110 protein-coding genes, 1 tRNA gene and 1 pseudogene (1 of these 112 only partly in view) are annotated in these 113865 nt (G+C 56.3%); 43 read left to right on the top strand and 69 right to left on the bottom strand.

The annotated features are described in order from the left end of the window. The 3 genes from BLW38_RS10090 to BLW38_RS10080 form a co-directional block, all read right to left on the bottom strand. Window positions 1-811, bottom strand: the 5' portion of a protein-coding gene (locus tag BLW38_RS10090) for an ABC transporter ATP-binding protein (protein ID WP_092817129.1). It extends 122 nt beyond the left edge of the window; the window shows 811 of its 933 coding nt (coding positions 1-811); it begins with the start codon at window positions 809-811; its stop codon lies off the left edge, out of view. Then, window positions 808-1671 (bottom strand): ABC transporter permease subunit, encoded by an 864-nt coding sequence (locus tag BLW38_RS10085; RefSeq protein ID WP_092817128.1) that lies wholly within the window; start codon window positions 1669-1671, stop codon window positions 808-810. The genes BLW38_RS10090 and BLW38_RS10085 overlap by 4 nt, the downstream gene beginning before the upstream one ends. 269 nt (window positions 1672-1940) lie before the next feature. Further along, complete coding sequence (locus BLW38_RS10080) at window positions 1941-2129, bottom strand: hypothetical protein (RefSeq protein WP_143040851.1); 189 nt, start codon at window positions 2127-2129, stop codon at window positions 1941-1943. Window positions 2130-2349: 220 nt separating this feature from the next. Here BLW38_RS10080 and BLW38_RS10075 point away from each other — a divergent pair, with 220 nt between their 5' ends. After that, window positions 2350-3402: a CNNM domain-containing protein gene (locus BLW38_RS10075; RefSeq protein WP_092817126.1), complete on the top strand. Its 1053-nt coding sequence runs from the start codon at window positions 2350-2352 to the stop codon at window positions 3400-3402. Between the two features lie 37 nt (window positions 3403-3439). On the opposite strand, the gene BLW38_RS10070 is transcribed toward BLW38_RS10075, so the two are convergent. Beyond that, entirely contained in the window at window positions 3440-4303 is an 864-nt protein-coding gene (locus BLW38_RS10070) for a hypothetical protein (protein ID WP_245710142.1), read from the bottom strand. Between the two features lie 427 nt (window positions 4304-4730). On the opposite strand from BLW38_RS10070, the gene BLW38_RS10065 reads away from it, so the two are divergent. The 3 genes from BLW38_RS10065 (at window position 4731) to BLW38_RS10060 (ending at window position 5971) form a co-directional block, all read left to right on the top strand. After that, entirely contained in the window at window positions 4731-4934 is a 204-nt protein-coding gene (locus BLW38_RS10065; RefSeq protein WP_092817124.1) for a hypothetical protein, read from the top strand. A gap of 419 nt (window positions 4935-5353) precedes the next feature. Beyond that, window positions 5354-5506, top strand: coding sequence for a phage terminase large subunit family protein (locus BLW38_RS16515; RefSeq protein WP_245710141.1), 153 nt, complete (start codon window positions 5354-5356; stop codon window positions 5504-5506). A 54-nt stretch (window positions 5507-5560) separates the two neighbouring features. Next, on the top strand, window positions 5561-5971 hold the full coding sequence (locus BLW38_RS10060) for a TRAM domain-containing protein (RefSeq protein WP_177167477.1): 411 nt from the start codon (window positions 5561-5563) through the stop codon (window positions 5969-5971). Window positions 5972-6084: 113 nt separating this feature from the next. Here BLW38_RS10060 and BLW38_RS10055 read toward each other — a convergent pair whose 3' ends face one another. The 3 genes from BLW38_RS10055 to BLW38_RS10045 form a co-directional block, all read right to left on the bottom strand. Beyond that, window positions 6085-7227 (bottom strand): outer membrane protein assembly factor BamB family protein, encoded by a 1143-nt coding sequence (locus tag BLW38_RS10055; protein ID WP_177167476.1) that lies wholly within the window; start codon window positions 7225-7227, stop codon window positions 6085-6087. Window positions 7228-7445: 218 nt separating this feature from the next. Next, a complete protein-coding gene (locus tag BLW38_RS10050) occupies window positions 7446-7727 on the bottom strand; it encodes a helix-turn-helix transcriptional regulator (protein ID WP_092817122.1) in 282 nt (93 codons plus the stop codon). 406 nt (window positions 7728-8133) lie between these two features. Next, window positions 8134-8496, bottom strand: a complete 363-nt coding sequence (locus BLW38_RS10045) for a hypothetical protein (RefSeq protein WP_092817121.1) — start codon at window positions 8494-8496, stop codon at window positions 8134-8136. Window positions 8497-8719: 223 nt separating this feature from the next. On the opposite strand from BLW38_RS10045, the gene BLW38_RS10040 reads away from it, so the two are divergent. Then, a complete protein-coding gene (locus tag BLW38_RS10040) occupies window positions 8720-9109 on the top strand; it encodes a hypothetical protein (protein WP_092817120.1) in 390 nt (129 codons plus the stop codon). 334 nt (window positions 9110-9443) lie between these two features. Here BLW38_RS10040 and BLW38_RS10035 read toward each other — a convergent pair whose 3' ends face one another. Beyond that, complete coding sequence (locus BLW38_RS10035; RefSeq protein ID WP_092817119.1) at window positions 9444-10835, bottom strand: ATP-binding protein; 1392 nt, start codon at window positions 10833-10835, stop codon at window positions 9444-9446. Between the two features lie 338 nt (window positions 10836-11173). Next, window positions 11174-11566, bottom strand: coding sequence for a hypothetical protein (locus BLW38_RS10030; protein ID WP_092817118.1), 393 nt, complete (start codon window positions 11564-11566; stop codon window positions 11174-11176). A gap of 207 nt (window positions 11567-11773) precedes the next feature. Between BLW38_RS10030 and BLW38_RS15840 the strand changes: the two genes are divergently transcribed. Together BLW38_RS15840 and BLW38_RS15835 are read left to right on the top strand one after the other, a co-directional pair. Further along, entirely contained in the window at window positions 11774-16708 is a 4935-nt protein-coding gene (locus tag BLW38_RS15840; RefSeq protein WP_143040850.1) for a hypothetical protein, read from the top strand. A 217-nt stretch (window positions 16709-16925) separates the two neighbouring features. Further along, window positions 16926-18242 (top strand): HEPN domain-containing protein, encoded by a 1317-nt coding sequence (locus BLW38_RS15835; protein WP_143040849.1) that lies wholly within the window; start codon window positions 16926-16928, stop codon window positions 18240-18242. Between the two features lie 235 nt (window positions 18243-18477). Here BLW38_RS15835 and BLW38_RS10015 read toward each other — a convergent pair whose 3' ends face one another. Further along, complete coding sequence (locus BLW38_RS10015; RefSeq protein WP_092817115.1) at window positions 18478-19440, bottom strand: DUF4268 domain-containing protein; 963 nt, start codon at window positions 19438-19440, stop codon at window positions 18478-18480. Window positions 19441-19690: 250 nt separating this feature from the next. On the opposite strand from BLW38_RS10015, the gene BLW38_RS15830 reads away from it, so the two are divergent. Beyond that, window positions 19691-23398: a hypothetical protein gene (locus tag BLW38_RS15830; protein WP_143040848.1), complete on the top strand. Its 3708-nt coding sequence runs from the start codon at window positions 19691-19693 to the stop codon at window positions 23396-23398. Further along, a complete protein-coding gene (locus tag BLW38_RS10000; RefSeq protein WP_092817112.1) occupies window positions 23376-23684 on the top strand; it encodes a hypothetical protein in 309 nt (102 codons plus the stop codon). Before BLW38_RS15830 ends, BLW38_RS10000 begins: the two co-directional genes overlap by 23 nt. Before the next feature lie 158 nt (window positions 23685-23842). Here BLW38_RS10000 and BLW38_RS09995 read toward each other — a convergent pair whose 3' ends face one another. Both BLW38_RS09995 and BLW38_RS09990 read right to left on the bottom strand, forming a co-directional pair. Beyond that, the gene (locus BLW38_RS09995) at window positions 23843-25006 is read right to left on the bottom strand and encodes a hypothetical protein (RefSeq protein ID WP_092817111.1); all 1164 of its coding nucleotides are present in this window, start codon (window positions 25004-25006) and stop codon (window positions 23843-23845) included. Continuing rightward, window positions 24999-26753, bottom strand: a complete 1755-nt coding sequence (locus BLW38_RS09990) for a DEAD/DEAH box helicase (protein WP_092817110.1) — start codon at window positions 26751-26753, stop codon at window positions 24999-25001. Before BLW38_RS09990 ends, BLW38_RS09995 begins: the two co-directional genes overlap by 8 nt. Window positions 26754-26867: 114 nt before the next feature. Between BLW38_RS09990 and BLW38_RS09985 the strand changes: the two genes are divergently transcribed. From BLW38_RS09985 to BLW38_RS09975, 3 genes are all read left to right on the top strand, one after another. Beyond that, on the top strand, window positions 26868-30074 hold the full coding sequence (locus BLW38_RS09985) for a DUF499 domain-containing protein (protein ID WP_092817109.1): 3207 nt from the start codon (window positions 26868-26870) through the stop codon (window positions 30072-30074). Between the two features lie 139 nt (window positions 30075-30213). Continuing rightward, entirely contained in the window at window positions 30214-31140 is a 927-nt protein-coding gene (locus tag BLW38_RS09980) for a helix-turn-helix domain-containing protein (RefSeq protein WP_092817108.1), read from the top strand. Next, window positions 31137-31976 (top strand): nucleotidyltransferase, encoded by an 840-nt coding sequence (locus tag BLW38_RS09975; RefSeq protein ID WP_092817107.1) that lies wholly within the window; start codon window positions 31137-31139, stop codon window positions 31974-31976. Before BLW38_RS09980 ends, BLW38_RS09975 begins: the two co-directional genes overlap by 4 nt. Before the next feature lie 565 nt (window positions 31977-32541). On the opposite strand, the gene BLW38_RS15825 is transcribed toward BLW38_RS09975, so the two are convergent. Next, complete coding sequence (locus BLW38_RS15825) at window positions 32542-33528, bottom strand: hypothetical protein (protein ID WP_143040847.1); 987 nt, start codon at window positions 33526-33528, stop codon at window positions 32542-32544. 114 nt (window positions 33529-33642) lie between these two features. Here BLW38_RS15825 and BLW38_RS09970 point away from each other — a divergent pair, with 114 nt between their 5' ends. Both BLW38_RS09970 and BLW38_RS09965 read left to right on the top strand, forming a co-directional pair. After that, complete coding sequence (locus BLW38_RS09970) at window positions 33643-36291, top strand: DUF1156 domain-containing protein (protein ID WP_092817106.1); 2649 nt, start codon at window positions 33643-33645, stop codon at window positions 36289-36291. A 2-nt stretch (window positions 36292-36293) separates the two neighbouring features. Beyond that, on the top strand, window positions 36294-36677 hold the full coding sequence (locus tag BLW38_RS09965) for a hypothetical protein (RefSeq protein WP_092817105.1): 384 nt from the start codon (window positions 36294-36296) through the stop codon (window positions 36675-36677). On the opposite strand, the gene BLW38_RS09960 is transcribed toward BLW38_RS09965, so the two are convergent. The 5 genes from BLW38_RS09960 to BLW38_RS16680 all read right to left on the bottom strand — a co-directional run bounded on the left by BLW38_RS09960 (window position 36674) and on the right by BLW38_RS16680 (window position 42289). Continuing rightward, on the bottom strand, window positions 36674-37654 hold the full coding sequence (locus BLW38_RS09960; protein WP_092817104.1) for a hypothetical protein: 981 nt from the start codon (window positions 37652-37654) through the stop codon (window positions 36674-36676). The genes BLW38_RS09965 and BLW38_RS09960 overlap by 4 nt on opposite strands. Window positions 37655-37674: 20 nt before the next feature. Next, window positions 37675-39441 (bottom strand): 5-methylcytosine restriction system specificity protein McrC, encoded by a 1767-nt coding sequence (locus tag BLW38_RS09955; RefSeq protein ID WP_092817103.1) that lies wholly within the window; start codon window positions 39439-39441, stop codon window positions 37675-37677. Next, entirely contained in the window at window positions 39441-40673 is a 1233-nt protein-coding gene (locus tag BLW38_RS09950; protein WP_092817102.1) for an AAA family ATPase, read from the bottom strand. Before BLW38_RS09950 ends, BLW38_RS09955 begins: the two co-directional genes overlap by 1 nt. A 532-nt stretch (window positions 40674-41205) precedes the next feature. Beyond that, a complete protein-coding gene (locus BLW38_RS09945) occupies window positions 41206-41415 on the bottom strand; it encodes a hypothetical protein (RefSeq protein WP_092817165.1) in 210 nt (69 codons plus the stop codon). 742 nt (window positions 41416-42157) lie between these two features. Beyond that, the gene (locus BLW38_RS16680) at window positions 42158-42289 is read right to left on the bottom strand and encodes a hypothetical protein (RefSeq protein WP_281241169.1); all 132 of its coding nucleotides are present in this window, start codon (window positions 42287-42289) and stop codon (window positions 42158-42160) included. On the opposite strand from BLW38_RS16680, the gene BLW38_RS09940 reads away from it, so the two are divergent. From BLW38_RS09940 to BLW38_RS09900, 10 genes are all read left to right on the top strand, one after another. After that, window positions 42245-43126, top strand: coding sequence for a hypothetical protein (locus BLW38_RS09940; protein ID WP_245710158.1), 882 nt, complete (start codon window positions 42245-42247; stop codon window positions 43124-43126). The genes BLW38_RS16680 and BLW38_RS09940 overlap by 45 nt on opposite strands. Next, window positions 43126-43986 (top strand): hypothetical protein, encoded by an 861-nt coding sequence (locus BLW38_RS09935; protein WP_092817100.1) that lies wholly within the window; start codon window positions 43126-43128, stop codon window positions 43984-43986. The genes BLW38_RS09940 and BLW38_RS09935 overlap by 1 nt, the downstream gene beginning before the upstream one ends. A gap of 367 nt (window positions 43987-44353) precedes the next feature. Continuing rightward, a complete protein-coding gene (locus tag BLW38_RS09930; RefSeq protein WP_092817099.1) occupies window positions 44354-45382 on the top strand; it encodes a hypothetical protein in 1029 nt (342 codons plus the stop codon). Further along, the gene (locus BLW38_RS09925) at window positions 45382-46074 is read left to right on the top strand and encodes a ribonuclease H-like domain-containing protein (protein ID WP_092817098.1); all 693 of its coding nucleotides are present in this window, start codon (window positions 45382-45384) and stop codon (window positions 46072-46074) included. The genes BLW38_RS09930 and BLW38_RS09925 overlap by 1 nt, the downstream gene beginning before the upstream one ends. Before the next feature lie 370 nt (window positions 46075-46444). Then, complete coding sequence (locus BLW38_RS09920; protein ID WP_245710138.1) at window positions 46445-47293, top strand: HNH endonuclease signature motif containing protein; 849 nt, start codon at window positions 46445-46447, stop codon at window positions 47291-47293. A 122-nt stretch (window positions 47294-47415) separates the two neighbouring features. Next, complete coding sequence (locus BLW38_RS16675) at window positions 47416-47547, top strand: hypothetical protein (RefSeq protein ID WP_281241168.1); 132 nt, start codon at window positions 47416-47418, stop codon at window positions 47545-47547. Window positions 47548-47624: 77 nt separating this feature from the next. Next, window positions 47625-48356 carry a hypothetical protein gene (locus BLW38_RS15820; protein WP_143040846.1) on the top strand — a complete coding sequence of 244 codons (732 nt, stop codon included), beginning with the start codon at window positions 47625-47627 and terminating at the stop codon, window positions 48354-48356. A gap of 170 nt (window positions 48357-48526) precedes the next feature. After that, window positions 48527-49090 carry a DUF7342 family protein gene (locus BLW38_RS09910; RefSeq protein WP_092817095.1) on the top strand — a complete coding sequence of 188 codons (564 nt, stop codon included), beginning with the start codon at window positions 48527-48529 and terminating at the stop codon, window positions 49088-49090. 449 nt (window positions 49091-49539) lie between these two features. Then, window positions 49540-49920 carry a hypothetical protein gene (locus BLW38_RS09905; RefSeq protein ID WP_092817094.1) on the top strand — a complete coding sequence of 127 codons (381 nt, stop codon included), beginning with the start codon at window positions 49540-49542 and terminating at the stop codon, window positions 49918-49920. A gap of 8 nt (window positions 49921-49928) precedes the next feature. Then, complete coding sequence (locus BLW38_RS09900) at window positions 49929-50252, top strand: hypothetical protein (RefSeq protein WP_143040845.1); 324 nt, start codon at window positions 49929-49931, stop codon at window positions 50250-50252. A gap of 362 nt (window positions 50253-50614) precedes the next feature. Here BLW38_RS09900 and BLW38_RS09895 read toward each other — a convergent pair whose 3' ends face one another. Next, a complete protein-coding gene (locus BLW38_RS09895) occupies window positions 50615-51394 on the bottom strand; it encodes a CBS domain-containing protein (protein WP_092817092.1) in 780 nt (259 codons plus the stop codon). A gap of 75 nt (window positions 51395-51469) precedes the next feature. Between BLW38_RS09895 and BLW38_RS15810 the strand changes: the two genes are divergently transcribed. Further along, window positions 51470-51802, top strand: a complete 333-nt coding sequence (locus tag BLW38_RS15810; protein WP_143040844.1) for a hypothetical protein — start codon at window positions 51470-51472, stop codon at window positions 51800-51802. 203 nt (window positions 51803-52005) lie between these two features. Here the strand turns inward: BLW38_RS15810 and BLW38_RS09890 are convergent, their stop codons facing one another. Both BLW38_RS09890 and BLW38_RS09885 read right to left on the bottom strand, forming a co-directional pair. Next, on the bottom strand, window positions 52006-52386 hold the full coding sequence (locus BLW38_RS09890) for a hypothetical protein (RefSeq protein WP_092817091.1): 381 nt from the start codon (window positions 52384-52386) through the stop codon (window positions 52006-52008). A gap of 202 nt (window positions 52387-52588) precedes the next feature. Further along, a complete protein-coding gene (locus BLW38_RS09885; protein WP_092817090.1) occupies window positions 52589-53098 on the bottom strand; it encodes a hypothetical protein in 510 nt (169 codons plus the stop codon). A 138-nt stretch (window positions 53099-53236) separates the two neighbouring features. Here BLW38_RS09885 and BLW38_RS09880 point away from each other — a divergent pair, with 138 nt between their 5' ends. The 5 genes from BLW38_RS09880 to BLW38_RS09860 all read left to right on the top strand — a co-directional run bounded on the left by BLW38_RS09880 (window position 53237) and on the right by BLW38_RS09860 (window position 58937). Continuing rightward, on the top strand, window positions 53237-53551 hold the full coding sequence (locus tag BLW38_RS09880; RefSeq protein ID WP_092817089.1) for a hypothetical protein: 315 nt from the start codon (window positions 53237-53239) through the stop codon (window positions 53549-53551). A 153-nt stretch (window positions 53552-53704) separates the two neighbouring features. After that, the gene (locus tag BLW38_RS09875; protein WP_092817088.1) at window positions 53705-55999 is read left to right on the top strand and encodes a tyrosyl-DNA phosphodiesterase; all 2295 of its coding nucleotides are present in this window, start codon (window positions 53705-53707) and stop codon (window positions 55997-55999) included. A 157-nt stretch (window positions 56000-56156) separates the two neighbouring features. After that, a complete protein-coding gene (locus BLW38_RS09870; RefSeq protein ID WP_092817087.1) occupies window positions 56157-57155 on the top strand; it encodes a tyrosine-type recombinase/integrase in 999 nt (332 codons plus the stop codon). A gap of 200 nt (window positions 57156-57355) precedes the next feature. Continuing rightward, a complete protein-coding gene (locus tag BLW38_RS09865; protein WP_092817086.1) occupies window positions 57356-57964 on the top strand; it encodes a hypothetical protein in 609 nt (202 codons plus the stop codon). A 1-nt stretch (window position 57965) separates the two neighbouring features. Further along, a complete protein-coding gene (locus BLW38_RS09860) occupies window positions 57966-58937 on the top strand; it encodes a Kiwa anti-phage protein KwaB-like domain-containing protein (RefSeq protein ID WP_092817085.1) in 972 nt (323 codons plus the stop codon). Between the two features lie 27 nt (window positions 58938-58964). On the opposite strand, the gene BLW38_RS09855 is transcribed toward BLW38_RS09860, so the two are convergent. Further along, on the bottom strand, window positions 58965-59252 hold the full coding sequence (locus BLW38_RS09855) for a hypothetical protein (protein ID WP_143040843.1): 288 nt from the start codon (window positions 59250-59252) through the stop codon (window positions 58965-58967). 499 nt (window positions 59253-59751) lie between these two features. On the opposite strand from BLW38_RS09855, the gene BLW38_RS09850 reads away from it, so the two are divergent. Continuing rightward, window positions 59752-60801, top strand: coding sequence for a hypothetical protein (locus tag BLW38_RS09850; protein ID WP_143040842.1), 1050 nt, complete (start codon window positions 59752-59754; stop codon window positions 60799-60801). A 119-nt stretch (window positions 60802-60920) separates the two neighbouring features. Here BLW38_RS09850 and BLW38_RS09845 read toward each other — a convergent pair whose 3' ends face one another. Together BLW38_RS09845 and BLW38_RS09840 are read right to left on the bottom strand one after the other, a co-directional pair. Then, entirely contained in the window at window positions 60921-61358 is a 438-nt protein-coding gene (locus tag BLW38_RS09845; RefSeq protein ID WP_092817082.1) for a hypothetical protein, read from the bottom strand. Then, a complete protein-coding gene (locus BLW38_RS09840) occupies window positions 61351-61926 on the bottom strand; it encodes a DUF7342 family protein (RefSeq protein ID WP_092817081.1) in 576 nt (191 codons plus the stop codon). Before BLW38_RS09840 ends, BLW38_RS09845 begins: the two co-directional genes overlap by 8 nt. Window positions 61927-62081: 155 nt before the next feature. On the opposite strand from BLW38_RS09840, the gene BLW38_RS16825 reads away from it, so the two are divergent. Further along, entirely contained in the window at window positions 62082-62519 is a 438-nt protein-coding gene (locus tag BLW38_RS16825) for a MarR family transcriptional regulator (protein ID WP_092817080.1), read from the top strand. Between the two features lie 272 nt (window positions 62520-62791). On the opposite strand, the gene BLW38_RS09830 is transcribed toward BLW38_RS16825, so the two are convergent. The 5 genes from BLW38_RS09830 to BLW38_RS09810 all read right to left on the bottom strand — a co-directional run bounded on the left by BLW38_RS09830 (window position 62792) and on the right by BLW38_RS09810 (window position 67507). Next, on the bottom strand, window positions 62792-63964 hold the full coding sequence (locus tag BLW38_RS09830; RefSeq protein WP_177167475.1) for an outer membrane protein assembly factor BamB family protein: 1173 nt from the start codon (window positions 63962-63964) through the stop codon (window positions 62792-62794). Window positions 63965-64050: 86 nt separating this feature from the next. After that, entirely contained in the window at window positions 64051-65292 is a 1242-nt protein-coding gene (locus BLW38_RS09825) for an RNA-guided endonuclease InsQ/TnpB family protein (RefSeq protein ID WP_092817078.1), read from the bottom strand. Next, on the bottom strand, window positions 65292-65699 hold the full coding sequence (tnpA, locus tag BLW38_RS09820; RefSeq protein ID WP_092817077.1) for an IS200/IS605 family transposase: 408 nt from the start codon (window positions 65697-65699) through the stop codon (window positions 65292-65294). The genes BLW38_RS09825 and tnpA overlap by 1 nt, the downstream gene beginning before the upstream one ends. 240 nt (window positions 65700-65939) lie before the next feature. Next, complete coding sequence (locus tag BLW38_RS09815) at window positions 65940-66851, bottom strand: DUF3267 domain-containing protein (RefSeq protein ID WP_092817076.1); 912 nt, start codon at window positions 66849-66851, stop codon at window positions 65940-65942. Between the two features lie 449 nt (window positions 66852-67300). Next, window positions 67301-67507 (bottom strand): hypothetical protein, encoded by a 207-nt coding sequence (locus BLW38_RS09810; protein WP_092817075.1) that lies wholly within the window; start codon window positions 67505-67507, stop codon window positions 67301-67303. Window positions 67508-67791: 284 nt separating this feature from the next. On the opposite strand from BLW38_RS09810, the gene BLW38_RS09805 reads away from it, so the two are divergent. The 3 genes from BLW38_RS09805 to BLW38_RS09795 all read left to right on the top strand — a co-directional run bounded on the left by BLW38_RS09805 (window position 67792) and on the right by BLW38_RS09795 (window position 69094). Beyond that, a complete protein-coding gene (locus BLW38_RS09805; RefSeq protein WP_245710137.1) occupies window positions 67792-68061 on the top strand; it encodes a hypothetical protein in 270 nt (89 codons plus the stop codon). Window positions 68062-68331: 270 nt separating this feature from the next. After that, window positions 68332-68790 carry a hypothetical protein gene (locus tag BLW38_RS09800; protein WP_092817074.1) on the top strand — a complete coding sequence of 153 codons (459 nt, stop codon included), beginning with the start codon at window positions 68332-68334 and terminating at the stop codon, window positions 68788-68790. Next, a complete protein-coding gene (locus BLW38_RS09795; protein ID WP_092817073.1) occupies window positions 68783-69094 on the top strand; it encodes a DUF3784 domain-containing protein in 312 nt (103 codons plus the stop codon). Before BLW38_RS09800 ends, BLW38_RS09795 begins: the two co-directional genes overlap by 8 nt. A 1544-nt stretch (window positions 69095-70638) precedes the next feature. On the opposite strand, the gene BLW38_RS09780 is transcribed toward BLW38_RS09795, so the two are convergent. Further along, window positions 70639-71328 (bottom strand): YqjF family protein, encoded by a 690-nt coding sequence (locus tag BLW38_RS09780; RefSeq protein ID WP_092817072.1) that lies wholly within the window; start codon window positions 71326-71328, stop codon window positions 70639-70641. Window positions 71329-71492: 164 nt separating this feature from the next. Between BLW38_RS09780 and BLW38_RS09775 the strand changes: the two genes are divergently transcribed. Beyond that, a complete protein-coding gene (locus BLW38_RS09775) occupies window positions 71493-72350 on the top strand; it encodes a CPBP family intramembrane glutamic endopeptidase (RefSeq protein WP_092817071.1) in 858 nt (285 codons plus the stop codon). 79 nt (window positions 72351-72429) lie between these two features. After that, entirely contained in the window at window positions 72430-72879 is a 450-nt protein-coding gene (locus BLW38_RS09770) for a DUF6653 family protein (protein ID WP_092817070.1), read from the top strand. A 139-nt stretch (window positions 72880-73018) separates the two neighbouring features. On the opposite strand, the gene BLW38_RS09765 is transcribed toward BLW38_RS09770, so the two are convergent. Beyond that, window positions 73019-73351 carry a DMT family transporter gene (locus BLW38_RS09765; RefSeq protein ID WP_092735027.1) on the bottom strand — a complete coding sequence of 111 codons (333 nt, stop codon included), beginning with the start codon at window positions 73349-73351 and terminating at the stop codon, window positions 73019-73021. Window positions 73352-73709: 358 nt separating this feature from the next. Between BLW38_RS09765 and BLW38_RS09760 the strand changes: the two genes are divergently transcribed. The 4 genes from BLW38_RS09760 (at window position 73710) to BLW38_RS15800 (ending at window position 77800) form a co-directional block, all read left to right on the top strand. After that, window positions 73710-74999 (top strand): hypothetical protein, encoded by a 1290-nt coding sequence (locus tag BLW38_RS09760; RefSeq protein ID WP_143040841.1) that lies wholly within the window; start codon window positions 73710-73712, stop codon window positions 74997-74999. 477 nt (window positions 75000-75476) lie between these two features. After that, a complete protein-coding gene (locus BLW38_RS09755) occupies window positions 75477-76313 on the top strand; it encodes a ParA family protein (RefSeq protein WP_092817068.1) in 837 nt (278 codons plus the stop codon). Continuing rightward, on the top strand, window positions 76310-76750 hold the full coding sequence (locus BLW38_RS15805) for a hypothetical protein (protein ID WP_143040840.1): 441 nt from the start codon (window positions 76310-76312) through the stop codon (window positions 76748-76750). Before BLW38_RS09755 ends, BLW38_RS15805 begins: the two co-directional genes overlap by 4 nt. Window positions 76751-77266: 516 nt before the next feature. Next, on the top strand, window positions 77267-77800 hold the full coding sequence (locus BLW38_RS15800; protein WP_143040839.1) for a hypothetical protein: 534 nt from the start codon (window positions 77267-77269) through the stop codon (window positions 77798-77800). Window positions 77801-78075: 275 nt separating this feature from the next. Here the strand turns inward: BLW38_RS15800 and BLW38_RS09745 are convergent, their stop codons facing one another. The 27 genes from BLW38_RS09745 to BLW38_RS09615 are packed head-to-tail and all read right to left on the bottom strand — an operon-like array spanning window position 78076 to window position 94327. Continuing rightward, complete coding sequence (locus tag BLW38_RS09745) at window positions 78076-79200, bottom strand: tyrosine-type recombinase/integrase (protein WP_092817067.1); 1125 nt, start codon at window positions 79198-79200, stop codon at window positions 78076-78078. Beyond that, window positions 79197-79817 carry a hypothetical protein gene (locus BLW38_RS15795; protein ID WP_143040838.1) on the bottom strand — a complete coding sequence of 207 codons (621 nt, stop codon included), beginning with the start codon at window positions 79815-79817 and terminating at the stop codon, window positions 79197-79199. Before BLW38_RS15795 ends, BLW38_RS09745 begins: the two co-directional genes overlap by 4 nt. 52 nt (window positions 79818-79869) lie before the next feature. Then, window positions 79870-81336, bottom strand: a complete 1467-nt coding sequence (gene secY / locus BLW38_RS09735; protein ID WP_092817066.1) for a preprotein translocase subunit SecY — start codon at window positions 81334-81336, stop codon at window positions 79870-79872. Window positions 81337-81338: 2 nt separating this feature from the next. Then, the gene (locus BLW38_RS09730) at window positions 81339-81830 is read right to left on the bottom strand and encodes an uL15m family ribosomal protein (RefSeq protein WP_092817065.1); all 492 of its coding nucleotides are present in this window, start codon (window positions 81828-81830) and stop codon (window positions 81339-81341) included. Next, a complete protein-coding gene (gene rpmD, locus BLW38_RS09725; RefSeq protein WP_092817064.1) occupies window positions 81827-82291 on the bottom strand; it encodes a 50S ribosomal protein L30 in 465 nt (154 codons plus the stop codon). Before rpmD ends, BLW38_RS09730 begins: the two co-directional genes overlap by 4 nt. After that, window positions 82291-82938, bottom strand: a complete 648-nt coding sequence (locus BLW38_RS09720; RefSeq protein ID WP_092817063.1) for a 30S ribosomal protein S5 — start codon at window positions 82936-82938, stop codon at window positions 82291-82293. The genes rpmD and BLW38_RS09720 overlap by 1 nt, the downstream gene beginning before the upstream one ends. Beyond that, a complete protein-coding gene (locus BLW38_RS09715) occupies window positions 82931-83488 on the bottom strand; it encodes a 50S ribosomal protein L18 (RefSeq protein ID WP_092817062.1) in 558 nt (185 codons plus the stop codon). The genes BLW38_RS09720 and BLW38_RS09715 overlap by 8 nt, the downstream gene beginning before the upstream one ends. Further along, on the bottom strand, window positions 83488-83949 hold the full coding sequence (locus tag BLW38_RS09710) for a 50S ribosomal protein L19e (protein ID WP_092817061.1): 462 nt from the start codon (window positions 83947-83949) through the stop codon (window positions 83488-83490). The genes BLW38_RS09715 and BLW38_RS09710 overlap by 1 nt, the downstream gene beginning before the upstream one ends. Continuing rightward, window positions 83946-84647 (bottom strand): 50S ribosomal protein L32e, encoded by a 702-nt coding sequence (locus tag BLW38_RS09705; protein ID WP_092817060.1) that lies wholly within the window; start codon window positions 84645-84647, stop codon window positions 83946-83948. Before BLW38_RS09705 ends, BLW38_RS09710 begins: the two co-directional genes overlap by 4 nt. Then, the gene (locus BLW38_RS09700) at window positions 84648-85184 is read right to left on the bottom strand and encodes a 50S ribosomal protein L6 (RefSeq protein WP_092817059.1); all 537 of its coding nucleotides are present in this window, start codon (window positions 85182-85184) and stop codon (window positions 84648-84650) included. It abuts the gene before it with no gap. A 2-nt stretch (window positions 85185-85186) separates the two neighbouring features. After that, on the bottom strand, window positions 85187-85579 hold the full coding sequence (locus BLW38_RS09695; RefSeq protein WP_092817058.1) for a 30S ribosomal protein S8: 393 nt from the start codon (window positions 85577-85579) through the stop codon (window positions 85187-85189). A gap of 2 nt (window positions 85580-85581) precedes the next feature. Further along, on the bottom strand, window positions 85582-85764 hold the full coding sequence (locus tag BLW38_RS09690) for a 30S ribosomal protein S14 (protein WP_092817057.1): 183 nt from the start codon (window positions 85762-85764) through the stop codon (window positions 85582-85584). Further along, window positions 85761-86273 carry a 50S ribosomal protein L5 gene (locus BLW38_RS09685; RefSeq protein ID WP_092817056.1) on the bottom strand — a complete coding sequence of 171 codons (513 nt, stop codon included), beginning with the start codon at window positions 86271-86273 and terminating at the stop codon, window positions 85761-85763. The genes BLW38_RS09690 and BLW38_RS09685 overlap by 4 nt, the downstream gene beginning before the upstream one ends. Further along, the gene (locus BLW38_RS09680) at window positions 86270-86980 is read right to left on the bottom strand and encodes a 30S ribosomal protein S4e (RefSeq protein ID WP_092817055.1); all 711 of its coding nucleotides are present in this window, start codon (window positions 86978-86980) and stop codon (window positions 86270-86272) included. The genes BLW38_RS09685 and BLW38_RS09680 overlap by 4 nt, the downstream gene beginning before the upstream one ends. Further along, window positions 86977-87333: a 50S ribosomal protein L24 gene (gene rplX, locus BLW38_RS09675; RefSeq protein ID WP_092817054.1), complete on the bottom strand. Its 357-nt coding sequence runs from the start codon at window positions 87331-87333 to the stop codon at window positions 86977-86979. The genes BLW38_RS09680 and rplX overlap by 4 nt, the downstream gene beginning before the upstream one ends. A gap of 2 nt (window positions 87334-87335) precedes the next feature. Further along, complete coding sequence (locus BLW38_RS09670; RefSeq protein WP_092817053.1) at window positions 87336-87734, bottom strand: 50S ribosomal protein L14; 399 nt, start codon at window positions 87732-87734, stop codon at window positions 87336-87338. Continuing rightward, window positions 87734-88078 carry a 30S ribosomal protein S17 gene (locus BLW38_RS09665; protein ID WP_092817052.1) on the bottom strand — a complete coding sequence of 115 codons (345 nt, stop codon included), beginning with the start codon at window positions 88076-88078 and terminating at the stop codon, window positions 87734-87736. The genes BLW38_RS09670 and BLW38_RS09665 overlap by 1 nt, the downstream gene beginning before the upstream one ends. Next, the gene (locus BLW38_RS09660) at window positions 88069-88575 is read right to left on the bottom strand and encodes a ribonuclease P protein component 1 (RefSeq protein WP_092817051.1); all 507 of its coding nucleotides are present in this window, start codon (window positions 88573-88575) and stop codon (window positions 88069-88071) included. The genes BLW38_RS09665 and BLW38_RS09660 overlap by 10 nt, the downstream gene beginning before the upstream one ends. Window positions 88576-88621: 46 nt before the next feature. Then, window positions 88622-88834 carry a 50S ribosomal protein L29 gene (gene rpmC, locus BLW38_RS09655; protein ID WP_092817050.1) on the bottom strand — a complete coding sequence of 71 codons (213 nt, stop codon included), beginning with the start codon at window positions 88832-88834 and terminating at the stop codon, window positions 88622-88624. 2 nt (window positions 88835-88836) lie between these two features. After that, window positions 88837-89820 (bottom strand): 30S ribosomal protein S3, encoded by a 984-nt coding sequence (locus tag BLW38_RS09650; RefSeq protein ID WP_092817049.1) that lies wholly within the window; start codon window positions 89818-89820, stop codon window positions 88837-88839. Beyond that, entirely contained in the window at window positions 89820-90299 is a 480-nt protein-coding gene (locus tag BLW38_RS09645) for a 50S ribosomal protein L22 (RefSeq protein ID WP_092817048.1), read from the bottom strand. Before BLW38_RS09645 ends, BLW38_RS09650 begins: the two co-directional genes overlap by 1 nt. Before the next feature lie 3 nt (window positions 90300-90302). After that, window positions 90303-90728, bottom strand: coding sequence for a 30S ribosomal protein S19 (locus BLW38_RS09640; RefSeq protein ID WP_092817047.1), 426 nt, complete (start codon window positions 90726-90728; stop codon window positions 90303-90305). After that, window positions 90725-91447, bottom strand: a complete 723-nt coding sequence (locus tag BLW38_RS09635) for a 50S ribosomal protein L2 (RefSeq protein WP_092817046.1) — start codon at window positions 91445-91447, stop codon at window positions 90725-90727. Before BLW38_RS09635 ends, BLW38_RS09640 begins: the two co-directional genes overlap by 4 nt. Next, window positions 91448-91702, bottom strand: coding sequence for a 50S ribosomal protein L23 (locus tag BLW38_RS09630; protein ID WP_092817045.1), 255 nt, complete (start codon window positions 91700-91702; stop codon window positions 91448-91450). Next, on the bottom strand, window positions 91699-92445 hold the full coding sequence (gene rpl4p, locus BLW38_RS09625; protein WP_092817044.1) for a 50S ribosomal protein L4: 747 nt from the start codon (window positions 92443-92445) through the stop codon (window positions 91699-91701). The genes BLW38_RS09630 and rpl4p overlap by 4 nt, the downstream gene beginning before the upstream one ends. 3 nt (window positions 92446-92448) lie before the next feature. Beyond that, window positions 92449-93465 carry a 50S ribosomal protein L3 gene (locus BLW38_RS09620; protein WP_092817043.1) on the bottom strand — a complete coding sequence of 339 codons (1017 nt, stop codon included), beginning with the start codon at window positions 93463-93465 and terminating at the stop codon, window positions 92449-92451. 10 nt (window positions 93466-93475) lie between these two features. Next, complete coding sequence (locus tag BLW38_RS09615) at window positions 93476-94327, bottom strand: putative RNA uridine N3 methyltransferase (protein ID WP_092817042.1); 852 nt, start codon at window positions 94325-94327, stop codon at window positions 93476-93478. A gap of 462 nt (window positions 94328-94789) precedes the next feature. Between BLW38_RS09615 and BLW38_RS09610 the strand changes: the two genes are divergently transcribed. Next, window positions 94790-94860: transfer RNA gene (locus tag BLW38_RS09610), tRNA-Gly, on the top strand. 168 nt (window positions 94861-95028) lie between these two features. Here BLW38_RS09610 and BLW38_RS09605 read toward each other — a convergent pair. The 7 genes and pseudogenes from BLW38_RS09605 to csg form a co-directional block, all read right to left on the bottom strand. After that, window positions 95029-95478, bottom strand: coding sequence for an HVO_A0114 family putative DNA-binding protein (locus BLW38_RS09605; protein ID WP_177167474.1), 450 nt, complete (start codon window positions 95476-95478; stop codon window positions 95029-95031). A gap of 25 nt (window positions 95479-95503) precedes the next feature. After that, window positions 95504-95841, bottom strand: a pseudogene (locus tag BLW38_RS09600) (toxin-antitoxin system TumE family protein). A 188-nt stretch (window positions 95842-96029) separates the two neighbouring features. Further along, a complete protein-coding gene (locus BLW38_RS16265) occupies window positions 96030-96266 on the bottom strand; it encodes a hypothetical protein (RefSeq protein ID WP_177167473.1) in 237 nt (78 codons plus the stop codon). Window positions 96267-96381: 115 nt separating this feature from the next. Continuing rightward, window positions 96382-97524, bottom strand: a complete 1143-nt coding sequence (locus BLW38_RS09590) for an ABC transporter permease (protein ID WP_092817040.1) — start codon at window positions 97522-97524, stop codon at window positions 96382-96384. A 40-nt stretch (window positions 97525-97564) separates the two neighbouring features. Then, complete coding sequence (locus tag BLW38_RS09585; RefSeq protein ID WP_092817039.1) at window positions 97565-98230, bottom strand: ABC transporter ATP-binding protein; 666 nt, start codon at window positions 98228-98230, stop codon at window positions 97565-97567. Beyond that, a complete protein-coding gene (locus tag BLW38_RS09580) occupies window positions 98227-99432 on the bottom strand; it encodes a COG1361 family protein (RefSeq protein WP_092817038.1) in 1206 nt (401 codons plus the stop codon). The genes BLW38_RS09585 and BLW38_RS09580 overlap by 4 nt, the downstream gene beginning before the upstream one ends. Window positions 99433-99737: 305 nt before the next feature. Next, a complete protein-coding gene (gene csg / locus BLW38_RS09575) occupies window positions 99738-102572 on the bottom strand; it encodes an HVO_2072 family ArtA-dependent S-layer glycoprotein (RefSeq protein ID WP_092817037.1) in 2835 nt (944 codons plus the stop codon). A gap of 389 nt (window positions 102573-102961) precedes the next feature. Here csg and BLW38_RS09570 point away from each other — a divergent pair, with 389 nt between their 5' ends. Continuing rightward, window positions 102962-105598, top strand: a complete 2637-nt coding sequence (locus tag BLW38_RS09570; protein ID WP_092817036.1) for a S8 family serine peptidase — start codon at window positions 102962-102964, stop codon at window positions 105596-105598. A gap of 155 nt (window positions 105599-105753) precedes the next feature. Here the strand turns inward: BLW38_RS09570 and BLW38_RS09565 are convergent, their stop codons facing one another. The 4 genes from BLW38_RS09565 to BLW38_RS09550 all read right to left on the bottom strand — a co-directional run bounded on the left by BLW38_RS09565 (window position 105754) and on the right by BLW38_RS09550 (window position 113818). Further along, entirely contained in the window at window positions 105754-107241 is a 1488-nt protein-coding gene (locus tag BLW38_RS09565; RefSeq protein WP_092817035.1) for an autotransporter outer membrane beta-barrel domain-containing protein, read from the bottom strand. Window positions 107242-107398: 157 nt separating this feature from the next. Further along, window positions 107399-109753: a PKD domain-containing protein gene (locus BLW38_RS09560; protein WP_092817034.1), complete on the bottom strand. Its 2355-nt coding sequence runs from the start codon at window positions 109751-109753 to the stop codon at window positions 107399-107401. A gap of 298 nt (window positions 109754-110051) precedes the next feature. Further along, window positions 110052-112772 (bottom strand): beta strand repeat-containing protein, encoded by a 2721-nt coding sequence (locus BLW38_RS09555; RefSeq protein WP_143040836.1) that lies wholly within the window; start codon window positions 112770-112772, stop codon window positions 110052-110054. 45 nt (window positions 112773-112817) lie between these two features. Next, a protein-coding gene (locus BLW38_RS09550) for an IS630 family transposase (protein WP_092817032.1) occupies window positions 112818-113818 on the bottom strand; the annotation gives its coding sequence in 2 pieces (ribosomal slippage) (window positions 112818-113326 and window positions 113326-113818; 1002 coding nt in all). Window positions 113819-113865 lie beyond the last annotated feature (47 nt).

The raw sequence follows: 113865 nt of genomic DNA, 5'->3' as shown, positions 1-113865 counted from the left end.
CCTCACACCGCACGACAAGTACGTCCCCATCCTTAGTCACTCCAGTCACGCCGTTAAGCTCTCCAAGGAGATTGCGGGCACGGTCGATCGATCCAGTAAGCCTGACGCGGAGCGTCGCCTCGGTCCCGACGGTGCGCCGGAGAGACTCCGCAGAATCCTCTGCGACAAGCCGGCCATCATCGATGATGCCGACCGTATCACATACCGCTTCGACCTGAGCGAGTTGGTGTGTCGAGAGTAGGACGGTCGCGCCACGAGCGTGCTCCTCTCGGACGATGCGTCTCAACATCTCGATTCCGTGGGGGTCGAGTCCGGCCGCCGGTTCGTCGAGAATGATCAGGTCGGGTGCGCCGACGAGTGCCATCGCTAGTCCCAGCCGCTGGCTCATTCCCTGCGAGTACCCGCCTGCGGTGCGGTCGGCGGCGTCAGCGAGTCCGACCCGCGCTAGCGCCTCGTCAGTATCGATCGTCACGCCATTGGCGCGGGCGGCGGCGTCAAGATGTTCCCGGCCGGTCAGGCGCTCGTACGGCGTGAACCCGTCCGGCAAGATACCGGTTCGCCGGCGGATCTCGACCGGCGAGGTGCGAACGTCCATTCCGAGAATACGTACCGTCCCCTCGGTAGCGTGGACGAGCCCGATCAGAGCGTCGATAGTGGTCGATTTCCCTGCCCCGTTCGGGCCAAGCAGTCCGTATACTGATTCGGCCGGAACCGTCATCTCAAGCCCTTCAACGGCTGTGATAGAGCCGAACCGTTTGGTGAAACCGTCTGTTATGACTGCAGGTGTACAATCGTTGGATGCGTTTGTCATCGGTCAAGGTCCCCCCGTTCGTAGCCGACGGCCCCGAGCAGTGTCGGCACCACCACCCATACACACAAAACAAGGATTCTAGCCACCATAGAGCCGAACAGCGGTCGAACGTCGCCCGTCGAGTCCGCCAGCGCCTGCTGGAAGAGCGTCATCCAGTCCTCATGCAGGCCGGCCAGCGCGACGTGGAAGGCGGTCCGAGGCGCGAACACGCCGGCCTGTATGAACTGCGAAGAGAGGACCCCGCCGAGAACTAACAGGCCGACGGCAGCGACGACACCGAGTAGATACACCGCGATGGGCTCGGTCCGAAGCGTCGAGACCATCGCGCCAACCGCGACACCGCCTGCTGCATGGAACGTTAGGAGAACGGCGAATCCGAACACCACCGCCCAAGATAAATGAACCCCAGCGAGAGATGCAGCGATGACGGTACAGATCGTGAGAACAGTGACGACGACTGCGATGACCACGACCCTAGAAAGGACCAGACCAACGAACACACTCCGCCGGCTGTACGGGAATGTCTGAATCGTCCGTAGTGTCCCCTCGGCACGGGGCGTCGTGACAGTACCCACGCCGAGGAGAACACCGGCACAGAGCAATAGCGGGCCAACAAAGACCGAGGTGGCAGCATCAAGGAGCAGGACGTTCTGGCTAGGAGCGACGACCGAAAACACGCCGTCGTTTCTCAGCGACGCGTCCGGGGGGTACGCCGAGATAGAGAGGTTGTGGACGCTCCAGAACGTACAGAACAGTGTGAGACCAGCGAGTGTTCCGACCGTGCCGCGCGAGCGACGGTGTCGGCGGAATTCGAGTCGGGCTATATTTAGGAGAGCAGTAGCGGTGTGCCGACCGTTCATATTTGGAGAAGATAGACAATCAGTAAATTAGTTACTGCTCAGCGGTAGCCAGTGTTATTCTTGCTTCGAGAGCGGTGCCCGAGCAGTCGCCAGAGTGGTTGTACGACATATCGTGAGAGTAGGGTTCAGTCGAAGCTGTGGTCGGCGTACAAGCGGTTGCTGAGTGGGAAGTCCCGATTCACGTATCCACAGACTGTATTGAAACCCGCATTTTCAGACACAAAATAAGCTGAACCATTGGTCGCTAGGACGTACGAACACAACGACGGCTACTCCGGTTCGGTGGGAGTTACCTTATCAATACCAACGTAGAATACCGTGGTCAACGCGACTGTTAGAATCAATCCAACAACGATCGGGAAAAGGCCAGTCGGGTCGGGGGTGACGCCGAACGCGACAGAAAACCCGACGAAAAATCCAGGAATGACGGATATGAGACCTCGAACGAACCAGCGCATATCTACCGATCCCATCGGGTATATCATAAGGTCGTTGGGGTCGGATTATTGGTTGACCTCTGTTCTGTCAACACTCTCTGCTAATCGGTCCGAAACCCTGTGCTGATAAATTAGAGTATGAAAAATCTTTGACTACTGAATCTCAAGAGAAACGGTGGACGTGCGTTGCCTAGTATATTTCCTGTATTTATTTAGTGAGTGAGTCAGTAGCACGGGAGTGATGACCCCGCTTGAGATCTCTCTCCGTATCGCAGCCGGGTTGTTTTTGATTCTCATCAATGCGTATTTCGTTGCCATTGAGTTCGCGTTGACACGCGTGCGGCAATTCCCGGAATCAGAGTTCGATACACCAGGCCTTCGTCGAGCGTGGGAGATGACGAACGATCTCGAACTGTACCTCACCACCTGTCAAATCTGGATCTCAGGGACCAGCATTGCATTAGGGATCGTCGCTGAACCAGGCTTGGCTGCACTCTTCGAGCCGCTTTTCGAGAATACGTTCCTCGCGTCAGTTGGTGCTGGGTCGTTCCTCGGCTTCTTCCTGATCAATATGCTCCATCTGACTCACGGCGAACAAACACCGACGTACCTCGGTGTTGAGCGGTCGAAGCAGGTTGCGCGTTACGGGGCTGGCCCGCTATACTGGTTCGCATGGCTGATTTCTCCACTAATCAAATTCGGTGACTGGGTCGCAAAAGGCACACTCAAACTATTCGGTGTCGAGATGACCGGGGCGTGGCTCGAAACCGAAGAGGAAGTCCTGGAAACCCGGGCGCAGCTTCGAAATCGGCTGAATGATATGCTTGAAGAGGTTGAGGTCCCGGAAGAACGGCGTGATGAGGTACTCAACGCTCTTGATATTGATGACATCTCTATCGAGGAGATTATGGTTCCTAGTGAGGATGTCGTTGCGCTCTCAACGACGGTATCGATTGAAGAGAACTTCGACCGTATCCAACACACGCCCCACACGCGATTTCCGCTCGTTGGCGATAATCTAACTGACGTTCAGGGCATCGTATACGCGCCGTCGATCATCAATAACATCGATGGGCTCCGAGAAGGCACCGTAACCTTTGAGGAAGTTGCAGCCCCGCCGATGACACTGTCAGCGGATACGACTGTGAGCGATGCCTTCGACCAATTTCAGGCCCAGGGGCAAGAATTAGCGCTCATCATTCAGGATGGCGAAGTGGTTGGACTGCTTACCGCGACGGATACACTGGAAGCCGTGATGGGACAACTCGAAGACCCACTTGATACCGAACCGTAGGTTAGTCTCGTTTCCGACTATTGTTTCTGAAGCGTGACTACGACATCACGCGCAATCGTTGTGCTATCTGTAGCTGGCGAAGACCAACCTCGATTCCTGCCACAATAAGGAGAAGGCCGAGGTAGAGAAACCATGCGCCGAAGTACAGTGCGTGTGGGTCGTCGGGACTGGCTGTGAACTCCGCCTGCACGTCAAGCAGAATAAATGCCGTGAGTACCGTCGCTGGCGCAACCACGAGATGGCGAACTAAGAGATACAGTGGAACGGCAGCGAGGATCCACATCCCAAGGGTACTACTGACGTACAGCAGCCAGCCGAATTCACCCGAGACGGTGAGACCGAGTCGAAGTGCAAACCACAGCATCACGATCGCGTGAAGTACGCCACCGACGGTAGCAATGCGTAGCGCCTGTCCCCGTGACGCGGGGATCGAAATCAGCGGGCTCGGTGATGGTACTGCTGGAAGCCGCTTCCATCCTGTTCGAACGGTGTATTCGATCAGACCGAGAAACAGAAATCCAACCGTCCAGACAGAGGCGTTCAGCATATACCGAGCGATATACAACCCGTTCTCGACGACGATGATTCCGGTCGGCTCAGCAAGCCGTTCGACCTCTGCGACATCACGAAAGGTCGGCCCCGGTGGCGTGAGTTCCATCCCGAACACGTAGCCACTAGTCAGTATGAGGGCGATTAGTGGAGCGATTATTCGATACCGGAACACAAGCCATACTGGAACTGCAGCCACGACGACAAGACCACCATAGCGCCACCCCATCCCGAGGATCGTGTACTCGGATGGACCAATTGAATATCCGAGTGACAGTGCTACAGCGATGAGTGTTCCCGCGTGGACGAGTCCAACGAGAAGGCTGACTAGAATGGATCGGATGGGGGGCATCACATCTCTGTGCGTATCCCAGTATAAAGAAATCATATCAGCAATTACTGCTATTCAAGCGCAGTACGCCGGTAGTACCCCTGAATTTGAATAGGCGAGGGATCCAAATAGTGAATATGCCTGGGAAATCGCCGCTATCCAGGGCGGGCTGGGACATTATGTTCGGCGTGTTTTGTCTCGCTGCGGTGCTCTATGTCGGTGAGCTTTGGCAGCAGGGATTGCTAGTGGTGCTCGGCGGTACGGCTGTCGTGTATGGTCTTCAGACCGCACGCGAGGCGCGTTCACTGTGAGTGCCCTGTCAGCACCGCATTCATCTGTTTTCTGAGGGACTATCAAACGATAAGTAGACGGTGCGAAGTGAGTACGGTAGCATATTGTCATCGTTCATAGGATACAACTATACCTGTATCACCCGTGAGAACTCCCTATGAGCGACCACTACTGTCCCCATTGTGACGTTACGATGGAAGAGACGACTGTAACCGCAGAGGGAGTTGGAGATCTCTATGTTAAAACCAAACGAGAAAAAGGGGTTCTCAAGCGACTCGGTATCGGCGATAATACTTCCCTTGACGCATTCCTCTGTCCCGAGTGTGGATTGACCCAACTCTACGCAGACCTTTCTACGTGAGCCTCTGATTCCTTTTCTGGCTGTACTGACCGGACTGGTTCAGAACGTATCACCTACTAAGGACTTCAACAACGCCTCTCCGGTGTCTCTCGAACACGGCAGTCTACTCCGAGATCTCGAATCGCTCGATCTCATCTGACCCACACTGGGGACACGTATTTGTGCCTGAGGCAAGAGTCTCACCGCACTGGCGGCACTCCACGACTACTTCTCTTTCTTCACCAAGCAGTAGCTGGGTAAGTACTGTGCGGACACTCATTGGGCCAGATGGTTTGGTGGCTGTGAGTTAATGCTACTGGTGGTTTGTATCCACCGGGAGTCGGCGGACTCGACCCACAAAGCCGCCGAAGACTTACCTTCAAGGCCGGTTAAAATCCGTTTGGAAGGAACACTGTCACACGCTCCTTCCACCCCGCTCCATGAACGTTGATGAATCGTCTCTCGGTCGTTGCCCGGAATGTGGTGAGGACATATCGGAAGCATGGATTCTTGTTGAGTACGAGAAGGACGACGGCACCGAGGGCGTGTGGGCCGAGTGTCCAGTGTGCGAGAACGTTGTAGCGCCGGAGTAGTGGAGACAGCAGAGTAAAGTGTTCATCATCCCGTCTCTAGTGTAAGGTCTATAAATGGAGATCTCAGAGCAACTTCAGTGTCTGTTCTCGGGCACAGTCGATGAACGTAATGGGTCATATGTGGTTGAGGTACCGGAGCAAGAGATCCGACTTGGCGGGCTACAGGCAGACGAGACGTATCGTGTGGCTGTTCTGCCGCTATCAGCGAACGATGCCAACAACACTGACGCCGATCCACAGCCCGAGCAAGCGCCACAGACGCCGCCTGTCGAAGAAGGCGAACAACGCACCGTCGAGATCGAAGATATTGGCGACCAAGGCGACGGTATCACGCGTGTTGAACGCGGGTTCGTCGTAATTGTTCCCGACACTAAACAGAGCGAACGAGTCACTATCGAGATAACCGATGTGCGCGAGAATGTCGCCTTCGCGGAAGTTGTCGAGCGCGTAAGTTACTACGAGTAATTTGAAGCATTAATCCCCTTCTCTGTGGACGGGCCCGCGTGACCGATGCGCAGCCTTCTGCGATCAGATGCCAAAGACAACGACTTGATCAGAAATAGATGATAGCACTAAGACTAATCATTCCGTTTGGGAACGTCGCCTAAGGCACCGAGACCGTCGATGTCGGTTGCTGTGAAGAATACAGCTCCATCGACCAATACCGGTGGTGAAGTCACCTCGTGGTGGAACCCTGGATCGAACCCATAGTACCACCGCATCTCTCCTGATCCGCGATCGAACGCACTGATTGTCTTCTTCTCAGGGGCAAATTCGGGGGTACTGACTGGGAAGATGATCGTATCCGTTCCGAGGCAAATCCCCGGTTTGTATACTGGAGTGTCGCGGTGCCATCGTACCGTTCCGGTTTCGCTGTCGACTGCGATGGCACCGTATGAACTGGTAACGAATACAGTCCCGTCGTCAACAGCCATCGTATGAGGAACGACATCGTCGTCCTCACCGAACGAGCCGAGTTCGCGGCGCTGGTCACCGGTTTCCCTGTCGTGGACGACGAGCGTTCGGTCGTCGGCAACGAACACTCCATCCTGCGTCGCAACGGGCGCGGCAGATTCGGGTGTGGCCGTGAGCTCACTTTGCCAGCGATCTGAGCCATCCTCTACCGAAAAGGCAGCGAGTGACGGTGATCCATCCACGTCCCCGACAGCGAACACGCGTCCGTCGTATACTGCAGGCGCATGGACGAGTTGACGTACTGTGTTAGTTTCCCAGCGTCTCTCCCCGTCCGCTGCCCGGAACACCTCAATACCCCTATCGGAAGCAACCAGCACCGCCCCAGTGGCCTCGTCTGCGACGAGCTGTTCAACCTCGTTTATCGATTCCGTCCAGATCTGCTCGCCGGTTTGGGAATCAAGCGCAACGAGCTCCTTGTCGTACGCCACGACACAACGATCGTCGACAACGACAAGGACGTTGTCTCCGCTGGCGTCGAGGGTAGTCCGCCATTGTTCAGTGCCATCCTGTGCATCGAGGGCGATCGCACTCCCGTCGTTACTGGGGTCGAAGTTCGTCGTGTATACCATCCCATCGGAAACTGCAGGCCGCCACCGCGTGAAAACGTCCGATGTCCATGCCAGGTTCCCCTGCGGCGGAGCGGAGACGTTTGCTGCGAACGTATTCGCCCCGTTGGCTCCATACTGTGTCCACGCGCCTGTCGGATCGTCTGGCAAGGGCGTGTCTGAATCCAGCAACGGGAGCATCGACAGACATCCCGAGAGAAGTCCACTCGCGGCGACACTCGCTGCCGCCAAGAACTTCCTTCGATTCACATCTGAATGTAGACCAACGTATGTATAGTATTACGGCTGTGTTAAAATCACCTTGTAGTCTCCCGATTTGACAAATAGAGCTCTGTTGAAAAGGTTAGTACCTGATACAGGTCTCGATTGCTCTGAGCTAGGCGGTAGGTGAGACCAGGTTAGTTCGCGTGGTTGATGTATTGTGTCTCCCACTCGGTTCGGGCTTCGATTTCTCTCATTCCGCGGCGGGTTATCGAGTATTCATTCGTTCGTCGATCCTTCTGACTCTTTTCGAGGAGACCTTTCTCAATGAGTGTATCCAGATTGGGATAGAGCCGCCCATGGTGGATCTCTTTTTCATAATAATCTTCGAGTTCGTCTTTGATTGCGAGTCCGTGAGGCGCGTCAAGCCCAGCGACTACGTACAACAGATCCCGCTGAAAGCCTGTCAAATCGTACATACTTAAGATTTATGTTCAAGTCTTGAAACAGTATCGATCCTTCATATCATTCTTTCACGGCTCCGTTGAAGCCCTATTATTCAAACAAAATCGTATGAAGCAGCCCGTTGTTGCCGAGTACAAACCCTCGGAAGAACGTGTTCATCGTCCGAACTCAATGTTAGCGACGAGCGCCATCTTCGGGCGCTCATCGTTTGGCTGTGAAGATCAGAAATGGAATCGAAGGCGATAATCGACCTTGTTCAAATTCTCTGTCAGTGGCATTTTCTGATCGACTGTGGTTAATACAGAGAGCTCACGAACCGTTCAGTACAGGTGAAGCACTTAACAGCATTTCCTTGTACGTCACCCGCCAGCGTCATATCACAGGGTCTTCAGACGCCCTGTTCGTGCTTGATAGCGCGTATCAGTGAATGTGTTCTGACTGTTGCCGGGCTTTTGAAGTGAAAAGTAGAAACGCGATTACACCTATAAATAAAATCACGAATGGGAGCGTCGTAGCACCTTGTTGGCCGTAGTACTGCGCGAATGCGATGGGACTCACAGATAGACCGAACAGGCCAATAGCGTAGCCGAACCGGTCTATCCGGTCGTCAAATTGGATAGCACTTCCAAGGAGTGGAATATCAAATGCCAAATAGAAGTACCCAGCTCCTGCGTAAACCGCCGCTATTCCCATTGCAATGAACCAGTCAGGGGAGAGAAACCAGTATATGCTGAGTCCCACCAACAGACCACAGAGAACAGCAAGCGGGAGATTTCTATCCATATCCACACAGTATCAAAGTTGTTGTAAACCTTTGTTGGTTCTCGTGCTAATTCGCCGTACAAGGGTTTCTCTATACGAACATTAGAGTTGTAGACCTCATCGACTGCCTGTTCCAGGCGAGAATCTACTTAGAGAATAGGATTTCAACAGAATCGTACGACAATATTCATACGGTTGTTACTAGTATCTGTATGACGTGCCCCCCACACGACGCCAATTTCTGGTGCAGACGAGCACTCTCGGGGGAACCGCGCTACTGGCCGGCTGTGCTGGATGGAACGCTGACACGCCCACGATTTCGACACTCGAAATAGCACTTGAGAATGCCACGGAGAACGCCCACGTATTCCATATCGCCATTGAAACGACCGATGGACTCGGACAGTGGATCTCGCGTGAGATCCCGCCAGAAACGCGCGAACTCGTTGAAAGAGAACCAGGCGTGGATTACGACTCCGTGGTGATTCATGGTGTTGTCGACGAGCAGACGACACGAGGTGAGGTACTCGATATTAATGGAACTGACCGTACTGAGATCTGCCCTCGTATGATCTTCCGGTACAACACCGACAGCGATCCGACGATCCTGCAAAGCTCCGATGTCCGCTGTTGAGGACCTACTCAACGAATACCCTTCGACAATCAGGTTTGTACGGGGGAGACTACGTTCAGGTTTCGGAACTCATCACACTATTCTCCCCCACTGGACGCAAATCTGGTTTCCAACAAGGTCGAAGGATCCTATAAAAACCAGATACATATTATTTAAAACATATAATTTAATTGTTGTTCGGGTTGGTGGTGGCGACGAGACTCACGAATAGCGTAGCGATCTACGGAGAGATCTCTGCAGGGAATCCCACAGAGAGAAATTATCTAAGGCTGGCATCGAGTATACCTGTTTTTTCCGTCGTATATACGTTCCCTCAACCTGACGAGTACGCCCCTCAGGACGGCGTGAGAAGATTATCCATCTTTGCAAGATTCCACAACGACCAGTGTTCGTCGAGATGGTCTTCGAGTCCCTCAACGAACCCGCTCTTTGAGAACAGCGCGAAGCGCTCCTTCCGCTCATCTGGCCCCCATCTAACGTTCCCTGCTTTTGCCTGCAGGTCCTCGACGAGCGCGGTCCCGACTGGATCCGATGTCCACTTGCACTCGGCGAATAGGATTCGGTCGTCGCTTGGTGCGAGACCGACAATATCGATCTCGTCTTCCCCGTACCACCAGCGGCCAACCTCTGAGTACGGCTCAAACTCACCGCGTCGAATCCCTTCCCACACGGCTTCCTGACACACGTCCTCGAACGCGGTGGCAACGTGCATCGGGAGATCTGGGGCGATTGTTCCGTCGTACACGATGTCCGGGGCTTCTTCGATACTGGAGCGGTTCGGCTCAACGTACCGGAACCAGAACCGAAGGAACTCGTCCGCAACGCGGTACCGCGATCGCTTCGACTTCTTCGCAGATGCTGTCACAGGGACTTCCCGATCGATCAGTCGGAGCTGCCGCAACGTCTGCAAATACTTCGATAGCGGACCGGCATCGATCCCTGTCGCCCCCGAGATCTCGTTCGGTGTCGTGTGTCCCAGCGCAACCGCTTCGAGAATACTCAGATACCGCGCTGGATTCCGGAACTCCGTGCGAAGCAAGAACTCCGGCTCGTTGTACAGTACTGCTGACGGCGATAACACCTGTGACCGGATGTTGTCCGCGAGCGAGCGCCCGTAATCGAACAGCGTGAGATACATCGGCGTCCCACCGGTGATCGCGTAGGATCGAATCGCGTCTGCCATCTCGTAGTCGATGACCTCACGGGCCTGCTGAAATGAGAACGGCTGCACGTCGAGTTGTCCCGTGCGACGACCGTACAATGGGCTCTCGTGGCCGAGTACCTCTGATTCCATCGTACTCACGCTTGACCCACAGAGAACCAGCATCGAATCGGTCTCTTGGAGCTGTTCATCGACGAATCCCTGCACGTACGATGGAACCGAGTCATTCTCCGCGACGAGATACGGGAACTCGTCGATCACGACCACGACCGCCTCGGACTGGAGTTTCTCCCCGAGGTAGTCGAAGGCCTCGTCCCACCCGTCGATCCGTGGGGTGCGATCGTCGAAGAACGCTGCAACCTGGTCAATGAACTTCGCGCGCTGTCGGTGCTCGGCTTCCTGCGCCGCGAGAAAGTAAATATGCGGCCGATCGGTACAGAACTCCTTCAACAACTCCGTCTTTCCGGCACGCCGACGCCCGTAGACGACGAATACGTCCGATCCGGGCGACTCAAACGCAGACGAAAGCGCATCCAGCTCCTCTCCCCGGTCATAGAATGTCATACTTTGAATAATGATTACTACGATAATGACTTATGCGTTTTGGCGCAGAACTTCAATTCTCAACTATCGTTGAGAGTAGCTTGATCGCTAGGAATCTCCAGTTCGTTGGGCCCTCTCTACTTGCCAGAACTTCCCTGACTATTCACAATTTCTTCGAGGTGATATAGGACATCGACCTACCGACGGAGTTCCGCCCCGCACGAGCAGGAAAACTCAGGCTCACAGCCAGCAACATCGAGGGGGTACAACTCTAGGGCTTTGTTGAAATCCTCAAGCTAGGGCAGATGTGGTGATAATCGGTGAATACAGCCGAACTACTCGCCGGTCAACTATACTTCTTACCGTGTACGAAGGTAGATGGCGAGACGAAGTGGGATGAGTGTGAGAAATGTCGCTAGCATCGTGAGCACCGTCCACGTGGGAGCGACGGCAAGTCCGAGTTGACCGCCCATAATGAGTACAAAGAGACTGATGAACCGGATGCGGAAATCTGCCCAGAGTCGTTGGAACCGTTCGTTCACGAACGAGACATACATCACAGCAATGCCGAGAACCACACCGAGGATTGTCGCGCCGGCAAGTCGTTGTGGTGTAATCGATACGGTGATTGAGAACGGCTCCCAGTACGCGAGCGCAGCGAGTACGACAACCGCCAGCCCTATCCAGAGGAGTTCGTAGTAGACGCCTAGGCGAGAATCCGGCTCACCCCACTCCGTTGGAATCGCTGACATCTACCGGGATAACGCACCCACATAATGATAAGCGTTCAACTACGTTCTCAGTGCCACTGGTACCCAGAATCACATAGGCTCGACAGCCTCGAAGAAATCTACTCTCACTGAAGACCACGAGACGTTTTAGCCGAACTTTCATACGGTCTGCTTCTCATTCACTTGCTATGGCAGTCGTCTCTTCTTGTTTTCAAGGTGCTATGACGGATGAGTGAACAGTACGCTACTCACTCAGAACCGGGATACGTTCCCGAGCCAAGCGATCTTCAAGCGGTCTTTCAGCGGCATTACGAGAACTCAGCCGGAATGAGCGGTGACGATGCATACCGGGATTTGCAGGCTGAGGAATCGATTCGTCGGCAGTATACTGCTCGTGTTCTTTTTGAACTCTTACAGAATGCACTCGATCGGGCTGAATCCAACGTCGCGGTCGAAATCCGCGATGTCGATTGGGGGCCGACTGAGCAGGCACTTGTTGTTGCGAACGACGGAGCACCCATCCGAGTAGATCCAGAATACGATTATTCGAACCCACCGGATGTTCAGGGACGGCGTCGACCGGATTTTAATGCCCTCTGTACGCTACACGTATCGAATAAGCGCCCCGAAGAGAGCGTCGGGAACAAGGGCGTCGGATTTCGGTCTGTCTTTTGGTTAGGCGATTTTGCCCGTGTCTGGAGTCGATTTTCTGAAAGTCCTGGGTGGTGGGGGATGGAGATGCATCTCCCACTGGATCACGACACGTGGCAGCAGCGACTCGAATTCCCAGAGGTACAGAGAGGCCACGCCGACTTCCTTGATTCGACGGAGAGCCCTTTGGATAATGACGAACAACGCGCGAGCTTCCATTTCCCACTCCCGTTATGTGCGGACGCACCACCGACACCCGACGATGTTTCCGACTTTAGCACGGTCGTGGTAGTCCCGATTACTCCTGGGAAAGAGGATGAGCTACGTGAGTCCGTTGAAACGTTTCAACAACGGCATCTCAACTTCATCGGGCTATTTGATGACCGCCGGAAACTGACCGTCTCCTTCGATGCGTGGGGGAACAGATTCCAGAAGTCTACTTGGCCATCGACGAACCCCGAGGAAGCGAAACGGTCGATCGTTTACTGGGCATCCTCAGAACTGCGATCGCTCGCTGAAGAGGCTGAACACGATGTTTCCACGCCCGGTGCAGCCATCGCTTGGCCACGGCTGGAAACCAGCTCGGATGACTCAATCCCCGGACTGTACGGTTACCTGCCCACGCTGATCGAGACTCCCTTCGGTATCGATCTCCAGGGTGATTTCCAGTTACGAACGGATAGAACAGCCCTTCGACTTGATGACGAGACGATTGGTCGATACAACAGAGCCCTACTTAGAGCAGCTGCGGAACTGCATCTCCACGCAATCTCCAATCATCTCGGTATTCCGGATGATGACTTTGAGTACACGTGGATCGACCCTGAAGCAGTTACTACTGTCCCACAGATCACTTCGGGTGGGACGCCTCGGGATGATTTTTGGCAGTTCCTCAACCCAGGGTCACGGAGCTCAGACGCTGCCAAGATCGTCGTCGACCACATAGAGAATCTACTGTTCTCCGATGATGGCGTAAAGGATCCAGACCGGTATCGACGGTGGGCGGCGCTGGCTGATGCATTTTTCGAGCAGCAAGACCAGTGGCCCCTTTCGACGTATGATGACTTCTGGAAAGCAGCAGGTAACTGGCTTGACCGGACGTGCAAATCCTCTCGCAGAACGAAAACCTGGCGGCGACGTGCGATAGCGATGTGTGACGCGATACGAGATTCGGGCACTCGTGTTGCGCCCATCACCGCGACGCGAGATGAGGACCGGACGAGCGACACACCCGCTGTACAACTCCCCGAACGAGGGACAGCTGGCGGGCAGATTCAGACTGATCGACACACACATCGGCTTTTCATCCGTCGGTCAGAGACAACACAGCTTGATCTCCCGCTTGCGCTCCGTGAGGCCGGGCGTGCTGTGACTTCATACGAGTTCCAGTCCGGTTTCGACCGAGAGCCACCACACCCCCTTGGAGCGAATCAATTCAATCGGTGGGATGTCCTCGCAGAGCTCCGGCAACTCCCGAACGCTCTGACTGACTGGGAGTACAAGCCATTAGATGCTGATCCGGACCGTGCGGAGCGATTACAGTCTGAACTGATTCAGTTCACGATGGATCTCTTCGCACTCAACTCGCAAGGCAGTGTAGCTCCCCCGGCAGAAACGGATACGTATGGACCAGGATGGCGAGCAATTAGAGACGATGTCTATAGCGATAATGCGCGGTCCGCCGGCCGTGCGATCGCAACGCTGTTTCTCCCGACGATAGATGGACAGTGGGAACCAGCACGTCAACTCACACGAGATCGTGTTGCCGCCGAAAAACTCCCCTCACTCCCCGAAAATGCAGATCTGGATTCATTCCTCGCGTTCATTGGAGTAACGCCGGAACCGCCCGGTCCAGACGATGGGGTTCGACTCACGTTAGTCGAAGGGGGTGAGGACGGAACGGTTGCGCCCCGCGACGCACCCCCGGTGTTAGTTGCAGCAGGGACGGAGTGGAACCCACTCCGTCTCGGAACAGAACCTGCGACTTCAGACTCGGTTGATCCGGCTGCGTGGCTAACATCGCTTGATGCAGCTTGGGACTCGTGGCTTGCAGACATCATTGAAGCTGAACGGAACGAATTAGACGAGGAAAAGCAAGGGCGACGGCCAATCAAGATCCTTCCGGCACTTCGGAATCAAGCCTGGTTCCCAGTCGGTGACGCTGAAGGGGAAGCAGAACCACCGCTCCTCGTTGAAGGCCCACCAGATCGGATTGCACCGGCAGAGCTCACGCTTGTCTCCCGACAACAGCGCCAGTTCCCGTCCGTACTCTGGAGTGTGTCGAAGGAAGCTCCACTCTCACAGGAGTTGTTGATCGCCCTTGATTCGGTCAGCGGGACCGATATGGATAGTCTCGGACGAGACGCTGCAGAACCAGCTTTCAGACTACTGACTCAGGTACATTCACTAACAGCGGATCGGTTAGACGAGATCGAAGAAAACCCACGTGCACGGCAGGCCTTGACTCGGTTGTTCGACCGTCTTCTCAACACGATCTGCCGAGAACACGACCCTGAAGGAGACGACCGGGAGATCCCCATCCTCGGGTATCGACCCGTCGACGAACCACGAGCGCTTGCTGAACGAGGATTAGCGTGGTATGAACCGGACGAAGATGTGTGGATTCCAACGACAAACACCGCCCGAGATCAAATGCGCCGGTTCTTCCCAGCGGTGCCGCTGGCTGCAGCGACGGTCGGGACTGAGACTCTTCGAGGATATGAGCCACTGGCCGCACGCGAGATTGATATTTCACGTCAGGTGTACCCAGCCCACCGGGGCAGCGAAGAAGTGGAAGTCGTTCAGAACCTCGAAGAGCAACTTCGACCAATCATCGCGCATCTGCTTGCCCTCGCCAGTACGACAAACCAAGTTGATATTGACCCGGCGACGGCGGCTGATCGATGGCGAAGCAGCACGATTCGTTCCGTTGAGAACGCATGGATCGAATTCCAAGCAACTCTCGGCGGGGAAGAGTCACTGACTGCAACGCGGTACAAGAACACTCACAATCACGCGCTCTATCTGCAACCGGACCCACCGACGATTATCTTTGATACGCCAGACGGAACCACAGGTTCACCACCGCTTGATGAATTCGGTGAGCCGTTAGCTAAACTGCTGCTTGAGGATTCCGCTACTGGCGTCGGCCCACTCTTCGGTCAGGCCCTCAGCGGCTACGAGTCAGATGATGTCAGCCGTGTCGAACGACTCTTGGAGAAACGCGACGCAATCTCCTTGGTTGACGCCTACGAGCGACATCTCCGCCAACTCGATGATGAAGAACACGAGGAGCTACGTCGCCGGGTACGGACGACGCTATCTGAACTCGATATTCAGGTTCGTGACTCGTGGAACCGTCTTTCTCATATCGATCCTGATGATGTGGATGTGACCGCGGTTTCATGGTCCCTTACCGCTGCTGACGTGAATGCTGCGTTACGATCGATAGACTTGACAGACGCTCAGGAGCCGTTCCGGCCACAGTTCTCCTGTGGCCAGACACACCGAGCGGAATGGGACGCGTGGTTCACGAAGTGGGAACAACTTATTCCGTTCTTGGAGCACCTCATAGACGAGCACATCGAGGTAGCGTTCTCTGACGATGAACTCGAAGCTCGCTTGCAGGAATACATCACTGAAGATGCGTCTCGACGAGTCGCCTTCGACCCGACACGGGCCGTCATCGAATGGCTACGAGGGGACCCATTCGGCGGATCACTCCCTGAAGCGGCGATACCAGCCCCCGAAGAAGTCGAAGATCGGCTAATTGAGTTCTCACCGCAGTACGAACCCGTCGAGAACGTGGCAACCACAAAGGATCTTGGCTGGGGTCGACCAAGGCTGTCCGAAGGTGATCCGAACGAAACTGAAAACGGAATCGTAGAGATCGAAGACCTCGAATCTGAATGGAAGAATACGAAATCAGTTGGTGACGAAGCTGAGCGAGCGGCCGCATCGTGGATTACCACGCAGACTGTAGAACTTCTCGAAGATGCGAAGACACGAGGAGAGTTTGATGAGGCTCTGGAGAGCCTTCTATCAGTGATTCCATCCTCGGGCCGGACTGCAGAAAATCTGGAACGCGGCCTTCGAGAATGGCACGAAACAGGTAGCGATGAAGCCCTCGAATCCGGTCTCCACATCTCAAGCGTGTGGGATGGTGCAGGGTACGATATGCTCGGGCTGGAACGCACCAGTGACGAGATCGAGCCCGTTCGATACGAAATCAAGAGCTTGGGCGATGAAGGCCCATACAAGGTACACTTGACCCAAAACCAGCTCCGGGTCTATCGCAAAGTCTTGCACTCATCTGAGACCGACGATACAGAGCAAACCCTGTATCAGGGCTCGTGGCGGCTGTTGGGTGTTCAATCCGGACGACAAGCTGTGGACCTGACCAGTGAGCTTGACGGACTCCCTGAATTAGTCAACAGCTTTCGGGTCCAAGGTTACGGCCACGACGGACTCATCATCTACGTCCAGGATAGCGACGAATCAATCGATCTCTGAATCAATGGCTCTATTATCATCGAAGTGGTATTTCTGGAGTGGTCTGCTGACAAACAGGGGCTGAGTTCACCGCTGTTGGTTTGATTGGTAATGAACCAACCCTCTTCCAATCCCTATTGCGGGAGAGTTACTGTGACGATGTAGCGGTGACTGTGTGATGTGGGTCGTATTACCCAATTTTATAAATGGTCAACAAAAGAATATCATCTATCAGAATATGGTGCCTGACTTGGATGACTATGTCATTTCGGCAGTTGATTGTATCAGTAAAGAGACAACTGGATTTAGAACATCTGGACACGATATAACCAGACTCAATTCTATCCTTTCAATTATTGTTGACGAACTAGGTATAGATAATGAGGAATATTCTATATCAGATTATAAAATAAAAGACGAACTCAAGAATCTACTTAATTTTTTAAAATTCAGTGAAGATCCTGTAGATGATTTCAAAAGAGGAGTTGGTATGCTCAAATCGAAGTGGAATATGAAACAGCTAGAGACGTATACTGTTGTCTTTCCACTGCACCTAACCTTTCAGCAAAAATACGGGCCACCAAATGAGTACAAGATAGCGAGAACGACCATTGAGAGAATCTCTTATAATAATTGGAAAACCACTTATCAAAAGGCAGCTGAATCAACAGATGAATTCAAGGAATTTATAGAAGAATCACCTAACGAGATTAAGGGGACTCGCCAGACTTTTTGGAAGTTCACCCACGAGGCACATGATATTGAATATACTATGGAAGTGTTAGATGAGTCACTATCTTTATTATTAGGGCAAATTAATTACTCCGTTTATAAAAATAAGGTTGAGGGTTGGTCATCCTCTAGATCAATTTGGCGATCTGGATGGTCCGACCTTACAAAGCCCTTCATTTACCTTGTGTTCAAGAATGGATCATATGACCACCTTCGGTATGAAACTGACATTAAACCTCGGGAAAGACTACGTATTTCTGGTTGGAAAGGCAGACGATACAAACAAGTCTTTGATGAACTCCCAAAATTTAATGAAAATATGACTCAAATTGCACCTGAACTAAAGAAGGCATTCCGGGCATTTCAGGCAGGAATAACAGACCCAGATGATAAAGATGCATTTCTAAATTATTGGCGAGGAATGGAAAATTTAACATTATCTAATAATAGCCAGGAGACAATGGAAGCAGTCGCTAAAAGATCAAAATCGTTGTTCAGATCAGAGCACCAGCCCCTATTTGACGCAAGAGTTGACAGAATAGCTAAAAAGAGGAACAGTATCGTGCATGATATAGAAGAAGAAGAGATAACAAAAGAAAATAAAAATTTAGCCAAAACACTTCTAGAGGGATTAATTGATCTATACTGTATAAATTATAATAGTTGGGACATCGATGATTTCAAATTCTATCTGGATAATGCCGGAAGAGATGTGTCTGAGATTCAAAAGAATAGAAAGCGAATTCATCGCGAACTCTACTTATTACACAAAATAACAAACCAATATAAGTCAAGAGATGCAAACAATCCTAATAACCGCTGAATTGCAGATATTATATAATTCCTCGCACCATAAGGTATAGATAGATCTGGAATATAATTTGATAGACTTCTGCTAAATGACTCTGTATTCGTCAATCTGTTTGGGTCGGCTTCTGAGGGTTTCAACAGAACCGAAAGATATGAGCTTTGAAAACAAGGTGACTAACGAGTGTTGAGAAAGACATAGTCTTGAATAGACAGGGTCTGGCAGTAATCTAATTAGAACAAGACGTACTTCACAAACCCGGGCTCTGTATCTTCGCAACGCGTTGTTCGAATTCATCTTGGAATATCTCCATAGCATCCACTCCCCATTCAATCAACTCGGCCTGTTGTTCAGGGGTTAGATCCGTGATTTTCCCTTCGATCGGTTTCGGCCATTTGATCCGACAGGCCTGCTTTTCAGGCAACTGCTGCCACACGAGTTCAACATCCAGATTCGATTCGATCTCCTCACGATCATCCTGCAGCGTTTCAAAGATCGCCTCATTTCGCTCCTTCTCCGAAGTCGAAATATACAGCTCGATCGAGAACTCGGGGCCTTGATGGAAAACCCAGCCGAAACTGACCCCCGAAATCCCTGCACTGAACGTCATATACCCGCGCGGCCCGGGCGTCAGTTTGTACCAACTCGGCCGCCGTTCAGCATATGCCTCAACCAAGTCAGCGAAGAATTCCTTGTAGCCCTTTTCAGTCTCTGTGAGTGACTGCTCATCGCTCAACTCTCGCTCCCAGTCGTTCGGCTCGACGATCACTTCGAATTCGAATCCTCGCTTCTCTGAACCCTCAATACTCACCACACGAGGTTTGATAGCGAAGAATTTCACGTCCTTCGGCCCGCTTTCGTTGAGCCATTCCAGTACACTCCGGTGTTCTGGTCGGAATTCCTCAGCCAGCCACATCGTGAATCCAGCTCGCTTTCCGGCCGAGTACGTCAACAGTTTGCCCAGATGGTCGTGATCCGTTTTGCTATACTGGTTTTCGATGACGACAGTCTCACCAGTGTTCATCTCCCGAGCTACGATGTCTGCTGAGAAATCCCCGATCGCTTCTTCAGCACGCGCGTCCTCGATTTCAATCCCGAGTTCCGCACTCAGCAAGTCAATATTCTCGGTCAGCCATCGAGTGAAATCCCGTTCCTCGTTCTCCCACACCGATCGGAGTTCGTGTTCTTCGATTTCTGCGATCCTCTTATCCATATCTTACTTCTTAGAAATGGGCCAGTATCTTCTTAGTGTCGACGAGTCGGATCGATTCAGAAAAAGAGTGAATTCAACGCCGACCTGAGCCCAATAATTCCAATCAATCTAATTGTCTACACATATGTTACCACTATACTGGAGCTGCTTTGCTGTCCTACTGAAGAAGTCAAAATCAAAGATCACCGCTACAGCACCGCTACCCACTAAGTAAGTACTATTAAGCATTATCCGCGTCAAACGACAGGGAATGAGACGGCGCGGGCTTGAATTAATTGACTCGGACCTATCAGAATTTGGACCGAGTGACGCTGAAAAATTTTTCAAGGACTTACTTGAAGCCGCTATCGCTGGCGTAAATCACCGGGTAGATACACACTTGAGTGCAAATATTCACGAACCAGACGGTGGGATCGATGCTGAAGCAAAACTGCCTGCTGACATTTCCCATCTCGAACACACCGGATTACTCCCGACCGGGCGAACCGGATTCGAAATTAAATCTACTCGACTAACCGAATCAGAATGTCGTACTGCTGTCCTAGATGATAACGGCAATCTCAAACCCTATTTGGCTGAGATAATCGAAGAGGATGGAAATTACGTATTAGTAACCTTTGGCCATCTCCAACCCCAAGGCCGTACCAAGCGAATTGAAGCAATCCAAGCGGTCTTTGAAGAGAAAGGATTTGTGGACATCAATGTTGACGTATATAGCTTCTCGGAGTTGCTTAGCGCAGTCAATCACTTTCCAAGCTTAATTCACACTTATGGACCCAGTGGTGGTGTTGGCAAAGGAATCGAAAAATGGGCAGATCGCCGGGAGATTTGGTTCCCTCAGGATTACGTTGAATCAGAGGCCCGTGAAGAGATTAAAATCCATCTACGGAACGCGATTCATAAACGGGGAGAAGAATTCAACGAGCATAATGAAGCAGTTGTCTGTAGAGTACAGGGAATATCTGGCCTAGGGAAAACTCGATTAGTATATGAGACTGTCTCCGATGAACGGATTGCTAATCTCGTAATTTACGTTAAGGCAGACCAATTCATCAGAAGTGAATTGGCGGCACGATTAGAGAACGACGACTCCTGGCAAGCGATAGTGGTGCTTGATGATTGCTCAGGGGAGCAACACCGAGAAATCTACAATCGGTATAGATCATACGACCGTTTAGCGTTCATCACGATTTCTGATGATTTCCGAGAAGTTCCTGCAGATCTCCGGAAAACGGTTCGTCGAATGAAAACCGATGAATTAAAACAGATTCTAAATGGGGAATTTCCAGATTTACCAGGACATACGACTGATCGGTTTGCGCGTATCTCCGATGGATTTCCCGAAATGGCGTTATTATTAGCGAGTAACTCTGTCGAACGCCAAATTGATGATAGCATATTAGAGGTGACTGATTCAATAATATTTGAGCGATTACTCGTTGGAAGTGAACCGAATGCCCCTAATGTGACGGATGCTAAGCGGATTATCACGCCGTTTGCATTTTTCAACCGCGTCCACTGGCATCAAAACAATCCCCGAGATATAGCCCAACAAGAATGGCTAATCGAAGTATTCGAGTTGGATGAGGATTATTCTCGCAGCGAAATCCAGCGAGTTGTTAAATATGAAAAGGATCGTGGTGTTCTTCAGGGCGATGAAACGCTCTCCCTTAGGTTGATTCCTTTAGCTGCTTTCTTAATGAAGGAATCTATTCAGCATAACCAAGCACATCTTCAGCGATTACTCGTTGAAATGCCAGCGTCATTACAGTCTGGGTTTGTTGAACGAATTCCATATTCGAACACCGTTCCAGAGGTTCAAAAATGGTCAAAGAGACTACTCCGAGAAATTGATTGGTTTACGCCTACGGGCCTCAGTGGGCAGTATGGATGGGTATTTCGGGGATTAGTTGAGATCACGCCAAATGAGGCATTAATTGCATTACAGGAATTTTTGGGTTCACGAGATCAAGAAGATCTAGAACGGATTGAAGATAGGCGGGTGATTTTGGAGAGTTTACGTCGAATAGCAGTCTGGGAGAATTGTTTTTTCCAGGCAGCTGAATTATTGAGAAGGCTTGCATTAGCAGAAAACGACTATCAATATAGTAATAACTCGACCGGAATATTCGTAGAATTATTCACTTCGCAACTAGGCCCACACTCACCAACAGAAGTTCCGCCGAGCGATCGATTACCAATTCTGCTAGAGCTGTTTGATTCTGAATCAAAAAACGCACATCGGCTATGCTTAGAGTGTGCCGAACACGTTCTTTCGTTCGGTGGTAGTCGTGGTGGGGGGATCCCCCATCGGCAAGGTGCGAAACGTGCGCCTGATTTCTGGGAACCAGACACTTCCGATGATGTTGCCGAATATCTTATTACGATCTGGAAGAAGGTCGAGGAACATATTGATGATTTTGATCAGGAGCACTTTGACAAGGCGGTGGATATTCTAGTGACCAATGGACGACGGATGGCAAAATGGGAAATAATTTCACCAGTGGTCCGCGAAACGTACACACACTTCCTAGAGCGGAACGATGTAGATACAAGAGAGATATTGACCGCAGTTGGTCGTATCGTTGAGGATTTTGACGACGATTGTCCTTGGCGGGACGAATGGGTAACTTTCGAAAAGGAAGTCACATATCGAAGTTTTCATACTCGGCTTCATCGATTTGTTGGTGTACAAGGGTTTGTAGCAAGACAGGAAGATCGGGCTGAACTCGCTGATCAGCAAATTGGTGTCTTGGCAGAAGAGGCTGTTGACAACCCTGAATTATTACGAGGAGAATTGGAGTGGTTACATAAGGATTCCTCAGAAAACTTAATTTCCTTTGGGGAAGAGTTAGGAAAACGTGATCCTGAAGGAAGGTTAATTCCAATATTTCTAGATGGGCTACGAGAAGTTAATGAAGACGCGAAGTTGGCATGCTTCGGTGCGTATCTCGGAGAGATCGTTGATGAGTGTTGTAATTCTCCACGTGATGTATTTTCGAAATTACGCAATGATGAACAGTTAATTTCTTTTTTCCCGTTTCTCGTGCGCCGCGCTGATCCGACGGTTCGGGCGGTGAAAATGATATTTAGAGCAGTGAGACAAGATGAAATCCCGATAGGCACGCTCCAACAAGTTGGCACTATTGCCCGAAACGGCGATTTGGATGAGGATGTCTTCTTAGAGATTGGCCAATATTTGCTAAACGAGGACTCAGGACAAGCTGCAGGAGTATTAGTCAACCTTGCATACGATTACTACCGGCAGGATGATCCACCATCTCTCCACGAGGATATGATTGTAGATGCATTAACACATAATGAGCTTGTTAAAGCTGATTCGCCAATCAATATCGATGGTCACTGGTATGAATGGGAGCAACTCACAAAGAAGGTGATTACGCAAAATACTGATTGTGGTTTTCAAATTGCTAACGCCATCTTGTCATTCAAAAGCAAAAAAGGTGGATTAGCTGGAATCCGGGAGAACACCGACACAGTGCTTAGACCGTTATTCAAGGAACGACCTGCAGAAGCTTGGGATCTGGTATCGGACAGGTTCGAGGACTACTCAAACCGCATCCGATTACAACGCTGGTTTGCTGGAACGGGGTATGTGAATAATACACCGGGAATTTTCTTGGTCCCGCCTGATGTGTTGTGGGAGTGGACGGATATTGATCCAGCAAATCGAGCTCCGATTCTGGCCGAATGCGTTCCGAGACAAAAACACGATCGGTGGTGGGAGATAACTCGTGGAATGTTGGTTCGCTATGGGGAACATGAAGAAGTCTTCCACACTCTAAGTGCAGTCCCGACAGGAAGCAGGATGGGGGGTGATTCGTTAGAAACTATGAAACAAGAATTACAGGAACTGTTGCGGGATGAGGAGTCACCTCTCGTTCGTCGATGGTTGAACTCGGAGATCAAAGAATATGACCAATTGTTCAATTCCTGAGAATCTGAGCGTCTTACTCGGTGTCGACTGGGCCGGTGACCACTGGCTCTGCCTCGAACACCGACCCAACTCTGCTGCACCACATCCAGCGACGTACGACTCAATCAAAGACGTGTGGGAAGACTACGATGACGGTCACGATATTGACCGTCTCTGCATTGACATCCCGATTAGGTTACCGACCGGCCCGAACGAACGCGCTGTTGACAATTTCTTCATCAAGTATCGCCAGCTGCTCAATAGTAGGGCAGTCTACAAGGAACTCATCGCGGTATGCGGTAAATGACCAGTACTCAGGATCCCCAAAGCGTCGCACTACGAATAGTCTTGGACGGTGTCATATATGTGTGATGGTGCGTCTCACTCTCACGATTGTACACTTCACTGACGCCCCAGACTAGGAAGCTCTTGACTTAGCCACCTGCGCTAATTTCTCTATCAGAATTAGTTCGAATAACACTGGGAGCACTGCAGACCTTCTTGGATAGTCCGCAGTGAATTGTGTTCTCCGAGTGTCTGATGGCAGAACTCACAATCCAGTTCATCAGTAATCCCGACGCCATCCCCATATCCGAGTGTCAGTGACCGGGTCACCGTTCCTTCCTCTAACTCAAGAACGAGTTCCCCCCGTTCGTATTCGATCTGTGTTATCGTAAGTGGGCTTACAATGACTTCCAGAGCGTGCCTTTCACGGATTTCTCGCTGTTTCCGTGGAAATCCTTGCTCACGTCTATGGTGGAGCTCCTCAAGTTCTGAGTCCACATCCTCGTATTCCGAATTAAGCTCTTTCCGTTTCTGAAGCGCTTCTACACGGTCTCCTTCATCGCTGCTCTGTTGGATTGACTCGCTTAAATCCTGGATCCGATCCGAGAGTCGGGTTTTCTTCTCTTCCAATTCCTCTATTCGTTGCTGCTGCATCTGCCGGTATTCTTCAATCTCAGCATCTGCTGATCTAGATGCCTCTTGATGGATCTCGTCAATCTTCGGCTGAACACGTTCAACAATCTGCTCACGAGTCTGTGCGATCAATTCATCCGCTGTAGATTTCTCAACATCTACGGGTTGACTCTCGATCTGTGGTTCAGTAGGTAGCGTGGATTCGAGAAACGTCTCTTCGAGATTCGGAAGGCGCTCCATTGACCGAATATCAATAGCAGTCACACGGAGTAACTCCGTTTGGTACTCACTGACCGTCTCGATGCTGATTCGGTAGTGGATAGCTATGGCGGAGCGATCGTAGTATGGCGTGAACGTCGCGTCGTTCACATTGATGTTGTTCTCCTGAAGCCACTGCGGAATCTCAATCTGAGTATTCTTTGATGAGATGGTAATTTTACCTGTAGGCTGCCTCTCACTCGCTTCATCAATGATCTCCTGAAAGAAGGAGCTCTCTGGGTGAAGCTGTCGTTCGTTCTCGCCCAAATCAGCGGCAGCATCGCCACAGAATAAGACCAACTGACCCGACGGAATCTCTGTTTCTGCTTCACCTGGAACGGTAACTTCCCACCTATCTCCCTCTCTCTTTATCGTGGATCCGAGGAAAGTCAGATACCGCTCGGTGAATTGTTCGACGGCTGATTGAGTGATCGGAATCGCAGCGTCAGTCATCACTTGCCCCCAGATCGAAGCCTTCGAAAACGCCACTGTTGAACTCCTCTAGCTTCTCTGCAAGCTCACGCTGTTCCTGTAAGTCAACGGCCATCGCGTCGAAATCGTTCTCCAGATCAATCTCGGAATCAGCGTTAACCAGTCGTTCAAAGATTTCGTCCTCAAACGTCTTGCCGGATTCCTCTAACCGTGTGAGAATGGAACTCAACTCACCAACCGACTGCTGGAACAGATCGATCTTGTGGTACAGTCGTTCTAGGACGTATTCTTCGACTGTGTCTTTTAGAGCCATATTGAATACGTACACGTCGCGTTTCTGCCCGATCCGATGAATCCGTCCGATACGTTGCTCTACGCGCATGGGATTCCAAGGCAAGTCGTAATTTACCATTATGTTACAAAATTGTAAGTTACGTCCTTCTGACATAGAATCTGTCGAGACTAGCACCCCACCCTCTTCCTCGAAGTTTTCGACGATTTGCTCTTTTTCCTGGCTAGAGTGCCCCCCATGGAAGGAATGGACCGTATATCCTTCCTCAGTCAACCGATCAAGGATTTCTCGTTGAGTCGCTCGAAACTGGGTGAAGACGATGACTCGTCCCATCTCGACGTGGTCACGGGCTTCCTCAACGATGCTTAGCAGATTCTCCTGCTTTGTGACCGTCTCAATACCCTCAATCAGATCGAGGATTGACTCCAGTTCATCCGTGTGGGTGAGTTCAGACTGGCCATCGAGCCGTTTTTCAATAGTTGCTTTCAGCGCAGCAGGGCTGCTGACGACCTCTTTCTGAAGCAGCATTAGAACCAGCTTTTGGCCCTGATCCTCGCTATACGCACCTCTGACGTAATCAGAGACTGCCTGATAGAGCTCTCGTTCTTCAGAAGATGGATCGAAGGTTCGTGTATCGATGCTTCTGTTCGTGAAATCAATATCCGTATCTGCGCGCCGATTCCGAATCATCACCTTGTTCAGCCGATCCTGTAGTTCGTCGCGGTTGACGAGTGTTTCCTGATTACTGTTTACGAAATAGTGATGGAAGACATCACGCGTCCCGAACAGTCCCGGTCGAAGCAAGGAAACAACGTTATACAGGTCAGTTAGCTCGTTTTGAATGGGCGTGGCTGTCAAGAAAAATCCGTAGTTGTAGGAGAGGTTGTCAATCAGATCATAGCGGTCCGTTTCCTCGTTTTTGACGTAGTGAGCCTCGTCAAGAACAAGAACGTCCCAGTCTCGGTTGAGAACAGTTGCTTGGTGGCGGTCACTCTTCGCCGTATCAATACTTGCTATGATGTGGTCGTGCTGGTCAAAGCCGCGGAATTCGTCGTCATAGTTGCACACGTACTCTAGTCCGAACTTCTCCAACAGTTCTCCTTGCCATTGCTTGGCGAGTTGGGCCGGGGTGAGAATGAGAACAGAATCGTCCGTCTCGCGGAAGTGCATTTCTTTGAGGATCATCCCGACTTCAATCGTCTTGCCCAAGCCCACCTCGTCAGCAAGTAGCGCTTTCCCATCCATCTCGAAAAGGGCACGGTAAGCAGCGTCAACCTGATGTTCCAGCAGTTTGACCGACTCCACGTCCAGCTGTTTTAGCGATCTGAGTTCAGAGTCCGGTTGGCCAGCCTGGAGACGAACTGCTTGAATTGTCTGTACGTGGTCCCTCTCAGGAGAGTCCGCATCTATCGACTCCAGAAGATCAGTCGCAGATTCGTGAGTGACCTCTGTGTCAACGAGGTCGAAGTCTGCCATAGTACGTTAGAATCAGGTGAGAGGCAAATACGTTGTGTGACATCCAAATAGTCGACAGCTACTGTCACCCGAGCGTTTATTGTGTCGACACAAGCAGTAGTTAAGTACCTAAGAATGGCCGAGACTGAGCCCTTGCCCAAAACTCTCGATGACACGGTTACCCTGAGCCGTGAGCTTCGAGAGGATGGACAAATAGACGGACAAGTAAAACTCTACAACGTCGAGGATGACGACGAATTCGAGTCGGACGCCGAACTCTTCTTCGATAGGACGCTGATGACTCAAGGGCTTCGAGAAGCCCTCACAATTCTCCGTGATTCACTTACCGGTGACGACCCACGAGGTACGCATATTCTCTATGGCCCGTACGGCAGTGGGAAGTCCCACCAGATGGTTGCCCTCTATCACTGCTTTGACGCCCCCGCCGCGGCAGCTGATTGGGCCAGCGACTCGGTGGATGGGTTCGAGTCGGCGCTCCCTGCTAGCGCGACTCCGATTACAGTCGCAATGCAGAACGAACAATACGAGTATCTCTGGGAGCCGTTCTTCGAAGCACTGGACTACGACCCAGGGACGTTCGAATCCGGCGGCTACCCCGATATGCAGACGATTCAAGATGCGGTTGGAGACGAAACTGTCGCGTTCTTCGTCGACGAGCTCGAAGACTGGTTCGACACGCTTCAGGGAGACCGGAAGAGCTCAAACAAGGCGTTTCTGCAATCACTGCTTGAATCGACCGCGCTCTCCGACCTCGACCTCTACACGATCGTCTCTGTTCTTCGTGAGGGCTCTGAGGTTCACGACATCCTGAATCGGGAACAAGCGGTCGAAGTCAATATGAACAATCAGGTGGACAAGCGAGAAGTCCTGCGCCACCGCCTCATCGACGACATCGACGAGAGCGCCGCCCGCGAGATCGTCAATGGCTATTTCGACGCCTACGACCAGTCCGACCACGTCACGCTCCCCGATGATCTCCTCGCGGATATGCACGATCTCTACCCGTTCCATCCTGTCCTGCTTGATGCCCTCGAAACGCGGTACTACGCCGACGAGGGAAACCAGAACACCCGCGGGATGATCTACCTGTTCTCGAAGGTTCTTCTCGAAATGCAGGATCAGACGGATCTGATCACACACGGTGACATCGATGCGATCGAGTTCGAAAACGAGCTGGCGAAGATCAATTACGAACGGTTGAACGCGGCGACGGGCGACATCAACAACCGCGTTGACACTGACGATGTACCACACGGCCGCCGCGTCCTGAACACGATTCTTCTGTACTCGCTGAAACCCAGCGAGGGAGAAGGGGCCGATGTCTCGGAGATCGTGATGGGCGCGTATCAGACCGGAGATCTTGTAGCCGATGTCGTACTTGACCTCGAACGACTCCACGGGGTTGCGTGGCATCTACACAAACTCAACGGGAAGTACGCAATTCGAGATCGGCAGAACCCGAATGCGCTCATCCGGAACGCTGCGACCGACGTTTCAGAGACAGCAGCCAAAGCCGAAATCGCGGACTTCATCACCGACATCTTCGGCTCGAACGCGTATCCGATCGGGTTCCGGACAAACGACATCCGTGACATCCCGGATGATCGTGAGATCAAAGTCGTCGTGAAGGACGACCAGTGGACGCAGGAAGAAGTCGAACAGGTCATCACGAACGACGGGCGAGGGCGTGAGTGGCGTAATACGCTCGTGTTCGTCCAGCCCTCTGGAGACAAGGCTATCGAGTCCGGAACGCGGTACATCGACAAGGCCCGCTACATCGAGGGTGCCCGGCAGGTTCTCGCGGACGAATCGCTTGACGAAGAGATCCGCGAGTCCATCGAGAACATGAAAGAGCAGGAAGTGAGCGAACTCAAAGAAGAGCTTCAACTGCTCTATGGAGAGGTTATCGATAGCGATGACCTACTCAACGAGTTCGACCTCGCTGCGCCGATGGATCTCGATGTCTACGTCATCGATGGACCCGAACTAAGCGCATCCAACATCGCAGACTCCGCAGCCGCCGACCCCTTCGACCTTCAGACCCATGTCTGGTCCATCGTCGAAGACTTACTCGATCGCCGGGGTGAGATCTCGATCGAGGATATTTACGAGCAGTTCCTTCGAGATCCCGAGTTGCCGATTCCCGGAAGCGCGAACGACATACTCAATGGAACCGTCAAGGCACTTGACGACAAGCCGATCCTCGCCCGGGATTCGAGTGGCTTCCGTAGTGACCTCTCCGGAAGTTCACTGGATACAGTCCTAGTCCACAAGGGAGACGTTGCTGTGTGGGGAGTGGACGATGTCGAGCAGGAACTTCGTCAGCGGTTCGGGAGCGGCACGACGGCACTCGACATTGGAGACTTCGAACTCGAACTCGTCCAAGACGGAGAGATCTGGATCGACGGAGACAGCCACGACATCATTATGCGAGCCGTCGGTCGGCTCAATCGTGAGGATCAGTACGTCATCGTTCGGGGGAACGAGATCCTCGATAAACCGCAATCCGACGCGACGATCCGGGATGTCGGTAGCGCGACGGTCGTCGGGGCGTCCCACCTGGTTGATCGGATCGAAGCGTCAATCGAAGCGGACGGATACGCGAAACTCGATACGATTATCGGGGAGATCCGCAGCGACGAGAGCGTGTTCCTACCACCGGACGAAACTGAGACCGTCGCACGCGAGGCGGTCAACGACTTCCTCGTGGACGATTGCGTTCTCGAAGCCGGCGGTCGATACCTGGAGTCGCTCGGTGATCGTGACCCGACGACAGTCAAGATCGTTCCGACGGTTCCCGACCGGATCGGTGAGCAGATCCTGGAGTACATCGAGGACCTTGAGCCGGGAGAGCAGTTCACCGTGAACAAGATGACGGACCGATTCGACAATAGCGTCACTGAGTACATGGTACGGACGTTCCTGCTTGAGAACATCGGCAAGGACGTAGAGCCCGAATACGTCGTCAACACGACCGGGTCGGACAAGGCATCCGACTGGGTGCCGGGGTATCCATTCCGGAAGTACGACACAGGGGGAGACACGTGGCGCTTCGAGTACAACGGAGACGATGTTTCAGCGATGCGGAAAAAGTGGCGTGATGAGCATCAGACGGGCGAGGTCGAGGTAGGCGATGTCACCTTTATGCTGCCAGATAGAGAGGGGATTCCCAGTGCATTACAGGGAACTGCCGATGTTGAACGAACCCAGATAAGCCTGACATTGCAGTCTGAACAGGACTACACGAAGGTACAGGACATGTTCGAACGAATGCCGGACGAAGCGACGAGCATCAAAGTCGAAATTAGCTTCCAGAAGTAGCTGTCGAAGTACGGAATTACGTATTAAACAATAACAGCCAACGACCGGAAGCCAGAGTCGCACTAATTATTTATTATATGACTGTTTGTCTCATATCTGCCAAGGTGTTTAAATAGTCTCTGGCCATCTATGAGACAAGATGATCGCTGAGCGAGAACTCCGCGTTCTCTCTGTCCTTGATTCACCGAAGGGGCGTCAGGAGCTAGCGGACGAACTAAATTACCGAGAAGACACAGTCTCTGAGGCACTCACTGGCCTGGCTCGGTATGACCTCATCCACAAAGAACGAGTGGGAAATAGAGTCATCGCCAAGCCAAGTGATGCACGGTGCGTTGAGGTACTTCAATCACTGACGAAGTCGAATCCACACGTCGATTTTCCGGATGTACTCACTCCTTCGATGCTGAACATTCTGTACTATCTAAGCAGCGGTGACGCGTGGACAGCAACTGAACTGGCGGAACAGACAGGACATGCACGAGCGACGATCTATCGCGGACTCAGGACACTCACAAACCGTGCGATGGTCATCAAACAACACAGTCAATACCGGCTCACCGAGGAGTTCAACGATCTCCATACCTTCGCACACGAACTTCAGCACCACATCCACCGGGTTCGGATCAAACAGGACATCGGAAGCGGAACACTCGTGTGGGAATCCCACGAGGAGTTTCTCGTCCGCACCGATACCGAAGTCGAGCATCCTGATTATCACCGGACGGGGCTCGATGCCTTTGCCGAGTATGGGCTCCAGTTTTTCACGACATCTGAACAGTACTACTTCTATTCAGAGGATCGTAACTCGCTCACGCCGGGAGATCTGTTCTGCCATCTTCTCCTCATCGAAAACGACTCTCGCCACCGGAAGTACGCGCTCTTGCTCGCTGTGAAGGCGGATCTCTCACCGGAGCGCCTGAAAACAGCTGCAGATGAGTATGGAATTACGGAGATCGTCAACCCACTGGTGGAGTTCCTAAAGACGGAAGGTGGGAAGGTGTCTGAAGCAACGCCGCGGTGGGAAGAGTTCGAAACGCTGGCCGACGAGTACGGGGTCGAACTATGACTAGAGAAGCCACATTCGGGTCGGACGCGATTCGGCGACAGTTCAGCGAGCTTGCGGGGCTGCTTGAAAACGAGTTAACGGTCTATCTCATCGGGGGCGGTGCGCTCACACTGGATGACCTCAAAAACGCCACAAAGGACATCGATTTGATCGTCAGAGAACGAGCTGAACTCAAGCGATTATGGCACGTACTTAGGGCTGCGGGATACGAACCCCAAGAGGAACTTCCAGAAGAATACGACGAACTCGGGGCTGCGTTCATTCTACAAAAGGATCTCCGGCGGTTTGACGTGTTTCACGAACAGGTTGCCGGCGTCATTCGATTGACACAGCCGATGGTTGATCGGAGTCGTCACCTGTTCGATGAGGATGATCTCACCGTCAGAGCGGTCTCGTTGAACGACATTTTCCTGTTCAAAGCCGTCGCCAACCGAGAGGACGATGTCGATGATATGGTTCGGATCGTGCAAACCGGTATTGACGAGGATGTAATCGTCGAGGAGATCCACACGCAACTCGAATTACTCGAAAGCGACGAGTTCATCGGAGCGATGAAACACAAACTGGACCGATTGCGTGAACAGGGGTACGTCTTCAATATTCACGAGGAAATCGATCTGCTCAACGACCGCGTCCAGGATGGACAGGCAGTCTACAACGCTATCGGTTTGCTTCTGGAATTCGAATACGAGGACAACGACCCGTTCAAGGGCGTTCCCGAGTCGGCTATCCAGCGACAAGTGGGTGATGAGACTGCGTCGTCGGGGATCGAATGGTTGGAACGGATCGGCGCAGTGGAACGGGCGTCGGATGACTCTCTCGTACTTACTGAATAAGTAATATAGTCTGTTCTAGTCAGATCTTAGTGGTCTAGAACAGTATAAGACGGTTTTAAGCAACAGTCTATAATAAGATACACCTCTACGAATAGTGATGGAATTAATTGCTGTTCTTGTCAATTTCGTCTGTCTTTAGGCTTCTTCGCATTGGGAGAAGCAGATCTTGATTGTCTAGATAGCCTAGATAACCTTCATCGCTTTTGAATGCCCGAATTTTGGCTTGATGGAGACGGGATCGACAATTCTTCTCTAGTTCACGAAAATGTTCCTCACAGAATAAAAAATGATCTGCTTCGTGTTTTAATTTCTGTGGAGTTGGTTGACTTAATGTTCGATAGGTTGTGAGTTGCCAAGTCCCAAATCTTGCTCCACGGTAGCAGAGCGAACACCGCTGTGTTTTCCCATTACCAACTAACCCTTCAAAACAGTCTTCACAAACTCCGATTCGACCCGGCTGTTCAAATTTTAGGTCGATTACATCATAATCCGGATTTCCCTCATCACAGAGTGCGCAGAGTCCGACGGCGTGTAGTAATCTGTTGTTGGGAAGCGGTGGCATAAGTCAAAACTCGCTTAATTTCTTATTATGACCGTCCCGACGAGACGTAGCTTTATCAGAATTTCTGAGAAAATGGATTGATCCTGCTGAGTCAAGAGCTCGTAGTCTATATCTGATGTTGGACTCCGAGATATTGGTCAGGCTGTTAAGCTGATCCACAGTTAATTCTCCGTGTTTCTCGACCAATGCCTCAATTTCGTTTGTTTGGCTTATACGATTCTGCCAGCGTGCGGCTTGTTCGTCTTTTTTCTCCGACTGTCTCATTTTTCTAATGTCCCGCTGGATTTTGCTTAGATCATTTTGCATCTCTTCTAGAGGATCTGTATCCCATATCTCATCGGAGTTTGAACGTTGAATCAGCACGCCAAAATCAACCGCACCTGAGAAATCTAGTGGTTCGTCAAATCTGTCTTTACACTCTATGGAGTATTGTATTTCTGTCCCCGCATCGTGTTCGTCTAGATACTCTTCAATTTCTCCCGTCGATAGCAACCAGTCATCACCCTCAACAACAATAGGAAAGCTATGATTTTCACCAGCAGCCAGTCTAGGGATCTCCCAAGATCTTGACTGTCCCGCGACACTCCACTCTGCGACCACGTCAAACGCAGGTCCGTTCCCTGAATTCTGAATGGAGAAGTGAACTGATGTGACATTCATAAACCCAACTTCGCCAGTCAAGAATGGCCGGAACTGCTGTTCCATCAACTGTTCTTGATTGCGTTGGGTCTGTGCTTGGATGCCTTGGAGACGCGCCTGCTTATCATATAAAAGCAATAAACCAAAAGTGAGGACAATCGTTCCAACTGCACTAGCGATAGGCCCAAAATCAGATGCGCCCAGAGGCGGCTGTATTCGAACCCAGTTCACTTTTCCCAATATTTCAAGAATCAACCAGAGTGTAAAGAGCGCAATTAGAGAGTAACCAGTCCAAATCGGAATCTTATCGCGCAATCGTTCATCCTGTTCTATATCCCTGTCTTCGCTCATATAATGAGACTACGGTTCTGACGTATCGGTGATAAACGTAGGGGAGCCAAGAGAGCTGATTGGGAGACTGTACACTTATGAGGCTCGTCCGTAATCTCTACTGTATACTGAACTATGTCTGAGCAATCTGGGTCCCCACCAACCGAACGTGAGCGGACGGAACTCCCCATCGAACGGGGATTCCCCATCGAGCGCGTGAACGAAATCGCAGAGAAGGAAGGTCGGGCGAAGATGCACTACCGACCGATCTACACGATGCACAAGTGGTGGGCCCGGAGACTCGGCTGTGTCTTCAGAGCAATCTCGCTGTACACGCTTCTCGACGATCCGGAGAAGGTCGAGGTCTTCGAACCCGGAAAGAACAACGAAACCCTCGACGGATGGGGTGACGAGACAGAAACAGACGTGGCATCGCTCATTAATCGCGTTGATATGAGCGACCCCGAGAGCCTCTGGGAACTATATCCGAAGGATGTTCGCGTCAAAGACAAAAAGATTCTCGATCCGTTTATGGGTGGTGGAACGTCGCTCGTCGAAGCCTCGCGGTTCGGGGCTGAGGTTGTCGGTAACGACCTGAACCCGGTCGCGTGGTTCGTCACGAAGAAGCAACTTGAAGCTGGAGAGACCAATGTCATGGATTTAGAGGCGGCGTTCAAGCAAGTCAAAGAGGACGTTGCTGACGAGATTCTCCAGTACTACAAGACGCCGTGTCCGAACGGCGATCACAAAGCGGACGTGATGTACAACTTCTGGGTGAAGGAATTGGACTGTGTCTCCTGTGGGCACACAGTTCCGCTGTTCAAGGACTATCGTGTGGCGAAGGGACGCTATGAGAACGATGACAAATACAACGTCCTTTGTCCGGATTGTGGTGCGGTGACGCTCGTAGATGATTGGCAGTCAGAGAGCGTCTGTGATGATTGTGGACACGGCTTTGCTCCGAAAGAAGGGAATGTCTCACGCGGTGGGAAGTACAACTGTCCAGATTGTGGACAAAAATATGCAATAACGGACGCGATTCAGGAATTAGGCGGATATGACCTACGGCTATATGCTGTTGAATATTATTGTGAATGTTGTGAACAGTCAGGGAAAGCAAAAAGTGAACATAAAGGATACAAAAAAGCTGAAGATGCGGATGTTAAACTATTCTCTGAAGCAAAAAGCGAGTGGGAATCCAGTGAAGATTTACATAAATTTGTTCCTGATGAGAGTATTCCAGAAGGTCATGAAACAGTAAACCGGCGTCCACTCTTTGACCACGACTATATTCAGTGGACGGATATGTTCAACGAGCGTCAACTACTCTGCTTCTCAAAGCTTCTTCAACGCATCTCCGAGATCCCTAATCAAAACACAAAAGAGTATCTTCTGTTGGCGTTTACTGACTCGCTTAGAACGAACACAATGATGGTCTCCTATGATATGCCTTATAATAAGATTGGGGATTTTTTCCGTACAAACTCATTCAATCCACCCACATATCCTGTAGAAAACAACGTTTGGGGTGCAAAATTCGGACGTGGTACGTTCCAGTCGAACTGGGATATGGTAAAAAGCGGCGTTGAATACGCAAATTCACCGACTGAACGATATGTGTATAATGGAGAGACTGTAAAAACAGAGCCATTCAATCATGGAATCGGCTCAAACACTGAGATTCATCAGGGAGATATGAGGACAATTAAAGCCGAAAACGAGTATGATGCAGTTATTACGGATCCACCGTACTACGATAATATCATTTACTCTGAGTTGGCTGATTATTTTTATGTTTGGCAGAAGATTCTTCTTGAGGACGAGTATCCTGGATTCGATAAAGAGAAAACTCCACGAGCAGAATCCATCGTCACGAATCCCTACTTTGATAAGACCGCGGAAGACTTTGAGTCTGAACTCGAACAAGCGTTTACCGTAATCAAAAGGGCGCTCAAAGACGACGGCTCACTCACTTTCACTTACCACCACAGCGATTCGGAGTCGTGGGGAGAACTTCTTGAATCACTCTGTAACGTCGGCTTCGAAGTTACGGCTACATATCCCCTCACCGCAGACATTAGTAAGTTCATTACCGGTGAATCCGTCTCTTTCGACATCGTCGTCGTCGCCCGTCCCATAGACAAAACAGAGCCAGCGTCGTGGAACTCGCTCCGCCGTAACATCTACCGAACAGCTCGTCGCACCCGCAAGCAACTTGAAGAGAACCGTGACCTCTCACGGGGTGACATCGGCGTGATGGAGATGGGTGCGTGTTTCCGCGAATACTCCAAGCATCACGGAAAAGTACAGCGCGACGGCGAAATTATGTCTGCCAAGGAAGTCGTGCAAGAGATTTACGGTATCATCCAAGAGGCCAGCGACATTGGCGTCGAGGACGTGTTCGTCGATCTCCTCGACAGCGACGACCCAGCCTTCGACGACGTGAACAAGCTCTGTCGGGGCACAAACGCCACGCCCGAGGAGCTAAAAGAGATTTGCCTCTACAACCAGGACGACGGCTTCGAACTCGGGACGTGGGACAACGAGAAACGGCAGGCCTACATCCAGGAGCGAACCAACGGCGATAGCGACGACCACCTCTCGAACCTCGATAAACTGCAGTTCCTTCGGTACCGCTACGAGAAGGGACAGGCCGTCCAGAACTACGTTGACAAGTGGGGTGTCGATGACGACCTGCGTGAACTTGCCGGCCGTCTGGCAGATGTCACTGGCGACGACACCTACACCCGAGTACTTGGTGATCGGGACATTACGAGTTACTAACGATGGCGGGACCAGGAAGAATCCCCAACCAGTACAACATCATCGTGGCTGGGGAGTACGAGACATTCGATCATCAGATGCCGGTTGAAGAGTTTCTCCAGCGACTGAAGAACGACAGTGTACCTGATGAGGTTAGTGTTGTCGGGTTAGAAGAAGCGTTCACCGACGAAGAGCTGATAAACGAGTTAGCCCGTGAGATGGACCAACGAGCGGATGATCTGGAGTACCAAAGTCCAACTATTCAGATCGTTGTTGAGGGATCGTTCCATCGCCAAGGGAAAACGTACGACCTACGATACGACGGTGAGCTCTACTCCCTTCAGGAGATCTTTGGTCCACAACTTGAACGACGAGAACAGGGTGATTGGATAACGTCGCCGTTCTAATCTACTCCTGGTTCCTGTAGTATTTCATTCAGTGCTCTCACGTTCTCCCGATGCTGAAGAAGGAACGGGAACACAAACAATGACAAAACGGCGCATCGTGCTTCCACTACCTGTTCGCGGATCTGGGTGTATGACCAGACTACAGTCTCGCCGTCCGTAGGGAATTCCACACTCTTGTCGACTGGGTCTACCAGAAAGTCGTCGTGGGCTATTGCGTTTCGAATATCGTTGTCGAATTGTCTCGCAAACAATTCAAGTCGTTGTCGCGCAGAACACATATTTATCAGCGTATCAAGATTGTCATTCAATCGGTTCTCTATGTCTCCCGACTCTTCTGTGATGACGTTTGTAGAGTAGATTACAAAGGGAGACAATGTTTTGAATTGTTCACAGCACCGCTCATACATCCTCAGATAGTCTGTCGCAGTCGTCTCAGATTCTATATCTGGGTTCTCAAGAATAAGCTCCATATCTTGATCAAGACGGACAAATATACGCTGTAGTTTTCTTTCTCCGACATCGTCTAAAGAGCCAATTATTGCCTCAAGATGCTGGTTGCTGTTTTCTGCTTCAATAACCAAACCCACCAACTCCTCTACTGTATCATAATATTCGGGATGTCCCAGTGTCTCTATCTGGAACCGAATATTCTCCATTACTGAGTCGATAGTCCCGAAAATAGTCCGTAGTCCTTCGAGAGAATCTACTTCAACATCATCAAGACCAAGCAGACGAGCTAAAATCTGATTATATTCTTCCAACATAAACTGTCTAAGCTCGGCTTCATCCATATTCGGCTCTAGTATTGTGTCTACTTCCTCGATGAACTGTTCAGCTTCTTTGTAGGCAGTCTGTAGTCCAGAATCAGAGATTTCATCAGATAGATCCCGACCAAGCAGGCGTGAGAATTCGGTTAGAACCTCGTCAGTCAATTCCTCAGCCAATTCGTCGGAGTCGATGTCCCCAGAGTCAGTCATATATACCTTCAGACAGCGATCTATAACAGTTTTAGCGGCCCTTCCATCTCTACTTCTCCAGTGCCGTTTTCAATAAAGTAGAGATCAATCCACTCCTGGCCCCCATCTCGACGGAAGACGGGCACACACGTCGTCGTATGTTCGTACCGTCGTTCACACCGGGTTTCAATTTGCTCTCGCGTCCAGCCGCCGTCTTGCTCCAGATCGTATCGATTGCGAACTTCCCAGGAGTACTCGTCAGCAGCCGCTTTGATGACTTGGAGTGAGAAATCTCGCGCATCCTTGAACGCGAACGGGCCGCTCATATCCGTCGCACGAGCCAGATCACTTTCGTCGACTCCATCGAGACACAGGTGGTTGTCGCTCTCCGCGACAGCACGGAAGGCTTCCAGCTCCGGGCTGTTCTCTACGAGGACGCCGTGAAGGTAGTCGTGGATCACTTCGTCGTACGAGTCCAGGGCAAACTCACCGGCCGGTGACACGATCTGAAGCTCGGCACCGGTCTGAGCGACACGTCGTCGTCGCGGCTCAAGCAGCGGACACAGGAACGCGAGACGTTCGGTGTGGAGCAGGTATGCGTAGCTGAACAACCGGGAACGGGATGGTGACTCTTTCACCGGATCGTGGCCTTCCGCGTAGTACTTCGAGTCCAGTACTGCGATGGTTTCGTCACCTTCCTGGAGCGCGTGGTCGGGCTCGTGGTAGATCTGGCCTTCCCCCTCGAACGGCTTAACCGATGGTGACCGAACCGGAGTAACGTCATCCAGGTCACCGAGGTGGTCGTAGGATTTGATGTAATTGAGCTCCCGTTCGATGACGACCTGAGAGTACTGTTCGAACAGCGACTCCATATTTAGGACGTAGTCCACGACCAACTCTCGCGGCCCGTCACGCAGTTGTTGGCCGAGGGACGAGGACATCACCGCCTTGGAAACATCGAACGCTTTCTGATAGTACCGACGTTGCTTTGGAAGGTCGTGAAGCGAAATTTCCCGGTACTCGTCCATCCGATCCAGGCCGCTATCGACGCCCATACTTTCCAGTCTTTCCACCTCTCGATGGACTTCGGAGAAGATCCGATCATAGGCGGGGTGGTCGTTCTCCGAGGATTTCTGCCGGAAGAGTCGAAGGAGCGTTTTCCCCGCGTAATGGAGCAACGAGTTGGCAGCGTTGTTATACTCGGTCTCGTTGCGGATCCAGTGTGGTTCGATCGTTCCCCGAGCGTGGTTCAGCAGCGTTTGCTCGACATCGATGTCGCCGCGGCCATCCAGACTGTTGACTCTCCTGATGACGAGGTCGCGGATGTATCCGTTCCGCTGGATCCTCTCCAACCCGTCGAGGTAGTTGATCGCCAGCACGACGAACACATCGTCGAGATGGATGTCGTCGGAGAGGAAATCCTGGAGCGGGATGCCGTGATACTCGATCGACCGGTTCTGGTCGTAAACCGCCAACAGCATATCGAAGATGTGCTCCCAGTCGATCTTTGGATCGACCTGTACCTTCGACGATGGCGTGAGACTCACGACGCCGACGATGTCCGTCGCTTCGACGTGGAGTATCTCATTGTCGTCGCCGTCTACTGTGACGGTCACGACCTCGTATTCCTGGTCCGAATCGAGTGCTTCCTGGCTCTTCGTGAAAACGCCGGGACTCTCCTGGGTGAATGACGCGCGACGAAGCTGGTCCATTATGGATGACGGACAGCCTTCTATCCGGATTTCACCCCGCTCGGGGATGTTGAAGGTATCTTGCCCGTATTCGTAGACTTCGTCGACGGTGCTCATTACTCGTAGGAACCCATCTGGCGACGCTCTTGTTCGAGTTCGCGTTCTGCGAGTTCAGCCGCAGGTGAGAGATCGTAGTCCTCGAATTCGCCGTTGAGTGCTCGGTAGTGTTCTGCGATTCGTTCGATCTGTGGGAATGCCGCGGCATTTAGCAGACGAGGAACAATGTAGGTACGGAACGCTTGACCGACTGCGTCCGTTTGGTCGTACTCGTATTCGCCGCCCTCACGACACCCGACGCCGAGGAAGACCGCCACGTCGCGGTAGTGCATCGGACCGAACCGCATAATCGGTCCCTGTGAGGTCGCTTCATTACCATGGTTGATGCCTTCGTAGTCGCGCTCGAAGAGCCGTAGAATCTCGTTCTCGTCAAGATCCGTCTCGCTGGTGACGTGCGTGGTGATCCAGTCCTTGAACAGTTGCCGGCGTTTGTCTTCCTCGTATTCGTCGAGTTCGATCATCGCAAAACGGCGGGTGATAGCGTTGTCGAGTTCGTTTACCGTACGATCCGACATATTCATCGTACAGATGATGTTCACTCGCTCGTCAAGTTCGATCGTCTTCCCCTCGTCAGTCTCGAAGATCGTCTGATGGGGATTCTCGATAGCCGTATAGAGAGGCCCAAAGATCTTCGAGATGTCGGCTCGGGTGATTTCGTCCAAGATGACTCCATACTCGACATCGAAGTCACGCGCGCGCTCTACGGCTTCTGAGACACATCCAAGCTTTGTTCGATAGCTTAGCGATTCGCCGGTATAATCCGGACTGACGCCACCAATGATGTCGGACGGAGTCCACGACGGCGTTGCAGTGTTGAGGCTGTAGCCGATGCTCGTCTCTCTGGCGAGTTGCTTAGCGAAGGTGGTTTTCCCGGTTCCGGTCGGCCCGTAGAGGACGACAGGCTTTCCAGCCTCTAATGCAACCTTCGCGTTTCGCTGAACATCCCGAGGGACCAGAATCTCTTCGGGGGTTTCGTCGCCCCGCAGACTCACAATACGTTTGAGACGATCGGACGCAAGTGACGATTCGAGGACAGCACGACGAACTTGCCCAAGACCACGCTCACCGTCGTGTAGTCGATCAAGCTCCTGATCTTCGATGAGGTACTCTAGTACCTCTTCGCTCTCTGCATTCTCGATCGCTTCGACGACATCCTCAGTAACACGGCGGAGAATCCCAATATTCTCTTCTGCCTCTTCGACAGTATAGCCGTCCGACGAACTACTCATTATGACATAGAGGTGTAGTGTGGGATATAAAAACCATTCCTCGATTGCCAGACCTGACCTCTCTATTGATTGCGAAGAGACATCCCAGCCCGACTGGCCTCGAAACGGACAGCCTTATTCCCCACTGTGGGATTGACTTCCTGACCACAGAGCGAGCGAAACCCTACAGACACTCTTGTCACTCTTGGGTGTCTAATGGAATACGCTCTTGTGGCGGAGATGTTGGCAATCACAGTGCAGTTTTGAGGATGGTTTTTAGCGCACCTTCACCCGGTTTTGGGAACACTTCTCAGCGGAGATGGAACGTTCGAAGATACGGTGTGAGTTTGTCTTTGGACAGATCCCGATGCGGCGAAGTCACCGTCGCGCCAGCAAATTTACTGGCACAGATTCGCTGATGCTCCGAAACAAACGTCTCGATTAGCATAATCATTCGTCGGGTGAGGCGATCAGTTCCCCCTTGCCTAGTGTGAATTCCAACTGCTGCTGAGAGTTGACCAACAATTCACTATTCAAAGAGATGACAATATTCGGATTAGAAGTCGTCACCTTCACAGACGATCTGCTGAAGCTCATCAAATATCTCTGGTTCGTGTTCACGAAGCACATCTACATCATCAGCTATACCTCGCACACGTTGACGAGCTACTGACTGGACTTTGTAGCGGTAGTTGTCCGATACATCCGCATCACCAGCGAGAATTTCCCGTTCACGGTCAGTGAGAAGTGAGCGTCCGTCGTTCATACGCACCAGTTCAATTTCGAGGGACATAATACGTTACCTACGTACTCGGCTCCACATACGCTCATTACCAATATTAGTATATACTATATTAAGTAAGGTATAAGTGGTTAGCGGTATACAGTATTCAGTAAGGGCCTGGTCACTTCGGGGTGTTGTAGAACACCCGCGTGGCCTAACACGCGGGCCAGGTTCCCCCAGCGGATGTGAGCGAACCTATGACAGAGTCAACACTACCAAACCAAGAAGGCATCGACAGCGAATTTATTGAAGACATCCATCAGCTGAAACGAACAGATTTGGCGGAAGGGGCCGTTACCTGTCAAGTCTGCGACTCTCAAATTCGTGAAGACGGACGCATTACTGTGTCCGCTTTTCGATCGAAATCTGATCCGAAATTTAAGATTGAGGATGTGTTTTGTCGAGGGCATAGAGATGAGTATAATCGCTCGTGGGATCGGTCGCTCCGTGAGCTGGTTGTGCGGGGGCGTGTTGGTACTGTGTCGGACACTGCGACGCAGTCAACGTGGCCGGTTTTACTGGACCCTGAGCCAGTTGTCTTCAGTCCGGTAAACTCGATAGAGGCATACACGCTGGATGATGCTCCGGACTCGGGTGCCGATGGTGAGGGTGCCGGAGTTGATGTGACTCATTCGGGTGTGGTGACGGAGTCATCTGGCCGTGAGCAGCCGTCGTCGTGGTGTGACAGTGGTGGTTCGCAATGACGGGGGGATCGGAGTCCCCGTCATTCTCGGTGGGGCACCTTGACGGTGAGTTCGAGCTTCCACCTGTCGATGAGTCGACGTTCCCGGATCTCTACCTCGACCTTGGGGTGGATCTGCTTGCGCCGGGTGACGGTGTCGTGACTGATCGGCATCATGCGTCTGCGGATCGGTACGAGGCGGATGATGCGATGAATCAGATCCGTGGGCAGATTTCGCCGTTCACGCTGTCGGGCTGGTTACGGCACGGCTGTGAACGCGTGTTGCAGATTGCTGGGATGACGGCGTGCCATCCGGGTGAACCGAATGCGGACTATATGCGCGCGGATGTGTACGATCGAGACCTGAGCCAGGGCTACCACGAGAAGGGCGAGTGCGTTGATGCGGGGAGCGACGAGCAGGGCTGCGTTGTGTACGAGTTGTTCGGTGGGTTTGGCGATAAGCCAGGCGAGCTGTTGCGCCGGCCGATTCGGTTCTCGCCGGTTCGCTCCCAGGTAGATGTTCTCCGTGGTGAAGCCGAGGCGCATTACCGGCAACTGCACACGCAGGTTCGGTCGCGGAACGATGAAGACGGTGGGCAGCCGTTGCGGCACGCGACTCGGGACGTGGTCGGGAACGTCGAGGGGACGTGGCTCCTGACGCTTCGATCGTTGAAGCCGGAGTTCGTCGGACTGCTGCTGGAAGCGGTTTCGTTGCTTAACGGGAAGAGTGATTCGTTCGAGTTCCAGCTCGGTGGGGCGCGGAATTTCGGTGCAGGGATTGCGGATGTTGAGGTTCTGAATCCGCTGTATTCCGAGCAGGAGATTCGCCGCGTGTACAACCGGGCGCGGAAGCCGACGGCGGCGATGCAGGAGAAAGACGATGAGTGGCGTACGTATCGTGAGGAGTTCGTTCGGGCGTTGCAAACACGTGTGAGCGATGCCGACGGCGAGTTGGATACACCGATTGATCGTCGAGACGACGCCGGCGAGAGAAAGCGAGGTGAGCTCTGATGGGAGACGCTCGTGACCTGGTGGATGCTGATGCTGTCGGTGAGACGGTTGCTGATCCGATGGTGGCGGTGTATCGCCACGATGTGCACAAAATGAATGGTCGGCGGCACGGGTCGGGTGCTGAGGTGTACCACGGTGTGCCGGTGAACGAGGCCGTACCGCGTGGTGCGGATGGTGATGCAGCGTTGTTGAGTCGGCCGCCGGGCGAGCCGGAACAGACGGTGGCAAATCACTCGTTTCCGTATCGGTTGTCATTGCTAACGGGTGAGTCTGCGACGGAACCGGACCGGATCGAGGCGGCCGGGAATGGCGGGTTCCGATCGTTGGTGGTATCTGATGATGCGCCTCGACTACACGCAACGTGGCTGACGAGCGACGTGGCGGCGGCGTTCAACGAATCCGTGTATTATCCGTACACATCGTTGAAGTACCACGTGTTGTTGACGGCGGCGCTGTTGTCTGAGTACCGTGCAGGACGGAGCTTCGACGAATTGTTCTTGGCAGTATGGCCTGGTGAGCCGACGGCCGCTGATGCCGATGTCGAAGCGGCGTTAGACAGTGGTGTGGTGTCGCCGTATCGAACTGTCTTGTGGTCGCCGTTGGTGACGCTGGCTGTGACGAGTGACCCGGGTGATCGGCCGGCGGCGAGGCTCGGGCCGGGACCAGCCCGATCGTTTGCGGACGTGTGGTCGCGGTTGTCGCAGGAACCGTTCGATGTGGATGAGGCGCGAGAATGGATGGTGTTGGATGCGCAGCTTCGACGGCTCCGATCTTGGTCGACGGCGCTACAGTACATCGCGGAGTTCGTTTCGTGGCGTAGTATGCCTCGTGCTGCCGAGGTAAAGCAGGGGTGGTCGTAACGATGGGGCGCTTCGAATCTCCTCGTTGCAGGGCAGCGTCGATGCCGGAATACGACGGTATAGACGGGTCTCCTGCCCGGGGCACTGGAAATGGGGTGTGTGCCTCGTGGTGTAAGTGTTCCTGTGAAGACACTGGAAACGGGGTGTGTGGTCGTCGAGACAGAAGGCCGGTATCACTGCGGCGAGATACGGTGTCGCTTCGAGGCGGATGGTCGATGCGTATCCCCTTTACCCCCTATATTGCGCCGGTAACGGTGCTGTACGGGTCAGGGCACTGGAAACAGGGTGTGTCTGGACTACAGTCCGCTGTGCTTCGGTCTCGGGCACTGGTCGGGGTCTGGAGTGGAAATGTAGGGGGTGAGTTAGCGTGACGCGTATCCAGCAGGTGCTGTTCGAGCTGGAGACGGGGTATCTGGGGCACCCGTACTTCGTGACAGGGAACGCGCTCTATCAGGCACTAGCACAGCGTGTCGGCGAACGGATGCGGCGAGCGTTGTGCGTCAGTCACGGTGTGTTCTTACCCAAAGAGTACGGAACGCCGCCGTCGTGGCACTCCCAGTCGTCCTTGGGGAAAGTTGGATTGTCGTTACCCCCGGTAGAGACGTATGATGATCTGTTCTTGCTGCGGGATTCGGCGCAGCGCTGGTTGAAGTCGTCGCGGCCGCGGGACGCGCATAACGCCCATCCTGTCCAGTCGCACGGTGGGCGGCTTGCGTTCGATTCGGTCGCGTGGTTTGGTCGCCCGCCAGAGATGCAGACCTCGAAACGATCGGTTCGGTGGTTCGTCCAGTGTTACCTGTCTACGACTGGTTCGCACTCGAAATCAGTGCTTCCCGTCGCGGACGAGACGCTGGATGGCCTACAGGTTGGTGGAGCGCGAAACTACGGGTTCGGTCAGTTGTCGATCGTCGATTCACAACTGATCGATCTTGAGGCGTTGGACTACGACCGGATCGCAGCAGCCGACGAACACGCCCTTGAGTTGGTGTCACCGTTCGTCATAGCGACCGACTACCCCGGTGCTGATGATCAGTCCGTGCCGTGGTGGTGGGATGTGTCCCGCCCAGCTGCGCCGTCGAGTGCGGCTGACTGTGACCGTAACAATGAGGGTGAGGTGAGTGAGGCGAGAGGATCCGGGCTACGGCGACGGACGGAACGGCTCGTCGACGATGGAGACGTGTATGACCTAGCGACGATTGACCACGGACAGATTGTCGGGTACGACGGATCGGACCCGGTCAAGACGGCGAAGAACGGGGTATCCCGGGTTGGAACACATTCGCGGTTCGGATTCGGTGAGCTTCGAGTCCGCCCGGCGAGCGATGATCGCATCCCGGATCGTGCCGAGCTGATACACGACGTTGAGAAGGCAGATGTCTCAGGGGGTGAAGCGTAGTGGTGCTGGAACTGGTCGCGTTCGATATTGAGACGACTGGGTTCGGTGTCGACGACGAGGTTACTGTAATCGGATTCGCGGTGCCGATGGGCGTCCGCGTGTTCGTCCAGACTGGTAGTCGGGATGCCGACAGTGTGGAGAGACGTGTTAGTGATCGCGTGCCTGTACACGTGCAGGTAACGACGCATCCGACGGAGCGAGCGCTGTTTGAAGCAGTGGGATCGTTCACTGCGGACCGGCTCCAGGATGATGACGTGTTGCTGGTGGCGTTCAACGGAGAACGATGGAAGGGCGGGTTCGATCTCCCGTTCCTTCGGACGCGCTTGGCACGGTTGGAGATTGAGTGGCCGTTCCGTGAGCTCCCGTACGCGGATCTTCTGCCGGTCTTAACGCGGCGATTCAATACGACCGTCACATCCTGTGATGGTGGTGACGGTGATGTCGTGTCTGATGATCAGAGTGACTTAGCAGGCGTCTATGACGTGCTGTGTGATGGCCGGTACAGCGACGTGGATCCGTTCGTCGAGAGTGGTGAAGCAGTCACAGCGTTCAATGAGGGACGGTTCGCTGACCTAGTGGCTCATAACGTCGCTGATGTGCTTCGGACCCGTGATCTCGGACGGCTTGCTCAGTGGTATTGCTCGAAATCAGAGTTCTCGGTGAAGTCACTGTCACCGACGGTGCAGAGGTGATGCTCGCGTAACTGTGCAACACCGAGTCTGACGGGGAGCGATGGAAGCGGTCGATCTGATTGAAGCGATCATCCATATGCTGGCCGGAACCGCGCGAACCAATCGAGCAAGCGACCGAAGCTAACAGAAACTGATGACACGAGCTGACGGACACCACGAGTTCAGCAACGAATCGAACGAACAAACGACGACGAGTGAGCCAGACGGCGCGGAGACGCGTACGTCTGACTCAGCGGCGAGTCACGGGTACGATCAGGACCGCGAGAATGAGTCCGTGACTGCCGAGACGCGCTCTGAGGTATTGGCACGAGACGGTCACCGGTGCCAAGTCTGCGGGCGAGAGGGTCCAGAGCGAGGTGGGCTGGCGACGTTGCACGTCCACCATATCGAGCGTGACCCTGTCGGCGTCGCTGAAAACGGCCTGGAGAATCTAACGACGCTGTGCCGGTCCTGCCACAGTTGGATTCACCAGCAATCGACGCGTGCAGATGCTCCAGTAACACTCACAGAAGCCGATCTCAGTGTGCTGCTTCCGCAGGACATCGAGATCTTACGGTACTTGGCTGACGAGGGGCCAGCGCAGACTGGGAAGATCGCGGACTCGTTAACGGCGGAGTTGTCGCCAACGACGGTCCGTGAACGCCTTGCAGTCCTGATGGGGCTTGACAACCAGGTTGAGACGCGTGACCGCCAGATTGTTGATCAGGATGTCCAGACGGGTGCGTGGGGCTTGACAGGCCAAATCGAGCATTCTGCGCGTGGTCACATCCCGTCGGATCCGCAAGCGTTGATTCAGCGAGTTGAAGACGAACAGGTCAGACGGGCCTTAGAACGGGGATGTAATCGGCAGACAGTGATGGACGTGCTTGACATCTCCCGACGAACGACGTTTCATAAGCAGAAACGAGCGCGTGCGTACGATTTCCCGTTAGCTGCGTTCCGTCGTAGTGGTGACGGTGGGCAGCACCCAGCGGGCAGTACAGCAGGCGAGAGGGAGTCTGACCCGAGTAGTGCTGATGCTGATGGACAACAGCAACTGGATACTGTTGATGACGAGACTGAGGATGCTCGTCAGCCTGACCACGTAGTCTCTGAAGAGCCTTCAGAGCAGAGCCCTGTTGAGGACGGTGAGGCGACGTTGGGCGAGGATGGGACGGAGTTGCGAGAGCAGTTGGAGACGGCGATTACGGCGTTACAGCGAATCTCTGCAGAGCTGTAATTGCCTGAAGAGTAGAGATTCATAGATAATTATCTCCAGATCGATCCGGCCGTCGATGGTACTCACCGTGCTTCCTATCTATGACCCAAAGACTTACTAAAGAATACTGTCTACGGACAGGTATGCAACGGCAGTTTGAGTCGGATGGGAACCAGACTCGTTCTCTCCCAGAAGGCGCTCACGAGGAGATGGGCACCACGGAGTTCTACGAGCAGATCGGTGAGGAACTCGAACGCGCTCTCGCATCCGAGTAACGCTGTTTAATCTGCCGTTTTGTCCCCGTCTTCTGAAGTCCAAATCCTTTTGAGCGTTTCTCGTGCGTATGTGAGTAATGACATATACCCCGTCAGTATCTGCGGTCTATAATCAGTATACTGACGACACATACCGGAATAACTCGCTTAGAGGGTGTGGGCGAGACGCATTCTTTGGCGCAATCTATACTCTACACAAGGAATACGGGATTCTAACCGCAAATTTCAAGCAGATCAGTGCCGCCCCGACTGACCACTATTACTACACAGTCCCCCAAGGCCAAACCAAGAATCCACGGTTCCACGCCCAAATGCTTCTTTCGCGGTACCTGTCTGCCATCTACAGAACGATTGAGGTTATGAAATTCTGCCTAGCAACCGCGGCACAAACAGATCCGACTGACATTTCCATCCATCCGCCGATGAGTCCGGCATTATCTCGGTGGGATAGCTCCTCACAGACCGGAAATCAACCGTGGAATCAGGCGTGTGATAATGTGATGACGCGGTTCACCTATCTCCGTGGGATACGGAACGCTGCTGTTCATGCGTCTCTCAAAGGCTTCAAACTGGACTACGACTCGTCGAATGGTACAGTACTCATCTCGATTAAACCAACCCAGCTTGACCAAGACCAGGCTCTCCAAGGATACGACCCGCAACACAAGCCAGCGACGTATTCCTTCACAGATACGTACCTGCGATTCGAAGACGATACAGATGAGGCACTTCACCCGGTGGATAACATCTTTGAATACCACACCGCCATCATCGAGCCGTTCATCAAAAAGTTCGCAAACGAACTCTAACTCCACAGGAACTCTTTGCGAGTGATGTGTCCGGCGAGGCTGCCTCTGCGGGGTCTCGTGTCACTAGTCACCCCGCCCTCAGGCGGGTGGGGATGTCAATTCGTTCTGGGTGAAAGTTGGACAGCCATCGCTCCGATAACTATTTTCCGATCCAATAATTATTGGATAGTATGAGTAGCTCGGAGAACGACTCTCACACCACGGGAGATGACGACACCGAGCAAACCGCTCGTGAGCGCCTCTTAGAGGCAATCCACGCGCTGTCACAACCGACGAAGATCAGCGTCCTCGCAGAGATGGCGGACTGTTCCGACCAAGGTGCGCGGAACATTTTGAGTGACTTCGAAGAGCTGGGGATCGCCGAGAAAGCCGGAGAGAACCCGCTGAAGTACGACAAGAACGAGGCGTACTTTCGGTTCCGGCGAGGGTATGAGCTTGCGCAGACGCACTCTGATGAGGAATTACGAGCAGGGATCGTTGATCGATGGAACAAACATCAAGCGTGGAAGCAGGAATTTGAGACAGAGCACCCGTCAACGATCAGCATTGAGCAGGTACATGAAGAACAGGGTGAAGAGGCTGTCCGTGAGCTTCAGGAATGGAGTGCAACATATGAAGCACTCCAAGATTATATTGAGGCACTAGAACAGGTTCGGGAAACGAAGCTCATTCTTAATTTCCCGGCTACTGTGGGCCATCGTGAACAAGTTGTACAGCCGAATCAATTTGTATAGCTGGTTCTACAGCCGTTTCTACAGGTCCACGAGACATATACACAAATACTCCTACAGCTCGGTTCTCTTTAGTTACCTACTCAGGAGCAGTTCACACGAGACTGCCTGCGAAGACGCCGCAATCATCCACTTAGCGAATACTCCCAACGATCGTAGGCTATGCGTAGTATAGTCGTGTTGTGAGTCTGGCTATCCGACTGTGAATCTGTCATCGGCCCTTTCCAGCTCTCGTACTCGCTCCTGTTCTAACGCCCCTGAGAATCACACTTCATAGCTCGTTACGTGTCATTATCACTCGGTACGTCACTATGGACGACAACCCCGCACTTGCGTTGCTCGTGTAGTAGACAGCTCCGTCTGCGAGAAACTTTCAACGTAGTCTACTCGGGATAGCCGCTGAACACGCATTTCCGTGTAGTATATTACGGATGAGTGTGTTATCTTGTAGCATGGAAATCAAGGAGTTACTTGGTAGAATACGATCCCAGGAAGCAGAGCTCACGGATGACGAAAAGCTTCAGATGATTTGTAGCGAGATCTTCCCGCCTCTAACTGACAATAGGAATGGATCAAGGTATCGTGTGTCAGTTTGCCGCCGGTTTATTGAACTGGAAGATGCACCCGTCAAGCGAGATGATGAGGGAGAAGTGTACCGTGGTGAAGATGAGAGTCGGTTGGATAGGGCCCTAACGCAGACAGCAGAGGCATATGACCGGAGTGAGGCAACGATTCGTTCGTTATGCATTCACGATGTCTACGCCGGAGATGACCAGACGGAGCAGTTCCTGGAAGATCTGTTAGAAGTTGAAAAGCGGTATAATGAGATTTGATTCAGTGTATGGCTCCAAAGCGTAACCCATCCGCAGGAAATGAGCCCCCGGAACCAGCGGAGATCTATCACCAAATGATGATGGAGATGTTGAACACTGCACGTGACTGGAAAACCGACCGTGTTCAGCCTGAAGATCTATGGGACGCTGCGTTAAGAGATGGATTCTATGAGACATTATCTGGCAATCCGAATCTGGCATTTGAATTCCTGATCGTCACGGAACGTGGCCCCACATGGCATTACAAAAAATACCTGAATATGATTGAGGACTACGATGACCTGCTAGCGTTGGTGGCTTTGTCCGCTCTAGTTAATGATGCGCTTCACTGAACTCACCTTGCTGAGAAAGTAATATATACGCTTTCTCGATACATATGAGTGGGTATCGTGAGCTCACTCGTGAAACTAGTCGTGAGAGATGCTCGTGAGCAGGATCGGGAGAAAGTAGGTTGGATCTCTCTGTGAACCGATTGGCATGAGGCAATCCTGACCATACCGAAGTATCTTGATCTGTGGATTCACACAGTACGTAGGAAGAAGGGTGGTTGAGGATCTCAATGCGATCGGACAGAGAGACAAAGTAACCTGAATCCCGGATACCGCGTGAGAGCGCCTTGTGAGACAGTTGTGAGAGTGGGCGTGAGATACCCATTACAAAATCATCGATGCGGACCGATTACGTCCCTGTCACATCAATTCTCTTGGGTGGTAAGGAGTTCCTCGATAATTCGGTACTGCTCAAGAAGATGAGTGATTGTTCGACCAGATTCGGTGAGGCCGCGGTCTGTGTTCTGTATGACCGGTGTTGAGTGGGCGACATCGTTCCGGAGATCTGTGATTGGGTCGAGTTGGCTGCTTGCTTGGTGCCCGGCATCGAAGTCGAGTGCTTGTGATGCAGCGTCGCTGTTTCCGATAATGGTCACGAGTGTTGAGAACTGAGCGTAGTGAATCGGATCGAGTGCGACGCCGGCGTCTTTCGCATCAGCAAGGCGTTCGTCGATGTCGTCCAGTACCTCTGGATGAAGCGGTGTGGTGTCGCGCCAATCTGGCACGTGTTCTTGGATTGTCTTCCGGAAGGCTTGTTCGAGCTGTGAGAGTTTGGTGTAGAGGTGTTGGTAGACTGGCTCGGTGTTGAGGTCTGCACGGGTGAGGATCCCGGTAACTTGGTTTCGGTCCGCGAGATAGTAGAACGGGCGGTCATAGAGTGCTTCGAGAACTGTATCGAGTGGGGAGTCGCTGGCAATGAGGACATCGACTGTTAGCGGTTCTGTAATCTCTGCGAGTGACGTGTCTGGCGAGGCTCCTTCTGCGGCGTCTCGTGTCACGTAGCCAACTGGCCGAGCATCTTCGAACACCGGTGCCGAGTCGTAGTCGCGTTCCGTAAGCCAGTCTGCCGCCGTCGAAACGTCGTCAGCCGGGCATATTTCTGGGTTTGCGGTAGCAATATCGTCCGCGGTGCAACCGTTGGTCATGGTTTGTCGTGTGAGGGGAGTGCTGTAATACCGACGTTAGATTTATTACTTTCAAAAATTAATAGGGCAGTATAGATGCGTGACAAGCATCCATACCTCGTCTATGATAGTATCCCATACGACGAGGCATCCGATCTGTTTCCCGTCTCTTCACTCCCGACCGATGCAGTTGTCCGTAATGCGAATGCTGAAGAACTGATTGAGGCAACGCCTGACGAGGCGATCATCGCTGTCGCACCGGTGAGTATGGCAACAGGGTACGCACTGGCCCAAGAACCGCTCACCGCCGTGAAACTCTCTCAGCTATCTGGGACGGGGGCACTGCCAGTGCCGATGGGGGAATATGAGCTGTTGGTACGAGGCCGTCCACAAACGCGCCACAATCACTCACTTAGTGAATACGCCTGATATTCCCGGGATATGTATGGTATAGGCGTGCTGTGAGCCTGGCTGCCCGACTGTGACACTGCTATCGGCCCTTCTGTACTCTCAGATCCTGCGCCGAAATACCCGGGTGTTCGATTCACTTTCCATAGAGAACTCTCCGTTTCGCTATCCAGTTAAACTTCATATGGAAACGGGCACTCGTTTATAATATCCTACTGGCGCAACTACGCTATTGCACCGGTATCCTCAGCGACGAATGTCCCTTCCCCGCAGACGGGGCATTGTTCGTCAACAAGTCCATCGATGGTCTTGACTGCGTTTGATTGACACTCCGGACACGCCTTCTCATCCCGGTCGAGATCTAAATCCACCTGCGCTTCGCAGTGGATACAGAAGCAGTAGGTATTGAACCCGGTGCGACGGTCGATCTCTTCCTGGGACGCGTCCTCGCCGATCACGTCTCGCGCTCGTCCCATCTCTCCAGGGTGTGGACAATGGATGCGTTCGCCGTCGTCCGCGATTGCGTACATATAGTATCCCCAGCCGGACGGCATCTCGAACGCACAGTCCGGGTTCGTACAATGGAAATCGAATATCTGGGGCATCGAGACCAGGTATACTGGGACGACAGTAATCAGTTCCGCTGACACGAGCTGTTCTCAATTAGACTTCGTTCTGCAGAATTGGATACCCGTTTCTATGCGGGAATTACTGCTCGATGCAAGCGCCGTAATCCTCAACTCGCGTCTTGCAATGAGGTATATTCGGCTTCGGTGAAACTCTCAAGAACGGACGGGAACCGCTGTCTCACTCATTATTCTTCGATTTTGTATAGCCTTGCTCACGAAGGAAGTCTTGGTTCTCTCGCTGACAGAAGATTCCTTCCGGACTGAAATTCGCTCCCGTGTTCTGTTCTAATATCTCTGAAGGGATGACCACGCCGTAATAATGCTCAAGATTTGCTGTGGTGGGGTCAACTATCTTTTTTCCATCAAGCATAGACCAGGCGTGGTCGATGTCGATGTCAGGGAACCCCGGCTCAGAGGCATATCCTTCGGCGTAGCTGAACCGATGGTTGTACTCCCATAGTTTGAGGGCGTTGCTGAAGCAACCCTTTGGCCTTGGTTGTGTTGCCTGAATTGCTTCTTCGATCAGAGATTGCTCGTCCTGTGTTATATCCGCTGAAAGTGTGATTTGTCGGCCCGCCAGGGTAACACGTTTGAGTTCAGATTGCACTAATTGCCCGTTATCTGCGACGTATTCGTGGGGCAGGGATTTGTCTTTAAGATATTGTATGCGCTCATATAGAGGGCTCATTCACCACAAGTTAAGGTATGTGTTTTTATAAATGCTGTTGGGAGTCTGTGTCCTATCGGTATATTCGCAACCAGATTTCATCGGCCGAACCACTCGTGCTTATTGTACTGATTTTCGACCGCTCAACTGGAACTAGTGATGAACGAGCTCGACTCGGAATGGAAGGTTGAGTGGGCGACACCGAAGGCGCACGACGACGGGGTTCTCGATACCTTGGTTTTGAGCCGAGAGAAAGCCAGTGAGTATGGCGACGAGCTTGTCCAATCGTTGCGGGTCGACGGGGAGATTCTCCGGCAGTGGGGTCTTGACCCGAAAGAACCGTTCGCTTGGACGATCGAGGATGGTGAGGTCGTCACGAAGCAGATTTCGCGGCGATTGTTTGAGCGGGTCGCGGACAGCGAGCGGGATGACGCATACTATGCCCGCGAGACTCTGAAATATCGCGCGGAATGACGCCTTCGCCGATCTTCTTCGCACAGGTAGGGCGAATACCGGGTAGTTCACGGAATCCACCTTTCCAGATTGAGAGTGTTCTGGGTGCGATCATCTGTTCCGCTCTGAGGTGAACGGTTATCAGACCGAGTTGTGTAACTGGTAACTAACAGTATGGCGGAGCAGTTTGATCTCCGGCTGGGCGGCAGGGCTGAAACAGCGGGACACGTCGAGCTCTTCAGGAGCTACGGGCGGTTCGAAACGTACTTTGAGGACGCTGTCCGGATGCGTGTCGTCACGTACTGTGATTCACCGGAGTTCATCCTCGAATTGTTCGACCGCGTTGAGTCGCTTGAACAACTGGAAGTAGTCGTGGGTGACGTTGCGGATTATCGAGAGCGGCTCATCGATAAGCCGGAACTTGCAGATCGGCTTGAACACCTCAAACGCGACGACAAGTTGGTGATCTATCTTTGCGAGACGAAGGAAGTGCACAGCAAACTCTACCTGATCGAGTACAGCGCTGAGAGTGACGACTCGGACAGGAGTGGTGAGACTGATGCGTCACAGCAAACCTTCGAGTGGACCGATTCGGACTCAACCGCAAGTAGTGGTGGGACTGATACAGGTGAGTCTGAAGATACTGCGGGGACAGAGACGGTGCGGCCAGCGACGGCGATTGTAGGGTCGCCGAACTTGTCGAGTAACGCGTGGACGCGGCAAGCGAACACGGGGGTCGTCTTCGAGACGGAGACGGATACATCGCTGTGGGGCGATTTTGTGGATTTCTATGAGGAGCACCGGTCCTACAATAACGACGGTCCATTCCTCGATGATCTCACCGAACGACTGGAGCGGACATCTGATGACCGGGCGGAAGTGGTCTCGTTGTACACAGAGGGCAAGGTAAAGACTCGTGACGAGGTAAGTGAGCTTCACGGACGGCTTGATGAACGGATTGAATCAGAGGTCGATGAAGTTGATTTGGTACTTGGCGACGAGACGGAGCTGAGTGAGGGTACCGAAGAGCAAGTCGACGAGCAGCACCACGAGTCAGATGACAGTGACGGTGAGAGTGAGACATCAGCCGAAGAGTTGGATCCGAGTGATGAGAGTGAGACACGGATCAACCTTTCCCTGCTGGGGCACAGCGATGATGCGATTGAGGCGCTGGCTCGAATGACCGACTACGACGCGTCTCTCTCCGGCGATTCACTCACGACGACGCCACAGGCAGTTCAGCAGTACAAGCGCGATGTCTATGAAGTGCCGACAATGCGTGTCTATCGGACGCAAACAGGTGATGATGCCCCGGTTGAATTCGGGCGTGCACTACGCTTCCATACTGATGGGCGAGTCTACCGGGTAGGACAGCCGCTGCCTGACGATCCAGGTACCGTTGATACCGCCTTGTCCGATTTAGAGGGGTATTTTGAGACGGTGGATAAGTACGGGAATTGCAACGATGAAGACGCAGTGAAAGCGCATATGGCCGAGGCGTTGCTGTGGATGTTTTGGGCTCCGTTTGCGAACCGTGATGCAGCATTCTACGATCAGTACGGGATTGACCTTGACAAGGCGCTTCCAAACCTCTACATCTACGGTGAGTCGGACGCCGGAAAAGGAACATTCGCACAGTTCGTGCTGTCGATGATTAGCGGGGGGCGAGTCGTGAATCCGGTTGATGCCGACGAGGTCGGGAAGCGGAAAGTACGGGGAATGCGGTCTGCGAATACTGCGTTCCCCGTCGTCGTCGATGACATCACGAAAGACACCGTGAACCGACTGGATACGTTCCGAAACTACTGGGGGAACTGGACACCAGACGCGAGCTTCCCGCTGTTCGCATTCATCAGTAACGACAAACGGCCGGATGAATGGTTCCGGAACCGCTCGAAGATCCTGCACTTCAACGTGAATTTCGATACGAGCTACAAGGGTGAGGCCGAGGTCAACCGGCTGATCGAGCAGGATAATCCGTTGTTCCTCTGGTTCACCCACGAAATGCTGACCCGAGAGCTGACGCTTTCGAATGATGACGATGCGTTACGGACGGCACGTGCCGTGATGCTGGAGTTCTACGAGTATGCTGATCGTGACGTGCCAGAGTGGTTCCCACGACGCCCCGCCGAACAAGAGCATGACGCGGGACGTGACCGATGGTTCGACCTGCTTGCGCGAGAAGATATTACCACTGAAGACCAAGGCGATCGGCTCCGCGTGTCGTTCCCCGAAGAGATGTCGACGGACACCTACACGTATGCGCGGGATCCGCCTACCGTTGCCCGTGTTGAACGCCGTGGCCGCGACCTGCTGATCAAATCACCTGACGAATTCCTTGACTGGTTGGGAGAGCCGCCAGCTGGTGTTGAACTTGATGGACGGGTGAGCGAAGAAACAGCAACGGAAACGAGTAAGTCTGAAAGTGCCGGCGGGGTGCTCGGCCGCGTCCGAGGATTGTTCAGTTGACGCTCCTAGCGACGGGCTGCTCTTTTTGAGACGGTTATCGCTGTGGTGTGATGCTGAGAATCAGTTTCACCTATGTTCGATTGTAGCGGTGAACTGTCGATCACAAGAGAGGAATTCACCGCTCGTGTTATCTTCGCTGGATACCTTCAGGAGCAGTATGCCTACAATGGATTATGAGGCAGCGGTGACTCGAACGTTAGCGTATATCGAGTCGGCGACACACATACACCCCGAAAATAAGCAATTGATACAAGAGTACCATCGTGACATGGTTCTTTCAGATATTAGTTCGGCGCAACAGCAGAAGGTGCTTGCTCATTTCAAGATCATTACGGATCACGTGGGACAAACACGGTTCGTGGATCTGGACAAAGAGGCGATCGTTGATTTAGTTGCGTGGCTGTACACACGCGGAACATCTTCCTCTACTGTCGTTGATTACAAGCAAGCGATCAAGCAGTTCTGGAAGTGGTTGAACGATGGAGAAGACCCTGAGGAGACAAAGTGGATTCGACGTGGCCCCGTGGAACAAAAGAGGATTTTACCGCAGAGTCTGCTCACTCCGGCAGATGTTCAAGCTCTATTAGAAGCGTGTCATAACGACCGTGATCGTGCATTTGTAGCCGTCTTATGGGAAACCGGAGCGCGGATCGGAGAACTCATCGACCTAGAAGTTGGGCATATCGAACAGACGGCACTCGGAAAACAGATGGTTGTGTCGGGGAAAACCGGGTCGCGCCGACTCTTGCTCCTCGAATCTGAATCGTATCTTGAGTCATGGCTAACAGCACACCCGAACCGACGCCCTGACGCGCCACTCTGGTGTAAAATCGACACGAAGCAAGGGTCTCCAGATGAGACAATCAGTTACCAGTACATTCGTTTACGTATTTTAGATCGTGCTAGCGAACAAGCCGGGATTCAGAAACCGGTGAATCCGCATCACTTCAGACACAGTCGAGCGACGTACCTGGCGAATTATCTCACTGAAGCGCAGATGTGTGCGTGGTTTGGCTGGGTTCCAGGCTCCCGAGTCCCAGGACGATATGTACACCTGTCTGGCCGGGATATTGACCAAGCGTATGTTTCGATGCTTGAGAACCCTGGCTATACACGTCTCCCAGAAGCAGACGGGTCAATAGCGCCGAGTGTTTGATGCGCTGTAGGCGTTCTACGCTCGTCAGATTGTCACTCGTTCCAGAATGGAGCACTACAATCTGATTGTGGCAGAGGGAAAGACACGGGGACGGACATCACCCGGTATCGTGACGGTATGCGGTTCTTCTAGATACAAGCCTTTGAACGATACCCCTGTTTGGCGAGCAATTATTTGACTGGCGAGGCTAGTCACGCGCAATGGTCGTTCGGGAGTTCCGGAAACCAATCAAAATCATCCTCTTCGTCAGCTCCTACGTTCCACTCTTCATTATCATGGGGCTCAAACTCTGGAACGCCGGCCCGATGCTGATTGATGTTTTCCCTGTTCCTTATGTTGGTTTGCAAGTCGGACTCTCGTACCTGACTGGTAGTATCTTCATTCTTTGTGTGATCTTCTCCGTTCTCGTCTATCATATCGTCGCGGTTCACTCGGACCGTGCGACGACACAACGCCCAATCGACACGTACCAAAAACGGAACGAGCTCCTGTCCACCTACTTACTCGTCTACGTCTTCGTGTTCGCAGGACTCGACTTCACGAAAGGACTTGACCTCGCAATTTTCGTCGTATTCTTCTTCGTACTCGGTGTTCTCCAAATCAATTCCGGGCATCTACACGTGAATCCGATGCTGGGTATGCGGGGCTACCAGGTGTATGAACTCACCAGTGATGACCAAGTGTTGTTACTCATTTCAGACGGGTCATTAGAAGAAAAGATAATGTCACCAGAATCCAAACCAAAGAGCGACGCACGCGATAAAGTCGAGGTCGTTCCGTTAGACCATACAACAGCATTAGCACCATAGTATGTCACTGAACCTGGACCCGGCTGAAAAACTCAAAGAAGCCCGTGAATACGCGACCGGGAACACAGAAGCAGAATTCCTCTTAGTCAGGGATACTGGTGAAACACCGGAAGTCGGGAAACTCCCGATCGGGCACACGGTCCAGCAAGAGGTGGCAGACATCTTTGCTCAGGATCTCACATCACACATCGACGATCTCAGGAATGGGGACACACGAGCTCGGTCGTTAGACGTGGCGAACACCATCGCTGAAGACTCCATTATGCAGTGTGCTCCCGTCACTGACCTTCCTGGGAGCGAATTATTCGAGATCCTGATTTCACGAGACCATCACGGGCCGACAACGTACACCGCGGATCCAAAACCGGATTTCCAATTAATCCGGATCAGTGAACCGGATGGGAAGGTGTTGGTTGGAGTCCAGTCGTACCGCGGTGTTGAGTTGGTTGAAACGACGAACAAATTGTCGCTCCTGTATAGCGGGCAGGAATATGAACGATTCCGGGGGGATATGGTCGTGATTCAGCCCAACGTGACGGCGGTATATTACGACGGGTGGTTGTTCGTCATCAGTCCGAAAACGTTCGAGAGCATATTTAATATGCGGGAAGAGTACGAGAAACGGGCGAAAGAAGCGATTGAAGGATTTGAAGATGCTGGCATCTGTCTGGCGAACAAGAGCAAGATGACGGAGTGGCTGTTGAGCCACATCAATATTCTTCGTGGAATGTACGAAGTCTATGACGCTGGAATTCACGAGCAGGCAACCCCGAACCAGATCGAGCAGATGATTGAGACATACGAGTTAGATCAACGGTTCTCTTTAGAATACGCCCGTCAGAATGGGGAGATTGAGTTGGAAGTGGGGAAGTACGTGCACACGTGGAAGTTACTGAAGTTGTTGAGTGGAAAGTATGCTGAAGACGAGATTATGGGCACCCAGTGGGAGATCGACAGTGGACAACGCCTGTAGAACGCGGGTTTCTATGCGGAATTCCTACTAGACGCGAAGCCACCATTTGCTCGTTGCAGACATCAACCCGACACTGATCGTAATCGCATGGGAGACAATCAGATCGATAAACCCGGCTGTAGTAAGCAGTTCATCAATCGGCCACGGTAGGACTTTCGCCATATAGAACTCCCACCACACCTGAATTGCTGCGTCGAGCGATCCAGCACTCAATAGTCCTAGTAGTAGCGTGAGTGCTGAGATGATCGCCCCGCCGTGAATGTACATATTGACGAGGCCGGCTTTCGACGTAGCTGTTCCTGCTGCGTAGTTCACCGCCCCTCGGTTCCGCCGCATCGTATCGGGGATACGTGATTCAGTAGTATAAGTTGTCGATCGAGTGTAATTTGTCAACTGGTGGTTAGCCGTACTCTTCGGGTTCTGAGGCCCTACCCAGAATTATTGGTATGCAGATACATATTCTGGATTCGGTAAGAGTCCTATCAATTGGGTTGGATGTCGTCGAAGTGTTCAACATTGCGGAGCGAACGAGTTGGCACAAGCAGCGCCGCAATCATTCACTTGTGGAATATGCCTGCTGTCACTGAGTTTTGGCAATTTCTGGTTTTTCCATCAAGGTGTCTATGTATTCGTGTCCCGGTCGGGATCGGTGTCATTTATAAGTAGGTCGGTATGGTCGTGCTGTGAGTCTGGGTCACCCGCTGTGAATCTGTATTTCGGCCCTTTCAACCCCTTCAGGCTCGACAATATGAGGGATACACACCCCTTGCTGCATTGGTTTTAAAAGTCACCACAAATTTACCGGGTTTGCAGTATGCGACGCGTGCATAACCAGACAATCGGCGATGATGAGGCTGAGACCAGCATCAAGGAATCCACTATGACAGAATCCAACACCGATAACACGAGTATAGAGGCGATGACCGACGGCGGCACCGAGACAATCCGCGACTCTGATGAAGTCCGGTTCAGCAACGACGATGTCAGGCACCACTCGGCAGACGGCTATCTCTACGCCTATCGGGAAAACGACGAACACGTCGTTGTCTCCCGCGGAAGAGAGTCGCGGGATCGATGGACCAAGCGTGTCCCCGCTGAACGTGACGCGGTTCTTGCTGGTGAACACCTCTGGACTATCCCAGAGAACTGGCAACACCGCGTGAAAATCAAGGGCCCAGCGGAAGTTAACTACAGAATCTACCACATTCCGGAGAGTGGCGTGGACGTTCTCGTAACTGTGCCGAACAAAACCCGGATCGTGGATGCTTGGTACGGTGTCAAGCGTGTCGGCACGCTCAACGTGACGTACGACGACGAGATCGCGTGGGACAAACTGGAGACCACCATCGAGTACGTCCGCGATAGTGAGGAAGTCCACAACGACGTTGTCGAAGCACTCGAAACGCTCAACCAGCGACGCCGTGGTTTTGAGCGCAAGTTCGCTTCGAGCGTCAACCTGTGCGCTAAGGAAGCGCTGTTGGGGAACCCTCACGAACCGGTCACTGTCCACCAGTGGACCGCTAAGCCATGGGCCGACAGGTTCCCTGTTGATAGCCTCGCTGGGGACTTCTTGAACCTGAACACCGAGACGCGAGATGCCGTCGTGCATCAACTCTCTGAGTCGAACTTCCTTCCTAGTTACCCAACTGTCCGTGTGGACGTGGCAGAGGGCGAGGGTATTCCAGATGGCTACGACGTTCGCGCACTTGTCGAAGCAGATGCTTCACGTTCTGAAAGTATTGATTACCTCATTACGGAGCACTATGACCTGATGACACAGGCTCACTGGGCGGAGATTCGAGGGATGGAAGTAAGCAACATAAACAAGAACGTCAACTGTGCGAAAAAGAAACTCTCAGACTAACGTAGTCTTCTTTATTTATTGAAGTTCTGCAGCTGAGCCCACACCTAAGAGCAATTACAATTGTGCTCAACTGAACGCTGTTCTGTAGGACTTGGCTCTACGTTTCCGTATTGAAATCACTACTCGTCCCAGAAAGCTTTGATCCGGTTATCAAGACGGGTAAGCACGGTTGAGAGTACGTCTCGCCATTCGTTTGGATAATCAGCGTCCTCTCCAGGTGTCGGTGCATCTGGGGGCGGATGGAAGTGGTCGCGGGTGTTATGGTCATTCGGGTGCCGACCCCATCGGCATTCCCACGAGTTTCCGGTCTGGTACTGCTCTGAATAGTGGATGCTGAAGTCGTCGGTCTCGAACCAGCGGATCCGCAGGTACGCACGCGTGACCCCGCCTGGGAAGTATCCGAGATCGTAGTTGGCGATGACAGCGTTCGGAGCATACGGCGGTTGCGTTTCGATGTCATCGAATCGATCGCTCCGGGCAAGGTGGGCAGCGATCCGGTCGAGAATTTCCGTATCGATGGGGCCGCGACTGGATGGGTCTGATGTATCCTCAGGCATCGACTGGACCGGGATTGCTACCGGCGACCGGATTGTTTCGGCGTGCTTCGTCGAGGAGCGCGGCTCGCTTTTCGAGTGTCTCCCACTCGGAGAGTGCTTCCCAGGCTGCTTCGGCGGATAGATTCTGCTCCTGAGTGGCGTCGACGAGGGACACATCGTCCGGGTGCGTTGCATCGAACTGCGCTCTGTAGTCTTCGATTTGGTTGAGCGTGTCGTCGAGGGCGTCAATGATCTCCTGCTCGGAGTATTCCTCGCGGATCCGGTCGATGCGTCGCCACTGGAAGTACGCGCCGTTGCGTTCGTACCGGACTGGACGACCATCGTGCCGCTGTACCATTCCCATCTCGTCGAACCACTCTAGGTAGTCCCTGGCTGTCTCGGTGTCACAATCGGCCCGCTCGGCGATCGTCGAGACCTTCGTCGGCGTCCGGAGTCCGATGACAACGTCGAGGAGCCGCTCTCGGATTGATCCCCCTTTGAGGAGCGAGTCAGGTGATTCTAATGCGTCGAGATCAGGCGGTGACTCCTCGCCGTCGTATGCATCGTCGGGGATGTCTGTGAGGTCCATGTGTGGGAGTCCGTTGCTATAGCTACTTGCTCTGGCGATATATATCTATGGAACGCTGAATTATTTCTGCTTTAGCTGGGTTCACGACAGCGCTGGATAGGCTGCATCTCAAAACACGCAAGATCGTATAAACAGATTGCGTGATTTGAGACAAAGTGCTCTCTGAACCGGAACTCACTGTCCTCTCATACCTTAGTACCGAGGGGGGAGATGGCGTGGTCCAGCGGGGGTTAGCTGATGCGCTTGAGTGGGATCCGAGTCACACGTCCCGCGTGGTCTCGAATCTTGCCGAGCTTGGCCTAGTCACCAGAGAGCAGCAACACGGTCGATACCGGGTTTCGTTGTCGAACGCTGAACCGACCGAACGGTTTGCAGACCTCGCACGTGAATTCCCGCACGTCGATTTCGCTGACCTGATTGCTGGGTCGACCATCCAACTCCTGTACCATTTGGATACTGAACGAACGGCTGCGGAACTCACGGATTGGATTGATGTGAGTCGTGCAACGGTCTACCGGCGACTCAAACAGTTAGGAAACGTCGGTATTGTCACGAAACGCGATAGCCGATTTGCACTGACGAGTCAGTTCTAGGGATTGGCTGCGTTCGCACGGTCTCTGGTTCTTCACAAATACTCCCGCAACTCGGGTCTCTTCAGTTACCTACTCAGGAGCAGTTCATATGAGACTGCCTGCGAAGACGCCGAAATCATTCACTTAGCGAATACGCCTAACGATCCCGCGTTATGTCTGATATCGTCGTGCTGTGAGTCTGGTTGCCCGACTGTGACTCTGCTATCGGCCCTTCCCAGCTCTCGTACTCGCTCCTGTTCTAACGCCCCTGAGAATCTCACTCCGTTGGATCGTTACTCGTCATTATCACTCGGCACGTCACCAAGGGCGACGACCCCACTACTTGCGTTGCTCGTGTAGTAGACGGCTCCGTCTGCGAGAACGGGTGCGGTGCTGGGGTACGCGTCGAACCCTTCGATTTGGTGTTCCCACTGAACGGTCCCGTCGGATCGGTCAAGCGCGGCAACCCCGGCTAAACTCGCTTCAGGAAGACTCTCACCCGAGATAACGATCGACTCGCGGCCGACACTAATCCCGCGGGTTGCGCTTCCGGATTGCTGCCAGATCGTTGCGCCGTCATCGATCGAAAGAGCGACGATTTCCTGACTTCGTGTTCCGAGGAACGCGGTCCCATTGCTGACAGCGGGCGGTGTTCCGAGGCGGTCGCCAAAGGTACCGAGTGAGCGTACTCGCGTCCCGTCTGCCGGGTCGTGGACAGCAAGTGTTCCTTGGTCGGTAACGAGTAACTCGTCGTTGGCGACGACTGGCTCAGTGTCCGGATGGTCGAGTTCGGTTTCCCACAGCAAGGAACCATCTGCGGTGGAGAGCGCGCGGAGTACACCGGTATTGCCATCCTGTAGGTAGCCTGTGACGTAGACGCGGTCGTCGTCGATTGCGGTTGTCCGTGCTGCGAGTGTCGGGTGACCCCAGAGTCGATCGCCGGTTGTTGCGTCGTACGCGATGAGGCCGGTTTCGCCACGGCGTCCAGTGAGGGGGAGCGTGATGATCGAGGAACCAGCAGTAAGTGAACCCTCAGCGGGACGAGGGAGAGAGCGCGACCACTCTTCGGAGCCATCGCTGCGGTTCAACGCGACGAGCTGTTGTTCAGCAGGAATGAGTAGGTGGTTTTCCGTTACTGTTGGTGTCGGGCCTGTTTGAGCCGAAAAGTCGTATTCCCACTCTTGATCACCAGTCTGTGCATCGAGTGCGGTCGCACTGGCCCCGACGGAATACACCATTCCAACGACGACGAGTGGTTCGATGCTTCCTGCGTCACCTGCGTCCCATGCTTCGTTCCCTCGATCTGGAACGGCGACATCGGATGCGCCGGTGTTACGACTGTCGTGGGCTTGCTGTCGCCAGTCACCGGTGGGTTCGTTCGGAAGCGATTGATTCGACGTGCCGAAGCACCCAGCTATCGCGCCTACTGACGCGGCTGTCGCAGCGAGAAACGCTCGCCGTTGCATAGCGATGCCGTCCATTCGACTCTTACCTGGTGGTACGAACAGTCCGCCCAACAATAGATGTGTGGCGTCTAGTGAACTACCCTACCCTACTCGCTCACGGCTGACGCCGTTCGCTCCTTGAGGGTCGGGCTTCCTGCTTCCATAACGCGCTTTGCAGATACAGGCGTATCCACAGGGAGCACAGTCTCCACAGGCGTTGATTCGGAGTGTCCCACTCCTACATCTTCGAGGCCGCGAGAAAGGATGTTCCACGCCGCATTCGCGTCCCTGTCCGCCTCAAACCCGCAGGCGGGACAGGAGTGTTCACGGACCCACAACGGCTTGTCGGTCGAAACACCGCACGACGCGCACTCCTTGGTCGTCCCTCTCGGATTCACGGCGACGAAGTGCGTTCCTTTACGCTCGCACTTGTATTCGAGTAACGTGAGGAACGTTCGCCACGCGGCAGACGCCGTGTTGCGGCTGTTCGATGGTGATTCGAGCATCCCTTTCACGTTCAGGTCTTCGACGAATACGGCGTCGTACTCGTGGACGAGCCATGTCGTTATCTTGTGCTGGTAGTCCAGCACCTTCCGACGAATCCGACGCTTGACTTTGGCAACTTCGACTCGTTGTTTCTCGTAGTTGTTCGACCCGTGTTCCTTCCGTGAGAGGGACCGCTGTTCGCGTTCCAGACGCTCCCGTTCAGCGGAGAGGTCGGGCGACCCGACGGCGGTCCCGTCGGTGTCGTGGGCGTACTTGAGAATCCCTACATCAATGCCGACGCACCGCTCGGGATTCTCAGGCGGTTCGGGCGGTTCACGGTCCATTTCGACTCCGAACGTGGCGAACCACTCGCCCGTTGGTTCCTTCTTGACCGTTACCTGTTTGAGATTCGCGTCGTCGGGGATGGCGCGGTGGAGCCGAATCGGGATGTCGCCGAGTTTCGAGAGTGACAGCACAGCCTGACCGCCCTTCTTGTCGAGCTTGAAGCCAGACTGGTTGTACGTGAAACTGCGGAACTCCCGTGGCGGCTTCCATTTGAGTTGGCCGACGCCGTATCCGTTCTCCTTGAGCTTGGAGAGGCCTTTGAGGTTGTCGAACAGCCGTTCAACGACGGTTTGGAGAACCTTCGAGTACACGTCGGAGAGGCCGTCCCACCACTTCTTGAGGTCGGGGAGTTCCGACCGAAGCGTGGTCATAGACGGCAGTTCGCCGCGTTCGTCTTGGTACTCGTTGAGGCGGTAGAGCGTGTGGTTGTAGAGTTGCCGACAAATATCGCGGTGGCGGTCCAACTCCTTGCGGTGGGCGTCGGACGGCTTGAGACGATACTTGTAGGCGTAGTACATCAGCTCTCCCGCTGGTCTTCGACGTACTGTTTCAGCACATCCAGCGACACTTGCCCCGTCGAAATGAGACAATACGAGTCGTTCCAGAACGAGTCGCCCCACAGTTCGGTTTTCAGTTCGTCCTCGTACTCGTTACGGATACGGCGGGCGGTCGCGCCCTTGACCGTGTTGATGAACTTCACGAGGTCCGTGGTTGGTTTCGCTCGGAACAGGATGTGAACGTGGTCGTCCTCTCCGTCGAGGTTCGTCAGTTCGACGCCGTACTTGTCCGTGAACCCGCTGATAACCCCGCGAATGAATTGGGTTCGCTCCTCGGTTAGCACTCCGCGCCGATACTTCGTAGTGAGTATCAGGTGGTAGTGCAGGGAGTACATCGAATGCGCTCCCGAATCGAGGTCGTATTCCATTGGGTTCGTACTGTTATACGTTACCCCAATGAAAAAACGTTACGACGACGTGGGCCTGTGGACCTGCAACCGTATCGATGTATGAACAGATGATGACGGGGCTGTATCCCCACCCTACTCCGCTCCCTTCGGTCGCTCCGTTGAGGGTGGGGGATTAGCGCCTACATCCGCTAACTAACTAATCAGAACGAGTGCCTTGGGACTTGATCCCGATGTTGTTCACCACTTGCGCGTCCTCGATTAATTATTCTTCGTCGATGTCTCATCAGCTGAGCGAGCGCGTCGATAGCTCCGCACAAATGCGTATAGCACCCCGACGGCTGCCCCGATACCGAGTACGCCGGAGCCGACACTCATCGAGATTTCGGTAGGCGTTGACGTGAATGAGAACAAGAAGCTGAAAGTGTCGGGCGTGCCGATCGTGAGTGAATCAACGCCGAAAGCATCCAAGACAAGTGGACCGCCAACTGCCAACAGGAGAAACACGCCGACGGCGGCGACGGCTGCGCCGGCGAGTGCATCCCAGACAACGGCAGTCACCGATAGCGCGCCTCGACGGTCGCTTTCGCGGCCGAGTATCCGGACACCCTTGGGATGGTCTTCCAGACGGACATCCGCGGGATAGGCAAGCAGCGTCATCGTCATCCAGAGGTCAGCAATCGCTCCAGCGGCGTTCGCGGCTAGCGGGACGATAAGCCAGCCCCACTCGAAAACCAGCATCGCCGGGACGCCGATAGCGGTCAGCACGACTAGTGGCGTCATAAGGACGACGATGAACTGGTTGCGAGTGAATTCGTGGTCAGTCGTGGCGTAGGCGTACGGGAGAATGAAGTATGCGATCCCGACGCCGTATTTCGCCTCGCCGCCGTAGTACCGGATGGCGAGGCCGTGCAGCCACTCGTGGGGAATGACGAAGACAGTTGCCAATTCCAGGATAATGAGAACGTCCAGGGCGTTGGTCCACCAACTGATTCCGGGCGCAAACCGAAATGTCGCCGGATTTCCAGTACCGGCTTGGTAGAGGCCGCTTAGTGCGACCGCTGCGATAACGAAGCCGAGTGTGGTGAGCGCGGTCATCTGGATGGTGAGTCCGCGCGTCAGTTCAAGATCCGCGAGCAGCGTCTCCGGATCACTGGTATCGGCCGAAGCCATACTATTGAATCACTTATCAATCGGTTAACTGTACGGGTCAGCGGATCTGTCTCGACAGCTTACTGACCGGCAGTGTAGACTTCTGCCCAGAGATATGCGGTTCCAATAGCTGCGTAAAGGAGCCCCAAAACCATCGGTAGCCATTCACTTTGTAGGGCGAACGATCCCGCTTGGAAAATCCCTAAGCCGACCATTGCCGCCCCGATAAGCGCCTTTAGCCGTCTCTGTTCCATATATTCAATGTGGTTGGCTTTATTGAAATTCTCAGCAGGTCCTATATTCTGCCCTGGCCCCGGTCAGTACAGGGAATACACATCCCGTAGCCAGTCTTAATCTTCCTGTAACTTGTTACAAGTACTGTATAAAATACAGAGAATGGAACACGTATTGGATCTGTTGAAATCCTCTACTAGTGAACCCCCAACTCATCTGTGGTCAATACAGTCACATTATGTTGTAACGCTACTGAATGCCTTTTTCAAAATTGGAGTGATAACTATGAATCCAATGAAGATTGCAATAACGTAGGAAATAAATTCAATACCAATCGTGACTGGATCAGCGATCTCGCCAGTGTAGGTATTGTAGAGCGTGAAAATGGTTGCAGCAACTACGGCGTTTGGAAGGTGATCGGAGACCAACTTTCGTAACTCCATAAACGAGATTGTTTAGTGAATATCCAAATTCGTATCGGTTAGAACGTAGTTGCCAGAGAATGGATACGAGTCCTATGCAGCTTCCATCTTGCGCAACGCTCGAAACCAGTCCTCGTGTGAGTATCTCAACAGAGCCAATCTTCAGGCTCTTTTGAAATCCTATTCTTTAGATATGTTCTCAGCTGAAACAGTCGGTTGCTGAAGAGAGCGAATATATCAGCGTCTGTAGAGTCAAATTCTTCGTCGAAGAAAATATATGCCGATAAGAACGAGCGTTATAGATAATGAATAAAGTACGTCTCTATTATATATCGTTAGCCGTCTGTGGAGCTATTCTCGGAACGATGGGTCTTTCTAGCGTCGTCTCTGGAAGTATAGCTCTCATCCCAGTACTGCTCTCAATTGGCGGAATCGGAATAATTGTGGGAGTAGTCTACGAGGTATTCATCTCGTCGAACTCCATCGATACCGTCCCTGACGATAGGTTAGTGTGGTTTATGGTCTCTATGGCGGTAATCGGCGTTGTAGCTGGGATTTGGTCTCTGGTCGGATAGTACCAAGCGATAACTTCTCACCGATACTGAACGATTCGTGAGTCCCCTGTATTGACCACAGCCGGGTCAGAACGTGCCCTCTGTTGAGGACTTCAATAGCGCCAATTTTCCCTCTATACCCTTGCAATCTTCGTCGGGTTCGTGGTTATTAGTGTAATTTTCGATAGAGAGTCCGACACCCGTGGGGTATGAGTTTCCAATACGGGGTGATCCTACAGTAAAGTTATAGAACAGGAACAGTATTCTGTGATACAGTCGTAGAATAGAGATATGGTTCCAGGTCTCCGCACAGTACTCGTCGGTCGCCCAAGCCGCTTCCAGTGGACGTTCGACATACTCATAGCCCTCTTACTCCTCATTGGGACGTTCGGCGCGTACGCGCTTGATGTCTTTCAGGTGTCTGGTGGTGTGATTGTCTTGCCAGGGGTGGCGACACTCGTCGGATTCATCGTCGCCGTTGGTGTCGGCGCTCGACGGAGTGGGTTACTCGTGGCGTGGGTCAGCCTGTTCGCAGCCTACATCGGATTTCAAGCCGAGTGGGCATTCTTGGGACTTTCGAGCCACTCGCTCGGCGGGAAACTCGCATTTCTCTTTGATCCGGTCGGACTAGCGGTGCTCGGCGTTGCAAGCCTCATCATCGGAACTGTTGGGTTTGCCATCGGGTATCTCGGTCGATTGGGTATCGAGCAATTCAGGGGACGAGCGGTGTCTCAACAGGCCTATGAGTGAACAAGCAGTAACCACTCTTGTAGCGGGAGTTTTCATCGGTATTCTCGGTGTCCTGATCAAGTACGTCGGTGTGATGGAGTTGATCGCTGGATACGACCCTGAGATGGTGACGGATGAGGAAGGTCTCGCTGATTTTATTGGAACGAATGCGCTCTACGTGGCCGTGTTGACGATCGGCGTTGGGATACTGGAATTCCGAGCCGCGACTGCCGACAGCGGGTGGTACTGGATCGTGTTCGTGATCGCCGTCGCTGCTATTGCTGTCCGGATGATCCGCGGTGCTCGACGTTTTGAATCGACTTGAACGACTCTGTTGAACTCCGAGTAGTCCGATACATTCTATACTGAAACAATCGTTCGGTGGACATACCGATCTAACGAAAAGAGACATCCCTTTGTCGATGATAATTCTGCGTATGGACACTCTACGAGGTCTGTACCGACGGCTAGATAATCGAGTGCGTGGCTTCTCTCGGGTCTCTTACGCTCTTCTTGTTGGTTTGGTCTCCGCTGTGGGCGTATTTGCTGTGAGACTCCTACTGCCGGGTGATGGAAGCTTTGGACCAGTAGTAATGGGAATCACAATGGCTGTCGTCTACTACGCCTTTGACCCGAATAACAAGAGCTGATGTCAACCGCCTCAGGGTCAAGTGGTTCGAGACGCGGAGCGTCTCGTCATCACGGAAGACTTCGTCTTCCGAACGACCCCGAGGCTTGTCAGTGGAGTCCCGTTCTACCCGAGTAGTTCGGCAGGCGTGAAGTATTACGAGAATACCCTTACTGGATCTACTGGGATGTCGTTCTGAAGAGCCGGTGATCAATATCCCACGCAAGGGCCAAGCTTAGGAGTACGGCGAGTACACCGAGTAAATTGAATGGTGACCGTTGTGTGAGGGAGAGCGGGATTCCAAACGCGAATAGCGTCCATCGGATTGCCTTTCGGTTGTTTCTGGATCGGTAGTGAGAGATGATTGATGGTACAAGCAAGATGCCACTGATGAGGCCGACTATGACGGGTGTCCGGACAGTTATCTCTTCTACCGATAGTGTCGGGACTTGAGTGACAACGATAGCTCCGACGGCTATGAATACGGTGAGGGCACCGGACCTCAAGAGAGTGGATCTGCTTGGAGACACGTGCAAGTAACCGGAAGAATTTCCAACGACATAGAGATTTCCTTGAGGGCCTCTTTCGTACCAAAGTGGTCATATGTGCTGTGTTGAGCGATTCCTCTGTAGGTGTGGCAACTCTTCTTTGATACTCTGAAGTCCACCAAACGCTACGATCTATAGTATAAGACCTGTATAGCTCAAAGTGGGTTTTAATCGTTAGCCGATTTCTGTATCCGTCAGTTCTTATGCTCTCCTGCCGGCAGTATTCCTGTCGGTCCGGTGCCCGCTCCCCACACCCCCTCTCTCCATCCCTGCTCCCCCCTCTTGCTATCGGTGAATCAGAGAGAGAACAGATGGATAATGGAGTCTGCGGGCAGATTCCTCAACTGGTGAGTTAGTCTGCGTACGGTGTGGCCAGGATAGATTGTAACTCGTTCACTCTGAGCCTGAATGACGCCGCAACTCATTGAGAAGTGTCGGGAGAATAATCCCGATTCCGAAAAGTGCCCCAAGCTCCAGTAACTCGTTTTCTGCGAATGTTTGAACGAGGTACCATACTGTGAGCCCGAGAAACATGAACACGAGCGTGATCTTCGTTTCGGGGGCCAACAAGGGATCACGAGTCACGTACCGAACCACACAGCATCCGCCTATACGTGTTATGGCACTATGGTTCTCTAAACTCTCTTTTTCTCGATCCCACAGAGATGTGAACGCCGTTAAACGCGTCGCCGCTTACAGGCGCTTGCTTCGTGAGGCAACCACGTCCAAGCCTGGGCTGTAATAGTATACCGGCTCCTCATCTGGCATCTGGAATCCGTGTGCCGAAAGTAGCGTGTTCGTTTGAATCTCGGCGGCAGCAGGGTACAATGTCCACGGCTCGTGTTCCACATCGGTGTACCGGAGGCTCCCATCTTGGGCTTCGGTGTAGAACCGATACCGTTCAACCAGAAACTCTCCGAACGGACCGGTCGGCGCCGAAAACGGCTCGTCGACTGGCCAGTACGTTCCCTCGTACCGGGCCGGACGGGCTCCTGGATGACGACGATAGCTCCTGAATCTGACTCGTCCGTCAGTCCAGGTCAGTGAGATACGTGCGTAGTAGTATGGAAGGTGATGGAAGACACGTGCCCCGAGGACGCTCGTAATCCCTTGTGCATCGAGGCTGAAGAAGTAGACTGCCGGCACGTCGTCGTGAGTGACGTACGTCCTGACGTTGAGTTCCGGGAGTTGGATGCCAAGCGGTTCGGGTACCCCTTTTGGCCGAACGGCGACGTTGGTGAACGGGACGATCGACAGCCACGCTGACCCATCGTGCTCATCGGGATCTAGTTGATCTGGGAGATGGGCATTCATCACAGCTGGATCGATTGGCCAGTTCTCGAATAAGAGATGGCGCCAACCCATCTCCAAGGGAACGACCATACATAAATTCCGTAGCGCTGACGCAAATACCTTTGTTGCGGACGAACCAATCACCTAGACAGAATACAGAGTTAGCGCCGAGCCTCGTTACTTGAGACGGGTTTCAAGCGAGCCAGTTATTCTTTTTTGTGCTGGGGCCGTGTTATTCAGGATAGTGATGTCGAATGCCAAGTCCTGATCGAAGCCGTCTCACGCTGTTTATCAGTATTCTTGTCGTCTTTGCCGTCGTGCTCTATGTCGTCTCCGAGATCACCGCGATGAGTCCGATCGCGCTTGCGCCAGCATATATGTTTTCTCCGATGATTGCAGGACTCGTCGTTTGTTTCCGTCGAGATATTTCGCTGTCGGCAGTTGGGCTACGAATCGGCCGTGTTCGATGGCTTGCCGTGGCTGCCGTAGTTGCGTTGCCACTCGTGGGGGTGACACTTCTCATTGCGGTGGCCGTCCCTGGTGTCGGGTTTGATCCGGCTGCCAATCCGACGCCGGGGCTCGGATTGCCGTCGGGAATTCTTGGTGTGGTGGCGACATTCGGGCTTGTGCTTGGACTCGGGGCGACCGTGAACGCGGTGTTTGCCTTTGGCGAGGAGTTCGGCTGGCGGGGGTATCTGCTGTGGGAGTTGGCTCCGTGGGGGTTCTGGAAAGCCTCAGCTGCTATCGGTGCGCTCTGGGGAGTCTGGCACGCGCCGGTCATCGTTGCCGGCTACAACTATCCTTCGTTCCCCGTAATCGGCGTCGTTGCTATGACGATTGCCTGTCTCTCGTTTTCGCCAGTCTATACGTACCTTGTCATCCGCTCGGAGTCCGTGCTTGCAGCGGCGTTACTCCACGGGGTGTTCAACGGATCTGCCGGTCTCGTTATTGCGTATGCCGTCGCGGACAATACTGTGCTGAGTGAATTAGTCGCCAGTCCGGTCGGAGTTGCCGGTGTTATCGCGTTTGCACTCGCTGCTGTCGGCATCGCGCTGTCCGGAACCCCGTCGTTGACGCGTGAGTTCGCCCACGACACGGCCAGGTCTGCATAGATTCATGACAAGTGACGGTCGAAGACGGGTAACCGGGACGCGTACTCAGGTATTTGCGATCTGAGAACCGTACGTGTGTATGGAATCGGTTGGCGAGTTCAGCGAGACGTTCTGGAATCGGCATTCGAACCCGAAAAGCGGGTGGAGCCGAATGCTCGTCTTCCCCGTGCTTCTGTACGCCGTGTATCAGCGGCGATGGAGAGTCGCCGGTGCTGCTGTCGTCTTCACCGCCCTCAATCCGATTCTGTTCTCCCCGCCGGCGGATGACGAGGCGTGGATGACGCGCGTGGTACTGGCCGAACGGTGGTGGACGACAGAGTATGGACAGCCGATCTTTGAGCTGTCCTATCCAAACGTCCTCAACGTCCTCAATATCCCTGTGGCTGGATACGCATTCATCGCTGCATATCGGCAGCGCCCACGTCACACTATGCTCGCAGGTGTTGTTTCGATGGCGCTGAAACTGTGGTATGTCGCGGCACTCGTCCGTCGATACGATGCGGAGAAAGAGAAAACACGAGGCAAATGAGTCATCCGACTGACTGTTTGACCGTCCCCAGAATTATCGTCACAAGCCCCCGTGCTCAGTATATAGTAACAGTCGGCTCTGTTGAAATCCTATTCTTCAGACATATTCTCGCCTGAAACAGCCAGTCGACGAGAGCTGCTTAGTGTGTAGACATTCCGGAGAGTACATTGAGACAGTAAACACCGGCGATGATGAGAAGAATTCCGAGAACGCCGGCAATGTCGATCTGTTCGTCGAATACGACGATTCCGATCGCTGCAACGCCAACGATTCCGAGGGCGGCCCACGTTCCGTACACGACGCCGACTGGTAACTCCTCTAGCGTTACGGAGAGCAGGTAGAACGCGGCCCCGTACCCGAGAACGACGACAAGGCTTGGAAGCGGCTGTGAGAACCCTTCGGACAGTTTGAGTGATGTCGTTCCAACGATTTCGGAGAGAATCGCTGCACCGAGCAAGACATAGGGGTTCATACCGATGTGACACGCGAAGTAACGTGTTAGATATTTCGACTGCACTGAGCGATTCCTCTATAGGTGTGACAACTCTTCTATAGCACTCTAAAATCCACCGAACGCTACGATCCACCGTATAAGACTTGAATAGCTCAAAGCGGATTTTAATCGTTAGCCGATTTCTTTATCCGCCGGTTCTCATATGCTCTTGCGGGCAGTATTGCTGTCGGCCCGTTGCCCGCATTCCCGGACCCCCACGTTTCCCCCACTCTCCCCCTTTTCATCGGTGGTTCACTCGTAGTCGTGACGAGCGTCAACTGCCGCTGTGTTCCCACATATGGCTTATCCTTTTAAGCGAATGACGGTTACCGTCTATATGTCGACTGGACCCCCGTTCACCCCGGATGACTCCGGGGCCGATTGGGATGACTGGCGCGAGAAGACAAGACGGTTAGACTATCCTGGGAGAGACATCCGTACTATATTCCCAGAACAGCCCCGTGGAACTGTCCACGAGCTAAAGTCCCAACCGGCAGACTTCGGAGATTTCAACCCGAATCCGGACGATCCAGATCCAGATGTCTGGCCGCTACAAGGATTTGATCCCGGGTATCCGGCTGACGTGGATGAACTTTTCTTGATCCAGAATTCGTTTCCAGCGCCGCACGTTGCGTGGGTGACTGAGGAGTACCTACAAGCGCGATATGGCTATAATCCCATCCGCCAAGAGATAGACGTAGAAGAACTTCCACCGTGGGCCCGTCCTGAGCGAACTCCGGCAGACGGGACCGTCGAAATCAACGCGACGAATGATTACACCCAACCGGTTTCCCTGACCACAGATCGGAAACAGGCACTACAGCGACTGGCGCACTTATGGAATGGTGACGAAGTGCGTGGCCAGCACTTGTTACTGGACAAGTGTCCTGACTGGATGGCTCTATTTGGAGATCTTGATCAGGGAGATCTGCGGCGATTTGTGGTTGATCCGCAGGCTGACCCTAAGCTCGCTGCAGCCTTTGGTGAATATGACTGGTACGAGCAGGAGCAATCGACCTATCTGAAGCCGGTACGAATCCTGCGGAAGAAAATCTGGTACGCACCGACCCAACGCTGTCGTACCCTGATCAATCGACATTCTGACTTCCCGGAGCTACGTGGTGACCTGAACGAAGGACTAGTTCACCGATTCTCGGTTGGGCTGACAGCACTCCAGGAAGTCTGCCGCGGTCGAAAGGTTGAGACATATTATGATCTCGCTGGCTACAAAATTGATATTCTCAGCCAGGACGAAGACGATCAATTATATGCCGGTGAGGTGATGACTGGTCATCATAACTGGAAGCTCCATCGGCGAACGTATGAGAAATTACGCGACTTGAGCAGACGAGGAGTCATTCCGTATGTGGTGTTTGATTCGCGGAAAACCGCATACCGCATCTTCAATCACTGGCACAAGAAGGGTCTTGGTCAACTCCCACGCGGTCCCTTCAACTCTGACTTCAAAATTGCTGATGGTCAAAAACAAATCCGACAGGCGTATCAAGCCCAGGAGCACGACTGGGCTGTTTCGGATTGGGAGACAACTACCACGCTGTGGCGGAACACGCTCGGCCGGGATGGCCCTGGAATTGATGCTGATCGCGTAACCTCAATTTCCTGGTAATTCTACTTCCGCACGTTTCGTTCTACCCTCTGAATGGGGTCTATAGTATGTATTATACTGGTTTTCAGGAAGCTCTGCGTTCCACTATATTCGAGGGGTACACCCCATTCCGCACTTGGTTTCAACTCCGGAAGATGCTCCCTCTCACCGGTTCTGTCAGTATTAGTTCACAATATTTGTATTAAGAATTCCTCAACAATGGGTGACAGAGGTGGAATTGGGTTGTTATAATTATAGTGTGTTTTCTATAGATCTCCACGATGGCGCGGTGATAACAACTTCTAAGTAGAAAGTCGATTTGTTGGTCATATTTCTTCCCCGTTCAACTCGTTATTTCGGGCTTGTTTAGTCCAACTGGTGCTTGTTGGTAGTTGGTATAACCTATTAGTTTAACTACTCAGTATAACCTGTTAGTCTAACTATTCAGTATAACTTGTTAGTCTAACTTTTAAAAGTGTCTGGGTCTTATTCGTGTCTATGCTCACGTATACTACGTACTCCGAGGCGGGGGGAGTCGGGAAGACGACCCTCACGGCGAACCTAGCCGACGCCCATACCCAACAAGGGCGAGATGTACTTGTTATCGACCTGGATCCACAGCAAGGATCGCTGACGTACCTACTTGGCATCCCAGCATCCCGTGATGATGGTGAAGCTGATAATATCGCTCGGCACCTCATTGATCGCCCGAAAGGTGAGTTCAGTGATCTGATCCAAGACACTCCGTATGACTTCGATGTCATCCCATCACACGATATGCTTGAGAACTTGCCACAACTGCTAACGAAGGCGCAGGAAATAGCCGAGGATCTCGATGAGGAGTTTGCTCCGAACGATCAACTACGGCAAGTCCTTTCTGCTGCCGGTATCCCGGACAAGTACGATACGGTTATTGTAGATCCACCGGCAACAGCTGGACCCCAGTTGTATAACGCTGTGTCAGCAACACGCTCGTTGGTACTTCCTGTGGAACCAACAGGGAAAGGGATACAATCAGTTGAGGGCCTTGAGGATATGGTAGTGAATCTTGAAGATACGCTCGGTTTCAATGTAGGCATTCTTGCAATTGTTCCGAATGGGATTGGTAGCACATCCAACCAAGAACAGTATCTTGCCGAGATTCAGGACCTCGGGTACGACGCACCTGTCGCGCTACGTGATCGTTCCTCTCTCTTTGAGGGGTGCTGGGATCAACAATGTACTGCGTTCTACTACGTCGGTTATCACCGATCTGGGCGGCGCGACTACGAGGTCGAAACACTGGATAAACTACGTGACCTTGCGGCACATATCGAAGAGGTGGGAGATCAATGACGGACGGAATGAAATCAGGAGCAGGCAGTGACCCGTTTGCTACTGATACCGACGACGACGGAGAGTCATCAAAAGAATCCGAAGACCCGAATGAAGATGTGGGTGGGACAGCCGGTTCGTCTCCGCAGCCGAACGTCGGTACTGACTCTTCGCCTGATCAAGAACTACAGCCGACTTCAACGGAAGAGAGTGTGGAAGATCTACCCTATATTTTCGACCGATCGAGCGTCAAAAGTGAGCGGAAAGCAACTCAGTACTTTCTACGCGAGGAGACACAAGCAACTGAGAAAGATGCCTTACGAGCCGTTGAACAGGAGCTTGGGTCCGATGTCTCTCTTATTGATCTTCGAGAGGCTTTGGTTCGAGTTGGGGCTGAACATCTCGATGAAGTTGCTGATGAACTCCGCGAGTGGGGCTACCGATTCCGCGAAGAGTAGAAGAGACAATTAGCACGAAGATTACAGAGTGATTCACTAGAGCGACTCTATTGAAATCCTCAGCAGTTGGAGTCTTCCACACATTCAATTACCCAGTATAGGGGGCTCATAGATCGCTCACTACAGGGTTCACGGCTACTCCCGAGCTTCCCAAAGCGCAATCAAGACTGCCGCAAGACCGATCCCAGTTTTTTCCCATCCCATAAACCACGAAGTGGCTACCAACGACACAACGACGACTACAAGTCCTTTCCAAGAAATTTGTCTGCTTGGCGTCTCCAGTCGGTTACTCATACTTCTGCGTCAGGTCGCCGGTAGTATTTTGACGGCGTGAACGCATTCGTTCACATGGGGCCATCAGAATATCAGCGTCCGGGAGCGATCTTAACCCGGCAACAACGCGACTATCTCCGAGGGAACGTTGACAAGTCAGGTGATGCTGACCGAGCGTTCCGGTACAAAATCAGGAAACGGCTCCGGGCCGCTATCCACGATCTATCACTCATCTATGAGCAAATGCCAACACGCGAACTTCGAACAACGTTTGAAGACGAGCACAGACCAGAGAAACCTGGAGATGATCCTATACCTGGGTATGCTCCGCGGGATACGTACGGGATGGTAGGGCATGGGTATGAAGACGAGCTAGGAATTCCACGTGAAGGTGATCTTGCCTCTGGCTTCCCTGGTGGAAAAAGTATTATTGAAGCTACTCTTGAACATCTTGTCGAATCTAATCCAGACCATTCGAAAGCGAACCCGGCGATGCAGCGGTCATTACGTGATTCTGTTGCGTGCCTGTGTAGGGCAGCTACTGCCGCACAGATCCGGCCTGAACTTGTCCTTGAAGAGGGATACAATACGTTCCTGCAAGATTATGAACAGATGGACTGGGTAGGGTATGTTCGGAGAGACACTGAAGGCACAAAGTATGGTGAAGCACTGGAAATAATCCGATCACCGGGGAAAATCAATTTGAAAAGACAGCATATCCGAGCTATTAAACAGCGTGGAAGAACAGTAGAGGATTTGGTGGAGCGGTATGATTAACTCTGGTTTCATCTGGGCTAAACCAAATTTGGTTCTGTGAACGACAGTACTGATCGCTATCCGTCGTTGACTTCTGCACTTTGGTCAAGCTCTTTCGCCCCACCTTTGCTTGGCGTTTCCATCTTCATCGGTCGTTGTAGCTCCCTTATCTGCAATCTGGATGAATTTGGCGTCGCCATCATCTCCCGTTTCTGTACACTCATACGTCACTCCTAGTGCGGGACGAGCAATATCCTAACGCTTGGGAAACTGCGCCGTTAACGGCGCAGAAGATGTCATCGCATCGCTTTCTGATAGTCTACTGCTATCTGGTCGTCATCATCTTCAACATATTCCATTGTCTGCTCAATACGAGCATGACCGGCGATTCTTCTTACCTGATGAAGACCCAATGACTCACAATCGTTCACCCAGTGTGAAATCGCAGATCGTCGGATGCGATGGGTGGTTACAAACCACTCTTTGACTTCGTCATCTGGATCAGGATTAGGTGGGCGTAGCGCTCGCTGGACCTCTGCGTTCCGAGCTGCTTTCTTGACGACATCATTGATCTGGGGACCAGACATCTCATCGTTATGAGTTGTGACGAGGATATTCCCAGAATCCGGCTTAGCTTCTGCCGAAAATGCGTGCCGGATTCTTTCACACCACCGTTTTAACTGGAACCTGAACTCCTCTGGGAAGTACACATCACGGCGAATCAATCCGCTGTTTTCTTTCACGCTTAATTTTGCGCTCCTAACATCAATACTGCATTCTTCCCAGTCGATATTCTCAATCTTTAGGCGCGACAGTTCCACACTACGACATCCGGTATACCAGTTTAGCCGGACTGCGATCTCGTTTCGAAGCTTTGCTTGAGGCGTTTTCCCCGGGACGGCATCAAACAGAGACTCCACCTGTTCCGGCTTGAGTGCTAGGACCTCACTCGTACCTTCCCGCAATTCATCACTATTGCTCGCAGTGAGGTCATGCTGGATCTTGTACTCGGCTTTATTTTCATAGATGTTATAATCATCCTTCAGATCAATCGTATTACTATCCTCACAAGGATGTCCATTAACGAGCTCAAGCTGATCGTCTCTGGCGTCATTCGCAACGATGCTGTAAAACGATTGTACTGACCGATAGTACGAACCAACAGTCGTGTCGGCCAGATTAGAATTCAATTGGATATACCCTCTGACATCCTCGGTAGTGGCAGCAAGGGGGTCGATGTCGTTCGATTCGCAGAAGGCTAACCAGTATCGTACTTCACGCCGACGTGTATTGACCGTCGAATCCTTTGTCCGGTCTTTTTGCTCCCGTAAGCTTTCGAGGTACCGTCCGAGTAGCTCTTCCATTTCCCCCGAAATCTGTTTGTCTGCGGGACTCGCGTACTGGCCTTTGTCGTTTCTCATAGCCGCATCCAGTGACGGGTACCATCAATGATCGCGCTGTGCACGTTCTCTGTCGTGCTGTTTTCGAGATAGCAGAGTGCCTCTTTGACGAGGTATGTTGGTTCCCTTATTTCGGATGAGAGCCTTTGAGCACTCCCATCAATAGAGAGATGGGAGATTTCTTGGCGTGCTTCCATTATGTACAAAATAAATTCTCGTGGACTTCGTTCACCAATCCCACCCATACCTTCGAGTACATCGTTGGGAATATCATTAGGGTATGTCGGAAGGCGGGGGAGAAGATCCATAGCGAGTTCTTCTATGTCTTCGTCCTCTCCCTCGTCTGCTTGAGTCACAGAGATCGTATCGATCTTGTTTTCAACAGAGGTCACGGAGCGTTGGAGATCATCGATTTGATCCAGAAGTGGTGAGAGATCAACGTCGGCCTGGCCAGTATTCCCAGAGAGATTATTGATCGCTTTCTTTGGGATATACTCGTCATTAATCTCCCTGTCGACCGCACGACGAACGAGTGATGAAAGATTTTCATCATCGTCCAAACTGTTCTGCCACGTCTCTTTCTTGTTAGAAGTGACCCTTACGTTGAGTTTGACTTTCTTGTGAGCCCCGTCTGGCATACCGGCGGCTACGCGGACTCAATAAATAAACGCTGGGGACACATTGTGGTCCCTATTCTCCAAACATCTGGCGCATCATCGGGTGCATCTCCATCAGCTGCTCTTCGGCGATCTCCTCGTAGAGCTTGTAGGTGATCGAGACCGCAAGCAGCAGCCCGGTTCCGGAGACGCCGCCGACGGTGCCGAGCATGTTCGCCATCACGGCGAGCAGCCCGACGAGCGCGCCGCCGATGATGGTGACCTGCGGGATGTACCGCTCCATCACCTTCTCGACGACCTGTGGATTCCGGCGGAACCCGGGGATCTGCATCCCGGAGTTCTGGATCTGCTTGGCGGTCGCCTCCGGGCCCATCCCGGTGGTTTCCACCCAGAAGATGGCGAAGATCGCGCCGCCGACGATCATGAACGTCAGGTCGATCGCGATACGGATCGCGATCATCCACGGTTCCGCGGACGCCTCGCCGAGGAACCACATCCACTGTTGGGGCTGTTGGATCGGGTTCACGTAGTAGAAGAACCCGGAGACGGGTTGGCCCTGATCCCCGTAGATGCCGAGCCATGTGGGCATCCCCTGCCAGGTCCGGTTGAGGATCTGGCCGAGGAACTGAACGTTCGCCTGCAGCGCACGAACGAGGATCATCGGCAGGACGGACGCGTAGATGAGCTTCACCGGGAACCGCCCGCGAGCGCCCTTCACACGGGCGTGTGAGAGCGGGATCTCGACGCGAACCGACTCCGCGTACACGACCACGACGAAGATGAACACCGTGGTGAACAGCGCGAGCAGGTTTCCGGGCTCGAACAGCAGGCTCTGGAGTCCATCGGGCGTGAAAACCGACCCGATGGTCAGATCACCAAAGAGGATGCCGTACCAGCCGGCGAAGAAGCCGACCTGGCCAAGCGCCGACCAGCTGAAGAATCCTCCGACGATCTGCTGGCTGACGGCGGCGATGATGAACAGCCCGACGCCGGAGCCGACGCCCCACTTGCTGACGATCTCGTCCATAAACAGGATGAGCACGCCGCCGACGAACACCTGCGCGAAGATGATCAGCTGGACGAGGAACGTGCTCACGCCGAGCGCATTCGCAACGGCCGTATCGACCGGCAGGAACCCGCCGGTAAAGACCATCGGCGCCGCCGTCATAGCGGTCACGATGATCACGAGCAGTTTCTGGAGGCCCTGATAGAGAACCTGATCGCGGGGATCGTTCGTGTCCAGTCCGAGCAGGTTCGCACCGCCGAGCAGCTGTAAGACGATCGACGCCGTGACGATCGGTCCGATACCGACCTGCAGCAGCGATCCGTGTTCGCCGGCCAGGATCGACCGGAACTGGCCGAAGAAGTCGCTGCTCTGGCCCGCAGCCAACCCGAACGGGTTGATGTTGGTAAGGAAGAAGTACACCATCAGGATCGCGGCCGTCCACGCGATCTTCCGCTTGAACGGCACGTGGCCCTCCGGACGCCGGACCGTCGGCATCCGCGTGAGCACTGGTTCGGCGGCGTCCTTCCAGCTCATGGTTACGCGTCGTCGTCCTCGGCGTCGGATGTGTCTTCTGATTCGGCTTCCTCGGCGCGGTCGGAGAGGACGGCCTCGCCGCCCGCCTCCTCGATCAGCTCGCGTGCGCCGGCGGTAAAGGCGTCGGCCGTCACGCGGAGCTGACCGCGAACCTGGCCGCCGCCGAGGACCTTGACGACGTCCGCCCTATAGCCGTCCTCGGCGACGTCACGGGCGTCGATCACGACCGTCTCGCCGTCCTCCTCGGCGACGTCGTCGGCGACGTACAGCGCCGCGTCCTCGTCGAGCTTCTGGACGGACACCTCTCTGATGTCCTCCTGTGCGCCGTCGGGCCGTTTGAAGCCGTACTTTCCGAGCGGCTCGTAGTTGTGGAACTCGTGTTTCGACCGTCCGGCGGCGCCGCGACCGCCACGGTGACCGGCACCGCGCTGGTTCTTGTGGCTGCCGCCGCCGTGCGTTCGGGACCCGCGTTGGCGGTTCTTCTTGTCGGTCATCGCATTGCCTCCAGAAGCGCGTCGATCTCCTCGGTCGCGTGTCGACCGAGCTCGCCGCCCTCGATCACCGGATGTTTGATACCGTCGTGGCCACCGCGGGGCGGGTGCAGCCGAACTGCCGGCGAGAGACCCTGATCGCGTAGCGTGGTCTCCTCGTCGACGAGCGCGGTCGCAAGCGACGCGACGTCGTCGTAATCGGTGTGTTCGGCGACCCACTCATCGTCGATGTCCGCAGAGCCCTCGAGGGGCTCGCCACGGCGCGTGAGCGTCTCCACGACCGCCGCGTGGCTCGGCTCGCCGAACGCGACGTAGTCGTTGACCTTGGTGATCATCCCGCGGTAGGTGTCGGTCTCGGGGATGAACGTGGCGTGGTTGACGCGATTGATGTTGAGCATCTCGAGAGTGTCTTCCACCTCGGCGTTCATGTTCACGTCGCCACGCAGTTGGACGATCGCCTGCATCACTCGCTCACCTCGTCGTAGTGGACCTCACGCGCGTGCTGGGGCGTTCGCGACTGGGCCGCGTTTTCCAGCGCGTTGAACGTCGCCTTCGCGAGGTTGACGGTCGTCCGTGTGTTCCCGTTCGAGCTGGTCCAGGCGTCCTGCACGCCGGCGAGCTCGAGGATGTGTCGAACCGTCGGCGCCGCCGCGAGCCCGAGCCCCTGCGGGGCGGGCTTGATCTCGACGGTGACCGAGCCGGCCTTCCCCTCCGCCGTGCGGGTGAGGGAGTTCGTGCCGCCGGGCTGGTCCTCCCACGAGCCCGAGCCGCGGTCGACCTTGATGATGTTCAGCTTTGCGACCTCGATCGCCTTCTGGATCGCGCCGCCGACCTGTTCGTCACGGGCCTGTGCGTACCCGAGGTAGCCGTCGCGGTTGCCCACAACGACCACACACCGGAACTTCACGCGGCGGCCCGAGTCGGTCATTCGCTGTACCATATTGATGTCGAGGACTTCGTCTTCCAGCCCCGGGAGGAGCTGATCGACGAGTTCCGGTTCCTTGAGCGGGAGCCCGGACTGCAGCGCCTGCTCCATCGAGGAGACCTCGCCCTCCTGCACCTTGCGGCCGAGCCGCGTTCGCGGTTCCCAGCCGTCGTTGTGTCTACTCATAGTCCTCCTGGATCGTAGCGAGCACGTCGTCGAAGTGCTCGGGTAGTTCGGTCGCGGAGAAGTCCCCGCTGTAGAGCGGCTCCTCAAGCTGCTCGGCGTACTCGGCGATGTGCTCGCCGCGGTTGCGCGACCAGTCGGCCAGCACGCTCTCGCTGTGGGGAATCTCCAGTCCCGCGTCGATCGCTCCTTCCTGTACTGCGAACACCTTGTTGCCGGGCGTCGCCGTGTTGAGACCGATGTCGAGGACGGCTTCCTCGAAGCCGTCCGCGACGGCGCGGCCGCCGAGGAGGAATCCCGTGAGGTACGCGCTCGGAAGGTTCCCCGTGGGAGCCTCCCAGCCGTACGCATCGAGATCCTCGCTCGAGGCCGCCACGTGGGTCTCATCGCCGCTCGGTCCGGGGGTAACCAGCTGCGCCCTGACGTGAGCGTTGCTCACCCGGGCGACCAGGCGAGGCTTGCCCGATTTCAGCAGGCGCAACCTCTGGTGGTAATCCGTCCGAACCTCGCGACGACGGCGCATCGGCACCGTATATCGTGGTCCTGTTGCCATCAGTCGCTCACCTCGTATCCGTACTGCGTTTCGATGTACGCCTCGAGCCGAGCGACGTCGTCGAAGTCGCCGCCACTGGCTTTGTTATACAGCGTTCGGTACTCCGAGGGGTCGAGGACGTCTTCCTCGTCTCGAAGCTCCTTGAGGCGTGCACGCTGTGCGCGGATGCGCGCCATCCAGTCGTCCTTATCGCTCCTGCGGGCGCCGGATTTCCCTTTGCGGGAGCCGGCACCGGTGCCGTGGCCGTACGAGCGCTTCGCGTCGCGCTCGCGGGCTCGACCGCGGGAGTTGGTCTTGGCGTCCGTCGCGCGGATCGTCCCCTGCTCGATCAGGTCGCGAACGTCCTCGCGGGTGATCGCGTCGGCGATCTCCTCCTGTGCGTCGGGGTCGAACCAGACGCGGCCCTTGCCGACGTCGAGTTCGTCGGCGGCGAGCCGCTTCTGTGCGCTCAGATCCGTCATTCGTCAACCTCCACTTCGACGTAGGTCGGGTTGAGCACGCGGATCTCCTCCTGCTCGGCGATCTCCTCGATCCGTTCACGCTTGCGCGCGCCGACCGAGCCGGCGATCCGAACCGCCTGGGTGTCGCCGTCGACGCCTTCGAGGTCGTCCGTGTTGTGTACGCGAACCTCCTCGAAGCCGCTCGGGTGGAGCCCACGAGCCGCCGTCGGGGACCGGAATCCGGCCTCGACGGTGTCGCCTTTCCCCTTCATACCGCGGCGCTGTTTGGAGAGGGCGCCGCGCGGTTTCCGCCAGGACGTCGGCACGCGTTTCTTCTTGTGGTAGTCCTGCCGGTTGAACTGCGGTTTGCCCTCGCGGTGTTTCTGTGCCAGCGAGCGCGCCGTCTCGTCGTCGAGGTCGGGCGTCTTCTCGGCGTGGCCACGGGGGCGCAGTTCGGTCTCGACGTCCTCGTCGTCGGCCACCTCGGCCGACTCCTCGTCCGTCTCCTCTTCGATCTCGGCTTCCGTCTCCGAGTCCACTTCGAGTCCGCCGACGTCGGCCTTGATACGCGCAGCGAGCGCGTTACCGACGCCGTCGACCTCGGCGAGCTCGGACTGGGAAGCGGCCTTCACGTCCTCGACGGTCTCGTAGCCGGACTCACGAAGCGCGTCCGCCTTCGAGGGACCGACGCCGCTGATGTCCTCGAGTTCGTCTACCATTTAGACGCCACCTGCCTTGGGTTTCTCGACGATGTACACGCCGTCCTGGAAGACGCGCGTGTCCTTGTCGGAAACGCGGGTTAGCTGTTCGATGTCGGCGGCGGTCTGTCCGACGTCCTCCTTGGAGGGGCCGGAGAGCGCGATCTCCTCGCCGTCGACCTGTACGTCCGTGTCGCCGCGGATCGGCGTTCGTCGGGCAGCCTTCTCACCGAGGAAGTTCTCGATGACCACGTCGTCGCCCTCCACCGTAACCTGCATCGGGAAGTGGGCGTAGAAGACTTCCATCTTGTACTCCCATCCCTCGGTCACGCCGTGGATCATATTGGCGACGTGGCTCTCGAAGGTACCCACGGTCGCGTTCGTCTTCGCGTCCTCGTTTTCGGACGCGATGACGACCGCGCCGTCCTCGATCGAGACCTCGATGTCGGGGAACCAGAGACGGCGCGTCACGCTGCCGTTCGGGCCCTCGACGGTGAGATCGAGGTGATCGATCGCCGCGGAGACGTCGTCCGGAATGTTGATTTCGACGCTGTTCATGGTTAGTATACGTATGCGATCACTTGGCCACCGATGCCCTGTTCGCGGGCCTCGTAGTGGCTCATCACGCCGTGGCTCGTCGTCACGACGAGTGCCCCGTAGTCGCGGGCGGGGAGGAACCGCTTCTCCCACTTCTCGAACTCGTCGGCGCCCGCCGAGTAGCGGGGCTTGACGACGCCACATTCGTTGATCGCGCCTTTCAGTTCGACCTCGAAGCGTCCCGACTTGCCGTCGTCGACGAACTCGAACTCGTCGACATACCCGCGGTCGTAGAAGACCTCGAGGACGGAGCCGATGACGTTTGAGGCGGGCTCTACCGTGTACGACAGATGTCCGACTCGCTCGGCGTTATCGAGTCCCGCGAGCGCGTCGGAGAGTGGATCGTTTCCTGCCATCGTTAGCTGTACTTCCTGAATCCCATATCTCGGGCGACCTCGCGGAAACACTGCCGGCAGAGGTTGATGTCGTATTTCCCAACGAGCCCCTGCTTGCGGCTGCAGCGACGGCACTCGACCTGATCGTCGGTGCGCTTGGCTGCGTGCTCGCCCGTCTCCAGTTCGTCTGTTTCGGTTTCGCTCATTCGTCAACCTCCACCTCGAAGTTCGCCTCGAGGAACTCGCGCGCGTCATCGACCGTCATCTGGTGGGACGACGGGATCGAGCGCGTGACCGTGTTCCGCTTGGCGACACGGTATCCCGGTCGAACGATCGTGACCGTGACGTCGATCCCGTAGATGCCGACGTTCGGGTCGTACTCCTGGCTCGGGAAGTCCGTGTGATCGTCGACTCCGAAGCTCAGATTGCCGCGATCGTCGAACTGCGAGACCGAGAGATCGGTCAGTTCAAGCGCCGTCTCGAGGAACTCCTCGGCGTCGTCGCCGCGGAGCGTCACCTTGGTACCGATCGGATCGCCCTGACGGATGTCGAACTCCGCGATCGTGCTCTTGGCGGTCGTTCGAACCGACTGCTGGCCGGTGACGGCCTCGATGATATCCTCGGCGTCCGCGAGCGGTTCACCACCCTCGCCGACGCCCATATGGACGACGACCTTCTCGATGGAGGGCTGCCGCATCGTCTCCTCGGCGCTCATTCCTCGTCACCTCCGGTGAAGTTCTCGTCGATGACGACGACGTACTCCTCGACCGTCTCGTAGGCGTCGTCGTCGGTCTCCACGGTGACGGCGTTGTCGCCGGACCCGAGAGTCACGTCGATCGTCTCGACCGTGCCGATCTGGCCGGCGTGCTGGCCGGCAACGGCGGTCACGAGTGCGCCCTCCTCGTAGCCGAAGTGGGCGACGATCTCCTTCGACTCGTTGTCGACGACGATCGAGTCCTTCGGGCTGTACTGGCCCGCCTCGTCGGCGGCGACGTGCAGCGTCGTTCCGTCGTGAAGCGTGAGCTGGGAATCGCCCCCAGCCACGGTCGTCTTGGCGACGATCTTGCCGAGGCGGCCATCGGCCGCGTCGGCGTCGATGGGCGTCAGCGCGAGCCGGCCGCCCTCGTCGGGGAAGACGCGATAGTACTCCTCGCGTTCGGTGAACGCCAGGATGTCGAACATCCCGATCGGCCGCTCCTCGTCGGAGACGGCGTCGCCGTTCACCAACACGGAATCCTGGTTGAGCGCGTAGCGCGCCTCCTTGCGGGTGTCCACGTACTCGAGGACGTCCCGCAGCAGGATCAAAAGCGGCACGCCGGACTCGCCGTGTGGTCCGGCACCCGCCTTGACGGTGAACGTGTCCGTCTTGCGTTCGACCGGCCAGGAGTTCGGTACTGCCAGTCGTTTCTGATGGTTCGTCATTCGTTATCCTCCCGGAGCCGCGCCTCGCGGCGGTCGTCCTCCAGGTTCAGGTCCGTCACGCGGACGTTGCTCGCCGGAAGCGGACGAGGAACCTCCTCACCGTCGGACTTCTCGACGGTAACGTCCTCGACCGTGATGGTCTCCGCGCGAAGGTCGACGTCGACGACTTCGCCGGTCTCGCCGGCGTAGTCACCGCGCAGGATCTCGACCGTGTCGCCCGCGTTGACGCGGACGTTCCGCTGGTCGTACTCCGCACGGAGGTCGTCTGTGAACGTCGCCCGAACCCGTCGCTGCCGCTCGTGAAGCGGGGCGTTCTCCGTCTGGTTTCGTTGTTTGCGTGGCTGTCGCGTCATAATTAGACGATCATCGTCGCGGTGGACGCGATGCTGCCGAAGCGTTCGGCGACCTCACGAGCGATGGGGCCTTTGATCTCCGTGCCCCGCGGCTCCTCGAGGTCGTCGATGACGACGGCGGCGTTGTCCTCAAAGCGGACACGGGTGCCGTTGGGGCGGCGGATCGCCTTTCGCTGGCGAACGACCACCGCTTCAAGCACCTGCCGTCGCATCTCCGGGGTTCCCTTCGTGACCGAAACGGTCACCTTGTCGCCGATCCCCGCCTTGGGGTGGCGATTCTTCGTGCCGGAGTAGCCGTGCACGCTGATGACCTTGAGCTCGCGCGCGCCGGTGTTGTCCGCACACGTGATGAGCGAGCCCTTCTCGAGTCCCTGCGTGACGTCGGCTTTCAGCGCCTCCATCAGGCATCACCGTCCAGCACTTCGACGACGACGTGGGATTTCGTCTTCGACAGGGGCCGCGTCTCCGCGATCGTCACTTCATCACCGACCGAGAGGGAATCGAGCACGCCCGGCACGTGGGCCGGGATGCGCGAGCGACGCTTCATGTACCGATCGTATTTCGGCACGTACACGTCGTATTCCCGCTCGACGATGACGGTCTTTGCCATATCCGTCGACACGACCGTTCCCTCACGGGTCTGGCCACGAACGGATAGCTGTCCGTAGAACGGACACTTCTCGTAGTCGTACTCCTCCGGGTTGTCAGGTTCCGGAGGCATTGGGACGTCAATTCCTATCGCCATACTGAGACACCTCGTTCGGTGCGTTCGGCGGGTCGTGAGAGCAGTTTGTCGCCATCCACCGTAACGTAGACCACGTCCTCGCACTCGCCGAGGGAGCGGCTCGCCGCCCCGTCGCAATCGGGAGAATCTCCCGTTGCGGTCGGGTCGGACGGACGAGACTGACGGGGGCGGACCCCCGCAGTATCCGGTCCGAGTTCGAACGTGGACCCCGGGGCCTTGCGGCCGCCGGCGGCTTCATCTGTGGGCGTATCGTCAGTTACCGCCGACCGGTCGTCGGCGACGGTGCCGACGCGCGGTCGATCGACGATCGCGAACTCGAAGGTCGTTCCGGACTTGGGAACGCGCTTGTCACCCGAGGGGGTGCGAACGCTGAGGGTTCGCTGGCTCTCGTCGACGACACGACCCGCACAGCCGACGCTGTCGGCGTTGCGGGCGTCAGCCACCCGTATCGGGAGGCCGACGAGTTCGTGTCGTGTGAGCGTGTCGGGTGTGAGCATCGTCGATGGTTTCGTGTGGGTCGTGTTGCTGTCTTGGGCCGGGTCGCTACTCGTCGTCGAAGTCGCCTTCCTCACCCTGGATCGTCTTGATCCGGGCGACCGTCGTCTTCAGCTCGCTGACGCGGCCCGGACTCTCGGGCATCCCGCCGGCGGCCTGCTGGGCCTTCAGATTGAGCAGCTCGGTCTCGAGATCCTCGAGTTCGACCTCGCGTTCGGCAGCGGTCATGTCGCGGATCTCATCGGGATAGAGGATCGCCATCGTCAGGCCTCCTCCTCGCCGTCGGCGGCGTCGGCGTCAGCGTCCGCCGTGTCGTCGTCATCGGCGGACTCCATCTCGTCGACGAGCGCCTCGGCTTCCGCCTCGACGTCCTCGTCGAGGTCGTCGACGTCCTCGTCGCCGGGCGTTGCCGTCTCGACCGGCTCCGCGGGTGCGGTGTCGGTCGCCTCGGTGGACGTCTCCTGTGTCTCCTCGATGACCTCCTCGACGATCTCCTCGTCGAGGTCCTCCTCGACGTCGACGTCTTCGGGACCGCCGGTCGGCACGTCGACGTCCTCGTCGGCGCCGACGTCCGGAACCTCCTCGGGGTCCTCCTCGAGGAGGGACTCGACGCCCTCCTCCTCGACGGTCTGTTCGACTTCGGGAACCTCGGCGTCCTCGCGGAGACCGAAGTCGTCGGGCAGCTCGGCTCCCGGCGGGATGATCTTGACCGTCACGCCGATCGTTCCGAGCTTCATCACGGCGACGCCCTGCCCCTCGTCGACGACGTTCTCGGCGGGCTCGCCGTTGTGCTTGATGTAGCCGCGGTTGAACTTCTCGACGCGCGATCGCGCGCCGGTGACCTTCCCGGACAGGACGATTTCTGCGCCGAGGGCGCCGGACTCCATAATCCGGTCGATCGTCGTGTGACCGGCCTTTCGGAAGTACCAGCCGCGCTCGAGTGCGTTCGCGAGGCGGTCGGCGACGATCCGAGCGTTGAGGTCCGGCTCGTCGACCTCCTGGACGTCGATCTGCGGGTCGTCCATGTCGAACCGCTCCTCGAGCGTCGTGGTGATCTTTCGGATGTTCTTCCCGCCCTTGCCGATGACCATCCCGGGCTTTTCCGCCTTCAGGACGATCTGGGTCCCCATCGGCGTCTTGGCGATGTCCATCCCGCCGTAGCCCGCGCGTCCGAGCTCGTCGGCGAAGAACTCGTCAATCTGGGCCCGCTGGAGGCCGTTCTCGATGAATTGGTGTTCGTCTGCCATTATTCGGTGTCCTCCGCGGCCGCGTCGGCCTCCTCGATGATGAGCTCGACGTCACAGAGCGTCGTGTTCGACGGCGAGGCACGGCCGAACGCGCGGGGCTGTCGCCCCGGACGCTCGCCGACCTTATGCGGTGCGACGTGGGTGATGACCATCTCGTCGCCGTCGAAGCCCTGCTCGGTCGCGTTGTGCTTGACGTTCTCGATGAGCTTGAGGAAGTCCTTCGAGGCCTTCTCCGGGTAGCGCCCGGCGTCCCAGCCATCGATGTCGGACCGGTGTCCGACGCCGCTGTTGTGCTGGCGGAACGGAACTGACTGCTCCTCGTCGATGACCGCGTGCAGGTAGCTTTCGGCCTCCGAGACGGTCTTCCCTTTGATCTCGCGGGAGATCGCCTTGCTGTGCTTCAGGCTGATCGGCCGCTCGCGGAGCATCCCCTTGGCGGTGGTCTCCGGGTCGGCCTCGATGCTGTAGTTGATTCCCATAGGTTACTTGAGAGGCACGAACTTCGAGGATCGGGTCGCGCCGATGCCGGCCTGGCCGTGTTCGACCGACGTCCGGGTGAGCTGGAACTCGCCGAGATAGTGGCCGATCATCTCCGGCCGGACCCGGACGCGCTCGAAGCTCTGTCCGGTGTAGACCTCGAAGGTCACTCCGACGAACTCGGGCAGGATCGGCATGTCCCGAAGGTGGGTCCGGATCGGGTTATCCGCCGTCCCCTCCTCGGTTCGCTCACGGGCGGTCTCGAGCAGCTTGCGCTGTTCGGTGCCCAGTCCTCGTTCGATGGTTCGCCGCTGGCGTGCGGGAAGCAGTTCCGCGACCTCGTCGAGATCGAGTTCCTGCAGCTCCTCGAGCGTGTGGCCGCGGTAGGCGAACTCCTCGCCCTCGCGGCCGATGCGGTATTCGGTGCTCATTTGTTACTCCCGCGTCCGGTGCGTTTGGACGCGATATCGCCGACCTTGCGTCCCGGCGGAGCGTCCCGCGAGACGGACTTCGGCTGTCCGGGGTGCTGGCGGCCGCCGCCACCGAACGGGTGGTCGACGGCGTTCATCGCGACGCCCCGAACGCGCGGGTACTTCGTCCCGCGTGCCTTCATCTTGTGATGTTTGTTTCCGGCCTTCACGAACGGCTTCTCCGTTCGACCGCCGCCGGCGACGACGCCGATCGTGGCGCGTGCCTCGGGGTTGAGTCGTTTGACCTGGCCGCTCGGCAGTTGCACGACCGCGACGTCGCGGTCGTGGGTCATCAGCGTCGCCGAGACGCCCGACGCACGGGCGAACTTGCCGCCGTCACCCGGCTGGCTCTCGACGTTACAGACGGGAACGCCCTCGGGGATCTCCGCGAGGGGCATCGTGTTCCCGGGTTTGATCTCCGCGCTCACGCCGACCTGGATCGTCTCGCCGGTCGAGACGCCCTCGGGCGCGAGCACGAGCCGCCGGTCGCCGTCCTCGAACTCGACCTCCGCGAGGGGGGCCGAGCGGGCCGGGTCGTGCTCGATGCCGACGATCTCGCCGGCGATCGTGCCGTCGGACTCGTTCTGTTTGTGCGACAGCTCCGCCTTGTAGCGGTGCGAGGGAGCTCGGAACGTCGAGCCACCGCGTCCGCGTCGTTGTCCCTGAATTCGTCGTCCCATCTAGAACACCCCGATTCGGGAGGCGACCTCGGTGGCGTCGTCGTCGGCCGACAGCGTCACCGTCGCCTTCTTGGTTCCCTTCGGCGTTATCTGTGTGTTCACGTTCGTGACCGTGACGTCGTAGCGGTCCTGGATGGACTCGCGGACGTCGCCCTTCGTCGCGTCGATGTCGACGAGGAACTGGAGCTTGTTGTCGAAGTCCATCTCGTCCATCGCCTTCTCCGTGACGATCGGGTGCTCGATGATCGAGCTCATCGGTCGGCCACCTCCTCGACGGCGCCTTCGGTCCACACGGTGAGTCGTCCCGGATGCGTTCCGGGCGCGAGGTCCTCCGCGTTGACCGTCGCCGCGGTGGCGACGTCGACGCCGGCGAGGTTCCGTGCGGCACGGGACGGCTCCTCGGCGGTGACGACGAGCAGCGACTTGGGCTGTTTGTACTTCCGCCCACGGGTCTTCCCGCGACCCGCGCGGACCGAGCGGCCCTCCTCGGCGCGCTCGATGTCCGCGTCAGCCCCGACCGCCTCCAGGAACGCGAGCGCGTCCTGGGTCTTCTCGAGGTCCTCGAAGTCGTCGGAGACGACCAGCGGCAGCTCGAGGTCCTCGTCGAACGCGTGGCCGCGCTCGGCGACGATCTCGGCGTCCGTGGTGGCCGCGATGGCCGATCGGATGCCGAGCTGCCGTTCCTTGTCGTTGAGGTCCTTCGACTGGTCCTTCTCGGCCTTGGGCGGGTGGGCGCGCCGGCCGGACACGGCGCTCGGAACGCGGCGTGCCTGTCCGTTCTCCTGGGGGATGTGCGCCATCCCGCGGCCGGAGCCTGGCGACTCCGCCGGGGTTCGAAGCCCGGCGAACTCGTCGGCGCCGTACGCCTGCTTTCGGTTGGCCTGTGCGACGGAGACCGCACGCCGGATGAGGTCCGGGCGGAACGCGGTCTCGAAGACGTCGGGAAGCTCCACGCTTCCCGCGTCCTCGCCGTCCAGGTCTCGTACTGTTGCCTTCATAGGTTATCCCTGGTTGGATGCGGTGGATACGTACCGGACCTCGGGGTCGAGGCGCGGTTGGTCGTTCGGTCGGATGGCCGGGCGGAACCGGATCAGTCGCTTGTCCGGTCCCGGCACGGAGCCCTTGATCAGCGCGTACGACCCGTCGACCTCACCGTGGTTGACGAAGCCGCCGTCGACGGAGGCCTCGTCGCCCTCGCCGAAGTCGATCAGGCGCTTGTTGAGCTCGGTGCGCTGGTGGTACCCGGTCTGTCCCTGCTGGGGGACCGTCGAGCGGACCCGAGAGGGGTTCCACGGACCGAGGTTGCCGATCCGTCGGCGCCATCCCTGGCGGGCGTGTTTGCCCTTCCGCTTCTGGACGCCCCAGCGCTTGACGGGGCCCTGGGTGCCCTTGCCCTTCGTGACGCCGGAGACGTCGGTGTACTCGCCCGCACGGAAGACGTCGCCGAACTCGTGGGCGCCGCCGTCGGAAACGAGATCGAGGGCGAACTCGGCGCGCTCGTCGATCGAGCCGCCGCCGACGCGGGTCTCCATCACGTCGGGTTTCTTCTTCGGGACGTTCGAGAGGTCGGCCGGGGCGGTGTGGGTGATGACGCGAACGTCGTCCACGGCGCCCGACTCGAGCAGCGCCTCGAGCTCCTCGGCGTCCTCCTCGAACGTGTCTTCGGCCGGCAGATCGAGGGTCCGGTCGAGTTCCTCGTGGAACTCGCTGGTCCAGACCTCCGTCACCGGCTTCTTGCCGTACGGCGTGTCTTCATAGGCGCGCAGGGCCACCGCGTACATCGGCGGCGTCTCCACCACCGTGACGGGAACGGATTCCTCCATCCCCTCACGCGGCGAGTTGGCTTCGTCGTTGACCATCACGACGTGGGTCATTCCGGCCTTGTAGCCGGCGAACCCTTGGAGCGCTGGCGCTCCGTCGTCGTCGGGCCACGAGCGGATGCGAGGCACCTCGCTCGACGCGCGTGTGCGCGGTCCAAAGCCCAGCGAGCCTTTGCGTGGTCGGCTTGGTTGTGGCATGTGTTTACTCCTACTCCGTGAGTGTGAGGGACGCGAGGGACGCGAACATCGCCTCCTCCGTTCGCACCACCTCGCTTCCCTGGTTCGGGATCGTATTGAGCCAGAGGTCGAACCCCGGATCGGGTTCGACGGGGCCGCCGGCTGCGGCCGTGACGTCCTCGGGGCGGACCCCGAGGATCTCCGGAAGCCCTCTGCCGGGTGCGCCGAAGGCGACGACGACATCGTCGGCGCCGTGCACCGTCGGGGCGAGTTCGGCGAGCCGCGACACGGAGAGCGCCTCCCCGTGTCGTGACGTCGCGATTGCGAGCTCGCCCGCGGCGAGGACGTCCGGAAGGTCCGCGCTCACGACCTGGAAACCGTCCTCCGGCTTCCCGGTGATGCGGGCGCGGACCGGTTCTCTCGAAGAGACCCTGATGGTGACGCGCTCCCCCTGCTCGACCGACATCCCGTCGGGAACGAGCAGTGAGATCGGGTGTTCCCCCAGCGGGGAATTGACCCGGACGCGGCCGTCAGGTCCGACCTCGGTCACGAGTCCCTGTGTTGTCGACTCGTCCCCGTCGGGGGGCGAGCCGGTCCGTGACGGGACACGAAGCGGCGGGAGCACGCCGACGTACGCCAGCTCGTCGCGTCGTCCCCAGAGATCCGTTCGGAGCTCGGGGGGCGTCGCGGCGTACCGGAGCACGGCTTCGACGAACCCGCCGCCCCGGCGTCGTTCGCCTTCCCGATCGGGGAAGACGACGAGCCGGGTCGCCGAGAAGACCGCGGCCGCGCGGGCCACGGTACCGAGTTTGCGAGTTGCCTCGCGTTCGTCCTCGGCCTCTCGAACGATCGAGGACGGCACACAGATCGTGAGTCCGTCCATGGATCGTCCCGTCACCAGACTGTATCCCGTATTCCCGATCACGGCGTAAAAGGGTAGCGGTACGAGTTTGCGGCTGTGTGGGTTTCACACGCCGGTTGAGAGGGGTTGACGGGATCCGCGATCGCGTCGGTGGGTGCGGACGATCGCCCGATCATCTATCGGACGAGTCCGGTCGCCGTTGCGGGATCGAGCTGCCGACCGGACGACACGTCGACGGTCCCCGTTCCGGTCTATAGTGGCCCTTTACTAGTTGATCGCGCGTATGAGCTTGTGAGACGTCGTCGGTCCGGCGTCGTCCGTCCGTCGACCGCGATCGTGGTTCAGCCGACCGACGATCGTGGTTCAGCCGACCGACGATCGCGATTCAGTCGGGCGATCTGGGTGGCTGGTAGCGCGGACCGTGGGCGGTGTGGAACGGAACGCTTTTATTTATCACCCGGGTTAGGATCAGATGCGAAGCACGCACCGGTAGTGTAGTGGTATCACGCAACCTTGCCATGGTTGCAACCCGCGTTCAAATCGCGGCCGGTGCATAAGGCGCTCACGCCCCTCTTTTCGCCATTTTCCGTTGTCTTCAACTGAAGCAGAAGATCGACGACACCGATGCCTAAGCACGGCTGTTTCTCGTCGTCCGTTTTCTTGGAAGCCGTCCGCTTGGAGACGGATGGTGACGTCTCGATGGACCACCGACTCTCAGGAGGTCACGGCGCAGCGGCTGCCGTGTCGCCGGCCTCCGGATCGAACGGGAGGTCGATCACGAGTTCGTCGAACCAGACGACCGGGCGCTTTCGCTGGCCATCTTCCTCGAAGAAGACGATGCCCAGCTGGGCGAGCCGACCGAGTTCCTCGTGGACGTTCTTCACGTCCCGATCAACGACTCGTGCGGTTTCGTTGATGCTGGCTGGCTCTTCGCGGCGGATGGCTTCGATGAGCTCGAGGACGCGCGGCGTTAGCGTCCCCATAAGGTCGTCGTAGCTGGTGAACGAGAGCGTCGGCGGGGAGTCCACCGCATCACTCCGGTCGAGTGTCTTGATCCCGTCGGTGACGTCGTCGTGGAACGCATCGGACGACGTCACGGTCACGACGAGGATTGATTCGGCCCGAAGCTGTTCGCGCTCCATCGGATGCAGCGGTGGCGTAGTGTCGTTCATAGGGAATCACCGTGGTGTGATGGCCTCATAGAACCTCGAACTCGGATTGCGGGATCTCGCTCCAGAACCGTTCCCAGAGTTCTACCACCCCGGGAACTCGATGATTGCTGGGTCGGGATCCGGTGCGACGTGCAGTTAGTGTCCTTTGGTGTCCTCGTGGGAGTTATCATATCGACGAATCGTCCCATCATCAAGCGTGTGGGGCGGATCCGGTTCCGTCACGCCGTAGTGGAACTTGTAGGCCCACCCGGATGGGTACGCATCCCGATCCGTCCGCATACAAAACACGCGGACGACGGTCCCGTCCGGATACTTCTGCCCCGCATTCACGCCATCGAGGTCGTCGTCGATCAGCGAGGCCATCCTCATCTATTGGTTCATAGACCAATATAATAAAACTATTGGTTTCTAGAACAATAGCAGTCGTCGCACTCCCAATACTCGAACGAATTCGCTTCGCCGGTTCAGTTCACCACGTCGTGATCCTTCCACTCACCCGTCGTCTCGTATTCCCCGTCACTGTCCCCGTCCGGCACGGTAACCTCGCCGAATTAGTGGCCGCCCTCGTACGTATCGTCCTCATAGACCGTGATTTCGATCGTCTTGCCGCACTTCAGACACTCGCGTATGAACGTCGAGTCGATCGTCGCGGCCGAACGGCTGCCGTGGTGGCCGGGTCCCGCAGCAGTGTCATCAGGAAGCAGATCCGCGACGACCGCCAACAGTTCTCTCGTGTGTACGTGGTCGGTTGACAGCTCGTAGGCATAGATCTCAGTTTCTTCGTCCATAATTCTCGATGTCCCTCGAACGGTGGTTTCAACGACGTCCGACGGTCCTCCAGTCGTGTTCCGTGAGCGGTGTGATAAAGCGTTCCGACCGATCGAAACCCCCTCGTCCGACGTCTCACCCTCGAAGCGCCTCGACGGGGCGATCGGTGGCCGCCTTCCAGGCGGGGTAGAGCCCGCTGAGGACGCTGGCGACGACGGCGAACGCGAACCCGGCGACGAGGTATCGGACGCTGTCCCACCGCAGGACCAGCAGGGGGTCGCCGGCGACGACGTCGAACAGCACGAGCCCGACCCCGAGGGAGACGATCGCGCCGAGCAGGCCGCCGATCACGCCGATGAAGGCGGCCTCGGTGAGGATCATCCGGAGGACTTCCCCCCGCCGGATCCCGACCGCGCGCAGGACGCCGATCTCTCCGCGGCGCTCGATCGTGGACATCAACATCACGTTGAGGATCGCGACGCTGGCGACGACCAGCGAGATCGAGCCGATACCCAACAGCGCGAGGTTCAACGTGTTCAGGAAGGAGTCGATGTTCTCCTGGGCGCTCGCGAAGCTGGTGACGCTCAGTTCCTCGTCCTCGCCGTCGTTGAACTCGGCCTCGAGCCGGTCGGCGATCCCGGACGCCGCCTCGCCGTCGGCGGCGACGATCGTCACGGTGTCGTAGTGCTGCTGGTCCGAGAGCCCCGAGATCGGGATCACGAGCTCGTTCCCCCCGCCGCCGAAGCCACCCTCGGCCTCGATCAGCCCCCGGATCCGGTAGAGGCGGCCCTCGTACTCGACCGGGTCACCGAGTTCGAGACCCAACTCTCGAGCCGTCTCGGCGCTCACCAACGCGCCGGACTGGAGCCGGGACGGCGCCTCACCCACGGACGCGTTGTACAGCGCGTCGGCCGCGGTCAGCCCCGTGACGGCCACGAAGGCCTCGCCCTCCCGCGACTCGATCGTCGTGGTGTTCGTCTTCTGGGGCACCACCCGCGCGTCGGTGACGACCCGCTCGATCCGGGTCACCTGGTCGTCGGTGACGCCGTCGGTCGGGCTGTCCTGACCGCTGGAGACGGTCACCTGGTTCGTGAGGCTGCCGAGGTCGGCGTTCGCCTGGGTCTGGATCGCCACCCCCGCGATCCCGAGCGACGCGATCGCGACGACGCCGATCAAGATTCCGAGGGCTGCGAGCGCGGTCCGCATCCGGTTCCGGCCGAGGTTCCGCCACGCCATCAGAACGCTCGGGAACCGGGTCAGGAGGTCGCCGGGGATCATTCCTGGATCACCCGATCGGTCAGGTCGAGCACTCGGTCGGTCATCCCTGAATCACCCCGTCGATCAGCTCGACCACCCGATCGGCGTACTCGACCAGCTGTTCGTCGTGGGTCACCGAGACGACGGCGACGTCCTCCTCGTCGGTGAACCGGGTGAGCTCGTCGAGGATCGTCGCCCCGGTGTCCCGGTCGAGGTTGCCGGTCGGCTCGTCGGCCAGCACGATGTCGGGTTCGTTGATCAGCGCCCGGGCGATCGCGACGCGCTGGCGCTGCCCGCCCGACAGCTCGTCGGGCGTGTGCGTGAGCCGGTCGCCGAGCCCGACGCGGCGCAGAAGGTCGACCGCCCGGTCGCGCCGGTCGACCGACGTGTCCCACATCGACGGGAGTTCGACGTTCTCGACGGCGGTCAGCATCGGCAGCAGGTGGAAGTCCTGGAAGACGAAGCCGATCCCGGACCGGCGCTCCTCGGTGAGGTCGGCCTCGGAGAAGTCGCTCACGACGCGGTCGTCGATCCGGACCGTCCCGCTCGTCGGCGTGTCGAGCAGCCCGATCATGTTGAGCATCGTGCTCTTGCCCGACCCCGAGGGGCCGATGATCGAGACCATCTCGCCGCGGTCGGCGTGGAAGTCGACGGCGTCGAGCGCCACGACCGTCTCGGCCCCGCTCTCGTAGCGCTTCGTCACGGACTCCAGGACGATGACGCTCATCGGCGGCGTCGGCGAACGAGGACGCCCGCGACGATCACGGCGAGGCCGACGATCGCGCCGATCGCCACGCCGCCGAGCCCGCCGAGCGGGCCGCCCCCGCCGGATCCGGTTCCGGCACCATTGCCAGCGCTCCCGGCTCCATCGCCGGCCGCATTCGTCCCGCCGGTCGCGCCCGCGCCGCCGTCGACGGCGACCTGCTGGGTCGTGGTCACGCGGTCGCCGTCGACGAGGTAGGAGATCTCGACCGGGACCGACTCGACGCCGCCGTCGAGGCTCGCGGTCAGCTCGAAGGTGGCGAACTCGCTGGCCTCGATCCCGCCGACGAAGTACTCCCGGGCGGGCGCGACCGGGGTCACCCCGTCAGCCTCGCCCACGCGCACGAGGACGGACTCGGCGTCGGTGCCGCCCAGGTTCGCGGCGTCGCCCTGGATCCGGATCCCGGAGCCGGCCGGGACGACCTCCAGGCCGGTGAGGCGGACCTCCCCGTCGACCGGTCGGTCGAGTTCGACGGTGCGGGAGACCGAGTGCTCGGCGTCGGCGGCGGTGTAGGTCGCAGTGAACGTGACCGCGTCGCTTTGCACGCCCGAGAGATCGACGTCGGTGCTACCGTTTCCGTCGGGCGCGACGTCGGCGATGTATCGGCGGTCGACGACCTCGTCGTCGACGGTCGCGGTCATCGCGATCTCGCTGGCGTTCGTGTTCCCGTAGTTGGCGAACGTGACCGTAGCGGCGTCGCCGTCGGCCGCGGTCGTCGCGGTCAGGTCCGCGGTGGTGACCGGCTCCTCGACCTCGATCGAGACGGGGTACTGGTAGGATTCCTGGGCTCCGTTCGGGCCGCGGACGGTGACGTAGACCGTCACCAGCCGGTCGCCCGGCTCCTCGAAGGTGGCCGACAGCGGGACCGTGACCGACCCGCCGGGACCGAGGGATCCGACGTTCTCGATGCGGCCGTGCGTCTCGACGCCGCCGGACGTGCGCACGTTGACCGACGTGACGTCGACGGCGCTCGTGCTCGACTCGAGGTTCTCGATCACGACGTCGAGCGTGACGGTCTCGTCGGTCGTCGGACTTGCCGGCGAGACCGTCACGTCGTCGATCCGGACGTTCGGGTCGTCGGCCGCGGCCGGCTGGGCGGCGATCCCGACTGCGGCGCCGAGCACGGCGAGGACGAGGAGGCCGGGGAGCAGTCGCGACCGCCTCATCGATCGAGGGTCGAAGCGTGTCGGTGCGGCGTGCGGGCAGGACCGGTCGTCGAGCGAACGCGCCGTGGAGGGGCGGGTCGGTAGCGGAGGAGAGGAACGGCAGTTCGATTCGTCATAGCTCCGGTTGGATGCGGAGGCATAAACACGTTACCCAGCCGACCGGTTCGCGATCGAGCGTTGGGAAGCGTGGCTGCTCACGGCGTCCGTCCTCGCCGACGCGTGCTGCGGCTGGTCGGTCGGAGCAGCGCAATAAAGAAACGCGAAATCGGAGCTGACCCGCGAGGGTCAGTGGTTAGGCGTCCGTGTTAGGGACGGCGTCGGACTGCGAGGAGCGCAGCGGCGACGAGCGCGACGAGCGCGACGACGGCACCGAAGCCGGGCGTCTCGGACTCGGACGGCTCAGTCGTGTCTGCGGGTTCCTCAGTCGCTTCAGTCGTGGGCTCCTCCGTGGGTTCCTCGGTGGGCTCAGTCGTGGGTTCCTCCGTGGGTTCCTCGGTGGGTTCCGTGGTTTCCGTTTCCTCTACCTCTTCGACGACCTCGATGTCGACGCGGTCGGTGTTGTCACCGTCGTCGGATTCGACCGTGTAGGTACCGGTTTCGAGGTCAGCCTCGGAGAGGTCCAGCTCGACGGACCACTGTCCGTCGGTGTCCCACTCGTCAGTGCTGTCGATGGTGATCGAGTCGCCGTCCTCGTTGAGGAGCTCCACCGTGATGGTGTTGTCCTCGGAGTCACGGTTGGTCGTACCCTCGACCGTGAGCGTCCCGTCGAGAGCGACCGGGTCGGTCGCGGACTCGATCGTCGTGAGGCCGCTGGCGAGCCGGAAGTTCTCCGTGACGATCAGGTCGTCGCTCGCCGTGTCCTCGACGGAGTTGGCGAGGATGCGGTCGCGGACCTGGTTGCCGGTGCTTGCGCCGCCGGCGTAGTCGTTCACGATGAGGTCGGCGAAGTCGCCCGCGTTGTCGGCGACACCGTCGCCGAAGCTCCCGTCACGACCGGACGAGATGATGTGCGCGGAGAGGGTACCCTCGCTCAGGTCCCCGATGTTGAGGTCCTCCTCATCGAAGGTACCGTCGCCGTCGACGGTGATGTCGTAGGCTGCCGCGTTACCGCGGGAGTCCACGAAGGCGACCACGAGCTCGTCCTTACCGGGCGCGGTGCCCTCGACGTCGACCTGACCGTCCTCGGTGGCGACCTGGCCGTTAATCGTCGTGAAGGAGCCGTCGAGCTCGGTGTCGGTCACGGAGATCGACGAGGTGCTGCTGACGCCGCTGTTGAAGTTGGACGTGGAGAGCGTGTCGTCAACGCCCTCGGTACTGTCGATGTCGGCGTCGGCCGCATCGATGACGCCGAGTCGGTAGGTGCCGGGCAGCGTGAGGAGGTTGTTACCGCCGCCGTCACCCTGCGAGATGGTGACGTCCTCCTCCTCGAAGGAGTTGTCGCTGTCGACTTCGACCGTCCGGGCATCGTCGATGTGGACGAGTTCGAACTCGTTGTTGTCCCGCGCGTAGATGGCGACTTCGTCGACGCCCTCGTTGGCGGTACCGTTCACGTCAACCTCGGAGCCGACCACGTACGCCCCGGACGGGCTGTCGAGGGAGACGTCACCCTCGGTCACGTCGAAGGACGCGTCGTCGTCGGACTCGACGCCGGTCACGTCACCGGTCAGCGCGCCGTCGGAGATGGACGCGCCGGCCGGGTAGAGGTCGATGTCGATGGACGAGTCGTCGAGGTGCTGCGTCTCGACGGACCCGACGCCGTTGCCGTCGTCGATCTCGACGACTGCGTAGGCGTAGTCGATGTCCGAGACATCGACGTTATCGGGGTTGACCGCTCCGTCGTCGGCAACGACGCCGGTTTCGGCGGTGTCGCCGACGTTACGGAAGGCCATCTTGGCCTGGTCAACGGTAACGCCATCGCGGAAGTCGCTGGAGTCGATGACGACTGCGTGGAAGTTACCTTCCGGGCTGTTTTCGATCGTGTACTGCAGGTTCTGGCCCTGGACGACCTCGTCGCTGTCCAGGTTCAGGGATGCCGTGCGGTCGGAGGAAATCGTGACCGTCACGGATTCGGTTGCGGAGCCGAAGTCGAGATCCTCGACGCCCGCGACCGAGAAGGTGTACTCGCCCGCGTCGACCGCGTTGGGGTCGATCGCGAACGCGCCGTTACCCTCATCGTTCAGGGTGTCGGAGCCCTCGACGATCTCGTCGGTGACGTCGAGGCCGTTCTCGTCCTCGACAGTCAGCTCGAGGTCCTCGGCGTCATCGTAGTTGTAGTCGAAGACGACTCTGGCGTTATCCTGATCCGTGGTGAGGATACCACCGGAGACGTCGGACCCGCCGTTGTTCTGGACTTCGAGGGTCGTCACGCGCGGGGTCTGCACCGTCACGCCGAAGGAGCCGTCGGTGGTCTCGTAGCTACCCGTCGACTGGTCTTGCGGGATCGGCATCGAGAGCGGGACGCCCTCGTCGGCACCGGCGGTGCGTTCGAGACTGCTAGGCGAGACCTCGTCGCCGTTGGCGTCGACAAAGGTGATGCTCTCCTCACCCTGGAAGATGGTGGCGCCGTTACCGACGTCACCCGCTCCGTCAGCGGTGGACCAGGAGTTGGCCGGCGCGTCTCCACGCACGGAGTTGCCGTCACCGTTGCCGTTATCCGGCGGCTGCTGGTCGTCGGAGACGGTGATGGTCGTCGTTCCGGTGTCAGTCTCGTTAGCACTACTATCGACGATAGTGCCCGAGACCTCGATCGTCTCTCCGTCCTGAGCCTGATCGTCGACCGAAACTGTGTATTCGAGCGTATCAGAGTCGACCGAGGCCAGGTATACTGCCTCGAACGAGTCGCTCGGGAGATCAGTCGGAACCTGGGTCTGCTGGGAGCTCGCCGACGTGATGTTGGCGACTCCTGACCCAGTCACGATCTCTTCAGTATAGAGATCCATGTTCTGCTGATCTGAGCTGATCTCGACTGTTACGTCAACTGTACCACCGGGTGCAACGGTCGCCGAGCCCGGCGACCGAGAGTCTGCTTGTTGGGCCGCGGCACCGCCGGCGAACGCCATGGTACCTGCGAAGACCGACAGGACCATGAGCGACGCCAGAAGGACGGCGCGCAACCGTTCGGTTTGTGTTTCGTCTATCATTGTTGGGTTATTGGCAGCGGGCATCTGAACCGAGTCGGCCACAGTTCAGCCACCACGCTGGCATTGTCGGTATGCAATCCAGCATTTGACCAGGTGTGGTATATGTTTTGTGGATCAGTGCCGAACCGAATCGAGCAAAAATGTGCGTAACGGACGTGTACGCGTCGATTTGCCGAATCGTGGTCTAACACTCGTCCGACGCTCGTCATATCAAACTCCGTGGGGAAATGTGACATCCCCACAAAATTGATGTCATCACCCCTCCTACCGAACGTCATTCCGACTACACCAAATCGAACCAACCGGGACCACTCCGTTCGCGGCGATCGGCATATCGCCACGTGGCCTGGTCCCGAAGGACAAGTCGGGGAGCAGTCGTGACGGCCGCTTTGCAGCACCGAGCCGTCGCCGTCTCCGTCTGTCTCATGCTCCTCGTGAGTGTCGGAGCGGTCGCTCCGCTCGCGATCGCGGCGACGGCGCCGATCGAGACGGCGAACGTCGACGATGGGGGATCGGAAGGGACGAGTGACGACGCCACGAACGGATCGGTATCGGCGGGTCCCGGGAGCGACAACGTCACGATCGATTCGACGATCCGGACCGCGGAGGGGAACACGACCGTCCTGGTCCGGTTCGACGGCCATCCGGCCGACGCCGTCGACGCCACCGACGGGAGCCGCACCGAGCGGATCGGATCGATGCGGGCACGCGCGAACGCGACGCGAGCCGCCTTCGAGCGCGTGGCCGCGAGGACCCCGGGCATCGAGATCGACCGCCGGCTCTGGGTCGTCAACGGAGTCGTGGTGACCGTCGATCCCGACCGAGTGAGCATCGACCGCCTGGCCCGCGTCGCGAACGTCACCGCGATCCGGTCGTCGACCGAGGTTCGGACGGAATCGGCGACCCGGAGCGAGGACCGACGGCCGGCGATGCGGACGGACCGCCCGGCACGGTCCGTCGCCGTCTCGACGACCGCGAACGCGAGCGCCGGGCTCGAGACGATCCGGGTGCCGGGAACGTGGGACCTCTACGGGACGCGCGGCGACGGCGTTCGGGTGGCGGTCCTCGATACGGGCGTCGACCCGGACCACCCGGACGTCACGCTCGCCGACGGCGGCTGGGCGGAGTTCGACGAGCGCGGCGTCCGGCTGGTCTCGGACCCCTACGACCCCAACGGCCACGGGACGCACGTCAGCGGGACCGTCGCCGGCGGGAACGAAAGCGGGACCGCGATCGGCGTCGCGCCCGAGGCCGAGCTGCTCCACGCGAAGACGTTCGGGGCCGACGGCTCGGGCACGTTCCGCCAGATCAGTGCGGGCGTCCAGTGGGCCATCGAGAACGACGCCGACGTGGTGAGCATGAGTTTCGGCGCGAACACGAAACGCGAGGAGGCGTTCATCGACCTCGTCACGAGCGCGGAGACCGCCGGAGCGACCGTCGTCGCCGCCAGCGGAAACAACGGTGCCAACACGAGTTCATCGCCGGGCGACGTTCACGAGTCGCTAACGGTGGGTGCCGTCGACGACGATGCGGTGGCGTATTTCTCCGGCGGGGAAACCGTCCACCGCGACGAATGGGACTCCCCGCCGGCGACGTGGCCCGACCACTACGTCGTCCCAGACGTGGTCGCGCCGGGGGTGAGCGTGTTGAGTGCCGTTCCCGACGACGGGTACGACCGCTTCAGCGGGACGAGCATGGCGACCCCCCACGCGGCCGGCGTCGTCGCCCTCGCCATCGCGGCGGCGGAGCGAACCGGAGGCGGCGGCGAGAGATCGACGCCGGCGACGATCCGGGAGGTCATCGCCGAGTCGGCTGTCGACCTCGGTGACGCCCCGACGCGGCAGGGCGAGGGGCGGATCGACGCCTACGGTGCCGTCGGCGCCGTGGGGGCGCCGACCTGCGGGCGGATCGCGTACGCCGGCACGGTCGAGTTGGCCGGCAACCTCACCGGCGAGGACGGCTGTCTCGTCGTCGGCAGCGACGACGTCGTCATCGACGGGAACGGCCACACGATCGACGGGACCGGCGTGGGGATCGAGCTCGCCGGGGAGGCTCGCTCGAACGTGACGATCCGAAACGTCACGATCGCGGGGACCGCCAGCCCGATCGCGACCGCGGGCGAGACCGCCGTCTCGGGGGTGACGCTCGCGGACGTCCGGACCACCGACGCCGACGATCCGATCGCGATCGCGGCCGCCGGGAACGTCACCCTCGAGTCGGTCGTCGTCGAGGGCGGAACGGGGACGGGGATCGACGTCGAAAACGCGTCGACGGCGACCCTCTCGAACGTCACCGTCACCGGGGTCGACGGCGACGGCATCGCGGTCACGAACGCGACGACGACGGGCACCGGTCTCGAGGTCGACGCCGGGGATGCCGGGCTCGCCGTGCGCGGGGGCTCGCTCGCAGTCGCGGAAAGCGACCTTCGGGGGACGGCCGGCGCCGGCGTCCGGGTCCGGAACGTCGATCGCGTGACCCTGACGGGGACGCGGGTCGCCGGCACCCCGCCGCTTTCGGCCGCCACCGCGGGGGATCTCGAGGCTCGGGACGTCACCATCGACGGCGGCGACGCCGGGAACGTCGAGGGCGTCGCCGTTCGCGGGACGAACCTGTCCGGGTCGGTGTCGGTGCCGGCGTCGGCGCCGGCGGCACCCGAAAACGAGACGGCCGTCACCGGGCAGGTGGCGCTGTCGGAGCTGTCGGCGCCGGCGACGGTCACGCTCCCCTACGGCCTCGGCGAGCGCGCGGTGGGGACCGAGATCACGCTCAAGCGCCACGACGGGACCGGATGGACGGCACTCCTGACCGAGCGGAACCGAACGGTCGAGACGGTCACTGCCGCCACCGGACGCGATGGCGTCATCGGGGGGTACGTGGTCGGGGATCGCCTCGACCCGTACCGGACCGACGGCCGGATCGATACTCGGGGGCTGGTGAGCGCGATCCGGGACTGGCGGGCGGACCGGCTGCGGACGGTTGACCTCATAGCCGTGATCCAGGCGTGGCGCGCCGATAGACGTCGCTGACGCGTCGGATCGGCCTCGCTATGGAGCTGTAAAGACGGGATGCCGCCGGTGAGAAGGGTCCAAACGTGCGTTGATCGGCGGACGGTACTGGTGACGGTCCTCAGCTAGGGGTGTCGAGGGGAGATACTACTCCCCGTCGGCGTGCGATGGCCGCGTCACCTGCTGCGCCACTGCTGGATGAGCTCGATGAGTTCCACCGTGCTGAGGTTCTGGGTTCGCCAGTCCTGGATCGCCTGCACGAGACCGCCGGTCTCGACCTGACCCTGCTCGTTGGCGTAGGGGTTCTCCTGCACCTCGATCGTGGTCGTCCCCGTGTCGGCCTGGGCGTCGGGGCCGGTGGCCGTTCCGGAGAGGGTCAGCGTCTCGCCGTCGGCGGCGTCATCGGAGACGTTGACCATATAGCTCACGTTCACCCCGCCGACCGGGTTGGTGTGGACGACCGACACGGAGGTGCCGTTGTCGCCGATACTCGGGGTCGTCGTGTCGGCGCCCGCGTCGACGATCTCGAAGCTGTCGATGGCGTCACTCGAGGCGGTCTCCTCGACGACGTCGACGGACGTTCCCGTTCCGATGATCTCGAGGTTGACCTCGACCTGCTCGCCCGGCGCCGCGGTCGCGTCGGTCGGTTCGCGGGTGGTCGAGAACTGGCTCACCTCGATGGTCGTCGTTCCGGCGTCGGTTTCGTTTGCATTCCCATCGATGACGGTGCCGGCAACGTCAATGGTATCCCCGTGTTGGGCCTGCTCGTCGACTGCAACCGTGTATTCGAGCGTATCGGAGTCGACCGAGGACAGGTACACTGCCTCGAAGGAGTCGCTCGGAAGATCGGTCGGAATCTGGGTCTGCTGGGAGCTCGCCGACGTGATGTTGGCGATCCCCGACCCGGTCACGATCTCCTCAGTATAGAGATCGATGTTCTGCTGGTCGGAGTCGACCGTAACCGTCACCGAGACCTCCTCGCCGGGCGCCGCGGTCACGGACTCGGGACTGTGGTCGGCGGTGATCCCCTGTGAGGTGCTGTCGTTATCGCCGGTCGTGTTGTCGCCGCTTCCGTCGTCGGTGGTGTTGTCACCGCTTCCGTCGTCGGTCGTGTTGTCACCGGTTCCGTCGTCACCGGTGCCGCCGCTCCCGTCACCGGGTGCCGCACCGCCGCTCCCGGAGACGGAGATGGTGGCGGTCTCCGAGATGTCCTGCGGACCGACGTTGGCTTCGACGTCGAAGGTCTGGCCGGCGGTGTCGGACGCGAGCGAGACCGTGATGCTCGGCGACTGGGTCTCGCCGGGTTCGAGCTGGTAGGCGTCGAAGTTCGGTGCCGACCAGTAGCGGTCGCTTTCGTACCAGGTACCCCCGTCGGCGTCGAAGTCCTCGACGGTGACGGCACCCTCTAGCTGGTACAGCGAACTCACGTCGAGGCTGACGTTGGCCGTCTCGCTGCCGGTGTTCTCCAGCACGAACTCGAGCGTGGCCGTCCCGCCGGCGGTCGCGTCCACGTCCGCGACGGTCAGGCTGACGTGGTTGCTCGCGACCGTCGCGTCGGTCCCCGAACCGGACTCGGCGGCGGCGATACCCCCCGAAACTGCGGTGAGACACAGCACGGCGACGAACAGGACGGTCGCCGTACGTGTGTGATGTGTATCTGGCATCAGCTATACATCGACATAGAGACGATTATATTTTTGGGAAGGCCGGAGTCGGGTGGTGACGTCCGCAAACTCGACTGTGCAGTCGATCCACGCTATCGGTATTTCGAAAGAGACACGCCCAGGAGAATAACCGGAAACTGCTACGTTGCAGCTACACTTAGAGGGAGCGCCAGCTTTCGAGCAGTTGGAGGAGGTTGCGCGTGGTCAGATCGCCGTTTCGCCAGTCAGCGACTGCCGTTATCAATTCGGAGGTCCCGATCCCGTCCCCATTGGTATCGTACTCATCGATGATCCCGTTCCCGGTCGATTCGGATTCCACGGTAACGAATGCGGTCGCAGATGAGGTCGCACCGTCATCGTCAGTTGCTATCATCGTAATTAGATATTCGCCCGGTTCAGCGAATGTATGTGACACTGTACTGCCCGTTGTATCGATAGTACCATCGCCGTTAAAGTCCCACTCGTAGGAGACGATCGTCCCGTCCACATCATACGATTCAGATGCATCGAATTGGAACTCTTCGTTCGGGGTCTTCGAATCGTATGTGAAGGAGAAGCCCGTATATGGTTGTTCGTTGGTCGGCTCCTGTCCGCCTTCGATCGACAACGTGTATGGGGCTGTCTCCTCAGTATACATCGCACTATCGACACGGATGTAGTACGTTCCCGACGAGTCCGGTGTATAGGAGACGTCCAGGTTTGCTGTGTCGCTTGTGGTGTCACTGGTATCAGATCCGGATGCAAGGATCTGATCGTCCGAATCAACGATTTCGAGATCCATGTCATAGTCCTTGTTATGCTGAACCGTGAGATCAAGCTGTTCGTCAGCGGAGACGTCGATCGCGTAGTAGTCTCGTTCTTCGGAGAGGATTTGCAGATCCTCATAGGTTCCCGGGCTGACTGGTGCTGCTTCCCCGATCACTCCGTTGGGCTCGAAGCGATCGTTCGATCCGATTCCCACATCCATCGTATATCCGACACGGTGTTCATCGTACTCGTTTCCGGAAACTTCGAGATAGAACGTTCCGTTGGTCTGACTTTCGTATCCGAGCCGATACGTCGTTCGATCATCCACCTGCTCGCTCAGATCGGTGGCCGTCTCGACCTGGTCGCCGCTGCTATCCAGGAGGGTAACGTCGGGATCGAATTCGGCATCCTTGTCGTTTCGGACGGTTGCGTTGATCGTTTCACCGGTATCGAGCGTGACCGCGTAGTAGTCGGTATCACCCGACAGGAGACTTAGATTGCCGTACTCTCCGGCTGTAATCTCGGTCGCTTTGTCGGTGACGCCGTTCGGCTCGAACCGATCGTTCGAAGCGACACCCACGTTCATCGTGTATCCGATATGCTGTTCGTCGTACTCGTTTCCGGAGACTTCGAGATAGTATGTCCCGGCGGTATCGGTTTCGTATCCGAGCTGATACCTCGTTCGATCATCCACCTGCTCGCTCAGATCGGTGGCCATCTCGACCTGATCGCCGCTACTATCCAGGAGCGTGAGGTCGGGATCGAACGCGGCATCCTTATCGTTTCGGACGGTCGCGTTGATCGTTTCGCCGGCACCGAGCGTGACCGCGTAGTAGTCGGTATCGCCCGACAGGAGAGTTAGCTTGCCGTACTCTCCGGCTGTAATCTCGGTCGCTTTGTCGGTGACGCCGTTCGGTTCGAATCGATCGTTCGAAGCGACGTCCACGTCCAACGTGTATCCAACGTCGTGCTCGTCGTACTCGCTCCCCGAAATCACGAGATAGTATGTTCCGGCGGTGTCGACTTCATACCCGAGACGATACTTCGTTCGATCGGCTATCTGGGTGCTCAGCTCTTCAGCGATCTCGATCCGGTCACCACTACTATCGACCAACTCCACGTTGGGATCGAACGCGGCATCCTTGTCGTTTCGAACGGTCGCGTTGATCGTTTCACCGGCGCCGAGCGTGACCGCGTAGTAGTCGGTGTCACCCGACAACAACGTGAGATCGGTGAACGTTCCCGCAGTGATCTCGGTGGCGTTGTCGATAACGCCGTTTGGCTCAAACCGATCGTTTTGCGCGGTAACGACATCGATCGTATAGCTCGCCGCTGGGTCACTGGAGCCGCCGGCTCCATCGACGAGAACATAGTACGTCCCGCTTTCATCGGCTTCGTATCCGATTCGATGCCGAGTTTGATCCGAGATATCCGTACTCAGGTCCTCGCCGATGTTTCGGGACTCGCCCGTTGGGCCGTACAACTCGAGATCGACGCTGACGTCGGCATCCTTTGCGTTCCGCACGGTGACATCCACCGTCTCGCCCTCCGCGAGGTCGATCGCATAGTAGTCCTGGTCATCCGGCCCGATACGTGTGTCCCCGCTGAACCCGGACGTGATCGATTTCGCCGTGTCGAAATCGTCGTTCGGTTCGTACGCACCGGTAGCGGCGACCGGTCCACTCGCGCTCGCAAGCACGCTTAACACGAGGATGACAGTAAGCGCAATGTGAGCAGTATGTCGTGCCCGGATCAACCCAAACATACCTGTGGGTGTGTAGTCGGGTTCGTTTAAAGCCACCGGTAGTGTGACTATATTGTCATTTTTCGGTGGTATTCATCGAGTCGGTGGATGGTCATAGCTGCTGAGGGGTATTCTCGGACGGCATCCGCTACGATCTGGAGTTGAAGGCTTCGGCGTCGATCCCGGAGTTCAGTGTCGGATGACGCCGCGAGCTGCCGTCGATCAGGAGTCGATCAAAGCCGTGGCTACGGGGTGATGCGTCGCGTTCGATAAAGAATAAAACCGCGAGGACCGATCGGGGGAACTGCGACCCGATCAGTTAGTTATCGGACCGCCACTGCTGGATGACGGCCAGCAGCTCTTCGGTCGTCAGGTCATCGTTCCGCCAGTCGCCGATGGCGGTGATGAGCCCGTCCGTTGCGACTTCGCCCTGCTCGTTGCCGTACTCGGCAACCGGGTCGAACTCGCCTTCGCCGTCTGCCGGAGTGATCGTCACGGTGGTCGTCGCGCTCGTGTCACCTTGCGTGCTGTCGGAGACATCGAGCGTGACGTCCGCCGCGGTCTCGTTGGAGACCTCGGGGAAGGCCACCGTCACGTTCGCGTCCACGGTCACTGCGCTCGTGTCGTAGTCGCTGTCCGGCTGGATGCCGAAGACGATCTGGTTGTCCGTGCCACCGTTCGCGTCAGCCAGCGACGCACTGTCCGAGATGGAGATCTCGTCGCCGTTCGCGTCGGTGACGTTCAGACTGTTGGGAGCGCTCCCCTCGAAGCTCGCGCTCGCGGGCAGCGTGATCGTGTACTCGTCGGAGTCCCCATCGTTGCTCGCGTTCGTCACCGTGTAGCTGAGGTCGTGGTCGACCGTCGTGTTCGACTCGACCGTGTTCGGCTCGAGCGAGACGTTCGTGATCGCGTAGCCTTCCGGCCCTGCCGGCTCTTCGACGGTCACGTTGACCGTGTCAGCGTTGAAGGTCTTCTGCGAGGAGGCCGTCTTCGTAGCCTCGACCGTGTAGTCACCGGCCGAGTACGTAGCGGTGTCGAACGTCACCGACTCGGTGCCGTCGATCTCGAGGTTTTCCGCAACTACGTTACCGTCGGCGTCGGTGATCGTGAGCTGGCCGATCGTCTGTCGATCACGGTCGAGCCGTTCGAGCGTGAACTCGATCGAGTCGTTCTGCGTGACCGTGGTCGAATCAGCCGAAAGGTTCAGGTCGGCCGTCTCGAGTGCCACGATGCTGTCAAGCGTCGTCGCACTGACGCCCGTGTCGTTGATGTTGAGATCGACCGTACCGGAACCGATGTCACCGCTTACGTCGACGAACCCTTCATCGAGGGTCGTGTCGACGCCGAGGTTACCACCGTTCGTCTCGAAGCCAACGCCGTCAACCGGAAGGTTCTGGTCGTTAGCGTCGGTCACTTCGAACGTGTAGTCAACCTCGGTGTTGGGTTCGACGTTCGCAGGCACGTCAGCCCGCTCGCCGTTCTCGAAGAGGTAGATGCTCGGACTCTCAGCCGGCAGCGACACGTCACCTGCGGCAGTACTTGAACCGGCCGAGTCATTTGCATTGTGAACCAGTTCGAACGGTGCCGACGCATCCTCGCCGAACGGCTGGACGCCGACCGTCACCGTTGTCTGGCCGTTCTCGTCCAGCGTGTACGTCTGCGGTGAGTCGCCGTCTGCGAGAGACGTGCCGTTAACGACGTAGGTCGTGTTGACAGCGGTCAGTGCAATTTCACCATTTGCGAAGGTACCACTCTCGCCCGCCCGCGGGTCCTCGACAGTGTACACCACGGTCGAGTTGAGACCCTCGGTCAGGGCGTTGCCCTCCTGATCGTTGATGGACGCCGTGATGTCGGGTGCGACGACGTCAATCGTCGTCGATCCGGTTCGTGCGTTTCCATCGTCGACACGCAGTTCGAGCGTGTCACTGGCGTTGGTTGCGCTGACGGATACCTGCAGCGCGTCGTTCGTGCCGTCATCGTCGGTATCCACGGGGGACGGACTGAGTTGCGTCTCAGAGCCATCGTGGGTCTGGGTGACGGTGAAGCTGCTAAGATCGCTACCGTTGACAATCTGACCATCCTCGGTCACGGTCAGGTTGTGCATCTCGGAGACGCCAGCCAGTGCAGGAGTCGTGTCTGAGGAAACCTCGTAGACTTCCGCACCAGTGACACTCAGCACGTCGGTGGCGTTCACGCGCGTGTCACTGCCAGCTGCGTTCACGACTTCAAGACTGACCGAGCCAGTCGCATCGAAGCTGATGTTCGATGCCGAGTATTCGCCGTTGTTGATCGACGAGAACGTGGCGACAGGCGTGCCGTCAACCTTCACTTCGCCGTTCGGACCGTCGATCGTGATGTTCTGTCCAGTCTGGTAGTCATTCGAGCTGGTGTCAGCGTCGGTGACGTTGAACCCGCTCGAGTCCTCGTGAGTTAGGTTCACGACACGGTTGTTGAGCGGTGCTCCGTCCGCGTCAGTCACCTGAAGGCTTGCCTCGATCGTGTCGTCGATCGTGGCACTGGTCGGACTGAAGCTGTTGAACTGGTCACCAGTCACCGAGACGGATGCTGAGTCAGTCACTTCAGTGCCGTCGGTCTTGTACGCCACAACATCAACAGTGATCTCACCCGCCTGTTCGGGGTAGAGGCCACTGAAGCTTGCCGTTCCATCCGCATTATTGGAACTGTTCAGGACGACTTCCTGCTCGCTAATGCCAACGTCATCACCGCTGATCGTGACAGTGGCATTATCGAGGTTTCCGGAACCGGGTGCCTGGTTATTACTGCCAACAACGTCAACGTCGAAGTTCTGGGCATCTTCACCACCAGTCGAACCAGCGACCTCGATCGACTCTTTAGTCGGAGTCACGAGGAGGTCTTCAGTCGATGTCTGCACATCAACGGAATCACTGCCGGTGAGGTCCAGCGTCGACGGCGTGATCGTGCCGTTGGCTTCGTAGCCAGCGGCCGTTTCAGAGGCGTTGTTTTCGAGGGTTACCGTCACCGCGTCCGCCGAGGCGTTCGGCGTCGCGTTGAATTCCACGGTCGACGCGTCAGACGCATTCGACACGTGGATGTATAGTAGACGTTAGAAATAGTTGCTCACTTTTGGGATAGAGATTTGGTCAAGAGCACTGTCGATCGCTGTTGTCAGCTCGTCGAGTGAGTCGAAGAAACGGTTGCTGAGTGCTGCTTGAAGTTGTCTCCAGCATTCCTCAACTGGGTTCAGCTCCGGTGAATACGATGGGAGCGTCACAAACGCGAGGTCGTCACGGGACGCTAGGTCCGTGACGGCCGACGCCTGAAAATACGGTGCGCCATCGAGGACAACAATTAGATCGTCTTCAAATTCTTCACATAGTGCTAAAATGAAATGTTTTGCGTGGTCGGCGGTGATGTACTCTGTAAACCGAGAGAAAAAGCGATCACCGTCCTCGGTGATTGCGCCCAGCAGACACGTCCAGTCCCGTTGACCAGATAATTCGACGGACGGCCGCGTGCCGCGCGGAAACCACGCGGCACGCGGCTCAACTTGGACCGATTTCTTGGTTTGATCGATACAGACTACTGTGGCGTCCATCTCTCGCCGCTTTTTTTGATCTCGTCGTGAAACGCTTCTTGGTCGTCTTCGTCGGATTCAGGCGCTGAGCGGCGTGGTTTTTGATAACTCAATCCCGCTTCTTTCAACAACCGCCGGCAGCTTGGGATTGAGTAGTCGACGCCGTACGTTTCTTCAAGATATTCTTGTGCGAGCGCCGGCGTCCACGCCGGCGCGTCAACGCCGATCTCTTCGGGTGATTCGTGGACTGTTTGTTCAAACTCTTGTTGCTGTTTTTCTGAGATTTTTCGTTTCCGACCAGATCGGTGAGCATCTGTAACAGCTTGTTCAAGCGGTTCGTCGGTATCGAGTCGGTTGAGCCAGTTATAGATCGTTTTTCGCTCTGTGTCGTACCATTCGGCAAGTTCGGTTTGCGTGACGCCGTTTTTGTACGCGATCGCAGCTAACAGCCGTTGAGTCGGCTTGTTTCCATCAACATTGTCAAGCGCCTCTTGGAGTTCTTCGACAGAGATCTCGTTGAGGTGATCCATTACAGGCAATATACCTCTCTGAGTAAAAAGCTCTACCGACTACTATA

The organism is Halopenitus malekzadehii, assembly GCF_900108505.1.
GTDB classification, from domain to species: domain Archaea; phylum Halobacteriota; class Halobacteria; order Halobacteriales; family Haloferacaceae; genus Halopenitus; species Halopenitus malekzadehii.
This window is presented reverse-complemented; position numbering and strand designations above follow the sequence as displayed.

What these genes read in the sequence shown, in the direction of transcription:
- BLW38_RS10050 (WP_092817122.1), bottom strand. Translation starts at nt 7,727, where the DNA reads ATGTACGATTTGACAGGCTTTCAGCGGGATCTGTTGTACGTAGTCGCT.
- BLW38_RS09890 (WP_092817091.1), bottom strand. Translation starts at nt 52,386, where the DNA reads ATGCCCCAGATATTCGATTTCCATTGTACGAACCCGGACTGTGCGTTC.
- BLW38_RS16265 (WP_177167473.1), bottom strand. Translation starts at nt 96,266, where the DNA reads ATGGACGAAGAAACTGAGATCTATGCCTACGAGCTGTCAACCGACCAC.
- BLW38_RS09960 (WP_092817104.1), bottom strand. Translation starts at nt 37,654, where the DNA reads ATGACTGACTCTGGGGACATCGACTCCGACGAATTGGCTGAGGAATTG.
- BLW38_RS10060 (WP_177167477.1), top strand. Translation starts at nt 5,561, where the DNA reads ATGGAGATCTCAGAGCAACTTCAGTGTCTGTTCTCGGGCACAGTCGAT.
- BLW38_RS09685 (WP_092817056.1), bottom strand. Translation starts at nt 86,273, where the DNA reads ATGAGCGCCGAGGAGACGATGCGGCAGCCCTCCATCGAGAAGGTCGTC.
- BLW38_RS10035 (WP_092817119.1), bottom strand. Translation starts at nt 10,835, where the DNA reads ATGACATTCTATGACCGGGGAGAGGAGCTGGATGCGCTTTCGTCTGCG.
- BLW38_RS10055 (WP_177167476.1), bottom strand. Translation starts at nt 7,227, where the DNA reads ATGCTCCCGTTGCTGGATTCAGACACGCCCTTGCCAGACGATCCGACA.
- BLW38_RS09670 (WP_092817053.1), bottom strand. Translation starts at nt 87,734, where the DNA reads ATGGAGGCGCTGAAAGCCGACGTCACGCAGGGACTCGAGAAGGGCTCG.
- rpmC (WP_092817050.1), bottom strand. Translation starts at nt 88,834, where the DNA reads ATGGCGATCCTCTATCCCGATGAGATCCGCGACATGACCGCTGCCGAA.
- BLW38_RS09985 (WP_092817109.1), top strand. Translation starts at nt 26,868, where the DNA reads ATGGCCGAGACTGAGCCCTTGCCCAAAACTCTCGATGACACGGTTACC.
- BLW38_RS09830 (WP_177167475.1), bottom strand. Translation starts at nt 63,964, where the DNA reads ATGCAACGGCGAGCGTTTCTCGCTGCGACAGCCGCGTCAGTAGGCGCG.
- BLW38_RS15835 (WP_143040849.1), top strand. Translation starts at nt 16,926, where the DNA reads ATGGTGCCTGACTTGGATGACTATGTCATTTCGGCAGTTGATTGTATC.
- BLW38_RS09945 (WP_092817165.1), bottom strand. Translation starts at nt 41,415, where the DNA reads ATGAACGACGGACGCTCACTTCTCACTGACCGTGAACGGGAAATTCTC.
- BLW38_RS15800 (WP_143040839.1), top strand. Translation starts at nt 77,267, where the DNA reads ATGCCAACACGCGAACTTCGAACAACGTTTGAAGACGAGCACAGACCA.
- BLW38_RS09565 (WP_092817035.1), bottom strand. Translation starts at nt 107,241, where the DNA reads ATGCCAGATACACATCACACACGTACGGCGACCGTCCTGTTCGTCGCC.
- BLW38_RS09770 (WP_092817070.1), top strand. Translation starts at nt 72,430, where the DNA reads ATGGAATCGGTTGGCGAGTTCAGCGAGACGTTCTGGAATCGGCATTCG.
- BLW38_RS09895 (WP_092817092.1), bottom strand. Translation starts at nt 51,394, where the DNA reads ATGACCAACGGTTGCACCGCGGACGATATTGCTACCGCAAACCCAGAA.
- BLW38_RS09700 (WP_092817059.1), bottom strand. Translation starts at nt 85,184, where the DNA reads ATGAACAGCGTCGAAATCAACATTCCGGACGACGTCTCCGCGGCGATC.
- BLW38_RS09995 (WP_092817111.1), bottom strand. Translation starts at nt 25,006, where the DNA reads ATGACTGACGCTGCGATTCCGATCACTCAATCAGCCGTCGAACAATTC.
- BLW38_RS16675 (WP_281241168.1), top strand. Translation starts at nt 47,416, where the DNA reads ATGCAACGGCAGTTTGAGTCGGATGGGAACCAGACTCGTTCTCTCCCA.
- BLW38_RS09560 (WP_092817034.1), bottom strand. Translation starts at nt 109,753, where the DNA reads ATGTTTGGGTTGATCCGGGCACGACATACTGCTCACATTGCGCTTACT.
- BLW38_RS09715 (WP_092817062.1), bottom strand. Translation starts at nt 83,488, where the DNA reads ATGGCAACAGGACCACGATATACGGTGCCGATGCGCCGTCGTCGCGAG.
- BLW38_RS15840 (WP_143040850.1), top strand. Translation starts at nt 11,774, where the DNA reads ATGAGTGAACAGTACGCTACTCACTCAGAACCGGGATACGTTCCCGAG.
- BLW38_RS09885 (WP_092817090.1), bottom strand. Translation starts at nt 53,098, where the DNA reads ATGAGCCCTCTATATGAGCGCATACAATATCTTAAAGACAAATCCCTG.
- BLW38_RS09880 (WP_092817089.1), top strand. Translation starts at nt 53,237, where the DNA reads ATGAACGAGCTCGACTCGGAATGGAAGGTTGAGTGGGCGACACCGAAG.
- BLW38_RS09980 (WP_092817108.1), top strand. Translation starts at nt 30,214, where the DNA reads ATGATCGCTGAGCGAGAACTCCGCGTTCTCTCTGTCCTTGATTCACCG.
- BLW38_RS09760 (WP_143040841.1), top strand. Translation starts at nt 73,710, where the DNA reads ATGTCGACTGGACCCCCGTTCACCCCGGATGACTCCGGGGCCGATTGG.
- BLW38_RS10085 (WP_092817128.1), bottom strand. Translation starts at nt 1,671, where the DNA reads ATGAACGGTCGGCACACCGCTACTGCTCTCCTAAATATAGCCCGACTC.
- BLW38_RS09975 (WP_092817107.1), top strand. Translation starts at nt 31,137, where the DNA reads ATGACTAGAGAAGCCACATTCGGGTCGGACGCGATTCGGCGACAGTTC.
- BLW38_RS09650 (WP_092817049.1), bottom strand. Translation starts at nt 89,820, where the DNA reads ATGGCAGACGAACACCAATTCATCGAGAACGGCCTCCAGCGGGCCCAG.
- BLW38_RS09630 (WP_092817045.1), bottom strand. Translation starts at nt 91,702, where the DNA reads ATGAGCTCGATCATCGAGCACCCGATCGTCACGGAGAAGGCGATGGAC.
- BLW38_RS09935 (WP_092817100.1), top strand. Translation starts at nt 43,126, where the DNA reads ATGGGAGACGCTCGTGACCTGGTGGATGCTGATGCTGTCGGTGAGACG.
- BLW38_RS09695 (WP_092817058.1), bottom strand. Translation starts at nt 85,579, where the DNA reads ATGGCAGGAAACGATCCACTCTCCGACGCGCTCGCGGGACTCGATAAC.
- BLW38_RS09965 (WP_092817105.1), top strand. Translation starts at nt 36,294, where the DNA reads ATGGCGGGACCAGGAAGAATCCCCAACCAGTACAACATCATCGTGGCT.
- BLW38_RS09755 (WP_092817068.1), top strand. Translation starts at nt 75,477, where the DNA reads ATGCTCACGTATACTACGTACTCCGAGGCGGGGGGAGTCGGGAAGACG.
- BLW38_RS10070 (WP_245710142.1), bottom strand. Translation starts at nt 4,303, where the DNA reads ATGCCCCCCATCCGATCCATTCTAGTCAGCCTTCTCGTTGGACTCGTC.
- BLW38_RS09865 (WP_092817086.1), top strand. Translation starts at nt 57,356, where the DNA reads ATGGTCGTTCGGGAGTTCCGGAAACCAATCAAAATCATCCTCTTCGTC.
- BLW38_RS15795 (WP_143040838.1), bottom strand. Translation starts at nt 79,817, where the DNA reads ATGCCAGACGGGGCTCACAAGAAAGTCAAACTCAACGTAAGGGTCACT.
- BLW38_RS09660 (WP_092817051.1), bottom strand. Translation starts at nt 88,575, where the DNA reads ATGCTCACACCCGACACGCTCACACGACACGAACTCGTCGGCCTCCCG.
- BLW38_RS09745 (WP_092817067.1), bottom strand. Translation starts at nt 79,200, where the DNA reads ATGAGAAACGACAAAGGCCAGTACGCGAGTCCCGCAGACAAACAGATT.
- BLW38_RS09955 (WP_092817103.1), bottom strand. Translation starts at nt 39,441, where the DNA reads ATGAGCACCGTCGACGAAGTCTACGAATACGGGCAAGATACCTTCAAC.
- BLW38_RS15820 (WP_143040846.1), top strand. Translation starts at nt 47,625, where the DNA reads ATGACATATACCCCGTCAGTATCTGCGGTCTATAATCAGTATACTGAC.
- BLW38_RS09720 (WP_092817063.1), bottom strand. Translation starts at nt 82,938, where the DNA reads ATGAGTAGACACAACGACGGCTGGGAACCGCGAACGCGGCTCGGCCGC.
- BLW38_RS10000 (WP_092817112.1), top strand. Translation starts at nt 23,376, where the DNA reads ATGACCAATTGTTCAATTCCTGAGAATCTGAGCGTCTTACTCGGTGTC.
- BLW38_RS09970 (WP_092817106.1), top strand. Translation starts at nt 33,643, where the DNA reads ATGTCTGAGCAATCTGGGTCCCCACCAACCGAACGTGAGCGGACGGAA.
- BLW38_RS10075 (WP_092817126.1), top strand. Translation starts at nt 2,350, where the DNA reads ATGACCCCGCTTGAGATCTCTCTCCGTATCGCAGCCGGGTTGTTTTTG.
- BLW38_RS09825 (WP_092817078.1), bottom strand. Translation starts at nt 65,292, where the DNA reads ATGTACTACGCCTACAAGTATCGTCTCAAGCCGTCCGACGCCCACCGC.
- BLW38_RS15805 (WP_143040840.1), top strand. Translation starts at nt 76,310, where the DNA reads ATGACGGACGGAATGAAATCAGGAGCAGGCAGTGACCCGTTTGCTACT.
- BLW38_RS09580 (WP_092817038.1), bottom strand. Translation starts at nt 99,432, where the DNA reads ATGAGGCGGTCGCGACTGCTCCCCGGCCTCCTCGTCCTCGCCGTGCTC.
- tnpA (WP_092817077.1), bottom strand. Translation starts at nt 65,699, where the DNA reads ATGGAATACGACCTCGATTCGGGAGCGCATTCGATGTACTCCCTGCAC.
- BLW38_RS09905 (WP_092817094.1), top strand. Translation starts at nt 49,540, where the DNA reads ATGGAAATCAAGGAGTTACTTGGTAGAATACGATCCCAGGAAGCAGAG.
- BLW38_RS09605 (WP_177167474.1), bottom strand. Translation starts at nt 95,478, where the DNA reads ATGAACGACACTACGCCACCGCTGCATCCGATGGAGCGCGAACAGCTT.
- BLW38_RS09875 (WP_092817088.1), top strand. Translation starts at nt 53,705, where the DNA reads ATGGCGGAGCAGTTTGATCTCCGGCTGGGCGGCAGGGCTGAAACAGCG.
- BLW38_RS16515 (WP_245710141.1), top strand. Translation starts at nt 5,354, where the DNA reads ATGAACGTTGATGAATCGTCTCTCGGTCGTTGCCCGGAATGTGGTGAG.
- BLW38_RS09990 (WP_092817110.1), bottom strand. Translation starts at nt 26,753, where the DNA reads ATGGCAGACTTCGACCTCGTTGACACAGAGGTCACTCACGAATCTGCG.
- rplX (WP_092817054.1), bottom strand. Translation starts at nt 87,333, where the DNA reads ATGACGCGACAGCCACGCAAACAACGAAACCAGACGGAGAACGCCCCG.
- BLW38_RS16680 (WP_281241169.1), bottom strand. Translation starts at nt 42,289, where the DNA reads ATGCCGATCAGTCACGACACCGTCACCCGGCGCAAGCAGATCCACCCC.
- BLW38_RS15810 (WP_143040844.1), top strand. Translation starts at nt 51,470, where the DNA reads ATGCGTGACAAGCATCCATACCTCGTCTATGATAGTATCCCATACGAC.
- BLW38_RS09815 (WP_092817076.1), bottom strand. Translation starts at nt 66,851, where the DNA reads ATGGCTTCGGCCGATACCAGTGATCCGGAGACGCTGCTCGCGGATCTT.
- secY (WP_092817066.1), bottom strand. Translation starts at nt 81,336, where the DNA reads ATGAGCTGGAAGGACGCCGCCGAACCAGTGCTCACGCGGATGCCGACG.
- BLW38_RS09765 (WP_092735027.1), bottom strand. Translation starts at nt 73,351, where the DNA reads ATGAACCCCTATGTCTTGCTCGGTGCAGCGATTCTCTCCGAAATCGTT.
- BLW38_RS09590 (WP_092817040.1), bottom strand. Translation starts at nt 97,524, where the DNA reads ATGATCCCCGGCGACCTCCTGACCCGGTTCCCGAGCGTTCTGATGGCG.
- BLW38_RS09910 (WP_092817095.1), top strand. Translation starts at nt 48,527, where the DNA reads ATGAGTAGCTCGGAGAACGACTCTCACACCACGGGAGATGACGACACC.
- BLW38_RS10015 (WP_092817115.1), bottom strand. Translation starts at nt 19,440, where the DNA reads ATGGATAAGAGGATCGCAGAAATCGAAGAACACGAACTCCGATCGGTG.
- BLW38_RS09840 (WP_092817081.1), bottom strand. Translation starts at nt 61,926, where the DNA reads ATGGACCTCACAGACATCCCCGACGATGCATACGACGGCGAGGAGTCA.
- BLW38_RS09780 (WP_092817072.1), bottom strand. Translation starts at nt 71,328, where the DNA reads ATGGTCGTTCCCTTGGAGATGGGTTGGCGCCATCTCTTATTCGAGAAC.
- BLW38_RS09795 (WP_092817073.1), top strand. Translation starts at nt 68,783, where the DNA reads ATGAGTGAACAAGCAGTAACCACTCTTGTAGCGGGAGTTTTCATCGGT.
- BLW38_RS15830 (WP_143040848.1), top strand. Translation starts at nt 19,691, where the DNA reads ATGAGACGGCGCGGGCTTGAATTAATTGACTCGGACCTATCAGAATTT.
- BLW38_RS09805 (WP_245710137.1), top strand. Translation starts at nt 67,792, where the DNA reads ATGAATAAAGTACGTCTCTATTATATATCGTTAGCCGTCTGTGGAGCT.
- BLW38_RS09680 (WP_092817055.1), bottom strand. Translation starts at nt 86,980, where the DNA reads ATGACGAACCATCAGAAACGACTGGCAGTACCGAACTCCTGGCCGGTC.
- BLW38_RS09870 (WP_092817087.1), top strand. Translation starts at nt 56,157, where the DNA reads ATGCCTACAATGGATTATGAGGCAGCGGTGACTCGAACGTTAGCGTAT.
- BLW38_RS09850 (WP_143040842.1), top strand. Translation starts at nt 59,752, where the DNA reads ATGCGACGCGTGCATAACCAGACAATCGGCGATGATGAGGCTGAGACC.
- BLW38_RS09710 (WP_092817061.1), bottom strand. Translation starts at nt 83,949, where the DNA reads ATGACGGATCTGAGCGCACAGAAGCGGCTCGCCGCCGACGAACTCGAC.
- BLW38_RS10065 (WP_092817124.1), top strand. Translation starts at nt 4,731, where the DNA reads ATGAGCGACCACTACTGTCCCCATTGTGACGTTACGATGGAAGAGACG.
- BLW38_RS09845 (WP_092817082.1), bottom strand. Translation starts at nt 61,358, where the DNA reads ATGCCTGAGGATACATCAGACCCATCCAGTCGCGGCCCCATCGATACG.
- BLW38_RS09775 (WP_092817071.1), top strand. Translation starts at nt 71,493, where the DNA reads ATGCCAAGTCCTGATCGAAGCCGTCTCACGCTGTTTATCAGTATTCTT.
- BLW38_RS09665 (WP_092817052.1), bottom strand. Translation starts at nt 88,078, where the DNA reads ATGGCGATAGGAATTGACGTCCCAATGCCTCCGGAACCTGACAACCCG.
- BLW38_RS09585 (WP_092817039.1), bottom strand. Translation starts at nt 98,230, where the DNA reads ATGAGCGTCATCGTCCTGGAGTCCGTGACGAAGCGCTACGAGAGCGGG.
- rpmD (WP_092817064.1), bottom strand. Translation starts at nt 82,291, where the DNA reads ATGCAGGCGATCGTCCAACTGCGTGGCGACGTGAACATGAACGCCGAG.
- BLW38_RS09690 (WP_092817057.1), bottom strand. Translation starts at nt 85,764, where the DNA reads ATGAGCGAAACCGAAACAGACGAACTGGAGACGGGCGAGCACGCAGCC.
- rpl4p (WP_092817044.1), bottom strand. Translation starts at nt 92,445, where the DNA reads ATGAAGGCAACAGTACGAGACCTGGACGGCGAGGACGCGGGAAGCGTG.
- BLW38_RS10030 (WP_092817118.1), bottom strand. Translation starts at nt 11,566, where the DNA reads ATGTCAGCGATTCCAACGGAGTGGGGTGAGCCGGATTCTCGCCTAGGC.
- BLW38_RS09615 (WP_092817042.1), bottom strand. Translation starts at nt 94,327, where the DNA reads ATGGACGGACTCACGATCTGTGTGCCGTCCTCGATCGTTCGAGAGGCC.
- csg (WP_092817037.1), bottom strand. Translation starts at nt 102,572, where the DNA reads ATGATAGACGAAACACAAACCGAACGGTTGCGCGCCGTCCTTCTGGCG.
- BLW38_RS09860 (WP_092817085.1), top strand. Translation starts at nt 57,966, where the DNA reads ATGTCACTGAACCTGGACCCGGCTGAAAAACTCAAAGAAGCCCGTGAA.
- BLW38_RS15825 (WP_143040847.1), bottom strand. Translation starts at nt 33,528, where the DNA reads ATGAGCGAAGACAGGGATATAGAACAGGATGAACGATTGCGCGATAAG.
- BLW38_RS10045 (WP_092817121.1), bottom strand. Translation starts at nt 8,496, where the DNA reads ATGGATAGAAATCTCCCGCTTGCTGTTCTCTGTGGTCTGTTGGTGGGA.
- BLW38_RS09800 (WP_092817074.1), top strand. Translation starts at nt 68,332, where the DNA reads ATGGTTCCAGGTCTCCGCACAGTACTCGTCGGTCGCCCAAGCCGCTTC.
- BLW38_RS09645 (WP_092817048.1), bottom strand. Translation starts at nt 90,299, where the DNA reads ATGGGAATCAACTACAGCATCGAGGCCGACCCGGAGACCACCGCCAAG.
- BLW38_RS09705 (WP_092817060.1), bottom strand. Translation starts at nt 84,647, where the DNA reads ATGGTAGACGAACTCGAGGACATCAGCGGCGTCGGTCCCTCGAAGGCG.
- BLW38_RS09620 (WP_092817043.1), bottom strand. Translation starts at nt 93,465, where the DNA reads ATGCCACAACCAAGCCGACCACGCAAAGGCTCGCTGGGCTTTGGACCG.
- BLW38_RS09640 (WP_092817047.1), bottom strand. Translation starts at nt 90,728, where the DNA reads ATGAGCACCGAATACCGCATCGGCCGCGAGGGCGAGGAGTTCGCCTAC.
- BLW38_RS09900 (WP_143040845.1), top strand. Translation starts at nt 49,929, where the DNA reads ATGGCTCCAAAGCGTAACCCATCCGCAGGAAATGAGCCCCCGGAACCA.
- BLW38_RS09635 (WP_092817046.1), bottom strand. Translation starts at nt 91,447, where the DNA reads ATGGGACGACGAATTCAGGGACAACGACGCGGACGCGGTGGCTCGACG.
- BLW38_RS10080 (WP_143040851.1), bottom strand. Translation starts at nt 2,129, where the DNA reads ATGCGCTGGTTCGTTCGAGGTCTCATATCCGTCATTCCTGGATTTTTC.
- BLW38_RS09810 (WP_092817075.1), bottom strand. Translation starts at nt 67,507, where the DNA reads ATGGAGTTACGAAAGTTGGTCTCCGATCACCTTCCAAACGCCGTAGTT.
- BLW38_RS09730 (WP_092817065.1), bottom strand. Translation starts at nt 81,830, where the DNA reads ATGACCGACAAGAAGAACCGCCAACGCGGGTCCCGAACGCACGGCGGC.